This window comes from Gordonia sp. Z-3 (assembly GCF_036233855.1).
In the GTDB taxonomy this organism is placed as follows: domain Bacteria; phylum Actinomycetota; class Actinomycetes; order Mycobacteriales; family Mycobacteriaceae; genus Gordonia; species Gordonia tangerina.
This window is the reverse complement of record NZ_JAZARS010000007.1, coordinates 172,035-287,377: the sequence shown is the minus strand read 5'-3', so window position 1 is coordinate 287,377 and position 115,343 is coordinate 172,035. Positions and strand designations below refer to the sequence as shown.

General features: G+C 67.4%; 103 protein-coding genes (2 of these 103 cut by a window edge). 62 read left to right on the top strand and 41 right to left on the bottom strand.

Annotated elements, in window-relative coordinates; all coding sequences use genetic code 11:
* On the top strand, positions 1–1,821 hold the 3' portion of the coding sequence (locus VX037_RS10755) for a hypothetical protein (RefSeq protein ID WP_328714151.1). The gene continues 447 nt to the left of window position 1, outside the view; the window shows 1,821 of its 2,268 coding nt (coding positions 448–2,268); its start codon lies beyond the left edge, outside the window; the stop codon is at positions 1,819–1,821.
* Between the two features lie 123 nt (positions 1,822–1,944).
* Here VX037_RS10755 and VX037_RS10750 read toward each other — a convergent pair whose 3' ends face one another.
* Together VX037_RS10750 and VX037_RS10745 are read right to left on the bottom strand one after the other, a co-directional pair.
* The gene (locus VX037_RS10750; protein WP_266059639.1) at positions 1,945–3,069 is read right to left on the bottom strand and encodes a hypothetical protein; all 1,125 of its coding nucleotides are present in this window, start codon (positions 3,067–3,069) and stop codon (positions 1,945–1,947) included.
* On the bottom strand, positions 3,066–4,184 hold the full coding sequence (locus VX037_RS10745) for a phosphotransferase family protein (RefSeq protein ID WP_328714149.1): 1,119 nt from the start codon (positions 4,182–4,184) through the stop codon (positions 3,066–3,068). The genes VX037_RS10750 and VX037_RS10745 overlap by 4 nt, the downstream gene beginning before the upstream one ends.
* Before the next feature lie 180 nt (positions 4,185–4,364).
* Here VX037_RS10745 and VX037_RS10740 point away from each other — a divergent pair, with 180 nt between their 5' ends.
* From VX037_RS10740 to VX037_RS10725, 4 genes are all read left to right on the top strand, one after another.
* Positions 4,365–6,668, top strand: a complete 2,304-nt coding sequence (locus VX037_RS10740; RefSeq protein ID WP_328714147.1) for an MMPL family transporter — start codon at positions 4,365–4,367, stop codon at positions 6,666–6,668.
* Entirely contained in the window at positions 6,622–7,308 is a 687-nt protein-coding gene (locus VX037_RS10735; RefSeq protein WP_235723639.1) for a TetR/AcrR family transcriptional regulator, read from the top strand. Before VX037_RS10740 ends, VX037_RS10735 begins: the two co-directional genes overlap by 47 nt.
* Positions 7,309–7,438: 130 nt before the next feature.
* Positions 7,439–8,296, top strand: coding sequence for a Bax inhibitor-1/YccA family protein (locus tag VX037_RS10730; protein WP_266059634.1), 858 nt, complete (start codon positions 7,439–7,441; stop codon positions 8,294–8,296).
* A 240-nt stretch (positions 8,297–8,536) separates the two neighbouring features.
* The gene (locus tag VX037_RS10725; protein WP_372475000.1) at positions 8,537–10,057 is read left to right on the top strand and encodes an MDR family MFS transporter; all 1,521 of its coding nucleotides are present in this window, start codon (positions 8,537–8,539) and stop codon (positions 10,055–10,057) included.
* A gap of 109 nt (positions 10,058–10,166) precedes the next feature.
* On the opposite strand, the gene VX037_RS10720 is transcribed toward VX037_RS10725, so the two are convergent.
* Positions 10,167–11,390, bottom strand: coding sequence for an acetyl-CoA C-acetyltransferase (locus VX037_RS10720; RefSeq protein WP_235723642.1), 1,224 nt, complete (start codon positions 11,388–11,390; stop codon positions 10,167–10,169).
* Positions 11,391–11,400: 10 nt separating this feature from the next.
* Positions 11,401–12,339 (bottom strand): SGNH/GDSL hydrolase family protein, encoded by a 939-nt coding sequence (locus tag VX037_RS10715; protein WP_266059898.1) that lies wholly within the window; start codon positions 12,337–12,339, stop codon positions 11,401–11,403.
* A gap of 123 nt (positions 12,340–12,462) precedes the next feature.
* On the opposite strand from VX037_RS10715, the gene VX037_RS10710 reads away from it, so the two are divergent.
* From VX037_RS10710 to ilvA, 3 genes are read left to right on the top strand one after another with little or no spacing between them, the layout of a single operon-like run.
* Complete coding sequence (locus VX037_RS10710; protein ID WP_266059633.1) at positions 12,463–13,857, top strand: cystathionine beta-synthase; 1,395 nt, start codon at positions 12,463–12,465, stop codon at positions 13,855–13,857.
* 32 nt (positions 13,858–13,889) lie between these two features.
* Positions 13,890–15,062 (top strand): cystathionine gamma-synthase, encoded by a 1,173-nt coding sequence (locus VX037_RS10705; protein ID WP_266059632.1) that lies wholly within the window; start codon positions 13,890–13,892, stop codon positions 15,060–15,062.
* Between the two features lie 16 nt (positions 15,063–15,078).
* On the top strand, positions 15,079–16,275 hold the full coding sequence (ilvA, locus tag VX037_RS10700) for a threonine ammonia-lyase (RefSeq protein WP_266059631.1): 1,197 nt from the start codon (positions 15,079–15,081) through the stop codon (positions 16,273–16,275).
* 4 nt (positions 16,276–16,279) lie between these two features.
* Here ilvA and VX037_RS10695 read toward each other — a convergent pair whose 3' ends face one another.
* The gene (locus VX037_RS10695) at positions 16,280–16,798 is read right to left on the bottom strand and encodes an SRPBCC family protein (RefSeq protein WP_266059897.1); all 519 of its coding nucleotides are present in this window, start codon (positions 16,796–16,798) and stop codon (positions 16,280–16,282) included.
* 103 nt (positions 16,799–16,901) lie between these two features.
* Between VX037_RS10695 and VX037_RS10690 the strand changes: the two genes are divergently transcribed.
* Positions 16,902–20,183, top strand: coding sequence for a BTAD domain-containing putative transcriptional regulator (locus VX037_RS10690; RefSeq protein ID WP_328714145.1), 3,282 nt, complete (start codon positions 16,902–16,904; stop codon positions 20,181–20,183).
* A 13-nt stretch (positions 20,184–20,196) separates the two neighbouring features.
* On the opposite strand, the gene VX037_RS10685 is transcribed toward VX037_RS10690, so the two are convergent.
* The 3 genes from VX037_RS10685 to VX037_RS10675 are packed head-to-tail and all read right to left on the bottom strand — an operon-like array spanning position 20,197 to position 23,365.
* Positions 20,197–21,030, bottom strand: a complete 834-nt coding sequence (locus tag VX037_RS10685; protein ID WP_266059628.1) for an ABC transporter permease — start codon at positions 21,028–21,030, stop codon at positions 20,197–20,199.
* Positions 21,030–22,022, bottom strand: coding sequence for an ATP-binding cassette domain-containing protein (locus VX037_RS10680; RefSeq protein ID WP_235723649.1), 993 nt, complete (start codon positions 22,020–22,022; stop codon positions 21,030–21,032). Before VX037_RS10680 ends, VX037_RS10685 begins: the two co-directional genes overlap by 1 nt.
* A gap of 56 nt (positions 22,023–22,078) precedes the next feature.
* Entirely contained in the window at positions 22,079–23,365 is a 1,287-nt protein-coding gene (locus VX037_RS10675) for a hypothetical protein (protein ID WP_235723650.1), read from the bottom strand.
* 88 nt (positions 23,366–23,453) lie between these two features.
* On the opposite strand from VX037_RS10675, the gene VX037_RS10670 reads away from it, so the two are divergent.
* Positions 23,454–24,341: a phosphatase PAP2 family protein gene (locus tag VX037_RS10670; protein ID WP_235723651.1), complete on the top strand. Its 888-nt coding sequence runs from the start codon at positions 23,454–23,456 to the stop codon at positions 24,339–24,341.
* Here VX037_RS10670 and VX037_RS10665 read toward each other — a convergent pair.
* From VX037_RS10665 to VX037_RS10650, 4 genes are all read right to left on the bottom strand, one after another.
* The gene (locus tag VX037_RS10665) at positions 24,239–24,604 is read right to left on the bottom strand and encodes a hypothetical protein (RefSeq protein WP_235723652.1); all 366 of its coding nucleotides are present in this window, start codon (positions 24,602–24,604) and stop codon (positions 24,239–24,241) included. The genes VX037_RS10670 and VX037_RS10665 overlap by 103 nt on opposite strands.
* Positions 24,605–24,892: 288 nt before the next feature.
* The gene (gene greA, locus VX037_RS10660; RefSeq protein WP_160903146.1) at positions 24,893–25,387 is read right to left on the bottom strand and encodes a transcription elongation factor GreA; all 495 of its coding nucleotides are present in this window, start codon (positions 25,385–25,387) and stop codon (positions 24,893–24,895) included.
* A gap of 126 nt (positions 25,388–25,513) precedes the next feature.
* The gene (locus tag VX037_RS10655; protein WP_235723653.1) at positions 25,514–26,269 is read right to left on the bottom strand and encodes a queuosine precursor transporter; all 756 of its coding nucleotides are present in this window, start codon (positions 26,267–26,269) and stop codon (positions 25,514–25,516) included.
* Positions 26,266–26,736: a DUF4307 domain-containing protein gene (locus VX037_RS10650; RefSeq protein ID WP_235723654.1), complete on the bottom strand. Its 471-nt coding sequence runs from the start codon at positions 26,734–26,736 to the stop codon at positions 26,266–26,268. The genes VX037_RS10655 and VX037_RS10650 overlap by 4 nt, the downstream gene beginning before the upstream one ends.
* Before the next feature lie 48 nt (positions 26,737–26,784).
* Here VX037_RS10650 and mca point away from each other — a divergent pair, with 48 nt between their 5' ends.
* From mca to VX037_RS10625, 5 genes are all read left to right on the top strand, one after another.
* Entirely contained in the window at positions 26,785–27,687 is a 903-nt protein-coding gene (gene mca / locus VX037_RS10645; protein ID WP_235723655.1) for a mycothiol conjugate amidase Mca, read from the top strand.
* A 14-nt stretch (positions 27,688–27,701) separates the two neighbouring features.
* A complete protein-coding gene (locus tag VX037_RS10640; protein ID WP_266059895.1) occupies positions 27,702–28,028 on the top strand; it encodes a hypothetical protein in 327 nt (108 codons plus the stop codon).
* A complete protein-coding gene (locus VX037_RS10635) occupies positions 28,003–30,015 on the top strand; it encodes a thioredoxin domain-containing protein (protein WP_287014687.1) in 2,013 nt (670 codons plus the stop codon). Before VX037_RS10640 ends, VX037_RS10635 begins: the two co-directional genes overlap by 26 nt.
* A gap of 7 nt (positions 30,016–30,022) precedes the next feature.
* Positions 30,023–30,526 (top strand): GNAT family N-acetyltransferase, encoded by a 504-nt coding sequence (locus VX037_RS10630; protein ID WP_287014686.1) that lies wholly within the window; start codon positions 30,023–30,025, stop codon positions 30,524–30,526.
* Positions 30,527–30,590: 64 nt separating this feature from the next.
* Positions 30,591–31,565, top strand: a complete 975-nt coding sequence (locus VX037_RS10625; protein ID WP_287014685.1) for a GDSL-type esterase/lipase family protein — start codon at positions 30,591–30,593, stop codon at positions 31,563–31,565.
* A 71-nt stretch (positions 31,566–31,636) separates the two neighbouring features.
* Here the strand turns inward: VX037_RS10625 and VX037_RS10620 are convergent, their stop codons facing one another.
* The gene (locus VX037_RS10620; RefSeq protein ID WP_287014684.1) at positions 31,637–32,278 is read right to left on the bottom strand and encodes a histidine phosphatase family protein; all 642 of its coding nucleotides are present in this window, start codon (positions 32,276–32,278) and stop codon (positions 31,637–31,639) included.
* On the bottom strand, positions 32,275–34,323 hold the full coding sequence (gene rocD / locus VX037_RS10615; protein ID WP_287014683.1) for an ornithine--oxo-acid transaminase: 2,049 nt from the start codon (positions 34,321–34,323) through the stop codon (positions 32,275–32,277). The genes VX037_RS10620 and rocD overlap by 4 nt, the downstream gene beginning before the upstream one ends.
* A 97-nt stretch (positions 34,324–34,420) precedes the next feature.
* On the opposite strand from rocD, the gene VX037_RS10610 reads away from it, so the two are divergent.
* Both VX037_RS10610 and VX037_RS10605 read left to right on the top strand, forming a co-directional pair.
* Complete coding sequence (locus tag VX037_RS10610; RefSeq protein ID WP_266059616.1) at positions 34,421–34,867, top strand: Lrp/AsnC family transcriptional regulator; 447 nt, start codon at positions 34,421–34,423, stop codon at positions 34,865–34,867.
* Between the two features lie 247 nt (positions 34,868–35,114).
* Positions 35,115–36,188, top strand: a complete 1,074-nt coding sequence (locus VX037_RS10605; RefSeq protein ID WP_266059614.1) for a 3-deoxy-7-phosphoheptulonate synthase — start codon at positions 35,115–35,117, stop codon at positions 36,186–36,188.
* A gap of 68 nt (positions 36,189–36,256) precedes the next feature.
* Here VX037_RS10605 and VX037_RS10600 read toward each other — a convergent pair whose 3' ends face one another.
* The 3 genes from VX037_RS10600 to trhA all read right to left on the bottom strand — a co-directional run bounded on the left by VX037_RS10600 (position 36,257) and on the right by trhA (position 38,868).
* Positions 36,257–36,439, bottom strand: a complete 183-nt coding sequence (locus tag VX037_RS10600) for a hypothetical protein (protein ID WP_287014682.1) — start codon at positions 36,437–36,439, stop codon at positions 36,257–36,259.
* Positions 36,440–36,521: 82 nt separating this feature from the next.
* Positions 36,522–38,138, bottom strand: coding sequence for an alkaline phosphatase D family protein (locus tag VX037_RS10595; protein WP_287014681.1), 1,617 nt, complete (start codon positions 38,136–38,138; stop codon positions 36,522–36,524).
* 103 nt (positions 38,139–38,241) lie between these two features.
* On the bottom strand, positions 38,242–38,868 hold the full coding sequence (gene trhA / locus VX037_RS10590) for a PAQR family membrane homeostasis protein TrhA (protein WP_235723752.1): 627 nt from the start codon (positions 38,866–38,868) through the stop codon (positions 38,242–38,244).
* A 92-nt stretch (positions 38,869–38,960) separates the two neighbouring features.
* Here trhA and VX037_RS10585 point away from each other — a divergent pair, with 92 nt between their 5' ends.
* Positions 38,961–39,743 carry an isoprenyl transferase gene (locus VX037_RS10585; protein ID WP_235723664.1) on the top strand — a complete coding sequence of 261 codons (783 nt, stop codon included), beginning with the start codon at positions 38,961–38,963 and terminating at the stop codon, positions 39,741–39,743.
* 44 nt (positions 39,744–39,787) lie between these two features.
* Here VX037_RS10585 and VX037_RS10580 read toward each other — a convergent pair whose 3' ends face one another.
* Both VX037_RS10580 and pdxR read right to left on the bottom strand, forming a co-directional pair.
* On the bottom strand, positions 39,788–41,728 hold the full coding sequence (locus tag VX037_RS10580; RefSeq protein WP_328714144.1) for an HNH endonuclease signature motif containing protein: 1,941 nt from the start codon (positions 41,726–41,728) through the stop codon (positions 39,788–39,790).
* Positions 41,729–42,277: 549 nt separating this feature from the next.
* Complete coding sequence (gene pdxR / locus VX037_RS10575) at positions 42,278–43,726, bottom strand: MocR-like pyridoxine biosynthesis transcription factor PdxR (RefSeq protein WP_328714143.1); 1,449 nt, start codon at positions 43,724–43,726, stop codon at positions 42,278–42,280.
* 77 nt (positions 43,727–43,803) lie between these two features.
* On the opposite strand from pdxR, the gene VX037_RS10570 reads away from it, so the two are divergent.
* Positions 43,804–44,559: an SDR family oxidoreductase gene (locus VX037_RS10570; protein ID WP_235723667.1), complete on the top strand. Its 756-nt coding sequence runs from the start codon at positions 43,804–43,806 to the stop codon at positions 44,557–44,559.
* Between the two features lie 35 nt (positions 44,560–44,594).
* A complete protein-coding gene (locus tag VX037_RS10565; RefSeq protein WP_328714170.1) occupies positions 44,595–45,041 on the top strand; it encodes a carboxymuconolactone decarboxylase family protein in 447 nt (148 codons plus the stop codon).
* A 22-nt stretch (positions 45,042–45,063) separates the two neighbouring features.
* On the opposite strand, the gene coaA is transcribed toward VX037_RS10565, so the two are convergent.
* Positions 45,064–46,005, bottom strand: coding sequence for a type I pantothenate kinase (gene coaA, locus VX037_RS10560; RefSeq protein ID WP_266059608.1), 942 nt, complete (start codon positions 46,003–46,005; stop codon positions 45,064–45,066).
* 52 nt (positions 46,006–46,057) lie between these two features.
* On the opposite strand from coaA, the gene VX037_RS10555 reads away from it, so the two are divergent.
* From VX037_RS10555 to VX037_RS10535, 5 genes are all read left to right on the top strand, one after another.
* Complete coding sequence (locus VX037_RS10555; RefSeq protein ID WP_287016402.1) at positions 46,058–47,290, top strand: DUF885 domain-containing protein; 1,233 nt, start codon at positions 46,058–46,060, stop codon at positions 47,288–47,290.
* A gap of 26 nt (positions 47,291–47,316) precedes the next feature.
* A complete protein-coding gene (glyA, locus tag VX037_RS10550; RefSeq protein WP_235723753.1) occupies positions 47,317–48,594 on the top strand; it encodes a serine hydroxymethyltransferase in 1,278 nt (425 codons plus the stop codon).
* A gap of 87 nt (positions 48,595–48,681) precedes the next feature.
* Positions 48,682–49,566, top strand: coding sequence for an acyl-ACP desaturase (locus tag VX037_RS10545; protein WP_235723671.1), 885 nt, complete (start codon positions 48,682–48,684; stop codon positions 49,564–49,566).
* 265 nt (positions 49,567–49,831) lie between these two features.
* Positions 49,832–51,130 (top strand): PhoH family protein, encoded by a 1,299-nt coding sequence (locus tag VX037_RS10540; protein ID WP_235723672.1) that lies wholly within the window; start codon positions 49,832–49,834, stop codon positions 51,128–51,130.
* A 215-nt stretch (positions 51,131–51,345) separates the two neighbouring features.
* On the top strand, positions 51,346–52,329 hold the full coding sequence (locus VX037_RS10535) for a L,D-transpeptidase family protein (RefSeq protein WP_287016404.1): 984 nt from the start codon (positions 51,346–51,348) through the stop codon (positions 52,327–52,329).
* Between the two features lie 88 nt (positions 52,330–52,417).
* On the opposite strand, the gene VX037_RS10530 is transcribed toward VX037_RS10535, so the two are convergent.
* Together VX037_RS10530 and VX037_RS10525 are read right to left on the bottom strand one after the other, a co-directional pair.
* Positions 52,418–53,074: a PIG-L deacetylase family protein gene (locus VX037_RS10530; RefSeq protein ID WP_266059605.1), complete on the bottom strand. Its 657-nt coding sequence runs from the start codon at positions 53,072–53,074 to the stop codon at positions 52,418–52,420.
* 8 nt (positions 53,075–53,082) lie between these two features.
* The gene (locus tag VX037_RS10525) at positions 53,083–54,483 is read right to left on the bottom strand and encodes a class II fumarate hydratase (RefSeq protein WP_287016405.1); all 1,401 of its coding nucleotides are present in this window, start codon (positions 54,481–54,483) and stop codon (positions 53,083–53,085) included.
* A gap of 214 nt (positions 54,484–54,697) precedes the next feature.
* On the opposite strand from VX037_RS10525, the gene VX037_RS10520 reads away from it, so the two are divergent.
* Complete coding sequence (locus tag VX037_RS10520) at positions 54,698–55,657, top strand: hypothetical protein (RefSeq protein ID WP_287016406.1); 960 nt, start codon at positions 54,698–54,700, stop codon at positions 55,655–55,657.
* A gap of 55 nt (positions 55,658–55,712) precedes the next feature.
* Here VX037_RS10520 and VX037_RS10515 read toward each other — a convergent pair whose 3' ends face one another.
* Together VX037_RS10515 and glpX are read right to left on the bottom strand one after the other, a co-directional pair.
* A complete protein-coding gene (locus VX037_RS10515) occupies positions 55,713–57,398 on the bottom strand; it encodes a fumarate hydratase (RefSeq protein WP_328714141.1) in 1,686 nt (561 codons plus the stop codon).
* Positions 57,399–57,523: 125 nt separating this feature from the next.
* Positions 57,524–58,516: a class II fructose-bisphosphatase gene (gene glpX / locus VX037_RS10510; protein WP_235723677.1), complete on the bottom strand. Its 993-nt coding sequence runs from the start codon at positions 58,514–58,516 to the stop codon at positions 57,524–57,526.
* Between the two features lie 113 nt (positions 58,517–58,629).
* Here glpX and VX037_RS10505 point away from each other — a divergent pair, with 113 nt between their 5' ends.
* A complete protein-coding gene (locus VX037_RS10505) occupies positions 58,630–59,190 on the top strand; it encodes a DUF4245 domain-containing protein (RefSeq protein ID WP_287016408.1) in 561 nt (186 codons plus the stop codon).
* 9 nt (positions 59,191–59,199) lie between these two features.
* Here the strand turns inward: VX037_RS10505 and VX037_RS10500 are convergent, their stop codons facing one another.
* From VX037_RS10500 to VX037_RS10490, 3 genes are read right to left on the bottom strand one after another with little or no spacing between them, the layout of a single operon-like run.
* Positions 59,200–59,442 carry an exodeoxyribonuclease VII small subunit gene (locus tag VX037_RS10500; protein ID WP_235723679.1) on the bottom strand — a complete coding sequence of 81 codons (243 nt, stop codon included), beginning with the start codon at positions 59,440–59,442 and terminating at the stop codon, positions 59,200–59,202.
* Between the two features lie 7 nt (positions 59,443–59,449).
* A complete protein-coding gene (gene xseA, locus VX037_RS10495) occupies positions 59,450–60,712 on the bottom strand; it encodes an exodeoxyribonuclease VII large subunit (RefSeq protein ID WP_287016409.1) in 1,263 nt (420 codons plus the stop codon).
* 13 nt (positions 60,713–60,725) lie between these two features.
* Positions 60,726–61,505, bottom strand: a complete 780-nt coding sequence (locus VX037_RS10490) for a lipid droplet-associated protein (RefSeq protein ID WP_266059601.1) — start codon at positions 61,503–61,505, stop codon at positions 60,726–60,728.
* A 98-nt stretch (positions 61,506–61,603) separates the two neighbouring features.
* Between VX037_RS10490 and VX037_RS10485 the strand changes: the two genes are divergently transcribed.
* Complete coding sequence (locus VX037_RS10485) at positions 61,604–62,557, top strand: 4-hydroxy-3-methylbut-2-enyl diphosphate reductase (RefSeq protein ID WP_235723682.1); 954 nt, start codon at positions 61,604–61,606, stop codon at positions 62,555–62,557.
* A gap of 27 nt (positions 62,558–62,584) precedes the next feature.
* Here the strand turns inward: VX037_RS10485 and mycP are convergent, their stop codons facing one another.
* Both mycP and eccD read right to left on the bottom strand, forming a co-directional pair.
* Positions 62,585–63,949, bottom strand: a complete 1,365-nt coding sequence (gene mycP, locus VX037_RS10480) for a type VII secretion-associated serine protease mycosin (RefSeq protein WP_235723754.1) — start codon at positions 63,947–63,949, stop codon at positions 62,585–62,587.
* Between the two features lie 73 nt (positions 63,950–64,022).
* A complete protein-coding gene (gene eccD, locus VX037_RS10475) occupies positions 64,023–65,561 on the bottom strand; it encodes a type VII secretion integral membrane protein EccD (protein WP_372475001.1) in 1,539 nt (512 codons plus the stop codon).
* A gap of 115 nt (positions 65,562–65,676) precedes the next feature.
* Here eccD and eccCa point away from each other — a divergent pair, with 115 nt between their 5' ends.
* The 20 genes from eccCa (at position 65,677) to groL (ending at position 87,631) form a co-directional block, all read left to right on the top strand.
* Positions 65,677–69,753 (top strand): type VII secretion protein EccCa, encoded by a 4,077-nt coding sequence (gene eccCa, locus VX037_RS10470; protein ID WP_328714139.1) that lies wholly within the window; start codon positions 65,677–65,679, stop codon positions 69,751–69,753.
* Positions 69,754–69,759: 6 nt separating this feature from the next.
* Positions 69,760–71,067, top strand: coding sequence for a type VII secretion-associated protein (locus tag VX037_RS10465; RefSeq protein ID WP_308203645.1), 1,308 nt, complete (start codon positions 69,760–69,762; stop codon positions 71,065–71,067).
* Between the two features lie 190 nt (positions 71,068–71,257).
* Positions 71,258–71,701 carry a 50S ribosomal protein L13 gene (rplM, locus tag VX037_RS10460; protein WP_235723685.1) on the top strand — a complete coding sequence of 148 codons (444 nt, stop codon included), beginning with the start codon at positions 71,258–71,260 and terminating at the stop codon, positions 71,699–71,701.
* Complete coding sequence (gene rpsI / locus VX037_RS10455) at positions 71,698–72,246, top strand: 30S ribosomal protein S9 (RefSeq protein ID WP_235723686.1); 549 nt, start codon at positions 71,698–71,700, stop codon at positions 72,244–72,246. The genes rplM and rpsI overlap by 4 nt, the downstream gene beginning before the upstream one ends.
* A 2-nt stretch (positions 72,247–72,248) precedes the next feature.
* A complete protein-coding gene (gene glmM, locus VX037_RS10450) occupies positions 72,249–73,592 on the top strand; it encodes a phosphoglucosamine mutase (RefSeq protein ID WP_235723687.1) in 1,344 nt (447 codons plus the stop codon).
* Positions 73,589–74,287 (top strand): HAD family hydrolase, encoded by a 699-nt coding sequence (locus VX037_RS10445; protein WP_235723688.1) that lies wholly within the window; start codon positions 73,589–73,591, stop codon positions 74,285–74,287. Before glmM ends, VX037_RS10445 begins: the two co-directional genes overlap by 4 nt.
* Before the next feature lie 157 nt (positions 74,288–74,444).
* Positions 74,445–74,774 (top strand): hypothetical protein, encoded by a 330-nt coding sequence (locus VX037_RS10440; protein ID WP_235723689.1) that lies wholly within the window; start codon positions 74,445–74,447, stop codon positions 74,772–74,774.
* The gene (locus VX037_RS10435; protein WP_266059597.1) at positions 74,771–75,841 is read left to right on the top strand and encodes a hypothetical protein; all 1,071 of its coding nucleotides are present in this window, start codon (positions 74,771–74,773) and stop codon (positions 75,839–75,841) included. The genes VX037_RS10440 and VX037_RS10435 overlap by 4 nt, the downstream gene beginning before the upstream one ends.
* Before the next feature lie 22 nt (positions 75,842–75,863).
* Complete coding sequence (locus tag VX037_RS10430; protein ID WP_235723691.1) at positions 75,864–76,139, top strand: hypothetical protein; 276 nt, start codon at positions 75,864–75,866, stop codon at positions 76,137–76,139.
* Between the two features lie 9 nt (positions 76,140–76,148).
* Entirely contained in the window at positions 76,149–77,096 is a 948-nt protein-coding gene (locus tag VX037_RS10425) for a dienelactone hydrolase family protein (RefSeq protein WP_266059596.1), read from the top strand.
* A 23-nt stretch (positions 77,097–77,119) separates the two neighbouring features.
* Positions 77,120–78,982, top strand: coding sequence for a glutamine--fructose-6-phosphate transaminase (isomerizing) (gene glmS, locus VX037_RS10420; protein WP_235723693.1), 1,863 nt, complete (start codon positions 77,120–77,122; stop codon positions 78,980–78,982).
* Between the two features lie 26 nt (positions 78,983–79,008).
* Complete coding sequence (locus VX037_RS10415; RefSeq protein WP_266059595.1) at positions 79,009–80,469, top strand: NAD(P)H-hydrate dehydratase; 1,461 nt, start codon at positions 79,009–79,011, stop codon at positions 80,467–80,469.
* Positions 80,466–81,599: an alanine racemase gene (alr, locus tag VX037_RS10410; RefSeq protein WP_266059594.1), complete on the top strand. Its 1,134-nt coding sequence runs from the start codon at positions 80,466–80,468 to the stop codon at positions 81,597–81,599. Before VX037_RS10415 ends, alr begins: the two co-directional genes overlap by 4 nt.
* A complete protein-coding gene (locus VX037_RS10405) occupies positions 81,592–82,722 on the top strand; it encodes an alpha/beta fold hydrolase (protein ID WP_266059593.1) in 1,131 nt (376 codons plus the stop codon). The genes alr and VX037_RS10405 overlap by 8 nt, the downstream gene beginning before the upstream one ends.
* A complete protein-coding gene (tsaE, locus tag VX037_RS10400) occupies positions 82,695–83,180 on the top strand; it encodes a tRNA (adenosine(37)-N6)-threonylcarbamoyltransferase complex ATPase subunit type 1 TsaE (RefSeq protein ID WP_266059592.1) in 486 nt (161 codons plus the stop codon). The genes VX037_RS10405 and tsaE overlap by 28 nt, the downstream gene beginning before the upstream one ends.
* Positions 83,159–83,881 carry a tRNA (adenosine(37)-N6)-threonylcarbamoyltransferase complex dimerization subunit type 1 TsaB gene (gene tsaB, locus VX037_RS10395; RefSeq protein ID WP_266059591.1) on the top strand — a complete coding sequence of 241 codons (723 nt, stop codon included), beginning with the start codon at positions 83,159–83,161 and terminating at the stop codon, positions 83,879–83,881. The genes tsaE and tsaB overlap by 22 nt, the downstream gene beginning before the upstream one ends.
* The gene (rimI, locus tag VX037_RS10390) at positions 83,878–84,384 is read left to right on the top strand and encodes a ribosomal protein S18-alanine N-acetyltransferase (protein WP_266059590.1); all 507 of its coding nucleotides are present in this window, start codon (positions 83,878–83,880) and stop codon (positions 84,382–84,384) included. Before tsaB ends, rimI begins: the two co-directional genes overlap by 4 nt.
* Positions 84,381–85,433, top strand: coding sequence for a tRNA (adenosine(37)-N6)-threonylcarbamoyltransferase complex transferase subunit TsaD (gene tsaD / locus VX037_RS10385; protein WP_266059588.1), 1,053 nt, complete (start codon positions 84,381–84,383; stop codon positions 85,431–85,433). Before rimI ends, tsaD begins: the two co-directional genes overlap by 4 nt.
* Positions 85,434–85,615: 182 nt before the next feature.
* Positions 85,616–85,915 carry a co-chaperone GroES gene (groES, locus tag VX037_RS10380; protein WP_006334733.1) on the top strand — a complete coding sequence of 100 codons (300 nt, stop codon included), beginning with the start codon at positions 85,616–85,618 and terminating at the stop codon, positions 85,913–85,915.
* A gap of 99 nt (positions 85,916–86,014) precedes the next feature.
* Positions 86,015–87,631: a chaperonin GroEL gene (gene groL, locus VX037_RS10375; protein ID WP_266059580.1), complete on the top strand. Its 1,617-nt coding sequence runs from the start codon at positions 86,015–86,017 to the stop codon at positions 87,629–87,631.
* A 116-nt stretch (positions 87,632–87,747) separates the two neighbouring features.
* Here the strand turns inward: groL and VX037_RS10370 are convergent, their stop codons facing one another.
* Positions 87,748–88,044 carry a WhiB family transcriptional regulator gene (locus VX037_RS10370; protein WP_129911804.1) on the bottom strand — a complete coding sequence of 99 codons (297 nt, stop codon included), beginning with the start codon at positions 88,042–88,044 and terminating at the stop codon, positions 87,748–87,750.
* A gap of 579 nt (positions 88,045–88,623) precedes the next feature.
* On the opposite strand from VX037_RS10370, the gene VX037_RS10365 reads away from it, so the two are divergent.
* From VX037_RS10365 to VX037_RS10355, 3 genes are all read left to right on the top strand, one after another.
* Positions 88,624–89,286 (top strand): hypothetical protein, encoded by a 663-nt coding sequence (locus VX037_RS10365; RefSeq protein WP_266059578.1) that lies wholly within the window; start codon positions 88,624–88,626, stop codon positions 89,284–89,286.
* 91 nt (positions 89,287–89,377) lie between these two features.
* Positions 89,378–89,965 (top strand): RNA polymerase sigma factor ShbA, encoded by a 588-nt coding sequence (shbA, locus tag VX037_RS10360; protein ID WP_235723703.1) that lies wholly within the window; start codon positions 89,378–89,380, stop codon positions 89,963–89,965.
* Positions 89,949–90,884: an anti-sigma-D factor RsdA gene (locus VX037_RS10355; protein ID WP_266059577.1), complete on the top strand. Its 936-nt coding sequence runs from the start codon at positions 89,949–89,951 to the stop codon at positions 90,882–90,884. Before shbA ends, VX037_RS10355 begins: the two co-directional genes overlap by 17 nt.
* Before the next feature lie 155 nt (positions 90,885–91,039).
* Here VX037_RS10355 and VX037_RS10350 read toward each other — a convergent pair whose 3' ends face one another.
* Complete coding sequence (locus tag VX037_RS10350; RefSeq protein ID WP_266059576.1) at positions 91,040–91,429, bottom strand: DUF5319 domain-containing protein; 390 nt, start codon at positions 91,427–91,429, stop codon at positions 91,040–91,042.
* 136 nt (positions 91,430–91,565) lie between these two features.
* Here VX037_RS10350 and guaB point away from each other — a divergent pair, with 136 nt between their 5' ends.
* Both guaB and VX037_RS10340 read left to right on the top strand, forming a co-directional pair.
* Entirely contained in the window at positions 91,566–93,077 is a 1,512-nt protein-coding gene (gene guaB / locus VX037_RS10345) for an IMP dehydrogenase (RefSeq protein ID WP_235723706.1), read from the top strand.
* Positions 93,078–93,145: 68 nt separating this feature from the next.
* Positions 93,146–94,306, top strand: a complete 1,161-nt coding sequence (locus VX037_RS10340) for a GuaB3 family IMP dehydrogenase-related protein (RefSeq protein ID WP_235723707.1) — start codon at positions 93,146–93,148, stop codon at positions 94,304–94,306.
* Positions 94,307–94,454: 148 nt separating this feature from the next.
* On the opposite strand, the gene VX037_RS10335 is transcribed toward VX037_RS10340, so the two are convergent.
* From VX037_RS10335 to VX037_RS10325, 3 genes are read right to left on the bottom strand one after another with little or no spacing between them, the layout of a single operon-like run.
* Positions 94,455–95,057, bottom strand: a complete 603-nt coding sequence (locus VX037_RS10335) for an energy-coupling factor transporter transmembrane component T family protein (RefSeq protein ID WP_266059572.1) — start codon at positions 95,055–95,057, stop codon at positions 94,455–94,457.
* Positions 95,054–95,728, bottom strand: coding sequence for an energy-coupling factor ABC transporter ATP-binding protein (locus VX037_RS10330; RefSeq protein ID WP_287016420.1), 675 nt, complete (start codon positions 95,726–95,728; stop codon positions 95,054–95,056). Before VX037_RS10330 ends, VX037_RS10335 begins: the two co-directional genes overlap by 4 nt.
* A 27-nt stretch (positions 95,729–95,755) precedes the next feature.
* Positions 95,756–96,367, bottom strand: a complete 612-nt coding sequence (locus tag VX037_RS10325; RefSeq protein ID WP_266059569.1) for a biotin transporter BioY — start codon at positions 96,365–96,367, stop codon at positions 95,756–95,758.
* Positions 96,368–96,410: 43 nt separating this feature from the next.
* Here VX037_RS10325 and guaA point away from each other — a divergent pair, with 43 nt between their 5' ends.
* A complete protein-coding gene (gene guaA, locus VX037_RS10320) occupies positions 96,411–98,003 on the top strand; it encodes a glutamine-hydrolyzing GMP synthase (protein ID WP_266059567.1) in 1,593 nt (530 codons plus the stop codon).
* Positions 98,004–98,027: 24 nt separating this feature from the next.
* On the opposite strand, the gene VX037_RS10315 is transcribed toward guaA, so the two are convergent.
* Positions 98,028–98,258: a hypothetical protein gene (locus tag VX037_RS10315; protein ID WP_287016421.1), complete on the bottom strand. Its 231-nt coding sequence runs from the start codon at positions 98,256–98,258 to the stop codon at positions 98,028–98,030.
* The gene (locus VX037_RS10310; RefSeq protein ID WP_328714138.1) at positions 98,255–99,703 is read right to left on the bottom strand and encodes a PspC domain-containing protein; all 1,449 of its coding nucleotides are present in this window, start codon (positions 99,701–99,703) and stop codon (positions 98,255–98,257) included. The genes VX037_RS10315 and VX037_RS10310 overlap by 4 nt, the downstream gene beginning before the upstream one ends.
* Positions 99,704–99,871: 168 nt before the next feature.
* Here VX037_RS10310 and VX037_RS10305 point away from each other — a divergent pair, with 168 nt between their 5' ends.
* Both VX037_RS10305 and VX037_RS10300 read left to right on the top strand, forming a co-directional pair.
* Positions 99,872–101,158, top strand: coding sequence for an ATP-binding protein (locus VX037_RS10305; RefSeq protein ID WP_287016460.1), 1,287 nt, complete (start codon positions 99,872–99,874; stop codon positions 101,156–101,158).
* Positions 101,155–101,838 (top strand): response regulator transcription factor, encoded by a 684-nt coding sequence (locus VX037_RS10300; RefSeq protein WP_328714137.1) that lies wholly within the window; start codon positions 101,155–101,157, stop codon positions 101,836–101,838. Before VX037_RS10305 ends, VX037_RS10300 begins: the two co-directional genes overlap by 4 nt.
* A gap of 19 nt (positions 101,839–101,857) precedes the next feature.
* Here VX037_RS10300 and VX037_RS10295 read toward each other — a convergent pair whose 3' ends face one another.
* Positions 101,858–103,066 carry a serine/threonine-protein kinase gene (locus VX037_RS10295; protein WP_287016424.1) on the bottom strand — a complete coding sequence of 403 codons (1,209 nt, stop codon included), beginning with the start codon at positions 103,064–103,066 and terminating at the stop codon, positions 101,858–101,860.
* Between the two features lie 77 nt (positions 103,067–103,143).
* Between VX037_RS10295 and VX037_RS10290 the strand changes: the two genes are divergently transcribed.
* The 3 genes from VX037_RS10290 to VX037_RS10280 all read left to right on the top strand — a co-directional run bounded on the left by VX037_RS10290 (position 103,144) and on the right by VX037_RS10280 (position 106,857).
* Positions 103,144–104,163, top strand: a complete 1,020-nt coding sequence (locus VX037_RS10290; RefSeq protein WP_235723714.1) for an Rv2578c family radical SAM protein — start codon at positions 103,144–103,146, stop codon at positions 104,161–104,163.
* 247 nt (positions 104,164–104,410) lie between these two features.
* The gene (locus tag VX037_RS10285; protein ID WP_328714135.1) at positions 104,411–105,205 is read left to right on the top strand and encodes a hypothetical protein; all 795 of its coding nucleotides are present in this window, start codon (positions 104,411–104,413) and stop codon (positions 105,203–105,205) included.
* Entirely contained in the window at positions 105,205–106,857 is a 1,653-nt protein-coding gene (locus tag VX037_RS10280; RefSeq protein WP_287016425.1) for a DNA polymerase Y family protein, read from the top strand. The genes VX037_RS10285 and VX037_RS10280 overlap by 1 nt, the downstream gene beginning before the upstream one ends.
* 5 nt (positions 106,858–106,862) lie before the next feature.
* Here the strand turns inward: VX037_RS10280 and VX037_RS10275 are convergent, their stop codons facing one another.
* Positions 106,863–107,960 (bottom strand): alanine racemase, encoded by a 1,098-nt coding sequence (locus tag VX037_RS10275; RefSeq protein WP_328714133.1) that lies wholly within the window; start codon positions 107,958–107,960, stop codon positions 106,863–106,865.
* Positions 107,957–109,894 (bottom strand): SDR family oxidoreductase, encoded by a 1,938-nt coding sequence (locus VX037_RS10270; protein WP_328714131.1) that lies wholly within the window; start codon positions 109,892–109,894, stop codon positions 107,957–107,959. Before VX037_RS10270 ends, VX037_RS10275 begins: the two co-directional genes overlap by 4 nt.
* Before the next feature lie 93 nt (positions 109,895–109,987).
* Between VX037_RS10270 and VX037_RS10265 the strand changes: the two genes are divergently transcribed.
* The 3 genes from VX037_RS10265 to VX037_RS10255 are packed head-to-tail and all read left to right on the top strand — an operon-like array spanning position 109,988 to position 114,109.
* Positions 109,988–110,527, top strand: coding sequence for a GNAT family N-acetyltransferase (locus VX037_RS10265; RefSeq protein WP_266059558.1), 540 nt, complete (start codon positions 109,988–109,990; stop codon positions 110,525–110,527).
* 44 nt (positions 110,528–110,571) lie between these two features.
* Positions 110,572–113,844 (top strand): error-prone DNA polymerase, encoded by a 3,273-nt coding sequence (locus tag VX037_RS10260; RefSeq protein ID WP_266059557.1) that lies wholly within the window; start codon positions 110,572–110,574, stop codon positions 113,842–113,844.
* A gap of 37 nt (positions 113,845–113,881) precedes the next feature.
* Positions 113,882–114,109, top strand: coding sequence for a DUF167 domain-containing protein (locus tag VX037_RS10255; RefSeq protein WP_266059556.1), 228 nt, complete (start codon positions 113,882–113,884; stop codon positions 114,107–114,109).
* Positions 114,110–114,126: 17 nt separating this feature from the next.
* On the opposite strand, the gene VX037_RS10250 is transcribed toward VX037_RS10255, so the two are convergent.
* Together VX037_RS10250 and VX037_RS10245 are read right to left on the bottom strand one after the other, a co-directional pair.
* Positions 114,127–114,591, bottom strand: a complete 465-nt coding sequence (locus VX037_RS10250) for a tRNA (cytidine(34)-2'-O)-methyltransferase (protein WP_235723722.1) — start codon at positions 114,589–114,591, stop codon at positions 114,127–114,129.
* A 108-nt stretch (positions 114,592–114,699) separates the two neighbouring features.
* Positions 114,700–115,343, bottom strand: the 3' portion of a protein-coding gene (locus VX037_RS10245) for a serine/threonine dehydratase (protein WP_287016429.1). The gene runs 307 nt beyond the window's last position; 644 of the gene's 951 nt are visible here — the last part of the coding sequence; its start codon lies off the right edge, out of view; the stop codon is at positions 114,700–114,702.

Here is a 115,343-nt window from a genome sequence, read left to right as displayed (position 1 = left end):
CCGCTGGCCGACACGCTCGGCAGCGGGGCGACGGTGTACTCGAAGATGGGAACGGCGCTGGTCGGACTGAACCTCGTCAACCTCGACACGGGTATCCAAAACGGCCTCGCCGACGCGGCGGAGCTCCTCGGCGGCAACAAAGTCGACCAGGATGCCGGTCAGCTCACCGGAATTCCGTCGATCGACGACGCGCTGGGCTTCTGGACCGGTAGCCGCACCACCTCGAACTGGACGGGAACCGTCAACTGGTTGGGCGCCAGCGGTACCACCTGGATCAGCCAGGACCAGGTGAGGATGGACGGAATCACCTCCGAACAGCTCACGGCGTTGTTCGGGCAGAATTGGAATCAGCCGGATGCGCTGGTGGTCTCCAACGGATCGAAGGAACTGGTCAAGGTCGGTGAAACCTGCAGGTGGGGCATCTGTATACCCAAGTACGACTACGTGTGGATTGGCGAGACCGACGGCGACGGTAACCAGGTGCACACCACCATCTACGATCCGAACGCAGGAGTCGCTGACGCGTTGTCGGCTCTCGACGGCATCGATGTCGGCGGATTCACCATCACCCAGCGTGAGGCCGGCGGCTCCTACACCGGAGCGCTCGGCGGCCAGGCCGGATGGTTGGCCGCCGCGACCCAGGTGGTGGTGCCCGGGGGCAGCGGAGCCGACGACTATGTCGCGACGGTCCCCGTCTACGCCGCAGGCATCAGCCTGCCCGACGGCCTGTTCACCACCGGCATGCAGCTCAGCCCCGGCCTGGTGACGACCAGCGGACAGTCGGTGGACTCGGTTCTCGGGAGTAGCACCTCCACCTGGTCACTTCCCGCGTTGGGAGTCGGTGCCCAACAGACGTCCCTGCTGGAGTCCTCGCACCTCGGACCCGATGGTTTCTCCTACAACTCGGGATGGACGATCGCGGCCATCACTCTCGGTGATGTGACGGTGCCGGTGGTGTACTCGCTGGGTTCGGTCAACGTCGGTCCCAACGGGTTCGGCGTGAGCGGGCCGTCGATCATGGGTGTGGGTCTACCGGGATTCCAAGTGGGGTCCGCCCCCTCTGGCTCCGTATCGTCGACCATCCCAGATGCCATCTCCCAACTGCTCGGCGACGTTCCCACCTCGGTCATCACTCTCACACCGGAGATGCTGTTCCAGCTGGCACAGATCGAAGATCCGACCGGCGGAGTCCTGAGCGACCCGATCGGCACGCTCGAGTCGGTACTCAGCCCGCTGTTCACCAAGTACGTGACCCCGACGGCCACCGAGGTGTCTCAGGCCATCGCCGACGCCGCCACCGAGGCCGTCAACCAGGGCTCGAGCGCCATCGCCGCAGCCTCCGCAAAGGCCGCCGACGTCACCTCCGAGCTCGCTGACGCCACAGAGAGTGCCAGTCAATTGGCGGTGACTCCGCAGGACGTTGTCGAACCGAGCGCGGTCGAGACCGCCGTACCGTCGAGCGTGGGTCGCCATGCCTTGCCCGACGAACGGTACGCACCGACCGACACAACGGATGCCTCGACGACATACGTCGGGCGCCACCGTGCCGATGATGGGGAGTCGTCAGACGCCGCGAACGATGACGCCACCACCGATGTCGGTTCTGAGGGGACGGGCTCGGATGCCGGCACCGTCACCGCCGGGTCCGACACGGGCAACTCGGATAGCGGCAGCGCAGACACCGCCGGCGCAGACGCCGCGGACGCAGGCAGCAGCAGCTCGGATACCGGCAGCTCCAGCGCTGCCGGCCCCGACGGCAGCGCGGACGTCGGAACCTCTGACAGCAGTGGCTCCGACAGCGGTGACGGTGCTGCCGCCTGATCGGTGGCGGGGATCAACGCCGACACGCTTTGATCGGTCGTGTCGGCGTTGACCTCTGGTCAGGGGGCGCGATTTATCGTGGCGATCCCCACACCGTCGTAGATTTGTTGGCCGGGGGCCTCGCTACGCCGTATCGGTGTAGTCGGTGAATCCGTATTGTTCGTGCGGCCCGATCGCGGCGAATTCGAACAGCCCATCGCCGCTGACCGCTGCGTCGTCGATCGTTGCGACGAACTGGGTGAGATGGTCGGTGACACAGAACATCTTCATCGTGGGATCGAGTTCGGACACCTTGAGGTGGAGGTCTTCGACCTTCAGCTCGCCCTGCCACATACCGTGACGCCAATCCGGTTCCAGGCCATAGCCGGTGCCGAACGCGAGGTGATTGGCCAGCTGGGGCCGACAGGCCACGGTCGTGACCACCCCGGTCGGGCGGGTGAAGCGGAGGGTGGCGGCGGCGACGTCGCGGGTACCCGGAACGAACGAGATGTCATGGGCCACATGGCCGAGCCACTCGGGTTCGCGATCCGGGTCATCCCAGACGCGGCGCGCGTCGTCCATCACTCGTTCGCCCGTCTCGGTCTCCTGAACCACGACGACGATCGAGAAGTCGGCGAACCGCATCACCGAGTAGATCCAGAAGAACGTCCCGGACACGTTCGCGTCGGCCTTCCGGCCGGGTGGCTCTGCCTCGCCCACCGGTCGCACACCCCAGGATCGATCGCGGTTGCCGCGCCAGTCGGGGCCGGTGACCTCAAACGACTCGCCGTCGACGGTCAATGCCCCGCGCCAGGTGCCCGTCTGTACAAATCGTTGAGTGTCGAAGAACACCCGCTCGATCTGCCGCTGAAAATGGCGCGGTTCGAGAACCGCAGGGCCGGCCGCGTCGAAGACGAGGTCGAACGCGAGGTCGCCGTGCCCGCGGTCGAGCGCGACCCGAAGACGGTGCAGCCCTTCGAGGATCTCGATGGTGAACGGGCCGATCCGCAGATCGCTGCGATCGGCTCCCAGCGCCCGGGATGCGCGCACGACGATGTGTTCGTCGTGATGACGCACCACTGCGAAACAGTCCGCCACACCGAGATTCGGGTAGACGCCCAGTCCGATGATCAACCACGGCAAATCCGCACTCGGGCCGTGGCAGTTGAAGTAGTAGCGGTCGTAGAAGTTGCGATCGGAGGTCTGCACATGCCGGATGACCTCGGCGACCTGATGAATGGGGTAGTCGTCCATCGGGGACAGCGTCATCGCACGTTCTCCCAGTATGTTCCGGCGAGCATCGCCTCGAGCGTGGCGCGATGCATGATCATGTCGTCGGTGTCATCGGGTTGTTCGGCCTGCCCGAAGTGGATGGCGCGGGACTGGATACGAAACATCACGACGGCGTGGATCAGCGCCGCATAGGTCAGATAGAAGTCCAGGTCACGGAGCTCGTGGCCGCTGACTCGCGTGTACGTCGCCGCGACGTCGTCGCGTGCCAAGAAGTCGGGAAGTCCCGGCATGCCCGCCATCTCGGTGAGGTCCTGGAAGAATCTGTGCAGGAAGATCAACCAGGCCACGTCGAGTTCCCGGGGGCCGTAGGCCGCCATCTCCCAGTCCAGCACCGCGGTCGGCGTGAAGTCCCGGTAGATGACGTTGCCGATCCGGGCGTCTCCCCAGGTCAGCACCGGGTCCGATTCGTCGGGCAGATGCGCCATCGCCCAATCGAATCCACGCTCGATCAGCGGGGAACCCGCGCGACCGGCCGAGGACCAGGTATAGAACTCGCGCAGCCGGCGAACATGGGCGGCCAGGGGCGTCTCGCCCGGGCGTGGGAGGTCGAGTGACTCCTTGGGGACCGGTGCGGAGTGGATCATCGCCACAGTGGCGATCGTCGTCTCGGTGAGGGTGCGTCGTTGGTCGTCGTCGGCCTCGGTCAACCATGAGCCGAAGGTGTAGGGCATCACGTCAGGTGGCACGAGGCCGTCGATCCGGCCCATCACGAAGAACGGCGCGCCCAGTGGCTCCGGGTCGGGTTCGGACCAGTACAGCGGGGGCACCGCCGCGCCGGTGGTGGCAGCGACGTGCTCGATGATCCGGAACTGCCGGTCGAGATCGTAGGTGGGGAACACGGGATCGCTCTGCGGGAGTGGGGCGACGCGTACCACCAGTTCGTGGGCGCTTCCCGACCACCGGGCGTCCAGCACGATGGTCTCACTCGACATGCCGTTGGCCGAGGGGATCTCGAGGCGGGTGATGGTCGCCGGTCCGCCGACTGCTGTGGGGAGCCAATTGTCGAGGCGGTCACGAAGCCACCCCGGGTCGCGGCGGGATGACGTGGGGCGCGCGATCTCGCTGGGATCGGGCGACTCGATTGAGGGCATCGGTACATCCATCGGACGAGGGGGTGGGCGGAGTGAATTAGAACACGTTTCACTTGAGAGGCGGGGGAGTTCCGCGTGATCGATACCGCACATGCTTTTTCGTCCGATGGAACGATTGACCACATTCGATTAATGCTGATAACTTAACGGCGATAACCAAACGCTCCGGGGGGTAGTGATATGGCGAAGACGACGGCGCTGGTCCTACGCGCCCCGCGAGCGGTGCTCGCCGGGGCGGTGCTGTTGCTCGTGCTGGCCGGGCTGTATGGGGCGACGGCCGCGCAGCACCTGCTGTCCGGTGGTTACAGCGATCCGACGTCGGCCTCGGCCCGTGCCGACGAGAACTTGGATGACACTTTCGGTCGCGGTGGCATGCAGGTAGTGGTGAAACTCGATGGCCCGCCGGGTATGGACATGTCCACCGACGCGCACGCGCAGCAGGTGGGCAACTCCATCGTCGCCGAGCTCGCCGCCAAAAAATATGTGCAGCAACCGATCCTGTCGGTCTGGGGTAATCCGGAACTCGCGCCGGCGCTCGTCAGCGAGGACTCGTCGTCGGCACTCGTGATCGCCACGCTGGACGGCGGGGAAGAGGACGCCCCCGCCTATGCCAGTGAGATCGAAGAGCAGCTCACCGGTGACCGGGACGGGATCTCGGTTCGCGTGGGCGGGCAGGGGCTGGTGTTCAATCAGGTCAACGAACAGACGACGAGGGACCTGGCGATAGCCGAGGGGATTGCCATCCCGATCAGCTTCCTGGTGTTGATCGTGGTGTTCGGCGGTCTGGTCGCCGCAGCCCTGCCGGTGCTCATCGGGATCGTCGCCATCGTCGGGACCTTCGCGTTGCTGCGTGTCATCGCCGAACTCACCGATGTGTCGATCTTCGCGCTCAACCTCACGACGGCACTCGGTCTGGCTCTCGCCATCGACTACACCTTGCTCATCGTGACCCGTTATCGCGAGGAGGTCGCGCGAGGGTCCGATCGACCGGCCGCAATCGTGACGACGATGGCGACAGCGGGACGGACCGTGGCCTTTTCGGCGGTGACCGTTGCGCTGGCGCTCGTCGCGCTCGCGATCTTCCCGATGTACTTCCTGCGCTCGTTCGCCTATGCCGGCGTCGGTGTCGTGGTGGTCGCTGCGGCCGCCGCGCTCATCCTCACCCCAGCACTGCTGATGGTGCTCGGTCCGCGGGTGGATGCCCTCGATGTGCGGCGACCGGTTCGGCGGTTGTTCGGCCGCGCGGCACCGACACCGCAGCCGATCGAACAGACCCGCTGGTATCGGATGGTGCAGTTCGTGTTGCGCCACGCACTACCGGTCGCGCTCGTGGTGACGGCGATCTTGCTCGTCCTGGGAGCGCCGTTCCTGGGTATCCGGTTCGGGTTCCCTGACGATCGCGTCCTGCCCCCCTCGGCGTCGGCGCATGTGATCGCGCAGGAGGTCCGCGACGATTTCGCCCAGGATCTGTCGTCGACGGTGACGATCGTGGCCTCGGGTGTCGGGGATTCGCACTCGCTGTCTGGGTATGCCGGTGAGCTGTCCCAGGTGTCCGGCGTCGACTCGGTGACCACCCCGACAGGCACTTTCGTCGACGGACAGGCCGTGGGGCCGGGCTCGACCGGCGACCAGCGCGGTGACGTGTCGATCGTCTCGGTGGCGTCGAGCGCCGAACCGATGCGTGAAGACGGACGAGATCAGCTCGACGCGTTGCGGGCCGTCGAGTCACCGGATGGCGTGGAGGTGCTGTTCACCGGCCTCGCTGCGACGAACGCCGACACGGTCGACTCGATCTACGCGCATCTGCCATGGGTGCTCGGCTCTATCGCGGTGGCCACATTCGTGCTGTTGTTCCTGTTCACCGGCAGCGTCGTGCTGCCGCTGAAGGCGCTGGTGCTCAACATCTTGTCGCTCTCGGCGACGTTCGGTGCGATGGTCTGGTTCTTCCAGGACGGACATGCCGCCGGCCTGGGTACCACGGCGACCGGCTATCTGGTCGCGACGATGCCGGTCCTGATGTTCTGTATCGCCTTCGGCCTGTCGATGGACTACGAGGTGTTCCTGCTCGGGCGCATCCGTGAGGAGTGGCTCGCCTCGCAGCGCACACGGGCCGACAGCGATCACGCCGTGGCGGTGGGACTGGCCCGCACGGGCCGGGTGGTCACCGCGGCGGCGCTACTGATGAGCATCGTGTTCGCCGGGATCGCGGCATCCGAGGTGTCGTTCATGCGTATGTTCGGGGTGGGACTGACTCTCGCGGTCCTCATGGATGCCACCATCATCCGGATGCTGTTGGTGCCGGCGTTCATGCGGCTGGCCGGCCGGGCGAACTGGTGGGCACCGGGGCCGCTACGACAGCTGCACGACAGGATCGGGTTGTCGGAGGGACCCGGACCGGACGCGCCGGTCGCACGCCGACCATCGACACAGGAGCACAGTGCAGAGCATTCCGAAGAGGAGCAGATCACCCCGCGGATCGGGTGAACTGCTCGCCGAGGAGATCATCTCCTCGGCAACCGAGTTGCTGGTCGAGCATGGGGATGACGCAGCGGTGTCGATCCGCGCCGTTGCCTCGCGCGTCGGTGTGACACCGCCGTCGATCTATCTGCATTTCGCCGACAAGGACGCGTTGCTCGACGCGGTGTGTGCCCGCTACTTCGAGCAACTCGACGGCGAGTTCGCAGCGGTCGCCGCTGGGCTCGATGATCCGCTCGAACGCGCACTGCAACTGGGCATGGCGTACGTGCGGTTCGCGATGTCGACCCCGGTGCTCTACCGGATTGCGTTCCGGCAGTCGGAGCCCGGGTTGTCGAAGGTCGACGAGGTGCTCTCCGCGTCGGCTTTCACCCGCATCGCGGCGACGGTCGGTGAGCTCGCTGACGAGGGCTTCTTTCCGGAATCCGACGTCGGCGAGGTGGTGCTCGAGCTGTGGGCCGCGGCGCACGGTGTCGCGTCGCTGATGTTGGCAAAACCAGAGCTGTCCTGGGGCCCCGATCTCCGCCTGGCCGAGACGTTGCTGCGCTCGGTGTGTCTGGGGCGGACCACCCTGGGCATGCTCGGCCTGGACCTCCGGTGCGACGAAGCGCGCAGCTGGTTGGGTGCGTTGCGGCGTGTGCAGCCCTGACCGGGCGCCCGCGGGGAGCAGCAAGAGACGGTCCGGGTCAAGAGAAGGTAAAGTCGGAACCTGACGGCAGCTGTACACGTTGTCACTGCAGACGTCACCACAGACCAATCGAGCACGAAGGAGCACGTAGGTGCGAGAGAGCAGCAACCCGGTTATGCGCGGCGTGGTCCGCGATAACCAGACCGGCCCCGCCGGGTTCGGCGCCGGGACGGCCGCCGCCGGTCAGGGTGCCATGTGGAATCAGTACGGGCAGCAAGCCGACCCGTACACGCAGCAGGCGCCGTCGGTCAGCCGCCAGCTGACCATCGACGATGTGGTCACCAAGACCGCAATGACTCTGGGGGTGCTGACGATCTCCGCGATCGTCTCGTACTTCCTGGTGAACTCCAACGAAGCGCTCGCCACGCCGCTGATGCTCGTCGGCGCGCTCGGCGGCCTCGCCCTGGTCCTCGTCGCGACCTTCGGCCGGAAGCAGGACAACCCGGCGATCGTGCTCGGTTACGCACTGCTCGAGGGTCTGTTCGTCGGTTCCATCTCGTTTGTGTTCGCGAATTGGATGGTGTCCGGTGACACGTCGGCCGGAGCACTGATCGGGCAGGCCGTGCTCGGCACGTTCGGTGTGTTCTTCGGGATGCTGCTGGTGTACAAGGTCGGCGCCATCCGCGTCACCCCGCGCTTCACCCGCATGCTCTTCGCGGGCATGATCGGCGTCATCGTCCTGATGCTGGGCAACCTCGTGATCGGCTTCTTCAACGGCGGCGAGGGGTTCGGCCTGCGTGACGGCGGCCCGCTGGCGATCATCTTCTCGCTGGTGTGCATCGCCCTGGCGGCCTTCAGCTTCCTGCTCGACTTCGACGCCGCTGACCGGCTGATCCGGGCCGGCGCACCGGAGCGCGCCGCCTGGGGCGTCGCACTCGGCCTGACGGTCACCTTGGTCTGGCTCTACGTCGAGATCCTGCGTCTGCTGAGCTACTTCAACTCCGAGTAGGTCCGACCAGACCCTGCACAGCCGGGCCCCGCACTGTTGGTGCGGGGCCCGGCTGCGTGTCCGGCTCGGCGGCCGTATGGGAAACAGCGGGTCGCGCGCCACCACCGAGGTCAGCCCGGCGACCCGAGGCACGCAAAATGTTCTCGCATCACATCGTGTGGTCTTGGTAGCGTTCGCTCTCATGTGCTGAGCAGTCACCGGTCGGCGATGAATCGCGCCGGCCACATCGGTCAACACTTCATGCCGCACGAAAGGACCTCATCGGTGACTGCTGCTCACCCTCTACCCACACGTCGCGCCGACGCGCTCTCCCGACCCGACCTGTTGCTGATCACTGTTCTGCTGGTCGCGACATTCGTGGTCATCCTCAACGAGACCGTCATGACCATCGCCATCCCGGTGCTGCAGCGCGACCTCGACGTCCCGCCCAGCGTGGGTCAGTGGCTGACGACGGCGTTCATGCTGACCATGGCGGTGGTCATCCCGCTGACCGGGTTCCTCATCCAGCGCGTGGGAGCGCGCACCCTGTTCATCGTCGCGATGTCTGCGTTCAGCATCGGGACGGTGGTGGCCGGTCTCGCCCCGGGTTTCGAGATCCTGCTGGTGGCCAGGGTCATTCAGGCGGTGGGTACCGCGATCATGCTGCCGCTGTTGATGACCACCGTCATGACCGTGGTGCCCGAACATCGGCGTGGCGTGATGATGGGCAACATCTCCGTGGTCATCGCGGTGGCGCCGGCGCTGGGGCCGACGGTGTCGGGCTTCATCCTGGATCATTTCGGTTGGCGGTGGATCTTCGGTTTCGTCGCGCCGATCGCAGTGCTCGCGTTGATCGTCGGGGCGGTGTTGGTCCGCCCGGTCGGGGAGCGGGTGGCCGCGCCCATCGACTACCTGTCGATCCCGTTGGCCGTGTTCGGTTTCGGTGGTCTCGTCTACGGCCTGGCCGGGGTCGGTGAGTCGGCCGAGGCCGATGCCGCCGTGCCGGTGTGGATTCCGTTCACCGTCGGCGTCGTGGCGCTGACCGCGTTCCTCACCCGGCAGCTGGTGCTGCAGCGCAGCGATCGCGCTTTGCTGGATCTGCGCGTCTTCGGTTCCGCACAGTTCTCGTTGGCCATGGGCGCGATGGTGGTCGCGATGGCCACGATGCTGGGCACCTTCATCGTCGTCCCGTACTTCGCGCAGACGGTGCTGGGTCTGGACCCGCTGACCACCGGGCTGCTGACGCTGCCGGGCGGCCTGATCATGGGCTTGGCCGGACCATTGGTCGGGCGCATCTACGACGCGAAGGGTCCACGCGTGCTGGCGATCCCCGGCACCATGACGGTGAGCGCGGGTGTGTGGTTGCTCGTCGGCGTGAACCCGTCGACATCGCCGTGGCTGTTGATGAGTGCCAACGCGCTGCTGTGCCTCGGGCTCGCCGCCACGTTCACGCCGTTGATGACGCTGGGGCTCGGGTCGGTCGAGCCGCGGTTGTATTCACACGGCTCTGCCGTCCTGGGCACCTTTCAGCAGGTTGCCGGCGCAGCGGGCACCGCCTTGTTCATCACGGTGATGACGGTGGTGGCCACCGCGGATCAGGATGCCGGAATCGTCGAGGCCGAAGCGATCAGCCACGGTGTGCAGCGCGTGTTCACGGTCGCCGGGGTGCTCAGCTTCGTACTGATCGCGATCGTTTGTTTCGTGCGGAAGCCGCACGCGGTGGACGAGCCGGAATCCCACGCGACCGCCGATCTACCCGAATCGGTGGCCGTCGACCGCTGACCCGCGGTTTCTCTCTCCCCCCGGGTATGACCGAGCCCTCCACAAACGCGTGGAGGGCTCGGCCACTTCTGGGGTAAAAACCGTCAGCGGTGGGCTTGTAACCGCTCGCTCAGCTGAGCCGCTCGAGCACCATCGCCATGCCCTGACCGCCACCCACACACATCGACTCGATTCCGAAGGTCTTGTCGTGGGTCTGCAGGTTGTTGAGCAGGGTGGTGGTGATACGTGCGCCGGTCATCCCGAACGGGTGACCCAGAGCGATGGCGCCGCCGGACACGTTCAGCTTGTCGTGGTCGATGCCGAGTTCGTTCGCCGACCCGAGCACCTGCACCGCAAAGGCCTCGTTGATCTCCACGAGGTCGATGTCGGAGATCGACATCCCGGAGATGCGCAGCACCTTGCGGATCGCCTCGATCGGGCCGAGGCCCATGATCTCCGGCGACAGGCCGGTCGCGGCGGTCGCCACGACCCGCGCCAGCGGCGTCAGCCCCAGCTCCTTTGCCTTGGTGTCGCTCATGATGACCAGCGCGGCAGCCCCGTCGTTGAGCGGGCAGGCATTGCCCGCGGTGATGGTGCCGTCCGGACGGAACACCGGCTTGAGCTGGCTGACCTTCTCGTAGGTGGTGCCCGCGCGCGGGCCGTCGTCGGTGGTCACGCTCGTGCCGTCGGGCAGCGTGACCGGGTCGATCTCACGCTCGAAGAATCCGGCCTTGATGGCCTCTTCGGCGCGGTTCTGGCTCTGCACACCCCAGCGATCCTGATCTTCGCGGGAGATGCCGGTGAAACTCGCGACGTTCTCCGCTGTCTGACCCATCGCGATGTACACGTCGGGGATCAGGTCGTCTTGGCGCGGGTCGTGCCAGGTTCCGGCACCACCCTCGGCGGACTTCTCGGTGCGGGCCATGGCCTCGTCGAACACCGGGTTCTTGGAGTTCGGTGCGCCGTCGGCGCCACCGGAGATTCCGAAGCTCGAGACGCTCTCGACGCCACCGGAGATCAACACGTCGGCTTCGCCCGCCTTGATGGCGTGCAGCGCCATCCGGGTGGTCTGCAACGACGAAGAGCAGTAGCGGTTCACCGAGACCCCGGGGATGTGGTCGTAGCCGAGCTCGACCGCGATCACGCGCGCGATGTTGTAGCCGCCCTGGCCGCCGGGCTGTCCGATTCCCCAATGGATGTCCTCGATGTCGCGCGGATCGAGTTCGGGCACCTTGGCCAGGGCCGCGGCGACCATCTGCCGGGACAATTCATCCGGGCGGACGTCTTTGAGGGATCCCTTTCCGGCGCGACCGATCGGGGAGCGGGCATGGGCGACGATGACTGCTTCAGGCATGTGCGTTACGTTACTCCCCGGCCGTTACGCGGTCGTGAGTCCGGCCGAGCAGGTGGCGCACCCGGGTGATGATCCGACGCTGCTCCACGGCCTCGGACACCTCGGGGGGTTGCGGCAACGGTGTGGGGCCCCACTCATCGATGGCCGCAAGGACCTCGGGCAGCAGGATGTCGGCGGCCAGCGCGTATCCGGCCGCCGACGGGTGGTACTGATCAGGCGAGAACAGGTGCTCGGGTTTGGCCAGGAACTCACTGGCGAGTAGATCGGCCATCGGCACCGCACGTCCGCCTGCCGCTCGCACCGCACCCCGTTGGGCTGCGGCAAGCGAGAGTCCCCAACGGCGCAAGACGGTGCGCAACGGTTGTGGGATAGCAGTGATGACGCCCAGATCGGGACACGTGCCCACCACGACCTCCGCCTCCTGCGCCACCAGCAGAGCGACTGCCTCGCCGAGGCGCCGTGCCGAGGTACGGATGCCGTTGCGGGCGGTGACATCGTTGGCCCCGACCAGGATGACCGCGAGATCCGGACGCTCGCCGGTGATGAACATCGCGTCGATCTGCGCCGCCAACCCCTTGGACGTGGCGCCCACGATGGCTTTGTTCGCGTACCGGACGGTTTTGCCGGTCTCCGCGGCGACCCGCCGCGCCACCTGCACCCCCGGCGTTTCGTCGGCGATGTCGGCGCCCAGGCCCGCCGCGGTGGAATCCCCGAAGACAGCGAGGAACAGATCGACCGCGGCGTCGCGCGTGTAGCGGTGGGGTCCGGTGCCGTCGGGCCAGTAGATCCCGTCGCCGTTGGGGGCGTCGTCGGTGCGATGGGGGATCACCGTACGAGCTTCGGCCGCTTGACCGTTGAGATAGTTGTAGGCCGCCCACGAGGCGCCGGCGCTGGCCGCGGTCGCCGCCACCGTGGCGCCCACGTCACGCAGGATTCGGTTGCTGTCCATGCTGACCTGACTTGCGGGCGAACCGGTGAGTTGACCGGAGAAGAGACCGATGACACCTGCGCGACACGGCAGCCAGCTTAGTCCGAGTTCGAGTCGTTCCCATGCCTCTGGGACCATGGACACATGCGTATCGCTGATCACGTCGTGGATCTGGTGGGCGACACCCCGCTGGTCAAACTCAACTCGGTGACCAAACCCGGTTCGGGACTGGTTGCGGCCAAACTCGAATACCTCAATCCGGGCGGCAGCAGCAAGGACCGGATCGCGGTGCGGATGGTGGATGCGGCAGAGAAGTCCGGGGCGCTCAAGCCCGGTGGCACCATCGTCGAGCCCACTTCCGGCAACACCGGTGTGGGTTTGGCGCTGGTGGCTCAGCAGCGTGGCTACAAGTGCGTCTTCGTGTGCCCCGACAAGGTGGGTGAAGACAAGCGCAACGTCTTGCGGGCCTACGGCGCGGAGGTGGTGGTGTGCCCGACGGCGGTGCCGCCGGAGCATCCCGACAGTTACTACTCGGTTTCCGACCGGCTCGTCCGCGAGATCGATGGTGCCTGGAAGCCCGACCAGTACTCGAACCCCGCGGGACCGCAGAGTCACTACGAGACCACCGGCCCGGAGATCTGGGCCGACACCGAGGGCACAGTGACCCACTTCGTCGCTGGTGTGGGCACGGGCGGCACCATCACCGGCACCGGCCGCTACCTCAAAGAGGTATCCGACGGGTCGGTGCAGGTGGTCGGCGTGGATCCGGAGGGTTCGGTGTACTCCGGTGGCACCGGCCGGCCTTACCTGGTCGAAGGTGTCGGTGAGGACTTCTGGCCGAGCGCCTATGACCCGACAGTGCCCGACGAGATCATCGCGGTCTCCGACGCCGACTCGTTCGACATGACCCGACGCCTCGCACGCGAGGAAGGTCTCTTGGTCGGTGGCTCCTGCGGAATGGCCGTGGTGGCGGCGCTCCAGGTCGCCGAGCGGGAGGGTCCCGACGCGGTCGTCGTGGTGCTGTTGCCCGACGGGGGACGCGGCTATCTCGGCAAGATCTTCAACGACGAGTGGATGAGCAGCTACGGCTTCCTGCGTACCCCGCTCGACAGCAAGGCCAAGGAATCCCTCGTGGGTGACGTACTGCGCGGGAAGACGGGCGCGTTGCCCGATCTGGTGCACACCCATCCGCAGGAGACCCTGCGCGATGCCATCGAGATCCTGCGTGAGTACGGCGTCTCCCAGATGCCGGTCGTCGGCGCCGAGCCGCCGGTGATGGCCGGTGAGGTGGCCGGCGCCGTCACCGAACGCGACCTGCTCAGTGCGGTGTTCGAGGGTCGCGCCAATCTGGCCGATGCCGTCTCCGAGCACATGGGCGACCCGTTCCCACTGATCGGCTCGGGTGAGCCGTTGTCGGCGGCCACCAAGGCGTTGTCGGAGTGCGATGCGCTGATGGTGGTAGAAGAGGGCAAACCGATCGGCGTCATCACCCGGCACGATCTGCTGGCCTTCGTCAGCAGCCATCCGACCGTCGGCTGAGCCGGCCATCACCCGACCCGAGGAGCATCGAAGTGAGTGAACAGCGCAGCGCTGCGGATTCGTCTCGCTGGCAGGGGTTCTCCACCCAGGCCATCCACGCCGGGTACGACCCGGACCCGCAGACCGGGGCAGTCAACGTCCCGATCTACGCCAGTTCCACGTTCGCCCAGGACGGGGTCGGCGGGCTCCGTGATGGATTCGAGTACGCCCGAACCGGCAATCCCACTCGGCGGGTGCTCGAGGCCAACATCGCCGCTCTCGAACGTGGCACCTACGGGCGTGGTTTCGCCAGCGGCATGGCCGCCACCGATGCGTTGTTGCGCGCGACCCTGCGGCCCGGTGATCACCTGGTCATCCCGAACGACGCCTACGGCGGCACCTTCCGACTCATCGACAAGGTGTTCAGCCAGTGGGGTATCACCTACTCGGCGGCGCCGGTCTCCGATGTGGATGCGGTGCGCGCGGCGATCACGCCGGCCACCAAGCTGGTGTGGATCGAGACCCCCACCAATCCGCTGCTGAACGTGGGTGACATCGAGGCGCTCGCCGGGGTCGCCCACGAGGCCGGGGCGCAGTTGGTGGTTGACAACACCTTCGCCTCGCCATATCTGCAGCAACCGATCACGCTGGGCGCCGACGTGGTGCTGCATTCGACCACCAAGTATCTGGGTGGTCACTCCGACGTCGTCGGCGGTGCGCTGGTCACCAACAGCGAGGAACTCGACGAGGCGGTGGCGTTCCTGCAGAACGGTGCCGGCGCGGTGCCCGGACCGTTCGACGCATACCTCACCATGCGCGGCATCAAAACCCTCGCGGTGCGCATGGATCGCCACTGCGACAACGCCGAGAAGGTGGTCGATTTCCTGTCGTCGCACCCGAAGATCGACAGTGTGCTCTATCCGGGAATCCCGACACATTCGGGACACACGGTGGCCGGCAAGCAGATGCGTCGATTCGGCGGCATGGTCTCCGTACGGCTCAAGGACGGACAGGCTGCCGCCCAGGAGTTCTGCGCCCGCACCGAGGTCTTCACGTTGGCCGAGTCGCTGGGTGGGATCGAATCACTCATCGAGCACCCGGGAGCGATGACGCATGCGTCGACCGCGGGTTCGCTGTTGGAGGTGCCTGCCGACCTGGTGCGGCTGTCGGTCGGTATCGAGGACATCGCCGACCTGCTCGGCGACCTCGAGAACGCGCTGGGGTGAGGCGAGGGCCGCGGCCATGTTGACCGGTGCCGACGTCGACGACGCGGTGCGCGCGCTGTCCACGGTGATGCGACGCACGCCGCTGGTCGCCTCGCGGGTGCTGTCCGAACGGATCGGCTGCGACGTCTGGCTCAAGTGCGAGAACCTCCAGCGCACCGGGTCGTTCAAACCACGCGGGGCCTACTTGAGGATCTCCCGATTGTCGGCGGAGGAACGCGCCCGCGGCGTCGTCGCGGCCAGCGCCGGCAATCACGCACAGGGGGTGGCCTGGTCGGCCGCCGAACTCGGTATCCGTGCGCGCGTCTACATGCCGACCGGTGCCGCGCTGCCGAAAATCGCCGCGACCAAGGCCTACGGAGCCGAGGTCATCCTCGAGGGTTCCACCGTCGACGAGGCACTCGAGTCGGCCCGCCGGTACGCCGACGAGACCGGTGCGATTTTGATCCACCCCTTCGATCACCGTGACATCGTGGCCGGTCAGTCCACCGTCGGAGCCGAGATTTTGCAGCAGATGCCCGACGTGGACGCCATCGTCGTGCCGACCGGAGGGGGCGGGCTGCTCGCGGGGATCGCCTCGGCGGTCAAGGCGCGACGCCCCGAGACCACCGTCATCGGCGTGCAGGCGGCGCAGGCGGCGGCATGGCCGCAGTCGCTGGCCGCCGGCCACCCACTGGCGTTGGCGGCGATGAACACCATGGCCGACGGCATCGCGGTGGCCCGACCGGGCGACGTGCCGTTCGAGCACATCACCCAACTGGTCGACTCCATCGTCACCGTCAGCGAGGAATCGCTCAGCACCGCACTGCTGCTGATGCTCGAGCGCGCCAAACTCGTGGTGGAACCGGCCGGCGCCGCGGGCGTCGCCGCACTGGCGGCCGGGACCCTCGACCTGTCGGGCAAGGTGTGTGTGGTCGTCTCGGGCGGCAACATCGATCCACTACTCCTCAGCCATGTGACCACCCACGGACTGACCGCGGCCGGACGATTTCTCACGGTCACCGCGACGGTCTCCGACCGGCCCGGCGGTCTGATCGCCCTGCTCGAACTGCTCCGTGACCGTGGCGCCAGCGTCGTCGACGTGGTGCACTCTCGGGTCGCCGACGACCTGTACCTCGACGAGGTGCAGGTGACGGTCAGCGTGGAAACCCGCGGCCCCGAGCATCAGCGCGAGGTGCGACGCGCATTGGCCGACGCCGGTTTTTTGCGGGAGTGACGCCTCAGACCTGTGGTGACAGCGTCGAGAAGTGTCGGATCGTGTCGGTCTCGACGGTCTTAAACACCGTGGCCGCGGTCGGACCGGAGAAGGCCGTGACCGCCTTCGCCGACGTCGACAGCTCCAGCGCGAACGACCACACGAGCCGGCAGCCCACCTCGGCGGGGGAGATCTCGGTGAGCTCGCCGAAGCGCTTGAGGCCCGGGGTGGAGGCATTCTCGGCGTAGAAGGCGTTGCGGTACTCGCCGGTGTCGGCGTTCTCGTCCCAGACAAAGAAGTGCTCGTTCAACCCGGCGAATCCGGGCCCCAGCGCTGCCTTGCGTTTGGTGCCGACACCGTAGGGCGGGGGTGAGACGAACTCGATCGACTTGATCGCCCGACACCAATCCAGGGTGTGCTGTCGCGTCAGTTCGACCCAGGCTCGCCGGGGACTGACCGGAAGATGCACGTCGATGCGGTAGGTGACCGGGGCGTTGTCGAAGAAGTCGAGGTCGATGGACTCGAGTGGGTAACTGCGCGCCATGGCCTTCATTCATACACGGTCACCTCGGCTCACCGTGGCCGCTCGGTCCTTGCGCCGGTCAACGAGATGTGGCACCGATCCGACCGGGCGCTAATCTGGCTGGGTGTCTGACTCCGAGGCGCCGGCCCCCGACGCGGTCACCGTGATCGGCTTGCTGGGCCCGGTGGCCGTGGGCGTCGGAGCTCGCGATCCTGACACATTGGTGACGGTGGCAGGTGTGCGCGCCCGCCGTCTGCTGGCGTCGCTTGCGCTCGCGGACGGTCGAACACGATCGGCGGAACGGCTCATCGACGATGTGTGGACAGATGCGGCGCCCCGGTCTCCGATGTCGGCGCTGCACACCCAGATCTCGCGGCTGCGACCGCTACTCGGCATCGGCCGCCTGCAGGGTGGGGTCAACGGGTATCGCCTCGTCGACTGCCGAACCGACTGTGACATCGTCGCCGATCTGCTCGACGACCCGGACAGCGCGGCGTTGCATGCGGTCGCCAGGTGGTGGCGAGGCGTGCCCGGCGACGATCTCGGCGATGATGCGGGATCAGGTCTCACCGCCGAGATCCGGCGTCGCGCGGACGGATTGCGGTCGTCGCTCGACCAGCGACGCGTGGCGCGTGCACTGGCCGAGGGCGACTTTGCGGTGGCCCGCGAGATCGCCGACTCGCGTTGTCGCGCTGACCCATTGGACGAGACGGCGCATGTGGATCTGATGCGGGCGTTGGCCGGGCAGGGTCGGGTGGCCGAAGCCCTGGCGGTATTCACCCGACTGCGACGGACGCTGTCGCAGCACCTCGGAGTCGATCCGGGACCGCAGGCGATCGCACTCAACACAGACCTGCTGGCGACCGACCAACGCTCCGGCGACGCCGCGGCACCGGTGCCGCGGAGCCCGTCTGCTCCGCGGCGCGGGCACACCGTGGGGCTGATGGTGGACGCATCCGACCTCATCGGCCGGGACGGTGACATCCGCGAGATCGTCGATTTGTTAGGTCAGCACCGGCTCGTGACCGTGCAGGGGCCGGGAGGTGTCGGTAAGACCAGGGTCGCGCACCGGGTCGGCGCCGACCTCGCCGACACCGGGCGGCCGGTCTTCTACGTTCCGCTGGCCCCGGTCCGCAACGACGACGACGTGGTGGCCGCCATTGCTGCATCGTTGGGCGTCGGCGAGACCGAGATCGGCAGTGGTGCTCGACCGCGGGTGACGGTGGGCGACCTCGCCGATCGGCTCGTCGACGCGGTGCGCAGTCAGCGTGCGGTCATCATCCTGGACAACTGCGAACAGGTCGTGGGCAAGTGTGCGCGCGTCGTCGCCGACCTGCTGGCCGCCGAACCGCAGCTGTCGATCCTGACGACGAGTCGGTCGCCGTTGTTGCTGGCGGCCGAACAGATCTATCAGCTGCCGGTCCTCGATGTCGGGATCAGCGGTTCGGCGGTCGAGTTGTGCCGGCGGCGTGCGCGCGCCATCCGACCCGATGCACAGCTCCCTGCCGACGAGATCGCGCATCTGTGCCGGCATCTCGACGGACTGCCGCTGGCGATCGAGCTCGCAGCCGCGCGGATCCGGACGATGACGGTCGCCGAGATATCGCGCCGGCTCGGCGAACGATTCGCGCTGCTGCGCGGCACCGACCGCACCGCCCCCGATCGCCACCGCACCCTCTACGCCGTCATCGAATGGAGTTGGGAACTACTTGATCCCGACGCGCAGACGGCAATGCGCCGACTCTGCCGATTTCCGGCCGGTTTCACCGCTGAGGCCGCCGGGGTCGTCGTCGGACGATCGGGAGTCGCGCTCGACGACACGCTGGAGGCCCTGGTCAATCAGTCCTTGCTGAACGTGACCGAGTCCGATGGGCAGATTCGCTACCGAATGCTGGAGATGGTGCGGGAATTCGGCGAGGAACAACTCGGCAGGTGCGCGGATACCGACGAATCCGAGGTCGTCGACAGGGCGATGGCGCGGTGGGCGCGCCAGTTCGCCGACGCGGCCGAAGCGCGGACACGGGACGCGGTCGACGACCGGCTGTTGCGTTGGGTCGCACCCGATGTCGAGAACCTCGTATGGGTGTTGCGCCGGTCTGCCACCGCGGCGTCGGCGACGCGAGATCGGGAGGCGATCGACACCGTCGTGTCGGTCTTCCCGGTTCTCAGCGGATTCTGGATGGTCCGCGGCCTGCACGGTGAGGTCATGTCGTGGGGTCCGCGCATCCTCGCGGTACTACCGACACCGTCGGTCGACCTGAGTGACTCGATGCGGCGGCGTTGGCAGTTCACGGTGCTCGCGTCGATGGCTCATCTGCTGCTGCGGCGCGAGTACCGCTCGGTGGCCACCGGCCGCTACTACATTCGTCGCCTGCACCGGCCCGACCGGATCCATGACGAGCCGACCGAACTGCTCTCGGCGTGCGCATTGGCGCGTCACCCGCTCCAAGCCATGCGGTTCGTCTCCCGTGCCGCGCGGGCGAGCAATGATCAGGTGCGTACCGCGGCGCTGTCGATCCGGATGAATGTCCGGGAGAACTTCGGCAACCTCGATCAGGCGCTGTCCGACGGACTCTCGCTGCTCGTCATCGGTCGTGAACATCACAACTCGTGGATGTCGGGGATGACGCAGGTGACCATCGCCAGTCTCTACGGACAACGCGGCGGCTGGGACCGGGCCATCGGCTACTACCGGGACGGGATCGCCGATCTCGCGCGCCTCGGCGCCCGCGACGAGGAGATGCAGATCCGGTGCTACCTCGTGGCCACCCTCGTCGCGCTCGGGCGCACGGACGAGGCCGAGCGCGAGCTCGAGATCGCAGGTGACGGATGGCGGCCCGAGCACCCGGACCCGCAGGGCAATCCCGAGGTGATCGGGGCGATGATGCTCGGCTACGCGGAACTCGCCTTTGCCCGTGGCGACCACCAGGTTGCCGGTGAAATCTATTGCAGAGCAGCATTGCTCATCAAAACCAATCATCCGCTGGGTGCGCAGGATCCGGGGATGGTGCTGCTGTTGGGCACCGCGGTGGTCGGTATGGTCCGGGCCGGAGATGCCGCATCCGCCGAGGAGTTCGTGGAACTCCTCGGCGACGGCATCAACCAGATGTTCGGCGCTGCGGGATGGCAGGATCAACCACACGCCGGCGTGACCGCGATGGCTGCCGGGTATCTGCTGTGTGCGACCGGTCGCGCGGTCCCGCACGGGGCATGGCTACTCGCATTGGCGATGAGACTCGGTGCGCGCCAGGACTATCCGTCTCTGTACCAGGTGTACTCGACGATGGATGTGATCTCGGGCCGGACCTCCGGGGAGTGGCAGGCGCTCGTGGCCCGGGGTCGGACACTATCGCGGCGCCAGGCGGTGGACGAGGTCCGTTCCATCCTGGCGCCGCACCGTCGGTGATCGGGGATTCGGGTCAGGTGTTGCGCATGTAGGCGCGGACCGCGAGCGGGGCGAACACCAGGGTGATCACCGCCGCACCGAGCAGCGCCCACACCACATGGATGCCCACGTGGCCGTCCGCGGTCAGTTCCCGGACCGCGGTGACAAGGTGGCTGACCGGATTCACCTTCACGAAGCCCTGCAGCCAGCCGGGCATGGTGCCCACCGGCACGAAGGCATTCGACATGAACGTCAACGGAAACATGATCAGCATCGAGATGCCCTGCACCGCAGACGCCTTGCTCATCAGGCAGCCCATCAGGGCGAAGATCCACGAGACGGCGAAGCTGCAGATCATCACCAGAACCGCGGAGGCCACCACACCCCAGAAGTCGGGGCGCCAGCCCATGATGACGCCCATGATGATGGTGAGCACACTGGCGATCAGGTAGCGGATCACGTCGGCACCCAGCGCGCCCGCGAGCGGACTGATACGCGCGATCGGCAATGAGCGGAAGCGGTCGAAGACGCCCTTGTCCATGTCTTCGCGAAGCTGGGTTCCGGTCACGATCGAGGTCATCACCACCGTCTGCACCATGATGCCCGGGATGATGACCGGCAGGTAGGAGGCCACGTCACCGCTGATGGCCCCGCCGAAGATGTAGGTGAACATCAGCGTGAAGATGATGGGCTGGATGGTGACGTCGAAGAGTTGCTCCGGGTTGTGCCGGATCTTGAGCACCCCGCGGTAGGCCATGGACAACGACTGGCGGATCGTCTCGGCCAGTGACACCGATGTCTTCGCCTGCGGCCGAGCGGATGTGGTGGTGATCGCCGGGGACGTCCCGGATTCGATGGTGGTGGTCATCAGGCGACCTCCTTGCGTTTTGCGGCGGACTCCGCGTCATCGGCGGGTTTGCCGGTGATGGTGAGAAAGACCTCGTCGAGACTGGGCTTCTGCACGGTGATCTCGTCGATGTCGATGCCGCGCTCGCGCAGCGCGATCAGCACATCGGGGACGAGGTCGGATCGGGTCAGGCCCGCCGATATGCGCGCGGCCTCGGGGCTGAGGATGGGCGTCTCGCCGAGCACCGATGCCACGATCTCGCAGGCGGAAGCCGCGTCTGCGCGGTCACTCGGAACGAGTTGCAGAGTGTTGGCGCCCACTGATCGCTTGAGTTCGTCGGCGGTGCCGTCGGCGATCACCACTCCATGGTCGATCACTGCGATGCGGTCTGCGAGCTGGTCGGCTTCGTCGAGGTACTGGGTGGTCAGCAGCACGGTCGACCCCTGGCTGACCAGGTTGCGGATGGTGGACCACATCTGGGCGCGGGTGCGCGGATCTAGTCCGGTGGTCGGCTCGTCGAGGAACAGCAGTGGGGGAGTGTCGATCAGACTCGCCGCGAGATCGAGTCGGCGGCGCATGCCTCCGGAGAAGTTCTTCAGTGGCCGATTCGCGGCTTCGGTCAGGGAGAACTCTTCGAGCAGCTCGTCGGCGCGAGCGCGCGCGGCGGGGCGTGCGAAGCCCAGCAGGCGGGCGAAGAGGACGAGATTCTGCGCGGCGGTGAGATCTTCGTCGACCGACGCGTACTGGCCGGTGACACCGACCAGGGAACGGACGGCGACGGCGTCGTCGACGACGTCGTAGCCGAAGACCTTCGCCGAGCCGGCGTCGGGGCGCAGCAAGGTGGCGAGCATGCTGACCGTGGTCGTCTTGCCGGCCCCGTTGGGCCCGAGCACGCCGTACACCGAGCCGGTGGGTACCGCCAGATCCACTCCGTTGACGGCGCGGGTTGCTCCGAAATGTTTGACCAGTCCGCGGGCGTCGATCGCCAGGCCGGTCGAGGTCGAGGTTGTCATGCCGACGAGAGTGCCCGCCGGCTCTGTCGTGCGACTTGCGTCGGCTTGCACGCCGGTCACGGCATGGTGACGCCTGCTGTCGTGAGCTGTCGGGAAGCCGCGCTGCGCTGGGCGATGAAGGCCACGCCGAACAACATCATCGGGACCAACAGGTAGCCGAACCGACCCACCGGTGCGAGGAGGAAGAAGCAGGTGAACCCGGCTGCGGTGAAGGTGGCAGCCGAGGAGAACGAGCGCGGCGGACGCCTCAGCACACAGACCGCCAAGATGATCGCGCAGGCCACGAGCAGGATCATGTCGGCGTTGCGTCCGGCGGAGCCGAAGGAGGCCAACAGGACCCCGGGCATGGGGCTGTGTGCCGGTGTCGGGATGGGGCCGCGACCGGTCGGGAATTCGAGGACCTGGGCGATCGTGTCGGACACCGACAGGAAGGCCGGCAGTCCGAACACCGCGGTCGCCGTCGCGAACCATCCGGCGAATCTGAGGGTCACCGCGCGCGGAAAGCGAGTCACCAGCAGGGCGATGACGATCGGCACGCTCAGCAGCGCCACCCATTTGATGGCGACGGCGGCTGCGATGGCGATGGCGCCCATGCGTGGGCGTCGGGTGGCCACCGCAGCCAGCCCGAACAGCAGCAGGCCTGCCAGCGGCAGATCCACGCCGCTCGCACACATCTCCAGTGCGATGGTGGGCGACGCGATCAGCAGCACGGCGACGTGGCTCGCGCTTCGCGAGTCGACCCGGAGAAGGCGGATCGATCCCCAGATGCCCGCGATGGCGATGGCGGCACACCAGATCCTCGGGTCGCCGACGATCTGCCATGCGCTCTGTGGATCCAGCCCGCTCCGGGTCAACACTGCTGCGGGCAGGCCGAACACGGCCATCACCGGCAGGTAGGGGTTGACGTCGGTCACCGAGGTCGCGTCGTGGACGTACGGGATGCCGTGGGTGAGAAGCAGGTTTCCCGAGCGGGAGACCACGGCGATCTCGTCCTGCATCTGATGATGACCGGTCAACAGTGTGACGAAGGGCACCAGGACGGCTCCGGTGACCGCGGCAACACGCGCCAGTCGTACCCGGGGTACCCGCATCGAGGCGGGCATCATCGAGAGTCCCGCAGCGGTGCCGTAGCCGATCGCGGCCGAATGCGCCCAGGTGATGTGGCTGTCCAGCCCGGAGACCCGGAACAGTATGTAGGCGGTCACCCCGAAGGCGAGATAGGCCAGTGCTTCGGGGCGGTGTCGGGCGGTTCGTCGCAGGAACTCGCCGCATCGGGGCCGGTGACGTCCGTCGGCCACCGATTCGATTGTTTCGGCCCGGTCCGGCCGGATGTCGTCCGCCACGTGAATCCCCCAGGGTTTACTCTGGGGTACCACTTAGTTGTACCTAGCAACAACCGCTGTTGGTCGAACGTTCACCGATGGGGAGGCCATGACCGCAACGGCGCAGGAGGACGTCACCACTGAGCGGTCGGCACCGGCCGGCCTGTGGTTTCGCCTGAATCCGACGCTGACCAGGGTTCGGGGATACCTGTCGCAGCCTCGCTGGTGGCTCGAGATCGCCCTCATCTGGGTGATCTATCAGACGTACTCGTTCGTGCGGAACCTCGGCGGCAAGGATTCCGCGCCTGCCTTCGCCAACGGAACGGCCATCGAGGACCTCGAGAAGCGCCTGTTCATCGGTATCGAGCAGCCGGTGAACCACTGGGTCAACGCGAATCGCTGGATCGCCGATCTCAGTGCGCTGCACTATCACACGCTGCATTGGTGGGTGACCATCGGCGTGGCGGTGTGGCTCTATTGGACCAACCGGCCGGGCTATCGGCGGGCGTCGCTTGTGCTCGCGTTGACCACCCTGATCGCGTTGGCCGGGTTCTATCTCATCCCGACCGCGCCGCCGCGCATGTACGACGGGTACCACGATGTGATGGCGCAGACGGCGACCTGGGGCTGGTGGGAGACATCGGGTTCGCCGGGGCCCGAGTCGATGACCAATCAATTCGCGGCCATGCCGTCACTGCATTGCGGGTGGGCCATCTGGGCGGGTCTGATGATCGTGCTCTATGCACGACGGCCCTGGGTGCGGGTGCTCGGCGCCGTGTATCCGTTCACCACTTTCTTCGTCGTGGTGGGAACCGCGAACCACTACATCCTCGACATCGTCGCGGTGGCGGCGGTGATCGCGGTGGCGATGGTGATCGTCTACGCGCCCTGGCGTCAGGCGGCGGGCGCCGTACTGCGCAGGCCGGCGTCGTCGGACGCGCCGGCCCCGAACGCCCCGTCGGCCCCATCCATCCCGGCCGGCAGGTCAGAGGCGTAGCGGATCACCGCGCGCACCGGCCCGAGTCGGCGTTCGGTGGTCATGATCGCCCCGGCGAGTTGGTCGGGGTCATCGACGTCGGCGACGAGGGCCACCGTATGTCCGTTGTTGCCGAGCATGAACGGGACGACGGCAGAGTACTGACTGCCGACCACGCCGAAGGGGATGTCGTGGGCGAAGAGGGCTCGAGCGTGGTCGAGGACGGCCGGATCGTCGTCGACGACCACCAGTGCTACATCGGGACTGCGTGTGTTCTTTCTCATGGTCCAAGGATGATGCCGCAGGTTGGAGACCAACTCTGCCGTTGCTGTGAGGTGGCTGTGGATGCCTCGGTGGCCTGTGGATGACGTCGCGGCGACGCTGGTGGATGGGGCTAGGTTTCCGGTCCATGGGACGCAACCGGAAATCAACACCGCATGGTTCGAATTCTGGTCTATAACTGGCGGCGCATCGGGGAGGGCGCAGCTCTCGCCGGACACACACCACAGCGGCCGGTGCCGAGACATCGTCTCGACACCGGCCGCCGTGGTGTGGACCGGTACTGCGCCCGGTCAGCTGTGGTATGGCTCGGCGCTGAGCAGCGTCACCTTGACGACGGCGCCGCTGGGTACCGTGTACTCGCGTGTCTCGCCGACCTTGGCGTCGATCAGTGCAGCGCCCAGCGGGGAGCTCGGCGAGTAGGTCTCGATGGAGCCGTCCTTGGCGCTCTCCTCGCGGGTGGCGATCAGGAAGGTCTCGGTGTCGCTCTCGTCACCGTCGTAGTAGACCTTGACCACCGAACCCGGCAGCGCGACGCCCGACTGGGTCGGTGCCTCGCCGACTTTGGCGTTGTTCAGCAGTTCCTGGAGCTGGCGGATACGTGCTTCCTGCTGGCCCTGCTCTTCACGGGCCGCGTGGTATCCACCGTTCTCCTTGAGATCGCCTTCTTCGCGACGCTCGTTGATCTCGGCAGCAATGACCGGTCGGTTGGCGATCAAGGAATCCAGCTCGCCCTTGAGGCGGTCATGCGACTCCTGGGTCAGCCACGTCACCTGTGTGTCGGTCATCGGTTACTCCTTTGTGTTGTCCGCGCCCTCAGCACATTTTTGACCTGGGCATATGGACTGCTCTAAATGCAGCAACACGACCCCTCGCGGAGCCGTGTATTTACCGAGGATACCAGTCGTTGAGAGCTAAAGCACATCCGAAGTTTGCGAACGTGCCTCGTTCAGCGCTTGCTGATAGCTCGGTTCGCGCTTCTTCAACCACCCCACGACGAGATAGGTCAGCGGCATGATGATGATCTCCACCAACGTCTTCCAGACGAATCCGACGATGGTGTAGTTGATGAAATCGCCCCAGGTGGAGATGCCCAGCGCGGTGGCCGCGATCGAACAGAACACCAGCGTGTCGGCGAACTCACCGACCACCGTGGAACCGAGTAGACGTGCCCACAGATGGCGTTCACCTGCCCGTTCCTTCATCTTGACCAGCACGAACGAATTGAGGAATTCCCCGGCGAGATAGCCCGCGAGGCCGGCGAGCAGGAACTGGGGTACCACTCCGGCCACCGTCCGGAACGCTTCCTGCCCCTCGTAGAACTCGGCGGCGGGCAGTTCGATGGTCAACCAGAAGCAGAGTGAGGCGATGGCCAGCACCACGAAGCCGGCCAGGATGGCCCGGCGCATCGCGCGGAAACCGTAGACCTCGCTGATGACGTCGCCGAGCACATACGCCAGTGGGAACAGATAGAACGCGCCGTCGGTGACCAGACCGTCCATCTGGATGGGGCCGAGCGAGACATGCAGCCAGTCGTCGAAGAGAATGACGCCCTTGGTGCCGGTGATGTTGCTGATCAGCATCACGCCGACGAACATCGCCAGCAGGTAGGCGTAGTACGGGCTCGACAGGGTGGCGAACACCGCCCGGTCGCGGAGCTTCTGCGTCACGGTGTCGAATCCGTGAGGTAGGCGGGTACATCCGCGGTGCAACCGAATACCTCGCCGATGACCGGTGGTTTGGAGGTGGTGACCTCGGTTCGCATCCCGACCTGAGTCTGCGTCCCACCCGGGATCAGGATCTCGCGGCGACCGGTCTCGTCACCATCGATCGAGCGACCACGCACCACGCACGCCACGGGACTTCCCGGATCGGCGCGGGTCACCGTGAACTGGACCGCGACCGTGGACTCGTCGATGAGGTCGTATCCGGTGGCCTCACCGGACACGTCGGGCGTGGCGAACCGCGAGTAGCCGAGGATCGCGAGGCCGACGCCGGCGGCCACCACCAGCACCGAAAGTGCGATGAACCAGTTCCGCCGACTCCGTGCCGACTGCGCTGCCGGATAGGTGGCGCGCGGCCCACTACGAGGGGGCTCGGCGTCACCTGTGCCGGTGCCCCCGTCTGAACTGTTCACGCGTCAATACCTACCATGGGAGGAGTAACGATCCGAAGGTGAGGAAGCGTGACCGAATCTCACACAGGTGGACCCCACGCCGGTCTGCGTCTGATGGCGGTGCATGCGCACCCGGACGACGAATCGAGCAAGGGTGCCGCCACGTCCGCCAAGTACGCGGCGGAGGGACATGAGGTGCTCGTCGTCACCCTCACCGGCGGTGAGCGCGGCGACATCTTGAACCCGGCGATGGATCGCCCGGGCGTCAAGGAACGGATGAGCGAGGTCCGCCAGGAGGAGATGGCGAACGCGGCAGCCGCGCTCGGCGTGGCACAGACCTGGCTGGGCTTTGTCGATTCCGGCCTGCCCGAGGGTGACCCACTGCCGCCGGTGCCGGCGGGTTCATTCGCCGACATCGACATCGAGGAGCCGATCGAGGCGCTCGTCCGCGCGGTGCGAGAGTTCCGGCCGCACGTAATGATCACCTATGACGAGCACGGCGGCTATCCGCATCCCGATCACATCCGCGATCATGAGGTCTCGGTCGCGGCCTACGAGCGCGCCGGCGATCCCGACGCCTACCCGGATGCCGGAGAACCGTGGACCGTCTCGAAGCTCTACTACACGCACGGTTTCATCAAAGACCGCATGGTCTTGTTCTCCGACGAGTTCGAACGCCACGGCCAAGAGAGCCCGTTCAAAGAATGGCTCGAGCGGTGGGAGCGCGACCCGAGTCGCGGCGACCTGATGGGTCGGGTGACCACGCAGGTGGAGTGCGCCAAGTACTTCCCGCAGCGTGACGATGCCCTACGTGCCCACGCGACCCAGATCGATCCGAACGGGGTGTTCTTCGCCGTTCCGCTGGAATGGCAGCAGCGGCTGTGGCCCACCGAGGAGTTCGAGCTGGCGCGGACGCGGGTGAAGACGTCGATCCCGGAGACCGACCTGTTCGCCGGAATCGAGGAGCCGTGAGCGTCCTGGACCCGATGACGTTGACCGCCGGTGTCCAGTTGCTGGCGGCCCAGGAACCCGAGGGACCCGAGTTCGGCAAGGCCTCGCCGCTCGGATTGTTGGTCATCATCGTTCTGCTGGTGGCCACGGCCTTCCTGATCAGGTCGATGAACACGCAGCTCAAGAAATTGCCCAAGAAGTTCGATGCCGACCACCCGGAACCGGATCAGGCGTTCGACGACGGCACTGACTCCGTGGATCCGGACGAGGGCGCCGGGAGCGAGGGCGCCGGCAGAACCGGGCGTCGGCCGGACACAACAGATGGGGTGCAGGCCGATGAGCGAAGGAAAGCCGACACCTAACCTGCTCGGCAGTTCGACCAGTCCGTACCTGCGCCAGCACGCCGACAACCCGGTCGCCTGGCAGGAGTGGGGCGACGATGCGCTGGCGGAGGCGGCACGACGCGATGTGCCGATCCTGCTGTCGGTCGGTTACGCCGCGTGCCATTGGTGTCACGTGATGGCGCATGAGTCGTTCGAGGACGACGTCATTGCCGCGCAGATGAACTCCGATTTCGTCTGCATCAAGGTCGACCGGGAGGAACGGCCCGACATCGACGCGATCTACATGAACGCGACGGTGGCGATGACCGGCCAAGGCGGCTGGCCGATGACGTGCTTCCTCACGCCGAGCGGTGAGCCGTTCTATTGCGGCACCTACTTCCCGTCGACCGCGCGCGGCGGCATGCCGTCCTTCCCGCAGATAATGAGTGCGGTCAGCGAGGCCTGGGTCCAGCGTCGCGACGAGATCGCCGAGATGGGACGCAAGGTTCGCGATCATCTGCACGCCAACAGTGCCGCCTTACCCGTCGCCGATCTGGATGTCGACGATCGCCTGGTCGACCATGTCGTCGCGACCACGCTCGACGACGAGGATCGCGCGGCCGGTGGATTCGGTGGGGCCCCGAAGTTCCCCCCGTCGGCGTTGCTCGAGGGACTGCTGCGCGCTTCGGAACGTGACGGCGATCGCGCCGCTGTGGATGCGGTCGGCCGGACGTGTGCGGCGATGGCGCGCGGCGGTATCTACGATCAACTCGCCGGCGGATTTGCTCGCTATTCGGTCGACAATGACTGGGTGGTGCCGCATTTCGAGAAGATGCTGTACGACAACGCGCAACTCATCCGGGTCTACGCCCACCTCGCGCGTCGGACCGGCGACGTACTCGCGCGGCGGGTCACCGAAGAGACCATCGAGTTCCTCCGTCGCGATCTCGCGGTGGGCGGTGGCTTCGCCTCTTCGCTGGACGCCGATGCCGACGGGGTGGAGGGCTCCACCTACGTGTGGTCCCCGCAGCAGCTCGCCGACGTGCTCGGCGCCGACGACGGACTCTGGGCGGCAGAGGTTTTCGGCGTCACCGAGACGGGAACGTTCGAACACGGGACGTCGACGCTGCGGTTGCCCGATGACGTCGACGATCTCGACCGGCTCGCGTCGGTGCGGGCCCGGCTGTTGGCCGCGCGTGCGCAGCGGCCGCAACCGGCCCGCGACGACAAGGTCGTCACCGCATGGAATGCGATGGCCGTCACGGCGCTCGCCGAGGCGGGGGCCACGTTCGGCCGCGCGGACTGGATCGACCTCGGCGCCTGGTGTGCGCGGGCGCTGCTCGACACCCACCTCGTCGACGGCACCCTGCGGCGCTCCTCTCTCGACGGGCATGTCGGCGCACCGGTGGCGGCTCTCGACGATCACGCGGCGCTCGTCACCGCTCTGCTGACCTTGCATCAGGTCACCGGTCAGACAACCTGGCGTGACGAGGGTTTGGCGGTTCTCGATGCGGCGATCGAACTGTTCGCCGACGTTGCCGAACCGGGTGCCTGGTACGACGCGGCAGGCCATGACCTGGTCGCCCGTCCGCGCGATCCCGTCGATGGTGCGACTCCGGCAGGCGCCTCCCTCATCGCCGAGGCGTTGCTGGCTGCTTCTGCGCTCGCGAAGTTCGGTCCGGCCAGTCGCTATGCCGAACTGCTCGATCAGACACTCGCGCGCTCGACCGTGCTGTTGGCGAAGGTGCCCCGATCGGCAGGGCATTGGCTGGCCACCGCGGTCGCCCGGCTGCAGGGTCCGCTGCAGATCGCGGTGGCCCAGTCCGATGACAGTTCCGGCGAGCTCGCCGCGGCCGCACGCATCGCCGCGCCGGGTGGGGCCATCGTGGTAGCGGGAAAACGGGATTCGATACCGCTGCTGGATGGCCGTGGTCCGGTCAATGGTGCTGACGCCGCATATGTCTGCCGCGGAACGGTGTGTGACCTCCCGGTCACCGACCGAGATGCCCTGGCCGCCAAGCTCTGACCGCGTCATGGATGAGGCAAGGGTATTCCGGGTACGAACCGCCGAAGCCGATGATGCCCGGGCCGTCGTCGAGTTGTGGGGCGGCGTCGCAGCCGAAGGCCGCTGGATTCTGCGCGAAGCTCCGCTCGACATCGACGCGACGATGGGCGAGTTCCGGGATGCGCTCGCCTCGGAAAGTGCACATCCGGTGGTGGCGGTGACCTCGACCGGCCGAATCATCGGTAGTGCCATCGGCTTCGATCAGCATCCCGCACCGATCACATTCGGAATGCATGTGGCGATCGATCAGCGTCGGCACGGAGTGGGGACCGCGCTGTTGCAGTCAGTGCTGGCCTGGGCAGGCGAACGTGGATCGCACAAGGTGGTGCTGGAGGTGTGGCCGCACAACCATGCGGCGATCGCGCTGTACGAACGACACGGATTCGTCCGGGAAGGTCTGCGTCCCGCGCAGTACCGTCGTCGCAACGGTGAGCTCTGGGATGCGCTCGAGATGGGTTTACATCTGGTGTAGTGCTGTGCGGTGTCGTCCGAGCGGACCATTGTCCGGCCCCGGGAGCGCACAGTATCGTGGCAGGATGTCCCGGGCCGCGCGGCACCATCGGGGTCCCATCAGGGCGACATCTTCGGTGATCTGGGTGCTGGTCGTGCTCGTCTGCGCGGGTTCGATGGGCGCGCAACCTGTCACCGGGAATGCGGCGCCACCGATTCGGATGGTGGCCCTGGGTAATTCGTACATCTCCGGCCAGGGTGCGGATGACTACCGATCGGTGCCGGCCGACACGTCGTCGTACCGATCGGGTACCACCGGCCCGAACAACTACTGTTTCCGGAGCCGTCACGCGGCCGTCGAGATCGTCGCGGATCGGCTGGGGGCGCAGCTGACCAATGCGACATGCGCGGCCGCCGAGCCGCGACACGTCGATCAGATCGCGCAGTTCGACGAGGGACGTCAGATCGATCATCTGGAGCGGGCCGCCGACATCGTCGTGATGCAGGTCATCGGCAATCCGGAGTTTCTGAATGTGGTTGCGTGCGTACAGCTCAGCGAATGTGATGCGCGGACAGTCGAGCGGTCGATGGCCGTCCTCGATGGCGAACAACGGCGGCATGAGCAACGAATCCATCGCGAGGTGAGGGCACGGGCACCGCAGGCGCGGATCTATATTCTCAGCGCCCCGCAGGTGGTGCCGCGGCCGGGACAGGAGTATCACGCTCGGTGCGGTTGGTTCATGTCGGATCGGGAAGTGGTGCTGTTGAACGCATTCGTCGACAAGATCGACGAGATCTCACGCACCAATGCGCAACTTTTCGGCGCGACATTCGTCGACCTCGACGGCGCCGACTCGCCGTGGCGCGCGCAGCGGCACGATCTGTGCAGCGCCCAACCATGGGTGTGGGGGCCGCGACTGCATGCGCCCCAGTACGAGCCGGACAGTCTGTCGTTGCGCAACTGGTCGTTGGGCAGCTATCACCCGACAAGGGCGGGACAGTCGGCCACCGCCACAGTCCTGTTCGATGCCATCGGTTTACGAGAGCCCACCGGCTCGTGAGCTGACGGTCCGGGTCGAGCTGATGGTGGGGGGCCCGAGCTGATGGTTGGGCCCCACGTGCGACTCAGTGGTCACAACGCTCCGTGGGTGGCGGCCGCACCTTCGGGGCCCACCAGCGTGCACAGCCGGCGATCGCTGCCGAGTTGCATCAACATCGCCGCGCCGGCCGGCCGTAGATCAATGGCCGAGCCCTGCCCGATCGGCCAGCCCAGGAAGCGACAGACGAAGGATCGGGAGAAATGGCCGTGGGAGACGACGACAACGTCGCCGTCGGTGAGACGCTGCTCGACGAGGTCCACGGCCCCGTCGACCCGGCGGGTCATGTCCTGCACCGATTCACCGCGCGGCCCACCGGCGGTCCAGATCGTCCACTCCGGATCGCCGTCGGCGTGGATCTGCGCGCGAGTCAGTCCTTCGTAGTCGCCGTAGTCCCACTCGGCGAACCGGTCGTCGACCTCGTCGACGGTGAGACCGGCCAGTTCGGCGGTCCGCCGTGCCCGGGTGCGCGGGGAGGCGAACACGTAAGGGTCGGTCAACCCGAGCCGGTCGGTGATCCCGGCCAGCGCGCGGGCGTCTTGTTCGCCACGCGCGGTCAGGTCGATGTCGGTGCGACCGGTATGGCGGTCGGTCAGCGACCATTCGGTCTGTCCGTGCCGGATGAGCAGGACGCGGCGGTTGATCTGCGACGATGCGCTGGTGCTGTGGTCGGTCACGAGGACGAGCGTACGGCCTCCGCCAACTGATCCACCGCCCAATCGATTTCCTCGCGGGTGATCACCAGCGGCGGAGCGAGTCGTAGCGTCGACCCGTGGGTGTCCTTGGCCAGCACGCCACGCTCGGCCAGTCGCAGACAGACGTCCTTCCCGCTGCCGAGGGAGGGCTCGACATCGATGCCGGCCCACAACCCCAGTCCGCGCACCGCGACCACACCGCTGCCGACGAGTTCGCCCAGTCGGGCGTGCAGGTGTGCGCCCAGTTCGGCCGCCCGGTGTTGCCAGGTCCCGTCGGCGAGCATGTCGACCACGGTATGGCCCACCGCTGCCGCCAGCGGGTTACCGCCGAAGGTCGATCCGTGCTCGCCAGGGTGCAGCACGCCCAGGACGTCGGCGTCGGCGACGACCGCCGACACCGGCAGGATGCCGCCGCCGAGCGCCTTGCCCAGGGTGTAGACGTCGGGTTCGACATTCCAGTGCGCGCAGGCGAAGGTGGTGCCGGTGCGGCCGAGTCCGGACTGGATCTCGTCGGCGATCATCAGCACATTCTGACTGGTGCACAGGTCTCGCACACGCGGTAGATAATCCTCTGGCGGCACGATGATGCCGGCCTCGCCTTGGATCGGTTCGAGGAGCACCGCCACCGTGTTCTGATCGATGGCGGCCGCGACCGCGTCCGCGTCACCGTAGGGGACCTGTATGAAACCTGGTGTGAAGGGACCGAATCCGGTGCGTGCCTCGGGATCGTCGCTGAAGCTGACGATGCTGATGGTTCGGCCGTGGAAGTTGCCGCCGGCAACGATGACCGTGGCGGCACCGTCGGCGACGCCCTTGACGTCGTATCCCCACTTTCTGGCGACCTTGATCGCGGACTCCACGGCCTCGGCGCCGGTGTTCATCGGCAACACCATGTCCTTGCCGCACAGGGTCGCCAGCGCTGCGCAGAACGGCTCGAGTCCCGCAGAGCGGAAAGCGCGGCTGGTGAGGGTGACCCGCCCGATCTGATCGAGAGCGGCCGCGACGATCCGCGGATGGCGATGCCCGAAGTTCACCGCAGAGTAGGCGCCGAGACAATCGAGGTAGCGGCGTCCGTCGACGTCGGTGATCCAGGCGCCCTCGGCGGATGCGGCGGTCACCGGCAATGGCGAATAGTTGTGCGCCACATGTGGTTCACTCGCGGACACCACGTTCACCTCCCTGTCGGAGCCCCTCAATTCTAGGGTGCAGCACTTGACTCCGCCGCCACCTTTGAGCAGTTCGGACATGTCGACGAGCACCGGTTCGAAACCGGTCGTTCGCAGTGCGTGTGCGAGTGCCGGTGCCGCATCGGTCATCACGACTCGGCGACCATCGGAGACGAAGTTCAGACCCAGTGCGAACGCGTCGGCGTCGGCGGCGATGATCGCGGTGGGGAACAGTGCGGCGAGCACCGCTTGCGAGGCAGGCGAGAAGGCGGGCGGGTAATAGGCGATCAGATCGTCATCGAGCACACCGAGTGCGGTGTCGAGGTGATAGAAGCGTGGGTCGACGAGTTCGAGTGTGATGACCGGTATCCCGGTCAGCGTGGCCACCTCGGCGTGGGTGGCGGGGTCGGTGCGGAATCCGGTGCCCGCAAGGATGCGGTCGCCGACCACCAGGAAGTCGCCCTCGCCTTCCTGGACGCCGGTGGTGCGGTGTACCGGTCCGAGGCCGTTGGCGGCGAACCAGTCGGCATAGTGATCACCTTCTGCCGCCCGCTCGTCGAACGCGAAGCGCGCGGCGATCGTCGCACCCGCGACGCTGAGACCGCCGTTGGCCGCGTAGACCATGTCGGGCAGGCCGGGTTGGGGATCGACCCCGAGCACGGTGTGCCCGAGTGACTCGTAGACCTCGCGAAGGTGGCGCCACTGCGAGATTGCGCGGTCGGTGTCCACCGGCACCGTGGGGTCCATCCAGGGGTTGATCGCGTAGTCGACAGTGAAATGGATCGGCGGGGTCATCGCATAGGTGCGCACCCGGGGAAACCGGGTGGTCGCGGACACGGCGGCAGGGCTCGTGATCGTCATGAATCGACGCTAGCCTGGGTCGATGATGCAAACAATCGTCGAATCTTGCTGCTCTATGCAATAGAGTGTGCATCATCTGTCGTGAAACGGAGATGTGTTGCGTGAACTCGATGAGTTGGATGAGAAGGTGCTCGCCTGCCTGACCCGCGACGCCCGGGCCACCTACGCGCAGATCGGTGACGTGGTGGGACTGTCGGCGCCGGCGGTGAAGCGACGGGTGGATCGTCTCGTCGAGGATGGTGTGGTCAAGGGATTCACCATAGTGATCGATCCATATGCGATGCAGTGGACCACCGAGGCGTATGTGCAGGTCTCGTGTCGCGGCAACATCTCGCCGCAGGCGCTCAAGGATGCGTGGGAGCCGATTCCCGAGGTGGTCAGCGCCGCCACCATCACCGGTCAGGCAGACGCGATCCTGCGGGTGCGCGCCCGAGACGTCCGTCATCTCGAGCAGGCGCTCGAGCGGATCCGTAGTGCCGGTCCCGTGGATCATTCCGAGTCGATCATCGTGCTGAGTCAGCTGATCGACCGAGGTCATCCGTGACTGCGATTGGTCGTCATCTGGCGTCGTGCTAGCCTGGTCGCCGTGATGAACACCGCACGCGTCTATTGGCGCTTTATCGAGGCTCCGGGTGGGGCCGCGATGAAGCGCTGAATCGCCGCGCGCGTAACACCCGGAGCCCCGAGCAGCGACCGTCAGGTTGCTGCTTTTGTCATTTCCAGGCCTCCGGTGACGTACGAACAACCAGGGGCCACCCGATACGACCGGGCCTGACCCCGAAAGGCATGACGTGACCACCATCTCGGACTTGACCGCCGCCGAATCCACCTCGGACCGCCGGATCAAGTCGTTCCGCTCCATCCCGTCTCCGGACACCATCCGCACCGAGTTGCCGCTGACGTCGCGTCGTGCGCTGACCGTGCAGCGTGACCGCGAGGAGGTCGCCGACATCCTCGCCGGCCGCGACGACCGCCTGCTGGTGGTGGTTGGTCCCTGCTCCGTACACGACCCGATCGCGGCCATCGACTACGCACGGCGACTGGCGCCGTTGGCCGCCGACCACGCGGACCGACTGAAGATCGTCATGCGGGTCTACTTCGAGAAGCCGCGCACCACCGTCGGCTGGAAGGGCCTCATCAACGATCCCGGGATGGACGGTTCGTTCGACGTCGAGCGTGGCCTGCGCACCGCGCGCTCGCTGCTGCTCGACATCATCGACCTCGGTCTGCCCGTCGGGTGTGAGTTCCTCGAGCCGACCAGCCCGCAGTACATCGCCGACGCGGTGGCCTGGGGTGCGATCGGCGCCCGCACAACCGAGTCACAAGTGCACCGGCAGCTGGCCTCGGGCCTGTCGATGCCGATCGGCTTCAAGAACGGCACCGACGGCAACGTGCAGGTGGCCATCGACGGCGTCAAGGCGGCAGCCGCCCAGCACGTCTTCTTCGGTGTCGACGACTTCGGACACGGTGCGGTCGTCGAGACGGCGGGCAACGACGAGTGCCATGTGATCTTGCGTGGTGGCACGACCGGACCCAATCACGATCCCGAGTCGGTCGCGTCTGCGGTCGCCGCGCTGGCGAAGGCCGGTCTGCCCGAACGGATCATGATCGACTGCTCGCATGCGAACTCGGGCAAGGACCACATCCGCCAGGCCGAGGTCGCCGAGGAGATCGCCACCGCCATCCGTGCGACCCGGACGTCGGGCGCACCGGTGACGATCAGCGGTGTGATGTTGGAGAGCTTCCTCGAGCCTGGCGCGCAATCCCCGGACGACGAACAGTTGACCTATGGGCAGTCGGTGACCGACAAGTGCATGGGCTGGGAGGCCAGCGCCGCCGTGCTAGCGACGCTGGCCCGTAGCTGAGCGACCTCGGCAGGTGAGTGCCCCCGACCGATGGTGGTCGGGGGAGACTCACCGGGTGATCGCAGCCGTCAGCTCGCCCGCGCCCTGTCGGCGCGAGTTGGCTGAGCAGCCCGAACAGCAGACCCGAGTCGCCACACCTCGCGGGTCTCGGTCACCTGGTAGGCGGTCTGCACATCGGCCGGCGCGGTGATCTCGACCTTGTTGGTGACGCCGGCGTCTCGCGCCACGGTCAGCATGCGGTCGAGCTGCACCGCCTGATCGGCGGCGGCCCTTGCGATAGCGGGCGATCCAGAGCGCCAGCCCGCGGGTGTCGGCAGGCAGGACGCCGGGCCGTCAGACGATGTCGACCTCGGGGCGTCCCGTCTCGGTGGTGACCACTGCCCGGGTGTGCAGACGCTCGGCCGGGCTGCCGATCGAGTCGGCCACCCGGAATTCGGCGTCCCAACGGTCACGCTGCAGCCGGTTGAGGACATAGCCACGCTGGGCGTTGCCGAAGCGCACGTGGGGTGATGCGGCCTTCAAGGCGCGGTCGGAATCGTCGCTATCGCGGCCATCGGCCCCCGATGCGATCGATGTGCCGGCCAACTCGACACCGATGGTGGGGGATTCGTCGCGATAGCTGGTGCGGAGGTCGGTCACCACGTTGCGGTGGATGTCGCCGACGACGGACACCAGATCGGTCACGCCGCGCTCTCTTGCACCGTCGAGTATACGGGCCCGGCATGCCTCATATCCGCTCCAACCGTCCATGCTGACCGCGCGCCGACCGTCGAGGGTGCGGGCGAGGTCGGCGATCGGTGTCTGATGGGCAAGCACGTTCCAACGGGCCTCGCTGCGTGCGAATCCGTCGAGCAGCCAGCGTTCCTGGATGGGACCCAGGATGGAACGACGCGGGTCGGCAGTGGCGGCGTCCTGCGGGGCGTCGACGTCGCCGTTGACCTGGTCACTGCGATGGCTGCGGGTGTCGAGCACACTGAACTCGGCGAGGGTTCCGAAGCGCAGGCGACGGTGGGCGCGGATGTCGGCGCCGTACGGACGGTGGGCCAGGCGGACCGGTGTGTGTTCCCACCATGCTCGCAGGCCGTGGGCGCGGCGGACGAGGAAGTCGGGGACAGTCATGCCGTCTTCGGGTATGTCCGCCGCCCAGTTGTTGTCGACCTCGTGGTCGTCGAAAGTGGTGACGAATGGGCTGGTCCGATGGATCTGCTGGAGGTGCGGGTCGAGTTTGTAGAGGGCGTATCGATCGCGGTAGTCGTCGAGATCGAGACATTCACGTGCCGCGGATTCGGGCATGGCCGTGGTGTGACGACGACCGCCGCCGCGATTAATGGGTTTCTCGTAGATGTAGTCGCCGAGGTGGAACACCACGTCGGGGGCGTGTGTGGCCATGTCGGCGTAGGCGACGTAGTAGCCGTCGGCCCACGACTGGCAGGAGGCGAGCGCGAAGGTCATCGGTGCGTCCGTACCGGCGGCGTGTGCGGTGACGGTTCGACCGACCGCAGATCGCTCGCCGAGAGCGGCGAATCGATAGAAGTACTCCCGACCCGGCTCCAGCCCCCGGACGTCGACGTGCACGGCGTGGCCGTTCTCCGCGGTGGCCGGAGCGTGTCCGTGGCGCACCGGTCGCGTCATCGCCTCGTCGGCGGCCACTTCCCAGGCCACCTCGATCGGACGGGCGCCCATCCCGCCGCCGCGGGCCAGTGGTCGCGGGGCGAGGCGTGTCCACAGCACGACGCCATCGGGCAGCGGATCGCCAGACGCCACCCCGAGGGCGAACAGGGGGCTGTCTGGTGCCGACGCACCAGTCGACGAGGCGGTGTCACCGAGGATGCCGGGCGTGAATGCGAGAGCGGCGACGGCCCCGCTCCAGCTCAGGAATCGACGGCGGGTCATGCCGATTCGGAGAGTGCGGTCTCCGCAGAGTTCGATGTCCGGCACGCCGCTGGGCATGGCGCCACCCGATCAGGCGCGGCTGGACGGGGTGCGACGGACACCTGGCCGGCGGGTGATGGATCGGTGAAGACGAGTTGGGGAAGGGTCGGCGGCCCGAGGCTCAGGCGGCCAGCACCAGCCAGACGGCGATGTAGTGGAGTGCCGCGGCGACGGCGGTGCAGGCGTGGAACACCTCGTGATGGCCGAATGTGGATGGCCACGGGTTGGGCCAGCGGGCCGCGTAGAGGATGCCGCCGACGGTGTAGAACACGCCACCGGCGGCGAGCAGGATGATCACCGCCCAACCGGCCTCGGTGACCAGGGCGGGTGCGACCACCACGATCACCCAGCCGAGCAGGACATACAGCGACACGCCGAGCCATCGGGGGGCTGCCGGCCACGCGAGTTTGAGCGCGACGCCGGCAACTGCGCCCAGCCACACAATGCCCAGGACCCACCAGCGCACATCTGCGGGCAGTGCCATCGCGCAGAACGGCGTGTAGGTGCCGGCGATGAACAGGAAGATCATCGAGTGGTCGGCGCGTTTCATTCGGACCCTCGCCCGTGGCGTGCGCCAGGGGATGCGGTGATAGCTCGCGCTGACCGCGAACACACCGAAGGTGGTGAGCGCGTAAATCGCACATGTCATGGCGGCGAAGGGGCCGCGCATGATCACGGCGCCGACGACCACGGCGAACCCGGCGCAGATGGCGGCCATAGCCGCGTACTGATGGATCACGCCCCGCATCCGCGGCGGGACGGGTGCCGAGGTCTCATGCGCCAGGAAGGTCACGGAACCTACGGTACCGTAACTTTTGGAGCGGATAAGATCAGGCAGCGATGAAACTTCTTCCCGATCGGCTCCGACGTCCCATGCTCAGCGTGTACGAGCGTCGGCTCATCCAGCTGATGGACACCTCCCGGTTGCCCCGTCATGTCGCGATCATCTGCGACGGAAATCGGCGGTGGGCGCGCGAGGCCGGATTCGAGGACGTCAGCCACGGTCACCGGGTCGGTGCGCAGCGCATCGCCGAAATGCTGTCCTGGTGTGCTGGGCTCGACATCTCCACGGTCACCATCTACCTGTTGTCCACAGAGAATCTGCAGCGGACGTCGGACGAACTCGACGCGTTGATGGAAATCGTGCCCGACATCGTCGACGAGATTTCCGGACCGGACGGCAACTGGTGTGTGCGGATCGTCGGCAATCTGGCGGGGCTGCCCGAGCCGGTCGCCGAGCGGCTGCGTCGGGCGTCGGAGCGCACTGTCGATCGAGTTGGTATGAACGTCAACGTCGCAGTCGGCTATGGCGGCCGCCAGGAGATCGTCGACGCCGTGCAGTCGTTGCTGGCCGACCGTCTCGCTGCGGGCGCGACCGGGGAACAGATGATCGATGCGGTGACGGTCGATGCGATCGACGAGCACCTCTACACCAAGGGGCAACCGGATCCCGACCTGGTGATTCGCACTTCGGGTGAACAGCGACTATCCGGATTCCTGCTGTGGCAGAGCGCCTATTCGGAGATCTGGTTCACCGACGCGTACTGGCCCGAGTTCCGTCGGGTCGACTTTCTTCGGGCACTGCGTGACTATGCGGCACGGAGTCGTCGTTTCGGCAAGTGACCCGCGGATTCGGTCCGATAGGTGACCGCGATTCGGCCGAGGCGTCAGCGCGGGTAGGTGACGATGATCTGTCCGGTGCGCGCGTTGCGCCAGGTGATGGTGCGGTCGGTGTGCATGGTCGGTATCCACGGCCCGTCATGTTTGCGGTCGTGGTCGGGGCGGCACAGGGGTGCGAGGTTGAAGGCCACGGTCCAGCCACCGGCCACCGGGTCAGCATGGCAGAACTTGAGCAGGTGGTCGAGTTCGCATTCCTCGGACGGTCTGCCGCAGTACGGGTAGCGGCAGCGCCGGTCGAGTTGGATGATCTCCGCCCGCAACGCGGCTGACGGCCTGTAGGTCAGTGCCCCCGGTGGTGGGGCGGCGAACCCACCGTGCCCGGTCAGGTCGATCGGTGGGGCCGGTGTGCGGTTGCCGAAGATGATCAGTCCGCTGGCGGTGCGGGTTTCACTCGGTCGGGCGGTGATGGTGGTGGCGTGTGGTGCGATTCGTGCGGCGTGGGCGGGATCGATGGCGCCGTAGCCCATCAGGCGGGTCGGGTCGAGACCGGTCGGGTCGCGCAGCAGGGTCAGGCCGGGGACGATGAGGTCGGAGTCGGAGTCGGTGTCGTCGGCTGGTTCCGCGTCGGCGACGTCGGTGTCGTGTTCGGCGGGTGGTGCGGTGATGAAGTCTCGTCGGGGTTGCAGGGAGGGTGCGACGTCAGCGGTGTCGACGTCATCGGTTCCGATGTCGGATTGTTCGCTCTCGACCTCGACCTCGCCCTCGATGTCGCTGTCGGCGTCGATGTCGGCGAGGGTGATCGGCTGTTCTTCGGCCGCATCCGGCCCACCCACCGCGGGTTCGTCGGCGGTCTCGACGGCTGCGTCGGTGTCGTCAGCCGTGCTGGTGTCGACCGAGGAGTCGCGGACATTGTCGGTGACCGAACTCGGGGTGGCGGGCGTGGCCTGCCCCGGGTTGCTGGTGCGGGTTGGTGTGGCGGGGCAGGTGTCATCGCCGCAGTGGCAGCGCAGCTTCGCGCCGGGAGCCTTGATGATCTCGGCGAACGCGGCCACACGTTGGGCTTTGATGCTGCGCCCATCACGACGACACACCCGTCGGCTGATCAAGGCGCTGATGCGGTCGCGCAGGTGTACGCCGTGTTCGGCGGGGATGCAGGCATCGACGGTCATGTGCCCGAACGCTTCGTTACCGATCGTCACATCCCCGAACAGGTCGGTGATGTCCTCCCGGGTCTCGGCGGCTCGATCGGGGTCGAGGCTGATGATGATGGCGTCGAGATCATCTCGCAGGGCGGTGTCGGTGGTGGGTCGGCTGGCCAGATCGAGCACCACATCGTCGAAATCCCACGGCTCATCGCCGTCGTCGGGATCGTCGGTGGCGGAAGGGTCGGTCTCGGCCGCAGCATCACCAGCATCATCGGAGCCCTCCTCGTCGGTGTCGGCCACGTCGGTGCCGTCATCGTCGGTGCCGGCGTCGAGGTCGGCTTCGGGGTCGTCGAGGTCGAGGGTGAGTTCTGAGTCGACATCCTTGCTGTCGGTGTCGTCGGTGTCGGCGTTGTCGGAGAGTTCGCCCAATCGTGCCCGCAGGTCGCCGGTGGGCCCGGTGGCGGCGCCGCGGATGGCCACACCCAGCCGGTGGGGGCTCAGGTCGCCGGCGCGGAAGGCATCACGGATCTTGGGGTGCTCGTCGAGGAGTTCGTCGAGGTGGATCCATTCGCTGGCTTTGGTTCGGGAAATGCCCAACTGCAGTGAGATTTCGCCTTTCGCGGCTTTGTCGGCGGCGTTGCGGATGCGGTTCGGGACATAATCGTTGTATCCGGCCAGGCGCTCGTTGTAGGTGGATTCACCGATCTGACGCGCGATCTGCATCGCCAGGGCCTGGGCTTGATTACTCAGCCGCAACAGGTCGCGACCATGCTGCGCCAACTCATCGAGACTGCTGGAGGCCAGCAGAGCGTCGTCGGCAGCACGGTCGGTGAAGGTGAACACGAAACGCTCCTTTCCGGCGAAGACGGTCTCTGAGGTCGGGATGGGTTGGCGGGGAATCGAACTGCTATCAGACTATCGAGCGGGTCTGACAACTTTGGTGCGCTACGGGTGCGGTGTGGATGGACTCGATCGGTGAGGTGTTGAGTTCAGGATAGCGGCGGGGTGTGACAACATTTCGTGCGTGAGATTGGTTGCGTGGGTGGACCCTTCGTGACGCGGCCTCGCGCGCTCGGGCGCTCCTCAGGGATCAGGGTGGCGCTCGTTTCTCGGTTCTTTCCTTCGGTTCGGGGAGTTTCGCTTGTTCTTCGTTGCACTCTTCGTGATTCATTGTTGGGGCTTCCTCTCCGATTCTCTGATGTTCGGGAAACATTGGCGGGGAATCGGACTGCCGTCAGACTAGCGGGTGGGTCTGACACCATTTGTGCGCCGCGGGAGGGATGTGGGTGGACCCTTCGTGACGCGGCCTCGCAGGGTCGGTCGCTTCTCAGGGATAAGGGGGCGCGGCCTCGCAGGCTCGGTCGTTCGTAGGGGTCGGGGGAATCATCGGGTTCAGACACGCTCGGTGACCAATGACACCAGCGCCCGGACGTCGGCCTGATACGACGAAGCAGGGGGAGTGCCGAAGCCGACCACCAGGCCCGATGGCGAGCTGTCGTCGATGCTTGTGTCCGGATGGCGAAACTGCGACATCTTCGCCAGAGCGAACCGTCGGCGCAGTGCCGCATCGAATACCGTGTCCTCGTCGTGGGAAGGGAGTGGGATCACTGCGTGGAGCCCGGCGGCGATCCCCGGGATCGTCACGCCCGCATGGGCGAATGCATCGGTGAGGACATCTCGCCGACGCCGGTAGTACTGGCGGCTGCGGCGGATGTGCCGATCGTAGGCGCCGGAATCGATGAGCTCGGCCAAGACGAGTTGATCGATGATGCTGGCGTCGGGTTCCCGGCTGCCTTTCGTCGCGCGTACCACCTCGACCAGACGAGGTGGCAGGGCCAGCCAGGCGATGCGCACCGCCGGTGAGATGCTTTTGCTGACCGAACCGGTGTAGATCACCACGTCGGGGTTGAGGGCCTGCAGGGCGCCCACCGGCTCTCGGTCGTAGCGGAGTTCGCCGTCGTAGTCGTCCTCGACGACCAGCGCGTCATGATCGCCCGCCCACTCGATGACCCGGGCGCGGCGCGACGGGGATAGGGGCACCCCGGTCGGGTACTGATGGCTCGGGGTCAGCAGCACCGCCGACGCCTCGTCGGATAGTCGGTCGACCGCGGCGCCGTCGCCGTCGACCGGAACTGGCATGGTCGCCGTTCCGCCACGTTCGACGGCCGCGCGGTGAAACGGCAACCCATGGCTCTCCACCGCGAGGACATCACCGAATACGGTGCGCGACAGCAACTCCAGCGCGCGCAGAACCGATGTCGTCAACACGATGTGGGCGGGGTCGGTCCGCACCCCGCGGGCGCGCGCCAGGTATCTGGCCAAGGAGTTGCGAAGCCGTTCGCTGCCTTGTGGATCGCCGGGTCCGAATGTCCGGTCCGGGGCGTCGGACAACGCACGACGCGTCGCGGCGATCCAGTCCGCACGCGGGAACAGCGACGGATTGGGTTGGCCGAGCCCGAAATCGTGGTCGATGGTGGACGTCTGACGCACACTGCGCGTGGGTGCCGAGACCCCGGGGCGTGGGGTGTCGGCGACTCGGGTGCCCGACCCCTGGCGGGCCACCAGCCACCCCTCGGCGATCAGTTCCTGATAGACGGCGGCCACCGTCCCGCGCGCGAGCCCGACGTCGGCGGCCAGCGACCGATACGGAGGCAGCAGGGTTCCTGGTCCCAATCGGCCATCGCTGATCGCTTCACGAAGCGCGGAGGCCAGCGAGTGGCGACGGCGTGCGCCTCGTCCGCGGGTGCTGCCCGCCGGGTCGGGCTGCAGATCCAGGTAGAGATCGACGCCCAGATGTTGCGCGATCTGCTCCCACGGATCTGGATTGACACCCTTGTCCACCCTTGAATTGAACCAGTTTTCTGGTGCAATTCACTCCTACTGTGGAAGTCGATACCACATCGAGGAGAGGAGCAGTCATGAAGGTGATCGTGTTGGGTGCGAGCGGCGAGATCGGCAGTGAGGTGGTCAATCGCCTGCGTGCGCAGGGGATTGAGGTGACCGCGGCGCATCGGTCGACAGGTGTCGATGCCTACGAGGGCACTGGACTCAGTGAAGCGTTCAGTGGCGCCGACGTGGTTGTCGACTGCGTGAACGTGACGACGACCAGCGCGGACACCGCGATCGACTTCTTCGGCACGGTTGCTCGCAACGTCTCGACCGCTGCGCTGTCCGCCGGCGTGGGGCGGGTCGTGTGCTTGTCGATCATCAATGCCGCTGACCCGGCGGTCAACGCCAAGTTCGGCTATTACCAGGGCAAGGCTGCGCAGGAGAAGGTCTACCGCGAGTCGCTGCCCGCCGATGTTCTGACGATCGTGCGCTCGGCCCAATGGTACGAGTTGGCGCGGCAGATGATGAGCACTCTGCGGTTGGGTCCGGTTGCCGCCGTGCCCCATATGCGTTGCCGGCCACTGTCGGCGGCCGACGCCGCTGCGGCGCTGGTCGGTGCGGTGACCACCGCGCCGGAAGGTGACGTCGAGGTGGCCGGCCCACACGTGCTCGACCTCGCTGACATCGGCAAGGCCATCGCTCGCCGATCGGGGTCGCCACGCTGGGTGGTGGGCATCCGCTTCGGCGGCACTGCGATTCGGAACGGTGGTCTCGTCCCCGAGCGTCCCGACGTGGTCACCACCACAACGCTGGACCAGTGGTTGGATGCGGAGTACGCGGCATGAGCGCGCCGACCGCCGCGCCGCATGACACTCGGCGGATGTGGATTCCGCGGACAAACCCCACGGTGTACAAGGCTCTGGTGGCGTTGCAGCGTGCCTCGGCCGAGGGGCTGGCGCCGCGCCTGGCCGAACTGATCAGGATTCGGGTGTCGCAGATCAATGGCTGCGCCTACTGCCTGCACATGCACCTGTCGGATGCCCGGTCGGCCGAGGTGGAGCCGGAGGCGGTGGGGATGGTGGCCCTGTGGGCCGACGCGCCGCACCTCTTTACCGATCGGGAGCGGGCCGCGCTCGATCTGGCCGAGCACGTGACCCAGGTGGGCGACGATGGCGTTCCGGATGATGTGTTCGAGCGTGCCGCAGCACTTTTCGATGAGGTCGAACTCGGGCAGGTGATCGCCGCCATCGTCATGATCAACGCGTGGAACCGGATTGCTGTCGCCGGGCGCTACCCTGCGGGGCTGGATGAACGCAGAATGCCTTGAGCGTCAAGGTTGTCGGCCAGGATCACAGCTTTCGCAGGCGGACCCTGTTGATCGAGTGGTCGGCGTCCTTGCGTAGCACCAGTGTGGCGCGCGGTCGGGTGGGCAGGATGTTCTCGATCAGGTTGGGCTGGTTGATCGAGGTCCACAGGTCGCGCGCCGCGATGGTCGCCTGCTCGTCGGTCAGGGACGAGTAATAATGAAAGTGCGACTGTGGGTCTGCGAATGCGGTGGTGCGCATCTGCAGGAAGCGTGAGATATACCACTGCTCGATGTCGGAGGTCTTGGCATCGACGTAGATCGAGAAGTCGAACAGGTCGGACACCATCAGGGTGGGTCCGGTCTGCAAGACGTTGAGCCCCTCCAGGATCAGGATGTCCGGTTGCCGCACATAATGCCTCACGTCCGGGACGATGTCGTAGGCAATGTGTGAGTAGACCGGGGCGGTCACCTCGCGTGCGCCGGACTTGACCTCGGTGACGAAACGTAGCAACGCGCGTCGGTCATAGGACTCGGGAAAACCCTTGCGGTGCATGATTCCCCGACGTTCCAACTCGGCGGTCGGCAGAAGGAATCCATCCGTGGTGACCAGGTCGACCTTCGGGTGCGACTCCCACCGCGCGAGCAGGGCGGCCAGCACGCGGGCGGTGGTGGACTTACCCACCGCGACGCTGCCGGCGATGCCGATCACGAATGGCACCTGCCGGTTGGTCTGGCGTTCGCCGAGAAAGGTGGACGTGGCCGCGAACAGTCGTTGGCGTGCCGCGATCTGTAGGTGGATCAGACGTGACAGCGGGAGATACACATCGGCGACCTCGTCGAGGTCGACCTGTTCGCCGAGGCCCACCAGCTGTTGCAGCTCGGCGTTGGTCAACACCATGGGCATGGATTCGCGGAGTTCACGCCACTGCCGACGGTCGAGCTCCAGATACAGACTGGGATCGCGCCCGGTCGTGTCGCGTGCCATGGTCCTACAGCTTAGGGCGGACGGAATCGCGCACCACCGGTAGCCTCCGGTCATGACAACTGCCGCGTCCGCACCGATCACGGACTACCTGCGCTTGGGGCTGGCCTTCGACAGGCTGGAAGAGGGTTTTGTGGACGCCTACACCGGCGACCCGGCGCTGCGGGCCGAGGTGGCCGCCGCTCCCGCGCCCGACCCGGCCGTACTAGCCGATCGGGCGCGCGGACTTTCGTCAGAGCTGCCCGCCGAGCTTGGCCCCGCGCGAGTGGAATTCCTGCGTGCGCACCTCGCGGCGCTGGAATGCTCGGCGCGCAAGTTCGCAGGTGAGGAGATCGCGTTCGTCGACGAGGTGCGTGCCTACTTCGACGTGGACATCGACCTCGGCGATCAGCAGGCATACCGAGATGCCCACGCGGCGATGGCCGCCGAACTCGGTGTTCCGGGTGCGTCGGGGGTAGCGCTGGCTGAGGCCTATGCGGCCTACAAGCGATCCGACGAGATCCCGCCGGACCGTGTCGACGAGTGCGTGCGCGCCTTTGCCGGTGCGCTGCGCGAACGGGTGCGGTCCACTCATCCCTTGCCGGATAGCGAGATCGTCGAGTTCGAGGTCGTCACCGACAAGCCGTGGTCGGGGTTCAATTACTACCTCGGCGATTACCGGTCGCGGGTCGCCATCAACCTCGACCTCACGCAGTACATGTCGACGTTGCCGCACCTCATCGCGCATGAGGCGTACCCCGGACATCACACCGAGCACTGCCGCAAAGAGGAGATCCTGGTGGGCGGTGGGCAGCAGGAGCAGACCCTGTTCGTGGTCAACACCCCGCAGTGCCTGATGGCCGAGGGCCTCGCCGACCACGCCCTGCACGCGGCGATCGGCCCGGACTGGGGTCAGTGGGCGCAGGAGATCTACGCCGATCTCGGACTGCGGTTCGACGGTGCCCGTGCTGTGCGGATGGCGCGCGCGTCGGCGGGCTTGCTGGGGGTCCGTCAGGACGCTGCGCTGTTGCTGCACGACCGTCGGGCAGATCAGGACACTGTCGCCGAGTTCCTGCAGCAATGGCTGCTCGCGCCGCCCGAGCGAGCGCGTCAGATGCTGAGATTCCTGACCTCCCCGCTGTGGCGCGCCTACATCTCTACCTATGTCGAGGGGTACCGCCTGCTGGGTGAGTGGCTCGATGCCGCACCCGAAACGCAGCGGTTGGAACGCTTCGGTCGCCTGCTCGACGAACCGCTCACCCCGGCATTGCTGAGAGCCGAACTCCAGGACCCGAGGCCGGGACAATAGACTTGTCTGCCATGAGCCTGAATTCGATGTCCCTGGCCGAACTCGACCCGGATGTGGCTGCGGCGATGAACGGCGAGTTGAGCCGGCAGCGGGACACCCTCGAGATGATCGCGTCCGAGAATTTCGTGCCGCGCGCGGTGCTCCAGGCCCAGGGCAGCGTGCTCACCAACAAGTACGCCGAGGGGTACCCGGGGCGTCGTTACTACGGTGGCTGCGAGTACGTCGACGTCGTCGAGGACATCGCTCGCGACCGGGCCAAAGAGCTGTTCGGCGCCGACTTCGCTAACGTCCAGCCACACTCGGGTGCACAGGCCAACGCCGCCGTACTGATGGCGCTGATGACCCCGGGCGAGAAGATGCTCGGTCTCGACCTGGCACACGGCGGGCATCTCACCCACGGCATGCGGCTGAACTTCTCGGGCAAGCTCTACGAGATCGAGTCCTATGGCGTCAGCAAAGAGGACTTCCGCATCGACATGGATGAGGTCCGCAAGATCGCGCTCGCGGGCAAGCCGAAAGTGATCTGCGCCGGCTGGTCGGCATATCCGCGCACGCTGGACTTCGAGGCGTTCCGGTCCATCGCCGACGAGGTCGGCGCCTACCTGTGGACCGACATGGCGCACTTCGCCGGCCTCGTCGCCGCCGGGCTGCACCCGTCGCCGGTGCCGTACTCGGACGTCGTCTCGTCCACCGTGCACAAGACGCTCGGCGGGCCGCGCTCGGGCATCATCCTGGCCAAGCAGGAGTGGGCCAAGAAGCTCAACTCGGCGGTGTTCCCCGGGCAGCAGGGCGGGCCGCTGATGCACGCCATCGCGGGCAAGGCCGTCGCGCTCAAGATCGCCGGAACCGACGAATTCGTCGAGCGGCAGCAGCGCACGCTCTCGGGGGCGAAGATCCTGGCCGACCGGCTCACCGGCTCCGACGTTGCCGACGCTGGCATCTCGGTGCTCACCGGGGGCACCGACGTCCACCTCGTGCTGGTGGATCTGCGTAACAGCCGGCTCGACGGTCAGCAGGCCGAAGACCTGCTGCACCAGGTCGGCATCACGGTCAACCGGAACGCGGTGCCCTTCGATCCGCGGCCGCCGATGGTGACTTCGGGTCTGCGGATCGGGACACCGGCGCTGGCCACCCGCGGTTTCGGGGACACGGAGTTCACCGAGGTCGCCGACATCATCGCGACCGCACTGGCGGCCGGTACCGATGCCGACGTCTCCGCCCTGCGTGGGCGTGTGTCGCGCTTGGCGCTGGACTTCCCGCTCTACGACGGACTCGAGGACTGGGGGCTGATGAGCCGCGGGTGAATCCCACCTGACGTCGCAGCGCCGACGGCGCTGCGCCCCCGGACCCAGGGTGGCCAGACTGCGGGGCGGTTCTCTATTGTTGCTCCGGTGAATGCATTGACCACCGATGAGCTGATCATCGCGCTCTCCAAGGCGCTGCCGGAGATCGCCGAGGACCATCAGGCGGCTGCCAGTCCCTGGAAACCGCACGACTGGGTGCCGTGGGACCAGGGCCGCAACTTCGCCTTCCTCGGTGGTGAGGACTGGGATTCGACGCAGTCGACGATCTCCGACGAGGCCCGCGCGGGTGTCCTGGCACTGCTGCTGACCAAGGACAACCTGCCGTCCTACCACCGGGTGCTGGCCATGCACTTCCCGGCGTTCTCCGACTGGCGTCAGTTGGTGGGCGTGTGGACCGCCGAGGACAACCGGCACGCCATCGTGCTGCGCGACTTCCTTGTCGTTACCCGCGCCATCGACCCGGTCGATGCCGAGGAGCGACGCCGCATACACGTGACCGCCGGCTACCGTCAGCGTCCCGAATCGATCGAGAATCTGGGACCGCTCGACGTGCTCGCGCTGATGGCGGTGCATGAGAACCAATGCGTGGGCTACATCGAGAAGCTCCGTGCTGCGGTCACCGACGACGTGTTCGGACAGATTCTCGACAAGATCGCTGCCGACGACGCCGTGCAGGCCGCCACGTTCGGCGCCTTCCTCAACGCCGGACTCGTCGCCGATCCGGCCGCCACGGTGGTCGCCGTCGACCAGGCGCTGGCCCGGTTGGAGACCGAGCCCATCGGCTCCGACATCGCCGACTTCGACGCCGAGCGCGCACTCATCGCCGGTTACGAGGATGCCGAGAGCCGCACTCGCGTCGCAGCCGCCATCGTCGACGCATGCAAGCTCGCGTCGGTCGCAGGCCTCGACGGCGAGGCAGAAGAGGCTCGACGTCGCGTTCTGGATCGCGCCGGTGTAACCAGCGCGACGTAGCCGCCAGGCAACGTGCGTTAACGCATAATTCACGCCGACACACCCCTGTCCGCCGCGCCGGGCAGGGGTGTTTCGGCGTACGTTGGCCAGTGACGGACCGCGGGGAAGCGGTTCGTCCGGGAGGTTCGATTCGTGGTTTGCACCAGCAACGCGAGAGGGCCGGCCCCGGTCCTCGTCCACCTTGGCTGACCAGCCAAGACGGGCAAGAACCCGCCGGTCGTCGCAACTGGTTTGTGCGGGGCCCGCACAAACGTAGGAGCCCTACGTGACCACACGCACCTACGTCCTCGACACCTCCGTCCTGCTCTCCGATCCCTGGGCGGTCACGCGTTTCGCCGAACACCATGTGGTCTTGCCGCTGGTCGTCATCGGCGAACTCGAGGGCAAACGTCACCACCATGAACTCGGCTGGTTCGCTCGCGAGGCACTCCGGTTGCTCGACGACCTCCGACTCGAGCACGGCCGCCTCGACATTCCGCTCCCGATCGGTGACGAGGGCGGCACGCTGCAGGTGGAGCTCAACCACACCGATCCGGCGGTGCTCCCGGCAGGTTTCCGAACCGAGACCAACGACTCCCGAATCCTCGCCTGCGCGTTGAATCTTCGCGCCGAAGGCAGTGACGTCACGCTGGTCTCCAAGGACACCCCGCTGCGCGTCAAGGCCGGCGCCGTCGGTCTTGCCGCCGACGAGTACCACGCACAGGACGTGGTGGTGTCCGGATGGTCCGGGATGACCGAGTTGGACGTCGAGAGCACGAGTATCGACACCCTGTTCGCCGAGGGCGTCGTGGACATCGACGAAGCGCGAGAGTTGCCATGCCACACCGGTATTCGGCTGCTCGGCCATTCGTCCAGCGCGCTCGGTCGGGTCAATGCGGACAAGCGGGTGCAGCTTGTCCGCGGCGACCGTGAGGCCTTTGGTCTACATGGCCGGTCGGCAGAACAGCGTGTGGCCCTCGACCTCCTGCTCGACGACAGCGTCGGGATCGTGTCGCTCGGCGGCAAGGCGGGCACCGGCAAATCGGCGCTGGCGCTGTGCGCTGGACTCGAGGCAGTTCTGGAACGCCGTACCCAGCGAAAGGTGGTCGTCTTCCGGCCCTTGTACGCGGTCGGCGGCCAACAGTTGGGATACCTGCCCGGCGGTGAGGCGGAGAAGATGGGGCCCTGGGCGCAGGCTGTCTTCGACACCCTCGAAGGTCTCGCATCGCCCGAGGTGATCGAGGAGGTGTTGAGCCGCGGCATGCTCGAGGTGCTTCCGCTCACCCACATCCGCGGCCGTTCGTTGCACGACTCCTTCGTGATCGTCGACGAGGCGCAATCGCTGGAACGCAACGTGCTGCTGACTGTGCTCTCACGGCTCGGAGCCGGCTCGCGCGTGGTGCTCACGCACGATGTCGCCCAACGCGACAACCTTCGGGTCGGCCGCCACGACGGCGTCGCGGCGGTCATCGAGAAACTGAAGGGCCACCCGCTGTTCGCGCACGTCACACTGACTCGCAGTGAGCGCTCGCCGATCGCGGCCTTGGTGACCGACATGCTCGAGGAGTTCGCCCCCGGCGCATAGCCGGGCCCCTTTCGCCAACCGCGCACTCGTCGCGTTCACGCGCATGCTCCGACATGCGCGTGAACGTGGTGGGTGCGCGATTGGCGTCTATACCGCGTCCACGAACGATCGGGTTCAGCAGTGATCCGATCACAATCGCACCGTGACCGGCACGAGACTCACAAGCTCGCACTCGCTGGCACACTGGTGTGGTGCTGAAGTTACTGATGAGACGAATGAGGTTTCTGGGACTTCTGGTGATCGCGGTCGTCGCCGCCGTTGCCGGAGGTGCCGGTAGCGCACTCGCCGCACCCGCAACAACGACACCGTCGACGACGCCGGCCGCGCCGTCGGGATCGCCGATTCCCGAGACCGGTATCCCGATGCTCGACGAGGTATTGAACACCCTCGCCGGCAACCTCGGGCTCGGGGGCACCGGGAGTTCCGAGGTCGACAGCAGTCAGATGATCGTCGTCACCGCGCCGGAGGCCAGTGACACCTCGGCGACCCTGACCGCCTTCGAACGTGGCACCGACGACGCGTGGAAACCGGTCATCGGCCCCACGAAGGCCTTCCTCGGATCGCTCGGGATGGGTGAACCCGAGGACAACGTCTATCGCACACCAGAGGGCACCTTCGACCTGGACCAGGCCTTCGGTCGACTGCCGAACCCGGGCACGAAGATGCCCTACAAGCAGGTCGATCGGCAGGACTGGTGGGACTCGAACATGAAGTCGCCCACCTACAACACGATGGTGCGACAGGTGCAGAGTCCCGGCGGCGACAGTGAGAACCTCTACGACTCCGGGCCGGTGTACGACTATGCGGTCAACATCGCGCACAACCCGCAGCGGATTCCGGGTAAGGCGTCGGCGATGTTCCTGCACGTGACCAACAACCAGCCGACCATGGGGTGCATCGCCATCGACAAGGATCTGATGCGCAAGGTGTTGACCTGGCTCGATCCGGCCAAGCACCCGAAGATCGCGATCGGGGTGAATCAGGCCGGACCGTCGGGATCTGCGTCGTCGGGATCGGGGGCATCCGACCCTCAGACGCCCGAATCGTCGGCTCCCGAATCGTCGACACCCCAGTCGGCGGTGCCGGAGTCGTCGTCGCCGAGCACGTCGGCGATGCCCGGCGCGGATTCCCTGACCCAATTGCTCAATCAGCTCGTCAGCTTGCTGCCGTCGCTGTCGCAGACCACCGCGGGCGGCTGAGCCTCCGCACACCAGAGGCGGGGATCGGCGATCGGCCGGTCCCCGTTTCGCTGGGCGCACTCAGAGCACCACCAACGTCCCGGTTCGGTCAGGGTCGCGAACGCTTGAGTTCGAAGCCGCAGAATTCACCACCGGTGACCATGTCGATCTGCCGGCGGGCCTGCTCGATCACCGGGGTGTCGGGGTCGAGCACCGAGAGGTACTGCTCGTGTGCGGCCAGTGACCGCACCGCGAGATCGATCTGATCGGCCACGTCGACCCTGTGCGTGGCGGCGGGGCCGTTTTCGAAGAGCCACCGCGGCCGCTCGACGTCGAGGCTGTCGTAGGCATCGAGCACGGCGGCGGAAAACTCCATGTGATCGCGCTGATTGGGCATCCCCGGAGCCCACTCGGGTCCGCCGTAGAGCGACAGGACCACGTCGGGATGCACGCGACAGATGGTGTCGCGCACACGGTCGCGGAGTTCGGCGGTATTGCGGATCTCGCTGTCGGGGAAGCCCCAGAACTCCACCTCGTCGACCCCGACGATGGCGGCGGAAGTGCGCTGCTCGTTTTCCCGGACGGGCCCGGCCGTGGCCGGGTCCATGCCCTCGATGCCTGCCTCGCCGCTCGACGCCAGTGCGTAGATGACGCGTTTGCCTGACGCGGTCCATCGTGCGACGGCCGCGGCCATCCCATACTCGGGGTCATCGGGATGGGCGACCAGCACGAGTGCGGTCTGCCAGTTCTCGGGGAATTGCTCCACGACAGTGCTCAGCGTTCGCGATCGAGGTTGGCCATCTTCAGCACGTCGAGGCGTGCGTCGAGTTCTGCTTCCGACAGCTTGTCGCCGATCAGGCCGCGGTCGACCACGGTCTGGCGAATCGTCTTGCCCTCCTTGAGTGCCTGTTTGGCAACTGCGGCCGCCTCCTCGTACCCGATCGCACTGTTGAGCGGGGTCACGATGGACGGCGAACTCTCCGCGAGGGTGCGCAACCGCTCCTCGTTGGCCACCAGTCCGCTGATGCAGCGGTCGGCGAACAGGCGAGACACGTTGGCCAGCAACTTCAGCGACTCGAGTACGTTGCGGGCCATCATCGGGATGTAGACGTTCAACTCGAAGGCGCCGTTGCCGCCACCCCAGGTCACCGCGGCATCGTTGCCGATCACCTGTGCGGCCACCTGGGTGACCGCCTCGGGGAGAACAGGATTGACCTTGCCGGGCATGATGGAGCTTCCGGGCTGCAGGTCGGGGAGCAGGATCTCACCGAGTCCGGTGAGCGGGCCCGATCCCATCCAGCGGACGTCGTTGGCGATCTTGGTGAGGGAGACGGCGACGGTCTTCAGCGCTCCGGACAGTTCGACGAGGCCGTCGCGCGCTGCCTGCGCCTCGAAGTTGTCGGTGGCCAGCGAGAGGGCGTCGACGTCGGTCAGCCGGCGCAGTTCGGTGACGACCTTGGTGCCGAAGGCCTCCGGGGCGTTGAGCCCGGTGCCGACGGCGGTGCCGCCGATGGGCAGTTCACCGACACGTGGCAGGGTCGCGGTGACCCGCTCGATGCCGGCCTCCACCTGGCGCGCGTAACCGCCGAACTCCTGGCCGAGGGTCACTGGTACCGCATCCATCAGGTGCGTCCGGCCGCTCTTGACCACCTCGCGCCACTGTGTGGACTTGTCGAGCAGGGCCAGGCGAAGATGATCGAGTGCCGGGACGAGGTCGGTGACAACGGCTTCGGTTGCCGCGACGTGGGTTGCCGTGGGGAAGGTGTCGTTCGACGACTGCGACATGTTCACGTGGTCATTCGGATGCACCTCGACACCGTTGGCCTTGGCGATCGAGGCGATGACCTCGTTGGAGTTCATGTTGGAGCTGGTGCCCGATCCGGTCTGGAACACGTCGATGGGGAACTGGTCGTCGTGCGCTCCTTCGGCGATCTCCTTGGCGGCCGCGATGATCGCGTCGGCCTGTGCCGCGTCCAGCAGTCCGAGATCCTTGTTCACCTGGGCGCACGCCGCCTTGAGCAAGCCCATCGCGCGAATCTGGGTGCGCTCCAACGGTCGATGGCTGATCGGGAAGTTCTCCACTGCCCGCTGGGTCTGTGCGCGCCAGAGCGCATCGATCGGGACCTTGACCTCGCCCATCGTGTCGTGCTCGATGCGGTACTGCTGTTCGGTCATTCGTGTTCCTCCAGCTTCATCGGCGGTGATAACCACGGTACTCACCCCATACGTCCGGGCCATGGATGGTGTTGTGAGATCTGCCGTACTTTCGGGTCGTCAGTTGACACAAAAGTACGGCGCAACAGTCGGCGGATTGGGGATGCCGACGGACGTTATGCACAGCGGCGCTGCGGACGGGGATATCGGCGGGTGAGTCGCTCAGAGTTCGGGGGTGATTGATCCGACCTGCGCTCCCGCCCTGTCGCAACTCGACGACTTTCTTGTCGAGCAAGACGGCGTTGTCGCGCGGCACCAGGTGACGGCGCGCGGGTACACCGCCGCGTTCATCCGTCGCAAAGTGCGTCGTCGGGAATGGGCACGGGTGTATCCGGGCGTCTACGTCAACCACACCGGGCCGCTGACGTGGCGCCAGCGAGCCTGGTGTGCAGTCCTCGACGCTCACCCTGCTGCGCTGAGCCACCGCTCGGCACTGAATTCCGACGGCACACCCGACTCCGGTCCTATCCACATCGTCGTGGATCGCTCACGTCGGGTGACACGGCGTCCCGGCGTCGTCGTCCACTACGGGACTCAACTCGAAGCAAAGGTGATGTGGGAAACGCATCCTCCGCGCATGCGAGTGGAGCAGGCGGTCCTCGACGTCGCCGCTGAGGCGCGGTCGGAGACTGACGTCATCGCATGTCTGGCGGACGCCGTCAACTCCCGGAAGACGACTGCGGACCGTCTGATAGGCGCGATTCGGGATCGGCCACGGATGCGCCGTCGAGAGTTTGTGGCGGGCGTTCTCGACGATGTGGCCAACGGGACGTGCTCGGTCCTCGAGCATGGATATCTGGTGGCTGTCGAACGCAGGCATGGACTGCCCGAGCCGGCGCGACAGGCCGCGACCACAGTCGGTCGCCGTGGGTTCCGCGATGTCGACTATGTGGAGTGGGGGTTGGTGATCGAACTCGATGGTCGTGCGGCCCATGACGACTCACGGAACCGAGATCTCGACCTGCAGCGGGACCTTGATGCCGCCGTCGATGCTCAACGCCAGACGCTTCGCGTCGGTTGGGGGCAGGTGTTCGACCGCCCTTGTCAGACGGCTCGCCAGATCGGACAGGTATTGCGTGCCCGTGGGTGGGATGGCGCGGTGACTCCATGTACGTCGTGCCCGACTGCGTCGTAGATCGATATCGCCGTACTTTGAGGCCACATGTCGACATCGATCTACGGCACTGTCCTCACGACCGGACGCGAACCCCCAGCGGCACGGTGACCGCGCCACCCGGATCGGTGAAGAAGTCGTTGCCCTTGTCGTCGACGACGATGAACGCGGGGAAGTTCTCCACCTCGATCTTCCACACGGCTTCCATACCGAGCTCGGGGTACTCGATGACCTCCTGGCTCTTGATGCAGTCGAGTGCCAGGCGGGCGGCCGGGCCGCCGATCGAGCCCAGGTAGAACCCGCCGTGCGAACCGCAGGCCTGGGTGACCTGCTTGGACCGATTCCCCTTGGCGAGCATCACCATCGAGCCGCCGGCGGCCTGGAACTGCTCCACGTAGGAGTCCATGCGGCCGGCAGTGGTGGGACCGAACGAACCCGACGCCATCCCCTCCGGGGTCTTCGCGGGGCCGGCGTAGTAGACGGGATGGTCGCGCAAATAGTCGGGCATCGGTTCGCCGGCGTCGAGGCGTTCTTTGATCTTGGCGTGCGCGATGTCGCGGGCGACCACGAGCGGGCCCGTCAGCGACAGCCGGGTCTTGACCGGGTGCTTGGACAGTTCGGCCAGGATCTCGGGCATCGGGCGGTTGAGATCGATCTCGACCGCCTCGCCGCCCTCGATGTCCTCGGTGACGCCGACGGCGGGCATGTACTTGGCGGGGTCGGTCTCGAGTTGCTCGAGGAACACACCGTCGGCGGTGATCTTGCCGAGCGCCTGCCGGTCGGCCGAACACGAGACCGCGATGGCCACCGGACAGGAAGCGCCGTGGCGCGGCAGGCGGACCACCCGGACGTCGTGGCAGAAGTACTTGCCGCCGAATTGGGCGCCGATCCCGAAGGACTGGGTGAGCTTGAAGACCTCGTCTTCCAACTCGGTGTCACGGAACCCGTGCGCCGACATAGAGCCTTCCGTCGGCAACGCATCGAGATAGTGGGCCGACGCGTATTTCGCTGTCTTCAAGGCGAATTCGGCCGACGTCCCGCCGATCACCACCGCCAGGTGATACGGCGGGCAGGCGGCGGTGCCCAGCGACCGGATCTTTTCGTCGAGGAACTCCAGCATTCGCTTGGGATTCAGGATGGCCTTGGTCTCCTGGAACAGGAACGACTTGTTGGCCGACCCGCCGCCCTTGGCCATGAACAGGAACTTGTACTCCGGTCCCTTCGGCCCCTGCTCGGTGGCGTAGATCTCCACCTGCGCAGGCAGATTGGTGCCGGTGTTCTTCTCGTCGTAGGTCGTCAGCGGCGCCAGCTGCGAGTACCGCAGATTGAGCTTCGTGTAGGCGTCGAAGACACCACGCGAGATGGCCTCGGCGTCGTCGGCGCCGGTCAGCACACCCTCTGACTTCTTGCCCATAACGATCGCGGTACCGGTGTCCTGGCACATCGGTAGGACACCTCCGGCGGAGATGTTGACGTTCTTGAGCAGGTCGAGCGCGACGAAGCGATCGTTGCCCGACGCCTCCGGGTCGTCGATGATCTTGCGCAGCTGCGCGAGGTGCGCCGGCCGCAGGTAGTGGCTGATGTCGTGCATCGCCTCGGCGGTCAGCTTCGTGATGGCCTCGGGTGTCACCTTCAGGAAGCGTTGACCGTCCACCTCGATCGTCGACACACCTTCGGTGGTGATCAATCGATAGGGCGTGTCGTCGGCGCCCGTGGGCAGCAGGTCGCTGTAGCGGAACTCAGGAGTGGGGGCTGTACTCACCCGCGAATCGTATCGTGGCCGGTCAGCGGCGGTGATCGGCTGCCGTGCCGACGGTGTCCTGAGTCACAGGTGCCCGAGGCCACGGCCGGCGACCGGGCCCGCGCGCAGCTCCGGCTGCACCGGACCTACACGTCCAGGCGCGCGTACTCGCGGAGCTTGGTGACCTGATGCACGGCTTCGATGCGGCGGATGGTGCCCGACTTGGAGCGCATCACCAGCGAGCGGGTGGTGGCGCCATTCGGGCGGTACGTGACGCCGCGCAGCATGTCGCCGTTGGTGACGCCGGTCGCGCAGAAGAAGGAGTTCTCGCCGCGGACCAGGATGTCGTTGGTGAGCACGCGGTCCAGATCGTGGCCGGCGTCGATGGCCTTCTGGCGCTCGGCGTCGTCACGCGGCCAGAGCTTGCCTTGGATCTCGCCACCCATGCACTTCATCGCGACGGCGGTGATGATGCCCTCGGGGGTGCCGCCGACGCCCATCAGCATGTCGACGGTGCTGTAGTTGTCCGCTGCAGCGATCGCGCCGGCGACGTCGCCGTCGGAGATCAGCCGGATCTTGGCGCCGGCCTGACGGATCTCACCGATCAGATCGGCGTGGCGGGGTCGGTCGAGCACCACCACGGTCAGATCGGCGATGTCGATGCCCTTGGCCTTGGCGACCGAATTGATGTTCCACTCGACGGACTCTTCGATGTTGATGGCGCCCTTGGCCTCCGGGCCGACGGCGATCTTGTCCATGTAGAACACCGCAGATGGGTCATACATCGTGCCGCGCTCGCTGACCGCGATGACGGCAATCGAGTTCGGTCGGCCCTCGGCCATCAGGGTGGTGCCATCGATCGGGTCCACCGCGACGTCGCATTCCGGGCCCTGACCGTTGCCGACTTCCTCGCCGTTGAACAGCATCGGCGCCTCGTCCTTCTCGCCCTCGCCGATCACGACGACACCGCGCATTGAAACGGTCGAGAGAAGTTCGCGCATCGCGTCGACGGCCGCCCCGTCGCCCTTCTTCTTCTCACCGCGGCCCACCCACCGGCCGGCCGCGAGCGCGGCGGCTTCGGTGACCCGCACCAATTCCATCGCGAGGTTACGGTCGGGGGCCTGGGGGGAAGGGGACATGTCGGACTCCTCGGCATGGCGGCGGTGACACTTCGACAACAAAGCGATTGTCCTCATCCTTGCATGTCACACCCGGCGTTTGAGCAGCCACCCCGCCTGGTTTACTGGCCGTCATGGCCGACAAACCCCGTATCCTGCACAGCAGCAAGGACATGATCTGGTCCTTGATCCCGCTGCTGATCATCTGCGCGATCGTGGCGGTCGCGTCCGGGAACTGCTCGGTGGGGTTGACGGGTCAGGCCTCCGACGACCAGACACCTGAGTTCGATGTGTCGAACGCACTGCAGGCCGACGCGCGTGATCTGCCGTTCCCGATCCGTCTGCCCGACACCCCCGACGGTTGGAAGCCGAACTCCGGTTCGACCCTTCCGGTGGGCGGGACGACGGTGAGCAACGTCGGCTGGATCTCAGATGTGGGCGCCTACGTGCAGCTGAGCCAGACGAACGCCGCCGAGGACGATCTGGTGGTGTTCCTCGGCGACGGAGAGGCGCTCGGTACGGGTACCCGCACCGAAGGCGGTCGCGAGTGGGTGACCTATGCCAACGGGGACAAGAAGTTCTGGATCACCGACCTCGGTGACGTTCGCATCGCCGTGCTGTCGCGTGGGCCCGACGAGGACATGTCCGAACTCGCCCGCGGCGTACTGGCCAAGCAACCGTTGCCGACGAGCTGACGCAGGGGATCAGTCCTCGGGTTCGCCCTCGCTGAGTGCGACCTCGATCCGTTCGCGAGCACCGGCCAGATGCTCCTCACATCGCTTCGCCAACGCCTCCCCGCGCTCCCAGAGCGCCAACGACGCATCGAGGTCGAGCCCGCCGTGTTCGAGTGCCGCGACGACTTCGGCGAGCTCGTCACGGGCTGCCTCGTAACCCAGCTCCGAGACCGGCGTCTGGTCATCGGGCGTATCTGAACTCTGCGGACTCATGTGTTCGTCATCCCTTCTTCGCGTTCGTCGACTCCGCCTGCCGTGGCGCTTGGGCGGCGGCCACCTGCGCGGCGGCCGACCCGTCGGAGACCCGGATGCGTAGTTGTGCACCGGCCGGCATCTCGGCGACCGACCCGACGACATGCGCGGGCGAGACGTCGGTGCGCTGGACCACCGCATACCCGCGGGCCAGCGTCTGTGCCGGACCCAGGGTGGCCAATCGTGCGGAAAGATGATCACGGCGGCGATCCTCGGCATCGATGTGCCGGCGGATGTCGCGGCGGAGGTCACGACGCATCCGATCGATGGTCTCCGCGTGCGCGTCGAGCATGGTCAGTGGCCGCGCCAGGACCGGACGGGCGCGCAATCCGTCGACCACGTGCTGTTCGCGGCGCACCCAGTTGCGCAGTGCGTGTGCGCTGCGCCGACGCAGCTCGTCGATCCCCTCGAGTTCGGCGCCGACATCGGGCACCACCCGCTTGGCCGCATCAGTCGGCGTCGCCGCGCGCAGGTCGGCGACCAGATCGAGCAGCGGGGTGTCGGGTTCGTGACCGATGGCGCTGATCACCGGTGTCCGGCAGGCGGCCACCGCCCGCAACAGTGCCTCATCGGAGAACGGCAGCAGATCCTCCACGCTGCCGCCGCCGCGGGCGATGATGATGACCTCCACGTCCGGTTCGGCGTCGAGCTCGCTGAGATGTGTCAGTATTCGCGGAACGGCCGTCGGCCCCTGGACCGGCGCGTCGCGTACCACGAATCGGACAGCATCCCACCGATCGGCGGCCACCGTCATCACGTCACGTTGCGCTGCGCTGGCCCGACCGCTGATCAATCCGATCGACCGCGGCAAAAACGGCAGTGGGCGCTTGAGCCGCGCATCGAACAGTCCTTCCGCGGTCAGCAGCTGGCGTAGACGTTCGATCCGGAGCAGAAGTTCACCGATCCCCACCGGCCGGATGTCGGTGACACGCAGGGAGACGGTTCCGCGACCGGTGAAGTATGTCGGCCGTCCCAGCATGACGACCCGACTGCCCTCGGTGAGGGGAACTTCGGTGCGGTACAAGAGGTCTGGGCTGCAGGTCACCGAGATCGAGATGTCTGCCGCGGGGTCACGCAGCGTCAGGAAGGCGACCCGGGTGCCCGGACGCCGGTTGATCTGGGTGACCTGGCCCTCGACCCAGATCTGCCCGAGGCGGTGAATCCAGTCGGCGATTTTCGTGTTGACGGTCCGGACCGGCCACGGGTTCTCGGCCGAATTCGCGTCGGTCACAAGTCGGCGGGCGTCACGTCGACGGCTGCCGCTTGCTGTTCTGTGCGGCGATCCGGTTGTCGATCATGGTGACGAACGGCGCCCGCGACTTGGTGGCCCGTTCGTAGGCGACCAGGGCCTCGAGTTCGTCGACGCCGACCCCGCGCAGTTTGGCGCGCAGTTGTGCCAGGGTGAGGTTGTCGTACTCGATGTACTCGACGATCTCGGGCACCTCGCCGGCGCCGGTCATCTCGACTGCGCCATCCGACGTCCCGTCGCCGTCGCGACCGACCAGATCCTCCGGCGGGGCACTGTAGAGCGCGAAACGACCGGCGGACGCGTCCGGACCGGCGGTCTGCTCGGCGTCGGTCGCCGCCGCGGTCACCGACCTCTTCGCGGGCTGTGGTGCCGACTTAGTGGCCGCAGTCTTCTTCGCCGCAGTCTTCTCCGCCGCGGTCTTCTTGGTCGCGGTCGTCTTCGTCGCAGCCTTCCTGGGTTCCGGTTTCTTCTTCGGTGGGGCGGCACTCTCGATCGGGGTGCGAGCGGCCTCGGCATCCGCCTGCGCGTCGTCGTCCTCGTCGAAGCGCGCCCACTCGGGCTCCTCGACCGGACGGTCGAAGAGCATCTCCAGGGCGAGGTCGCCCTTGATCGCGAGTTCGGCGATGTTCTGCTGCATCCGCATGCCGGCCTGCACGGTTTGGCTCACCGCCGTCATGGGCAATGTGACAACCAGTGTGGGCAGTTTGCGGGTCTCCTCGATCGCGGTGACGACGAGTCCGGCGGCGATGCGGGCCGGATAGGGTGCGCGAACCATGCCCATACTCTGCCATTCCCGGTGGTACGGGTCCACCGGCGCCAGTCGGTCGCGTCGGGGACCGAACCGACCCGGACCGACCCCGTACCCTGGGAGGCATGTCTGAACGCAAACGTGTCCTGCTGGCCGAACCGCGCGGCTACTGCGCCGGGGTGGACCGTGCCGTGGAGACCGTCGAGCGTGCGCTCGACAAGCACGGTGCGCCGGTGTACGTGCGCAAGGAGATCGTGCACAACCGGCACGTGGTGGAGACCCTCAGCGAGCGCGGCGCGATCTTCGTCGGCGAGACGGACGAGGTGCCCGAAGGGGCGCTTGTGGTGTTCTCCGCGCACGGCGTGTCCCCGGAGGTGCACCGCACCGCCGCCGAACGCAGCCTGAAAACGATCGACGCCACCTGTCCGCTGGTGACCAAGGTCCACCAGGAGGCCAAGCGGTTCGCCCGCGACGATTACGACATACTGCTCATCGGGCACGAGGGTCATGAAGAGGTGGAGGGCACCGCGGGAGAGGCGCCGCAACACGTGCAGCTCGTGGACGGCCCCGACAGTGTCGACAACGTGACGGTGCGCGACGAGTCGAAGATCGTTTGGCTGTCGCAGACCACGCTGTCGGTCGACGAGACGATGGAGACGGTCAACCGGCTGCGTGAGAAGTTCCCGCTGCTCAACGACCCGCCCAGCGACGACATCTGCTATGCCACGCAGAACCGGCAGGTCGCGGTCAAGGCGATGGCGCCGCGCTGCGACCTGGTGATCGTCGTCGGCTCGAAGAACTCGTCGAACTCGGTCCGCCTGGTCGAGGTGGCGTTGCAGGCAGGCGCGAGCGCCGCACATCTCGTCGACTACGCCCGCGACATCGACCTCGACTGGCTCGACGGTGTGGACACGGTCGGGATCACATCGGGCGCGTCGGTGCCGGAGGTGCTGGTGCGTGGCGTGATCGACCTGTTGGCCGAGCACGGTTTCGACTCCGTGGAGTCGGTCACCACCGCCAACGAGACGGTCACCTTCGCGCTGCCACGTGAGTTGCGCCCCGCGCGCACCGCGCGATAGGGCCCGCGGCAACGCTCGGCGTGTCGGTCAGAACTCGTCGGGATCGAGACGTGTGACACGGCGATGGGGTAGCGCGATCGCCAGCACCGCGGCGATCAGTGCGGCACACACCCCGGTTCCGATCATCGCCACGTTGCGCGCGGTGTGATCCGGGGGTGCCTCCGGTGTGGGGGCGGCGATGGCCCTCGGCTGGGCCGCGTCCGGCGTGTCGCGGGGAATCTGATTCGTCAGCGCCGCTACGGGGTCGAGGACCCCGTAGCCGATCGCGGTGTCGTGGCCGGTCCCCGGTCCATGAGCGGTTCGCACAATGCGTGCCATGACCTCCTTCGCGCTGAGCTCGGGATAGCGCGAGCGGACCAACGCCACGGTGCCGGCCACATAGGGCGTGGCGAAGCTCGTTCCGCCGATGGGAACCGGCCCGTCGCGACCCTGTTGTGCATCGACCAGTTTCGATGAGCCGCGCGTGCTGTCGAGGCTGACGATGTCGGTGCCGGGTGCGGCCACCGCCACCCACGGTCCGTGCAGGCTGAAGCCACTGGGGGCTCCGGTGCCTGCGTCCACCGATCCGACCGCGAGCACATACGGGGTGAACCAGGCCGGACTGGCGACGGTGCTCACCGATCCCCAGCCGGTGCCACCTGGTGTCGGTTCCGCGTTCTGCTGCTGGCAGCCGGAGTTCTGCGACAGGTTGCCTGCCGCCACGACCACCACCACGTCGCGGTCGTAGGCGTATTTCACCGCCGCGCCCAGCGATGCGTCGTTGAGCCGGTCGCCGGCGGGTGCGCATGCGACCTCGGAGATGTTGATCACCGTGGCCCCGAGGTCGACGGCGCGGACCACCGCATTTGCCAGGGTGCGCACCGATCCGTAGCCCGAGCCGACCGTGGGGTCCGTGTCGTCGGCGCTGCGGCGGTCTTTGGCCGAGTAGGCACCGCTGGACTGTCGGATCGAGATGAGTGACGACTCGGGGGCGACCCCCGCGAAGGCGTCGCGGCTGCTCGGCCGTGCGGCGATGATCCCGGCCACGAGGGTGCCGTGCGCGTCGCAGTCGGCCAGGCCGGTGCCCGACGACACGTAGTCACCGCCGCCGGCAACCCGGCCCAAGCGCGGATGAGGTGTGACGCCGGTGTCGATCACCGCCACCTTCTGGCCCTTGCCCCGGCTGAAGCGCCACGCCTCGGGAAGGTTCATCATCTTCTGTGCCGCAGTTGGTTTGGAGATGTCGTGGCTGCCCGTTACCAACGGTTTGGCGCACAGCGTGCGCTGTTCGGTCGGCTCCGGTGGCGCAACCGGGGCCGAACGCACGAGGGCTGAGGAGTTCACCGTCGGTGGTGTGATCGCGCCAGCGGGTGCACCCGACAGCGTGAGAGTGAGTACGACGGTCGAGATCATCGCTGCGGCGACCGCCACGTGCCGCTGTCGAACCCGGCCTCCGAAGGTCCTGAAATGCGCGCTGCTGCGCACGTCAGATCTCCCGGACGATCCGGTACAGATCGAGAATCCACAGCAGCAGCGGCACAATGATCGCGACCAGTAGATATTCGGCGATCTCCGCGGCGCGCCGCATGACCGGTGAGAACTCCTGATTCGGTGCCACCACACCGAGCACAAGCGCCGCGACCATGATGCCCATCGCGACCACGAAGGCGGTGATGGGCCAGCCGCCCGCGCCGAATGCCAGACCGGTGGTCAGTCCGAGGAGCGCGAGTGCCCCCGAGCCGATCAGAAAGGCGGCCTGCGCCAGATCGCTGTGTGAGCGTCCCCGCAGGCACAGGACCACCGCGACGATCGCCGCGTAGGCGGCCGATTTCGGCGCGAATCCGGACAGGGGGGCGGCCGCGAGGAAGGCCGACACCGCCGTGACCAGCGACGTGCCGGCAACGATCCCGGTGAGGTAGGCATTGGCCACGAACGACCGTCGCTCCAGGGCATCGGCCTTGGGCAGCGCCATCGCGCCGATCGCGCCGATACCTTCGATCGCCGGTTTCGGCTCGACATCCTCAACGTCGATCGGCGCGCCCGCGGTCGGTACCGGAGGCAATGGCAATTTGGCCAGCACAATGGTCAACCGCGGCGCCAACGCCACCAGCAGCAAGCCGACGGCGGCGAGAACGGCAGCGACATCGCTGATCTCGGCGTCGAGGAGTAGGGCGGCGGTACAGCCGGCCCCGGTCAGCAACGTCGCGGTGGTGACCGCGCTGTGGACAGCGGCGCCTACTGCGGTGAGTCGATACGAGATCACGGTCGCGACCAGAGTCAGCGCGCAGCCGAAGGTCAGGTGTGCGGCGCCGTAGCTGCCCGGCGTCACCAGTATGCCGGTGACGAACACGAGTGGCGTTGCGGCGGCGACAAGCACTGTGGCGCTGAGTTCGTCACGGTAATAGCGCGCGACGATACTGCCCGCGGTGATCAGGCCGATGCCGGCCAGCGCGCTCAATGCGGCCACCCACACCGCCCCGCTGGTGGATCGGTAGGCGCCGAGGGCGACGGCCGCCGCGATCGCCGCGAGCACGGCGACGGTGTAGCCCGCGATCCGGGCGGACGTGGCCGACCAACTGGCGAAGCGAGATTCATTCAAACGAGCGACAGCGTCGACCACGTCGTCGAACAGCGCGGGCGCCTCGCCGGTGCGGGTCGAACGCAGAACCAGCAGGTCACCGTCGCGCACTCCGGACTCTGAGAGACAGCGGTTCGGGGCGATCGGTTCCTGTCCGACCAGGGCCAGCGTCCAGCGCTGCTGACGGTCATGCGGGCGGTCGTCCCCGCCGTCCGGGTCGTCGGGATCCCGACGTGCCGGATTGCGTGACTCTATCTGTGCGATGAGGTCGGGGATGAGTCCCGCGATTGGCATCGCCGCAGGTAAAGCCACATCCAGCTGTGTATTGCCGCCCAGGATCGACACCCGGACCAGTTCCGGTTCGATACCTGAATCGGTGCGTCCGCCTCCGGTCGGCCCGAAGCTCGGCGCGTGCGACATCCTCGTGTGCGCATCCAGAGTCGACATCTGGTGGATCCTCCCCGCCCGGTTCGCGGTTACCATGCGAACCGCGTCAATTGTGTACCAGTGGCGCCCGAGTGCACGAACTCGGGCAGCCGGATCGGGGTCGGGGGGAGATCGCGTGGTGACGACTACGGAGGGGTTCGTCCGCCGTCCGCGGATCACGCCGCCACGGATGCCGGGCGGCGAACTCAATCTGCAGCCGCCGCCGGATGTGCCGCGGGTGGTGCCGGGCAACATGCTGCTCAAACTGCTGCCGGTGGTGATGGTGGTCGCCGTCGTCGGGATGATCGCGCTGATGTTCGTCACCGGCGGACGCAACATCCTGTCCAACCCGCTGTTCATGATGTTTCCGCTGATGATGCTGATGTCGATGTTCGGCATGTTCGCTGCCGGCGGGCGCGGTGGCGGCAAGCGTGCAGCGGAATTGAACGAAGAACGCAAGGACTACTTCCGCTATCTGGGCCAGACCCGGCAACAGGTACTCGAGACGGTGACCGCCCAGCGGGCCGCGGCGACCTGGAGTCACCCGGACCCGACATCGTTGCTCGATGTGATCGGGACGCGGCGGATGTGGGAACGACGCCCCACCGACAGCGATTTCGCCCGGGCCCGGATCGGTCTGGGCACGCAGCGACTCGCGACCCGGCTGATGCCGCCGGAGACGGGCCCGCTCGAGGACATCGAACCGGTGTCGATGGTGGCACTGCGGCGCTTCTCCCGGACGTACTCGTCGGTGCATCGTCTGCCGACGACGGTGTCGTTGCGCGGATTCCCGGCAGTCAACATCGAGGGCGCGCGGCAGGAGACCCGAGATCTGGTGCGCGCGATGATCGTCGAGTTGTGCGCGTTCCACGGACCTGACCACCTGCATGTCGCGATCATCACCGGCGATCCGGCCGGCGAGGCGTGGGACTGGGCCAAATGGCTTCCACACGTGGGACATCCGACGCTGCGCGACGGGGTGGGCGCCATGCGGATGATCTATCCGACGCTGGCGGATTTCGAGAACTCCATGGCCACCGATCTACTCGAGCGAGGACGCTTCAGCCGTTCTGCCCCGCCGACCCCCGGCCGCGCACACCTGGTGGTGGTGCTCGACGACGGTCATGTCGCCGGCGATGAGCGGTTGATCAACGATGCCGGCATGGAGGGGGTCACCGTCCTCGACCTCACCGCACCCCCGGACGGGCTGGCCGCCCGGCGCGGGCTGCAGCTGGTGGTCCGCAACGCAAAGGTGTCCGCGCGCAGTGCGGCCGGCGTCGAGGAGATCGCCGACATGGACTCGCTGAGCATTCCGGAGGCGGAGACGCTGGCGCGCCGGATGGCGCGGTACCGGTTGGCCACCGCGGCGGCGTTGGCCAACCTGGAGAGCGAGGCCACCTCCAGCGATCCCGGATTGCCCGCGCTGCTCGGCATCCACGACGCCACGCGGTTCGATCCGGCGGTCGGCTGGCGAGGTCGTACCGGCCGCGACCGTCTGCGGGTGCCGATCGGGATCACGCCCGATGGGGTACCGGTCGATCTCGACATCAAGGAGAGCGCACACGGTGGCATGGGTCCGCACGGATTGTGTATCGGTGCAACCGGTTCCGGTAAATCCGAGTTCCTGCGCACGCTGGTGCTCGCGATGCTCGCCACGCATTCACCGTCGGAGTTGAACTTCGTCCTCGTCGACTTCAAAGGCGGCGCCACATTCCTGGGGCTCGAGTCGGCGCCGCACGTCGCGGCGATCATCACCAACCTCGAGCAGGAACTGTCGATGGTCGACCGCATGAAGGATGCGCTGTCGGGTGAGATGAACCGCCGCCAGGAACTGCTGCGGTCGGCGGGCAATTTCGCCAACGTCAGCGAGTACGAGCGGGCCCGCGCGTCAGGGGTTCGGCTCGAACCGTTACCCGCCCTGTTCATCGTCGTCGACGAGTTCTCCGAACTACTGGCCCAGAAGCCCGATTTCGCCGAACTCTTCGTCGCGATCGGACGGCTGGGTCGTTCGTTGCACATCCATCTGCTGCTCGCCTCCCAGCGCCTCGAGGAGGGCAAGCTCCGCGGCCTGGACAGTCACCTCTCGTACCGCATTGGTCTGAAAACCTTCTCCGCCAACGAATCCCGCTCCGTGTTGGGTGTGCCAGACGCGTATCACCTGCCCAGTGTGCCGGGATCGGGCTATCTCAAGTGTGATTCGGCCGAGCCGGTGCGTTTCAACACCTCTTACGTGTCGGGCCCCTATCACCCGCCGCTCGCCGCCGACGGTGTCATCGACGACGGGCCGGTGTACAACGGCCCGCGGGGGCGCATGAAGGTCTTCACCGCGCTGCCGGTGCCGCTCGACGACGGTGCCACCAGTGCCTCGGTGCTGGATCAGGCGCAGGCACTGCTGGACGAAGAGCCGCCGGCAGAACCCGACACCCCGTCCTACGACGATCCGGCGGCCGCCTCCGTGCCCACGTTGCTCGATACGCTGGTCGCCCGGATGACCGGACACGGCCCGCCGGCACACGAGGTCTGGCTCAAGCCGCTCAACGAATCGCCGACGGTCGATCATCTCGTCGGACGTCGGGATTGGTCGACGCCCGGGGGAGCCGGCAACCTGCGGCTCGCGGTGGGTCACGTCGACCGTCCGTACGATCAGCGCCGCGACATGCAGGTACTCGATCTCACCGGAGCCGCGGGCAACGTCGCGGTCGTGGGTGGACCGCAGTCGGGTAAGTCGACCGCGGTGCGCACGATCATCATGTCCGCCGCCGCCACCCACACCCCCGAACAGGTGCAGTTCTACTGCCTGGACTTCGGTGGCGGCAGCCTGTCGACGATCGCGGGGCTGCCGCACGTCGGCTCGGTCGCCTCGCGGGGGGACATGGATGCGGTGCGCCGCACGGTCGCCGAGGTCGCCGCGATCGTCCGCAACCGGGAGCTGCTGTTCTCCCGGATGGGTATCGAGTCGATGCGTGACTACCGGGCGCGTCGCGCGGACTGGTTCGCCGGGCGTGGCGCCGACGATCCGCTCGCCGTCGACCGCCACGGTGACGTGTTCCTGGTCATCGACGGTATCGGTGTGCTGCGCAACGAACTCGACTTCCTCGAGGAGCAGGTCACCACGATCGTGTCGCAGGGGCTGTCCTACGGCGTGCACGTCATCGTGACCGCGACCCGCTGGGCCGAGGTCCGCCCCGCCGTCAAGGACCTGATGGGCAGCCGGATCGAATTGAAACTCGGCGACGCGATGGATTCGGAGATGGGTCGGCGTGCGGCTGCGCTGGTGCCGCACAATCGACCCGGCCGCGGCTTGACCCCCGACGAGCTGCACATGCTGATCGCCCTGCCCCGACTCGACGGGGTCAGCGTCGCCGAGACGCTGCCGGCGGGTGTGCAGGATGCGGTCGACAAGCTGGCCGCCGCCTACCGCGGCCGGGAGGCGATGGCCGTGCGCAAGCTCGGCGCGCAGATCGCCCAACGCGACGTCGACTCGCTCGTGGCCGACGCGGGTCTCGAATTGGTGGCCAACCAGGTCGCGGTGGGTGTCGGTGAACTGGAGCTCGCGCCTGTGGTGCTGGACTTCACCACCCAGCCGCACTTCATGGTGTTCTCCGATGTGGAGCACGGCAAGACGACCCTGTTGCGCAACATCGTCGGCGGTCTGGTGCGCAACTCGACGCCCGACGAGGTCAAGATCGTCTTCGTCGATTACCGCCGCACCATGCTCGGCATCATCGACAGTGACCACCTCGGTGGCTACGCGAGCTCGGCCAACAAGGCCGGTCCGATGATGACGCAGTTGGCGGAGATACTGACCGCCCGGCTCCCACCGGAGGATGTGACGCCGCAACAGTTGCGGGACCGCTCCTACTACACGGGGGCCGATGTCTACCTCGTCGTCGACGACTACGACATGGTGGCCACGGCGTCGGGCAATCCGCTGTTCCCGATCGTCGAACTCGCCGCGCACGCGCGCGACATCGGATTCCACATCATCCTCGCGCGTCGCTCGGGCGGAGTGGGACGGGCGATGTTCGATCCGCTCATCGGTCGGCTGAAGGACCTGTCTTGCGACATGCTGCTCATGAGTGGCGACCGGGACGAGGGCTACATCACCGGTCGGGTGCGGATGCAACAACTCATCCCGGGCCGCGGCGAACTCGTCTCCCGGACGCGTCCCCAGGAGATGATCCAGGTCGGCTACGTCGAACCCCAGGAGTGATGGTTGGTGACCGCCGCTGCGCGCCCGACCGTGGTCGATCTCGCCTACGGCGATCTCCGGCTGTCCGACGGTCGTCGCGCCGACGTCGGTGAGCTGCTCGAGGCGGTCGACTCCGCAACGGTGGTGATCGGCGGATCGCGGATCTTCGCCGAGCAGGCATGGCGGGACGTCTGGGCGCAGCTGGGGCTACCCGATCGCGGCCCGGACGGTCCGGTGCCGATGGTCGTCGGACATCCGAGCACGTGGGGCAGCCTGCGGACCGCCGCGTTGGCGCGCTCGCTGCCTCCGATGCCGGCGCCCGTCGAACTTGTTGCGCGTGCGGTCCTGATCGCCCGCAGCCACTGCGACGGCGCGATGCAGCGCTGCGCGGTGGTAGAGACCACGCACGTGCCGGCGCCACCGCACGATCCCGCCCGATCGGTCGTCGTGAACTGGGATGTCGCGCGGATGCGGCGGACCGTCAACGGCTGGTCGGTCGAGGCCACCGATGTGCTCACCCCCGACGCCGATGACATAGCGCAGCGGACCGAGTCGATCGTCGACGACTCGGTCGAGGCGGTCTTCGTCGATGGAGCCGACCCGGCTGAGCGGGATCGCGCACGTGAGGTCGTCGGCACGCACGCCCTGGCCGGCCGCGTGGTCGACGTCGATCGTGCCCTCATCGGCCGATACGGGTGGCGGACCGGTCGTCCGCAGTCCGAAACCGGTCGATACGGCACCGCCGGGCCGATCGCCCCGGAGCCGGTCGCCGGTGGCGCTGATCGAGCCTCACGACGTGCGGTGTGGGCCTCGGGTGTCGTCGCGCTGGTGATCGCGATCGTTGCGGTCGCGGTCGGGGTGGTGCAGGTGGGCCCCGACGATCCCGCGGAGAACACGGTGGCCCTGGGGCGGACCACGATCGTCGTGCCGGCCGACTGGCGGCGCAGCGACCTGGAGTCCTCCGACGGACAGGCCGGCGTGCAGACCACACGCACGGTGTTCGCCGACCCGGACACCGGCCGGCGCCTGCTGGTGGTGCAGAGCGAGGTCCGCTCGGATTCGACGCTGGACTCGGTGGCCCGCAGCCTGGGAAATCGTATCCGGCAGCGCGGTGACGATGTGGTGACCGAGTTCTCGCCGTCGACACGTTTCATGGGTCGCGATGTGATCAGCTATCGGGAAACGCCGGCGTCGGGCAGCACCATCCGCTGGTACGTCCAGGTCGCCGACGGTCTGCAGGTCTCGGTCGGCTGTCAGGACGGCAGTGCCGGTGAATCGGTCGATGCCGAGTGTTCCCGGGCGGTCTCGACGATCAGAATCGAGCCCTCGACGTAGCCCACCACCTGGGGCGGTGGAGCGTTTTGACCCTGACCTGCGCGGTCGCGTAACCTGGATCGCTGGTGCATGGCATCTGGGTCCCCGTGAGGGATGTGGATAGTCGAGGCCCGGGTCCCCACTGGTCGCCGGGAGCAACCTCTGCCATCGTGCCCGACCAGCACCCACATCGACAGAGTTGAGGACAACTGTGCCTACCTACACCCCGAAGGCCGGTGACATCACGCGTGCGTGGCATGTCATCGACGCCACCGACGTGGTGCTCGGCCGCCTCGCCGTGCAGAGCGCGAACCTGCTCCGCGGCAAGCACAAGGCGACCTATGCGCCCCATGTCGATGGTGGTGACTACGTCATCATCATCAACGCCGAGAAGGTCGTGCTGACCAGCAACAAGGCCGACCGCAAGCTGAACTACCGCCACTCCGGGCATCCGGGTGGGCTCAAGGTCCAGACGACTGCCGAGCTCCTGGAGACCCACCCCGAGCGCGTGGTCGAGAAGGCGATCAAGGGCATGCTGCCCTCCACCAAGCTGGGTCGCGCGATGGCCGGAAAGCTGAAGGTGTACGCCGGACCGAACCATCCCCACGAGGCACAGCGCCCCGTGTCCTTCGAGATCAAGCAGGTGGCCCAGTGAGCAACGAGAACATCAACGAACCGGCCGTCGAGATCGACGACGAGGTGCAGGCCGCTGCTGCCGACACCGGCGTCGAGGCAGTGGAGCAGGCCGCCGACGACTACGACACCGATGTCGCCGTCGCTGTGAGCGACGACGTGCGTGAGACGGTCGTCCTCGATCGCCCCATCCAGACCGTCGGCCGCCGCAAGGAAGCCGTGGTGCGGGTGCGTCTCGTGCCGGGCACCGGCGAGTTCAACCTGAACGGCCGGACCCTCGAGAACTACTTCCCCAACAAGGTGCACCAGCAGCTCATCAAGGCTCCGCTGGTCACCGTCGAGCGCACCGAGTCGTTCGACATCTTCGCCAAGCTCGTCGGTGGTGGCCCCTCGGGCCAGGCCGGTGCGCTGCGTCTGGGCATCGCCCGCGCGCTGATCGAGGTCACCCCCGAGGATCGTCCGGCACTGAAGAAGGCCGGCTTCCTCACCCGTGACCCGCGCGCCGTGGAGCGCAAGAAGTACGGCCTCAAGAAGGCCCGCAAGGCGTCGCAGTACTCCAAGCGCTGAGAGTGGCACGCCTTTTCGGTACCGACGGCGTCCGGGGCCTGGCCAACGACGAGCTCACCCCAGAGCTCGCGTTGCGCCTGGCCTCGGCCGCCGCGGTCGTTTTCGAACACCAGTCCACCACCGACGTCCGGCCGCGGGCGGTCGTCGGTCGTGATCCCCGTGCATCCGGTGAGATGCTGGAGGCCGCTGTCTGTGCGGGCCTCGCTGCCACCGGAGTGGACGCGATCCGCGTCGGTGTCGTGCCGACGCCGGCTGTCGCGTTCCTCACCGCCGACTACGGCGCCGACTTCGGTGTGATGATCTCCGCATCGCACAATCCGATGCCCGACAACGGCATCAAATTCTTCTCGGGTGGCGGTCACAAACTCGCCGATGCGGTCGAAGACCGGATCGAGGCGGCGATGGCCGATGACGAGTTCGCCCGCCCGATCGGCGCGGCCGTCGGCCGGATCATCGACGCCGCCGACGCCGGTGACCGGTACCTGCGTCATCTGACCGCCGCCATCGACCAGCGTCTCGACGGCCTCACCGTGGTCGTCGACTGTGCGCACGGTGCGGCCTCGGATATCGCGCCGAGTGCGTACGCCGCCGCCGGCGCCCGGGTCATTGCGATCCACGCCGAACCCGACGGTCTCAACATCAACGACGGCTGCGGTTCCACCCACATGGGCAAGCTGCAGGCAGCGGTTCTCGAGCACGGCGCCGACCTCGGTTTGGCCCACGACGGCGACGCCGATCGCTGTCTCGCGGTGGACGCATCCGGCCAGATCGTCGACGGCGATGCGATCATGGCGGTCCTTGCGACCGCTCTGCGCGACCGGGATCGGCTGCATGACAACGTGCTCGTCGCGACGGTGATGAGCAATCTGGGTCTGCACATCGCCATGCGCGATGCGGGTATCACCTTGCGCACCACCGCTGTCGGTGATCGGTATGTGCTCGAAGAGCTGCGTCGCGGCGGGTATTCGCTGGGCGGCGAGCAGTCCGGTCACATCGTCATCCCCGCTTCTGGAACCACCGGCGACGGAGTCCTCACAGGCCTGCTGCTGATGGAGCAGATCGCGGCGACGGGGCGTCGCCTCGACGAACTCGCCGCGATCATGACCGTGCTGCCCCAAGAGCTGATCAATGTACGGGTCGCCGACAAACACATGGTGGCACGGTCGGAGAAGGTCCGACAGTCGGTGGTCGACGCCGAGACCGAGCTCGGTGGGGACGGCCGGGTGCTGCTGCGCCCGTCCGGCACCGAGCAGTTGGTGCGGGTGATGGTCGAGGCACCGACGGCGGACGCGGCGCAGACCGTGGCCCGGCGCATCGCCGCGGTGGTGGAGGCTGCGGGCACATGACCCGCCCACAGGCGGTGCTGTTCGACTTCTCCGGCACGCTCTTCCGCTTCGAGGCGCGCGACGAATGGTTCGCGGAGCTGCACGACGCCGACGGCAACGCGCTGCATCTGGACACCCAGGCGGAACTGATCCGCCGGATGACGCAGCCGGTGGGGATTCCCGCCGCGTTGGCCGATGAGGACCGGATCGCCTGGGAACAGCGTGATCTCGATCCGGCCCAACACCGCAAGGCCTACCTGTCGATGCTGCGCGCATCCGGTCTCAGCGTGGCCGATCACGCTGAACAGCTGTATGCGCGAGTACTCGATCCGCACTCGTGGCGGATCTTCGACGACACCTGCGCCGTGCTCAAAGGTGTGCGTGCGGCCGGCATCCGGGTCGGCGTGGTGAGCAACATCGCCTTCGACCTGCGTGAGGTGCTCGCGCTGCACGGCATCGAGGACCTGGTCGAGCAGTATGCGCTGTCGTACGAGGTCGGCGCGATCAAGCCGAACCCGGAGATCTTCCACGCTGCGCTCGACCCGCTGGGGATCGAGCCGGCGGCTGCACTGATGGTCGGCGACAGTGAGCACGCCGACGGGGGAGCACGCGCCATCGGATGCGACTTCGCTCTGGTGCACGACGTGCCACCGGCGCAACGGTCGACCGCTCTGATCGACGCAGTGCGAGCCCGCGGCGTGGACCTGTCGCGCTGATTTCTCGGTGTCCCCACGGAACCTGATCGGGTCGTCGCGCGTCTAAGTGGTGCTGTTCGTAAATTCGTCCGGGGTATTCATCGAACGCCGAAGACCCCCGACGAATTTGCGGACAGGGCCACTAAGGTCTGAGAGAACACGAGGCGAGGGGGTCGGGATGGTCGATGTGCCGACATCGGTCGATGTCGACGAGATCAGCGGCGTGATCGCGTTCTATCGATCCGCGGCCGACGTGGTCGATGCCGCCGCGACAGATCTGGCCGGTCATGATCTGGGCAACTGGGCGGTGGGCGAGGAGTATCACGAACTCGGGGAGCGCTACCGCGAGATGGGTCGCCTCATCTCCGAGCGGCTCGGTGCGCAGGCCCGCGCGGCCGACCGCCTGGCCGAGGCGCTGCACGAGGCGATGACGGCGTTGGTGGCGACCGACACCGAGATTGGCGCGACCGAGATCGCCGATCCGATCGCGCGCAGAGGCCGCCGATGACGCGATCGCCCGATTCCCTGCCCGCCCTGCGGGACCACGCCGTCGGCGGACTCGAGCACCTCGGTGAACTGCTCGAGTTGGCGGCCGGCCTAGGTGCCGCAGTGGCCGGAACCGAGGCGATACAGCGGCCGTTCCGGCAGGTCGGTGGGGTGGACCCGGCCCTGATGGCGGCGGAGGGCAGGCGGCTGTCGGCGGCACATCGGTCGGTCGCCGAGCGGCTGCATCGACTTCCCGAGCAGCAGGTCCGCCTGGACCGCGGGTGGACCGGCGAGACCGGCTCGCGTGCGGTGATCGCGGTGATCGAGCATCAACGCCGAGCTGAGGCCGACCTCCATGTGTTGCGGACGCTGGCCGAGGCGACTGCCGCTGCGGCGGCGGGAATCGACCAATTGTTGCGGACCTGGTACCTCACCGTCGCGCGGTTGTCGGTGCCGCTGGCCGCCGGTGTCCCGATCGGCGAGGTGCCCGGGGCGCTGGCGAGCGGACGCCTGCGCGTCGACCTGGTCGTCGACGACATCGTCTCGCGTGTCGGCCTGTACTTCACCACAGCGGAGGCGACGATCACCGGGATCGACGAGATCGTTGAGCACCTCGATCGCGCGACCGAGGACCTGGCGGCAGACGCCTATCCGGGTGACACGGACCAGCCGAGCGGTGCGGTTTCTGTCGCGCGTGCGTCAGTACCGAACGCTCCCACCGGTACAGACACTGCCGCGTCGACCGACCGCGATACCCCCGACCGCGATACCCCCGACCGCGATACCCCCGACCGCGATACCGACGTGCCGCTGCGGTTGCGGTCGTCGACTACGCCGACGCTCGAGGACGATCCCGAGCAGCCTCATCAGGTCCCGTCGGCGACGACAGAGGAAGCCGCCTCGCACCCGTCGCCCGTGGCCACCGGCGCCCCGGCACTCGAGTCCCCGCCCGCAGATTTCGCACCTGCAGAGTCCCCGGCTCCGCCATCTCCGGCACTCGAGTCCCCGCCCCCTGCCTCTCCGCCGTCGGGTTCGTCACCGGCGCATCCCTCATCCGGTGGCGAACTCGCGCTGGCCGGTGAGCAGTGATGGCCGACGCTGGGCAGGCGCGATGAATTTGGCCGATCAGATCGAGGCGATCGCACGGCGGGCCACCGCTCGCGTGGTCGCCGCCTCCAACGAATTCTCTGCCACGCAACGTCGGCTCGTCGCGGCATGCGCCGAGCACCGCGCGGCGACCGCGACAGCCGACGAGCGGTTGCGCGGCGAGCTGCATCGGGAGTCCGAGGTCGCCGAGACGGCCATACCCCGGATACTGCTGCCCGCCGACCAGGCCGCCGCGAGTCCGCACACCCCGGTCCCCGACGAATCGGTCTCGGGCGAATAGGCTGTCGGTGTGCCGGCAACCAAACCAGGACCGTCCAGTTCAGCACCGCGTCGTCCGCTGCCATCGGGCTCGCCGGGCAAGCTGATGTCGGAGTTGGGGCGTCGCGGCCCCTACCGTGTGCTGCGCGGTGATCTCGGGATCGTGGGTATGCGCGGGCAGGTGTTCTCGCCCGACAGCGGGCGCCGATTGCCGGCGATCGCGGTCGGACACACCTGGATGGCCGACAGCCAGCGCTATCGAGACCTGCTCTACCACTTCGCTTCCTGGGGTTTCGTGACGGTCGCCCCCGACGCCAACAGCGGGTTCTTCGCCTCCGACATCGGTCTGGCCGCTGATCTGCGGGCCGCACTCGACATCGTCTCGCATGTGCCACTCGGGCACGGTGCGGTGACCGTCGATCCCGATCGTCTGGGCCTGGTGGGGCACGGTTTCGGAGCGTCGGCCGCGGTGCTGGCCGCATCGGATCAGGCGTTGCGCGGACACCGGGCGCCGGAGTTGGGCGGTGTGGTCGCGGCGTTCCCGGCGCCGACCACGTCGGCGCTGCTGCCCGCGGCGGCTCTTGTCCGTGCGCCGGGCCTGATCATCGCCGGTGCGGGTGAGCTCGACACGATGGATGCGAACGCACTTCCGCTGGCGCAGGCCTACGGCGCAGATGTGGTCTTGCGCACCGTGCCTCGGGGTGCGGCTCGCGACCTGCTCGAGCGCCGCACGATCAAGTCCTTCGTCGGTATGAACGGATCCGACCGAGCGCTCCACGCCATGATTCGCGCCGCTGGCACCGGATTTCTCCTGCACAGCGTGGCCGGGGAGAAGGGGTTCGGCGGATTCGCCGACGCCGACGGTGCGGTGGGCAAGTTGAGTGCTGTCGACCTCACGGATCCGCCCGTGCAGGCAGTCGACGCGGTGTCCCACCTCCTCGGCGCCAAACCACGGAAGCGGCGGCTCAAGAAGCGTTGAATTCACAGGTACGCTGACTGACTATGTGTGGAATCGTCGGATACGTCGGCCAGCGGGATGCGCTCGGCATCGTCGTCGAGGCGCTGCGGCGGATGGAGTATCGCGGATACGACTCGGCCGGGGTGGCCATCCTCGACGGAAAGGGCGGCACGGCGGTCGAGAAGAAGGCCGGTCGCCTGGAGAACCTGGACAAGCAGATCGCCACCGTGGGGCCGGAGAAGCTCAGTGGCACCACCGGGATGGGGCACACCCGATGGGCGACGCACGGAAAGCCCACCGATCGCAATGCCCACCCGCATGTGAGTACCGACGGGCGGCTCGCGGTGGTGCACAACGGCATCATCGAGAATTACGCCACCCTTCGTGACGAACTCGAGGCCGACGGCATCGAGTTCGCGTCGGAGACCGACACCGAGACCGCCGTGCACCTCGTCGAGAGCTTCTACGCCGACGGCCCTACCGCCGGCGACTTCGTGTCGAGTGCCTACGCCGCGTTGCGGCGCCTCGAAGGCGCCTTCACGCTCGTCTTCACTCACTCCGACCATCCGGATACCATCGTCGCCGCCCGCCGTTCCACCCCACTGGTGGTCGGTGTCGGCGAGGGGGAGATGTTCGTCAGCTCCGACGTCACGGCGTTCATCGAGCACACCCGCGATGCGGTGGAACTCGGTCAGGACGAGGTCGTGGTGATCACCGCCGACGACTACCGGATCACCGATTTCGACGGCGACCCGCGGGCCGGGAAGCCGTTCCACATCGACTGGGATCTCGCCGCGGCGGAGAAGAGCGGCTACGACTTCTTCATGCTCAAGGAGATCGCCGAGCAGCCGGCCGCGCTGGCCGACACCCTCCTCGGTCATCTCGACGGTGGCCGCATCGTGCTCGACGAGCAACGTCTCACCGACGACGACCTGCGCGACGTGGACAAGGTCTTCGTGGTGGCGTGTGGCACCGCATATCACGCCGGACTGCTCGCGAAGTACGCCATCGAGCACTGGACGCGACTGCCGGTCGAGGTGGAACTGGCCAGCGAATTCCGCTACCGCGACCCGGTGCTGGACCGATCGACGCTGGTGGTCGCCATCTCCCAGTCCGGCGAGACCGCCGACACCCTCGAGGCTGTCCGGCACGCCAAGGACCAGAAGGCCCGGGTGCTGGCGATCTGCAACACCAACGGGGCGCAGATCCCGCGGGAATCCGACGCGGTGCTCTACACCCATGCCGGCCCGGAGATCGGGGTGGCCTCAACCAAGTGCTTCCTCGCGCAGATCGTGGCCGCCTACCTGGTGGGTCTCGCGTTGGCGCAGGCGCGCGGCACGAAATACGCCGACGAGGTCTCGCGCGAGTTCGCCGCGATGGAGGCGATGTCCGGTGCGGTGACCGAGGTCCTCAAGACGATGGAACCGGTCCAGCAGCTCGCCCGCTCGTTGGCCGACCACAACACGGTCCTGTTCATCGGCCGCCATGTGGGATATCCGGTGGCACTCGAAGGAGCGCTCAAACTCAAGGAACTCGCCTACATGCACGCCGAGGGTTTCGCGGCGGGTGAACTCAAGCACGGACCGATCGCGCTGATCGAGGACGGGCTGCCGGTGATCATCGTGATGCCCTCGGCCGACGGTCGGGCGGTACTGCATTCCAAGATGGTCAGTAACATTCGCGAGATCCAGGCGCGTGGTGCACGCACCATCGTGATCGCCGAGCAGGACGACACCGCAGCCGCAGTGGTCGCCGACCACTTCATCCCAATCCCCAAGACGCCGACCCTGCTGCAGCCGCTGGTGTCCACGGTGCCGCTTCAGGTGTTCGCGGCCACCGTCGCACAGGCCCGCGGCTATGACGTCGACAAACCTCGCAACCTGGCCAAGTCGGTCACCGTCGAGTAATCGGGCCCGGAGGAGGAGCAGCACCGATGCCGATCCGCCACCTCACCGCCGACGCCGTCCGCACCGCCGAACACGCGGCCGGTGATCTGCTGGCGAACGGAACCTTGATGCGCCGCGCATCCGGGGGCGTTGCAGCCACGGTGATCGAGGAGTTGCGCCGCACCGGCGGCTGCTACGGCCGTCATGTCGGCCTCGTCGTGGGCGCCGGCGACAACGGCGGGGACGCGTTGTATGCCGCCGCGGCGCTCGCCCGCCGCGGCGTGCGGTGTGTTGCGGTGCTCCTCGCGCCGCAGCGGGCGCACCCGGCGGGGCTCACCGCATTCCGGGCCTCGGGCGGTCGCGTCGTGGCCGAGTTGCCCGCCGGACTCGACGTGGTGCTCGACGGGGTCGTCGGCATCGGAGGTCGGGGTCCGCTGCGTCCGGCGGCCGCTGCCGTGTTTGCCGCGCTGGTGCCTGCCGACCAGGGCGGACCCATCGTCGTCGCTGTCGACGTGCCGTCCGGCGTCGACGCAGACACCGGACAGGTACACGACCCGGCCGTGCGCGCCGACATCACCGTGACGTTCGGCGTGCGGCGTCTCGCGCATCTGCTGGCCGGCCCACAGTGCGGTCGGGTGCGACTCGTCGACATCGGGATCGACACCTCGGGTGCCGACGAGGTGGACACGCTGTGGGAGCTGACCGATGCCGAGGTCGGTCGGATGTGGCCGGTACCCGGCCCGTCCGACGACAAGTACAGCCAGGGTGTGGTCGGGGTGATCGCGGGGTCGGCCCGCTACCCGGGGGCGGCGATCCTCGCCTCCGGCGCCGCGGTGACCGCGACCTCAGGGATGACCCGATTCGTCGGTTCGGCCGCTGCGGACGTGGTCTCCCACCACCCCGAGGTGGTCGCCGTGGCGCGCTATGCCGACGCCGGACGCGTGCAGGCGTGGGCGGTCGGGCCTGGGATGGGTACCGACGACGACGCGCTGGCGCTGTTGGGTGAGATCCTGGCCACCGATCTACCGGTCCTCGTCGACGCCGACGGCCTCACCCTCCTCGCCGCTCACCCCGAACTGGTGGCCGACCGTGCCGCGCCGACCCTGTTGACCCCACACGCCGGTGAGTTCGCCCGGCTGACCGGCGCCGACGTCGGTTCCGACCGACTCGGTGCGGTTCGTGGCCTCGCCCGGGACTGGCGGGTGACCGTGTTGCTCAAGGGCCGAATCACGCTGGTGGCCGATCCCACCGGCACGGTCCTGGGCAACGACGCCGGATCGTCGTGGGCGGCGACGGCCGGCGCCGGCGACGTGCTCACCGGCATCGCCGGCGGGTTGCTCGCGGCGGGCCTGTCGCCGCAGTTGGCGGGCGCCGCGGCGGCCCGGGTGCATGCGCGGGCGGCCGCGCGGGCAGCCCGGGGAGCCCCGATCGGCGCCGCCGACCTCCTGGCCGAGGTCCGCGACGCGGTCAGGGATGTGCGCGCCGGTCTGGGACAATGGTCGCGATGACCCCTCATGCCCTGACCGCGACCATCGATCTCGGCGCGATCGCCCACAACGTCGACGTCCTGCGTACCGCCGCGGGCGCCGATGTGCTGGCAGTGGTGAAAGCCGACGCCTATGGACACGGGGCGGTACCCGTCGCCCGGGCGGCGCTGGGCGCCGGCGCCGCCGAACTCGGGGTGGCCCACATCACCGAAGCCCTCGCGCTGCGCCGTGCCGGTGTCGACGCCCACCTCACCGCATGGCTACACGCACCCGACGCCGATTTCGTATCTGCCATCGAGCACGACATCGACATCGCGGTGTCCTCGACGCGTCAACTGGACTCGGTGGTGGCGGCAGCCGAACGACTGTCGCAACCGGCCACCGTCACGGTCAAGGTCGACACCGGACTCAACCGCAGCGGGGTGGCGGCCGATGAATGGCCGGACTTCAGTGAGGTCCTCGGCAAAGCTCGTGCCGGCGGGGCCGTCGCGGTGCGTGCGATCATGTGCCATCTCGCGCGTGGCGACGAGCCCGAACATCCGCTCAATTCCGAGCAGGCACGACGACTCGACGACGCAGCCGCCGACCTGCGCCGGCTCGGCGCCGGTCCCGAGGTCACCCATATCGCGAATTCTCCTGCGGCGCTGACCCGTCCGGACCTCGCGCGGGATCTGGTGCGTCCGGGCATCGCCCTCTACGGCCGTAGCCCGATCCCCGAACGCGGTGACTTCGGGCTCGTGCCGGCGATGACGCTGACGGCTCAAGTGGCGCTGGTCAAGAAACTCGCTGCCGGACAAGGTGTTTCCTACGGACACACATTCGTGGCGCAACACGACACGATGATCGCGGTGCTACCCGCCGGATATGCCGACGGCGTGCCCCGCCTGCTGTCCGGTCGCTTCCAGGTCGCGATCAACGGGCGGCTCTTCCCCGGCATCGGACGAGTCTGCATGGACCAGTTGGTGATCGACCTCGGACCCGACGGAGGTGGGGTGCGCGAGGGCGACGTGGCCGAGCTGTTCGGCACCGGACGGACCGGCGGGCCGACGGCCGGCGACTGGGCCGACGCCATCGGCACCATCGATTACGAGATCGTCAGCGGTATCGGGTCGCGTGCCGTACGCCGCTACGTGGGTGATGTCGATGAGTAGATCCGAGCGATTCGGTTGGCTCGCCGGGGTCACCGGCGTCGGGGCGATCGGTGCGGTCGCAGCCGGTGGGGTGGCCCGCAACGCGGCACGACGACGTGGGTCCGCGCGGGTCGATCCATTTGCCGGCGTGGACTTCACCACGATCTACGACGACGACGCGACCACGGTGACCGCCGACGACGGCGTATCGCTGGCCGTGCGCACCGTCGTCACCGGTCCGGGGCGCGAGGACCCCTCGATCGAACCCGACCTCACCGTGGTGTTCGTCCACGGCTTCAGCCTGCGGATGGCGAGTTGGCATTTCCAGCGCTATGCGCTGGAGGCATGGTGGTCGCAGCGGACGGTCCGCATGGTCTTCTTCGATCACCGTGGACACGGGCGTAGCGATCCGGCGCCGTCGGAGACGTGCACGATCACCCAGCTCGCCGACGACATCGCCGCGGTGATCCGATCGGTGGCCCCGCGCGGGCCCATCGTGCTGGTCGGACACTCGATGGGCGGTATGTCTGTGATGGGCCTGGCTCGCCGTGACCCGGCACTATTCGGGCCGGACGGCCGCGTCACCGGGGTGGCGCTCATCGCGACCGCGGCGCGCGGCATCACCGAGGCGGGACTCGGGGAGGGCTTGCACAATCCGCTCGTCGACGCCTTCCGCATGTCGGTGCGTCACGTCCCTGCCCTGGTCCGTGCGGGTCGCGGAATCACCCGGCAGGCGCTCGAACCCGTCCTGGTCGCCGCGAGTTTCGGCACCGACTTCTACAGCCCGAACGCGGGTCGTGCGGTCGAGAAGATGATCCAGAACACACCGATCGAAACGCTCGTGGACTTTCTGCACGCTCTGGAGGACCACGACGAGACGATGGCGTTTCCGATTCTGGCGCATGTTCCGTCGGTGGTGGTGTGCGGCAACCAGGATCGGCTCACGCCGCTGCCGAGGTCGGTGCGCATGTACGCCGAGCTCGGTCCCGATTCGCGCCTCGTCGTGGTGGATGGGGCCGGGCACATGGTGCCGATGGAGCGCCCGGAGGAAGTGACCGAGGCCATCGCCGACCTGGTGGATCGGGCCCGGGCCGCCGCCCCGCAGCCGCACCGCCGATGGTGGCGAAAGCTGGTGGCGCGGTGAGCGAATCGACTCGACCCGCCACTGCAGGCGAACGGATACTGCCCGAGGTCGACGACACCGAGGCACTCGGCCGCGAACTCGCGGCGCAGTTGCAGGCAGGCGATCTGGTGATCCTGGACGGTCCACTGGGTGCCGGCAAGACCGCGATGACCAGGGGCATCGCGGCAGGTCTGGGGGTGATCGGACGGGTGTCATCGCCCACGTTCATCATCGCCCGGGAACACCGGGCCGCGCTGCCGGGACGGCCCGGCCTGATCCACGTCGACGCCTACCGGCTCGGCGGCCTCGACGAACTCGACGCCCTTGATCTCGATACCGATCTCGCGGATTCGGTGATCGTGGTCGAGTGGGGCGAGGGGGTGGCCGAACGTCTGGTCGAGCGTCACCTCCTGGTGCGCCTGCGGCGCGAACCGGAGTCCGAGGTGCGTAGCGCGGCATGGGAATGGGTGGAGCACTGATGTACATACTCGCGATCGACACCTCCACCGACGCAGTCGTCGCCGGTGTCGCGGCGCTTCGGGGAGCCGACGCCACCGGAGAGGTGCTCGCCGAACGGCAGGTGACCGACGGTCGGCGGCACGCTGAGATCCTCACCAGCCTCGTCGGCGAAACCCTGGACGAGGCCCGCGTGGCCCGCAGTCAACTCGACGCCGTGGTGGTGGGTTGCGGCCCGGGGCCGTTCACCGGGCTGCGGGTCGGGATGGCCACCGGGGCGGCATTCGGCGACGCGTTGGGCGTGCCGGTGCACGGGGTGTGTTCACTTGATGCGATCGCCGCAGCGCAGATGTCGCAGACCTCCGCGTCGTCGCTGTTGGTGGTCACCGACGCGCGGCGCCGCGAGATCTATTGGGCTACTTACGATCAGGGCAGGCGGACAGCTGGCCCCGCAGTGGCGCCGCCCGGCGAGGTCGTTGCCGATCTCGCCGACATGCCGATCGATGTCGTCGTCGGTTCACCGACCCACGCGGGGCTGTTCGATCGGCCGGTCGGCGCGGCGTCGGTACCGTCGGTGGTCGGACTGGTGACGGTGGCACGCGCCGACTTGTCGGGCAGCATGCCCCCGGCGGCGCTGGTGCCCCTGTACCTGCGGCGACCGGACGCGGTGGAACCCAAGCGGCGCCGACCCGCCGACCCGCAGCGACAGGAGTTGGCCCGGTGACGACCTCGGAACTGATCGTCGACGCCCTCGAACACCCGGACATCCCGCGTTGCGCGGCGTTGGAGAAGCTGATGTTCGCCGACGACTCTCCCTGGCCGGCGACTGCTTTCCGCGCCGAACTGAATGCGCCGTACAACCGGTACTTCGCTGCGCGCGAACAACCCGGTGGCCCGGTCGTCGGCTACGCGGGCATCTCCACGCTCGGGTCGCCGGGGGATCTCGAGTGTGAGATCCACACCATCGCGGTGGCGCCGACCCATCGCGGTCGCGGATACGGGCGCGCGTTGCTCGCAGCGCTGCTCGCGGTGGCCGACGAGTGCGGTGCACCCGTCTACCTGGAGGTGCGTACCGACAACGACACCGCGATCGCCCTGTACGAGGGCGCCGGTTTTGTCCGGTCCGGCGTGCGCCGCAACTACTATCAGCCGTCCGGCGCCGACGCGTACACGATGATCCGTCCGGCGAGCGGAGTCACGTTGCAGCAGACCGGGGGTGCGCAATGATCGTGATGGGTATCGAGAGTTCCTGCGACGAGACCGGCGTGGGCATCGTCGAGTGGACGCGCGGCGGCATGGGCGACGGTGGACGCGGTACGGCGAGGTTGCTGGCCGATGAGGTGGCATCCAGCGTCGACGAACATGCGCGCTTCGGTGGCGTGGTACCCGAGATCGCGTCCCGGGCACATCTGGAGGCCATCGTGCCGACCATGCAGCGCGCCCGGGAGGCGGCTGGTGTCGACCGGCCCGACGCGATCGCGGTCACGATCGGCCCGGGGCTGGCCGGGGCGTTGCTGGTCGGGGTGGCCGCGGCCAAGGCGTACGCGTTGGCCTGGGACGTGCCGTTATATGCGATGAATCATCTCGGCGGCCATGTGGCGGTGGACACCCTCGAGCACGGCCCGATGCCTGAGTGTGTGGCGCTGCTCGTCTCGGGTGGACACACCCACCTGTTGCACGTCACCGACCTGGCACGTCCCATCACGGAGCTGGGCACCACCGTCGACGACGCGGCGGGGGAGGCGTTCGACAAGGTGGCGCGATTGCTCGACCTCGGGTTTCCCGGCGGTCCGGCGCTGGACCGGGCGGCGGCCCACGGCGACCCGCACGCCGTCGGCTTCCCCCGCGGGATGACCGGTCCCGGTGATGCGCGCTACGACTTCTCGTTCAGCGGCCTCAAGACCGCTGTCGCCCGCCACGTGGAGAAATGTGAGCGGCAGGGCACCGCGGTGTCGATTCCCGATGTCGCCGCATCGTTTCAGGAAGCGGTCGCCGACGTGCTGACGATGAAGGCGGTGCGGGCGTGCACCGATCTCGATGTCGACACCCTCGTTCTCGGGGGTGGTGCCACCGCCAACTCGCGCATCCGGTCGCTGGCCCAGGAGCGCTGCGCGGCCGCCGGGATCACCTTGCGAGTACCCAAGCCGCGCCTTTGCACCGACAACGGCGTCATGATCGCCACCCTCGGGGCGCACGTGATCGGTGGTGGGGCAGAGCCCTCGCCACTGACCGTGGCCACAGACCCGGGAATGTCGGTGCAGGTCAGTCAGCTCTGAGCGATCAGATCGGACTTTCGCAGCCTCCGCCCTTGAGTGCTGGCACTCTCGTGTATAGAGTGCTAGTGGCACTGTGATGAAGCCTCGTACACCCGCGACGGCGGGGTTTCGGCCCAGGGCCAATGAACGTGCAATTCGATTCATCGTTCAACAACTCAGTACGAAAGTTGAGGAACCACATCGTGGCGAGCGTGAACATCAAGCCGCTTGAGGACAAGATCCTGGTGCAGGCCGTGGAGGCAGAGACGACCACCGCGTCCGGTCTGGTCATCCCGGACACCGCCAAGGAGAAGCCGCAGGAAGGCACCGTCATCGCCGTGGGCGAGGGCCGGGTCACCGAGCAGGGTAACCGCGTCCCCGTCGACGTCAAGGAAGGCGACACCGTCATCTACAGCAAGTACGGGGGCACCGAAATCAAGTACGCCGGCGAGGAGTACCTGATCCTCTCGGCGCGCGACGTGCTGGCCGTCATCGGCAAGTAAGACCCACGAGCACTTCGTGAGTCTCCCGCCCCGGTGCCCTCGTCGGGCGCCGGGGCGGAGCCATTTCTCCCGCGATTCCCCGGATCGAGAAAGAAATCCATGCCCAAACAGATTGAATTCGACGATGTAGCGCGCCGCGCACTCGAGCGCGGCATCAACCAACTGGCCGACACGGTCAAGGTGACGCTCGGCCCGCGTGGTCGGCATGTGGTGCTGGCCAAGGCCTTCGGTGGACCCAACGTCACCAACGACGGTGTCACGATCGCCCGCGACGTGGACCTCGAGGATCCGTTCGAGAACCTCGGTGCCCAGCTGGTGAAGTCGGTTGCCACCAAGACCAACGATGTCGCCGGTGACGGCACCACCACCGCGACGGTGCTGGCCCAGGCAATGGTGACCGCAGGCCTGCGCAACGTGGCCGCAGGCGCCAATCCGATCGCGCTGGGAGCCGGCATCGGCAAGGCCGCCGACGCGGTCAGCGCCGAACTGGTCCGGCTGTCCACCCCCGTCGATGGGGAGAAGGCCATCGCCCAGGTCGCCACCGTGTCTTCTCGTGACGAGGAGATCGGCGAGATGGTCGCCAAGGCCATGACGCGCGTCGGCGCCGACGGCGTCGTCACCGTCGAAGAAGGATCGGGGCTGTCGACCGATCTCGACGTGACCGAAGGTGTCCAGTTCGACAAGGGCTACCTGTCGCCCTACTTCGTGACCGACGTCGACAGCCAGGAAGCCGTTCTCGAGGACGCGCTCGTGCTGCTCTACCGCGACAAGATCAGCTCGCTGCCGGAATTCCTGCCGCTGCTGGAAAAGGTCGCCGGCGACGGCAAGTCTCTGTTGATCATCGCCGAGGACGTCGAGGGCGAGCCGCTGTCGACCCTGGTGGTCAACTCGATCCGCAAGACCATCAAGGCGGTCGCGGTCAAGGCGCCGTTCTTCGGTGATCGTCGCAAGGCGTTCCTGGAGGATCTGGCCGTGGTCACCGGCGGCACCGTCATCTCCTCGGACATCGGCGTCAGCCTCTCCGACGCGGGTGTCGAACTGTTGGGCTCCGTGCGCCGGGCGGTGGTGACCAAGGACACCACGACGCTGGTCGAGGGTGCGGGTACATCCGAGGAGATCGCGCAGCGCTCCGAGCAGCTGCGCCGCGAGATCGAGCGCAGCGATTCCGATTGGGACCGCGAGAAGCTCGCCGAGCGGTTGGCGAAGCTCGCCGGCGGTGTCGCGGTGATCCGAGTGGGCGCCGCCACCGAGACTGCGCTCAAGGAGCGTAAGCATCGCGTCGAGGACGCGGTCGCCGCGGCGAAGGCAGCCGTCGAGGAGGGCATCATTGCCGGTGGCGGTACCGCCATCCTGCAGGCCGCGAAGGTCCTCGACGATCTGGCCGCCGATCTGTCCGACGAGGAGGCCCTGGGCGTGAAGGTCGTCCGCGACGCAGCGCGGGCCCCGCTGTTCTGGATCGCATCGAACGCCGGCGTCGACGGCTCGGTCGTCGCTACCCGGGTGACCGATTCGGACTCGGGTATCGGCTTCAACGCCGCGACACTGGAGTACGGCGATCTGCTCGCCGACGGCATCATCGACCCGGTCAAGGTGACTCGGTCGGCTGTCGTCAATGCAGCCTCGGTGGCCCGCATGGTGCTCACCACCGAGACCGCCATCACCGATCAGCCGGAAGAGGCCGCGGCCGACGCGCACGGTCACGGTCACGCGCACTGACGAGTTGAGACCGGGCAGCGGCGGACGAACCCGACCGCACTGCCCGAGACGCACCGATGGGGGCATCGATCACACGATCGATGCCCCCATCGGCGTAGAGGTCTGAAAAACTGTCGTCAGCTCGCGATGCGGCGGCCCACACCGCGCTTCATCAGCATGCTGCGCTCGGACTCCGACAGCCCGCCCCAGATGCCGTAGGGCTCGGCAACGGCGAGGGCGTGTTCGCGGCACTGGGCGATCACCGGGCACTGATGGCACATCTCTTTCGCGCGGCGCTCCCGTTGGGCGCGCGCCCGGCCGCGTTCGCCGTCCGGGTGAAAGAACATCGACGAGTCCACACCGCGGCACAGGCCCTGCATTTGCCAGTCCCAGATGTCGGCATTCGGGCCAGGGAGGTGATTCGGCTGAGGCATGACAGCGACTCCTTGTCTGCGAGTGGCACTCGATTGATCGGCGCAAACACACAGTAAGCAAGCCGCAGAAATGCAGTCAATCCCGCCAAATAAGGGGTCAACGATGGTGAAATTTCCAGACTTGTTAACTGTGCGTTGACTATGCGTCGGCGGCTACCATACCGATTCGGTGTGGTCGGCCCGACCCGGCACATTCGTCGTTTTGGTGCCACTGACCTGCTGTTTTCGGTGTGTTGACGTGTGCTTGGCGCGGCCCTGTGTCGCGTGACGAGCAGGTGACGCAACTACTGCCGAGTAACACGATTGAAACTCAGAGCTCATTTCTGTGTGACCTGGGCGGCGAATTAATGTTTGTGACACCAGGTTAAATTCATGCAAACTAGAACAGGTTACACTCGTTCTGCATCGATGTCGGAACCGCAAAAAACAGGGTGTGAAATGGGGGAATGCGCGCACGGCCGGGCGTTGTGGTCTGCCGCGGTTGAGCAGGGAGGTATAGGTCACACTGCCGGCGCATTCGCGATCCTCGACGAGGTTGAGCGTGCCGGCCGGCGATGCGGGGCTCCGGCATTGGAGTCCTTGGCACTGTCGACGCGCGCCTCACTTCTGCGGCAGGCGGGCCGACATCGGAACGCGGCCGCGCTCGACGGTCGCGCGTTGCTGCTTGTCGGATCGTCCGGCGCACCAGAGCCGCGCAACCGGACACAGACACAGACGCATCGCGCCGCAGTGCTCGATGCGCTCGTCGGTCTGGCCGCCGATCATCTTGGGCAGGTGCACCTCGCGGCAGCGCGACGCCTGTTGGCGCGGGCACGTGGCATCGCAGACGTGGCCGACACCGCATGGCTGGCCGGCCGCCGGCCGCTGCTGCGCATCGAGTGGGTCAGTGCCGAGGTCGCGATCTACTCCGCAGACTCCGCGTCGGCGCTCGAGCACGCGCAACACGCCCGGGAACTGTGCACGGTCGCCGACACGCCCCTGCGGCACCGGGTCAAGACCGAGTTGATCGCTGCGGCAGCGCACGCAGCGGCGGGCGACCTGCTCGTGGCCGCTCAACGTGCGGCCGAGGTCACCGCGGACGCGCGGGCCGGTGGGCTCCTGCCGTTGGAATGGGCGTCGTTGGCGCTGCGACACGGTCTGGATCCCGCCGATGAGGACGTGGCCGGAGACCTCACCCGCGTTCGGGGGTTACTGGTGGGTCGGGGAGTGCCGTTTGCAGATGAGAGGACCGCCGGTGGGTGACTCGGTACTCGGTGGCAATCGCTAAGGTGACGTGGGTACACAGCACACGAGCAACACCACGACACATGTAACACGGGGATCTCAACTGACGATGAAACTGACGGGTGTTGAGCTGGACGAGGCCGTCCGCGCCGCAGGGCAGGGCGATCGAACAGCGCTCACGTCGGTTCTCGAAAGTGTGCAGGATCCGATCCTGCGTTACTGCCGAGGGCGGATTGGAGTCGGAGAACGCCACCTGTTCTCCGCCGACGATATCGCGCAGGAGGCGTTGATGGCAGTGATGACCGCGCTGCCCCGGTACCAAGACCAGGGCAGGCCGTTCATGGCTTTTGTGTACGGCATTGCCGCGCACAAGGTTGCCGATGCCATGCGAGTGGCCGGTCGGGTCAAGTCCGATCCGGTCGAGACGCTCCCCGAGACCGTGTCGTTCGTCGGTGGGCCCGAGCAGATGGCGCTGGATTCCGACGGCAGCCGCAGGATGCGGTCGCTGCTGGAGATCCTGCCGGACAAGCAACGCGAGGTGCTCGTGCTGCGGCTGGTGGTGGGATTGTCGGCCGAGGAGACCGCGGACGCGATCGACAGTACGCCCGGAGCGGTGCGGGTCGCCCAACACCGCGCGCTGGCAAAACTACGGACCGAACTGAGGAAGGCAGGTGAGGTCGATGAACGACGAGCATGAGCCTGCCGATCAGCGATGGGATGTGAACGATCCCATCGACATGACCTCGGTTCACGCGGACGACCATTTCATCGAGTCGTTGTCTCACGATCGACCCGTGCCGACCCGGGATCAGGCCGAATACGAGCTGGCCGAACTACTGTCGGGCTGGCGTCACGAGGCTGTCGCCGCGCCGCTGCCCGAGTTGCCCACCGTCGACGAGGTCGAGTCCGCGATCGCGGCGTCCCAGCGCGCAGAACGCGGGCGCGGGGTCATCCGGCACCTGCGGGTGGCCTCCGGCGTGGCTGCGGTTGTGGTCATCGCCTGCGCGGGCCTCACCGTGTTGGCAGAGGGATCGTCTCCCGGCGACCCGCTGTGGGGTGTCAAGAAGGTGGTCTTCGCCGAAGCTGCCAATGAAACCCAGGCGGCGATGGACATCCAGTCCGACCTGGAGAAGGCCGAGGCCGCGATGGCAGCCGGCGACGCCGACCAGGCTGCTGCATTGATCGCCAAGGCGCAGCAGCAGATGGGGCCAGTGCGCGACGACGCCACCCGTAACCGCATGAACGAGTGGATGCAGCGACTGCGCGCCGACACCGATTCGGCCAAGTCCGCATCGTCTGCCTCGTCTGCCTCGTCTGCCGCCGTGCCCGGCGGATCGAGCAGTGTGGGTGGTGCGCCCGGGCCGAGCACACCGCCGCGTGACCTCGATCGTCAGAGCAGTGGTTCGGTGACCGTCACCTTGCCCAGTTCGGGGAATCCGCCGGCGACGTCGGCGCCGGACAGCCCGACCGGTCAACCCGACACCACCAAGCCCGAGCAGCCGCCGACCTCCACCACGACTCCCACGCCGACTGCCGCGCCGGGCGATGAGACCGGACAGCCCAGTCGGCCGGTCACCACCACGACGACCACCACCACGACGTTCTTCTTGTGGTGAGTGGCCTGGAGGCCGGTTGGCCCCTGAACTCTGAGGAGGGCCGGAGCGTGCGGAGGCCCGTCACGAAGGGCCCTACTCAGGATGGATGCCGAAGCGACCCGATGAAGCGCTGAAATAGCGCACGGACGCAACTCAACCTGGCGTGAGGGGAATTCTCAGCGCTCGTCGTCCATGTGTCCGCGCGCATCGGCGTAGCCGCGGCAGTAGTCCCAGGTGACGTAGGCCTCGGGGCGCGGATCGACGGCCGGTTCGTGAGGCCGAACGGTGCCGTCGATGAGCAGCTGCAGCAGGTTGGCACGCAGCATGTCCCAATCGTGATAGTGATCCTCGTGGCAGTCCTCGCACACGACGACCAGGCCGCGGACCCCACGATGGGCCAACAGCGTTTCGTAGACCGCCAGATCGGCGAGATCCTCCTCGACGGCGACGCGCTCGTTTTCGTCGAGCGGTACGCCGGGTTCCACCGAGTCGAGAGCCGACGCCGGGTCGCTGGGGTCGTCGGCGAACGGATCTGGCGGCAGTCCGGGTGGAAGATGGTCACGCACAACACCACGGTAACCGATGATCGGACCCCGGTGGAGCAAGGCGTCCACAGGTCGATCGACCCCGGTGGGCGATGACGTGGAAAGGCTCGACGCAGGGTGAGCCCGGACACCCCCATGGTGCCGATACCATGGTGCAATGACTGCAGTGCGCACCGGTGGAGACGACCCCGGCAAGGTCGCGATGCTCGGCCTCACCTTCGACGACGTCTTGTTGCTGCCCTCGGCGTCCGACGTCATTCCCAGCGACGTGGACACCTCGTCGCGGGTGACCAAGGACATCACCCTCAAGGTCCCGCTCGTGAGTTCGGCGATGGACACCGTGACCGAGGCGCGGATGGCCATCGCGATGGCGCGCGCGGGTGGCATGGGCGTGCTGCACCGCAATCTGTCGATCGAGGATCAGGCAGGGCAGGTGGAGACCGTGAAGCGCTCGGAGGCCGGCATGGTCACCGATCCGGTGACGTGCTCGCCGACCCACACCCTCGCCGAGGTCGACGCGATGTGTGCGCGGTACCGGATCTCCGGTCTCCCGGTGGTCGACGGTTCGGGTGAACTCGTCGGCATCATCACCAACCGTGACATGCGTTTCGAGGTCGACCAGTCGCGCCCGGTGTCCGAGGTGATGACCAAGGCTCCGCTGATCACCGCACAGGAAGGGGTCTCCGCGGAGGCCGCCCTCGGCTTGCTGCGTCGCAACAAGGTGGAGAAGCTGCCCATCGTCGACGGCAATGGCAAACTCACCGGCCTGATCACGGTCAAAGACTTCGTCAAGACCGAACAACACCCGTTGGCGACCAAGGATGCCGACGGCCGTCTGCTGGTCGGGGCCGCTGTGGGAACCGGTGACCCGCAATGGGATCGAGCGATGGCGCTGGCCGATGCAGGCGCCGACGTGATCATCGTGGACACCGCGCACGCGCACAACCGCCTCGTCCTCGACATGGTGGCCAAGCTCAAGGCCGAGGTGGGCGACCGGGTGCAGGTCGTCGGCGGCAATGTCGCAACCCGTGAGGCGGCCCTCGCGCTCGTCGAGGCCGGCGCCGACGCCGTCAAGGTGGGCGTGGGACCGGGGTCGATCTGCACCACCCGGGTCGTCGCGGGCGTCGGGGCACCACAGATCACCGCGATCCTGGAGGCGGTAGCCGTCTGCAAGCAGCATGACGTGCCGGTCATCGCCGATGGCGGTCTGCAGTACTCGGGCGACATCGCCAAGGCGCTCGCCGCCGGTGCGTCGACCGCCATGCTCGGCTCGCTGCTGGCGGGCACCGCAGAGGCACCCGGCGAGTTGATCCTGGTCAACGGCAAGCAGTTCAAGAGTTACCGGGGGATGGGCTCGCTCGGCGCGATGCAGGGGCGCGGTCAGGGCAAGTCGTACTCCAAGGACCGGTACTTCCAGGACGACGTGCTCGCCGAGGAGAAGCTGGTGCCCGAAGGCATCGAGGGCCGGGTCCCCTTCCGCGGGCCCCTCGGCCAGGTGATCCATCAGCTCGTCGGCGGCCTGCGCGCGGCGATGGGCTACACCGGGTCGTCGAGCATCACCGATCTGCACGACGCCCGCTTCGTCCAGATCACCGCGGCCGGTTTAAAGGAATCGCACCCGCACGACATCACACTGACCACCGAAGCGCCCAACTACTATTCCCGCTGACGCGCGTTTGCCCCGGTGTGATCCGGGGCACAACCGCGACCTCAAACGTGTAGCAGAAAGGCGCAACGGTGCGTGACCTCGTCGACATCGGCATGGGGCGGACGGCCCGACGGACGTTCGAACTCGATGACATCAGTATCGTCCCGTCGCGGCGGACCCGGTCGTCCAAGGATGTATCGACCGCCTGGCAGATCGATGCCTACCGCTTCGAGTCACCGATCCTGAGTCATCCCACCGACGCCCTGGTGTCGCCGTCGGCGGCGGTCGAACTGGGCCGCCTCGGCGCTCTCGGGGTGATCAACGGTGAAGGGCTGTGGGCCCGACACCGCGACGTGGACGCCAAACTCGAGGAATTGGCCGCGGTGGCCACCGACAACGCCGATCCGTTGGCCGCGATCCGGCTGCTGCAGCAACTGCATGCCGCACCGCTCGACCCCGACCTACTCGGTGCGGCGGTCGCCACGGTGCGCGACGCGGGTGTCACCACAGCCGTCCGCGTGAGTCCCCAGCATGCGCCCGAACTGACGCCGGCGCTGTTGCAGGCGGGTGTGGAGATCCTCGTCGTGCATGGCACCATCATCTCCGCCGAGCATGTGGCCCAGGCGGATCCGAACGACGGCCCGGTTCGCGAGCCGTTGAACCTGAAGACCTTCATCGCCGAACTCGACATCCCGGTGATCGCCGGTGGCGTACACGATCACCGGACCGCCCTGCATCTGATGCGCACGGGTGCGGCCGGCGTCATCGTCGGGTACGGCTCTGCCGAGGGTGCCACCACGACCGGCGAGGTACTCGGCATCGGGGTGCCGATGGCGACGGCGATCGCCGACGCGGCCGCGGCCCGGCGCGAGTACCTCGACGAGACCGGCGGCCGGTATGTGCACGTGATCGCCGACGGTGACATCCACACCTCCGGTGACCTCGCCAAGGCCATCGCCTGTGGTGCCGACGCGGCAGTTCTCGGTACACCGCTGGCCGCCGCCGCCGAGGCGCCCGGACGCGGGTGGTACTGGCCGTCGGCCGCCGCCCACCCCGACACCCCACGCGGTGCTCTGTTGCAGGTCGCGACCGACGAGGACCGGCCCAGCCTGGAATGTGTGCTGAACGGGCCGTCGCAGGACCCGTACGGCGAACTCAATCTCGTCGGCGCGCTGCGTCGTTCGATGGCCAAGGCCGGCTACAGCGATCTCAAGGAATTCCAGAAGGTGGGCCTGACCGTCCACGTCTGAGCAGTAATCCGTGATCACGCGGGGACCCCGCGCACCCGTCACGTCCGCGCGCACGTCGCGACGTGCGCGGATACCTGGCAGGTGCGCGGTTGGCTCCGGGTGCGGTAGCGCGGGAGGCGAGCGGCTCGGTGCGGGTACGGTCGGCGGGTCAGTCGAGGCCGCGGGCGATCAGCGTGTCGGCGAACCCGTCGGCGGTACGTAGCGCCGCGATGACCACCGGCGCGACGAGAATCCGTGCGCCGGGACGCAACCCGCGCGCCTTGCGGGCCTCGTCGACCTGCGCCACCACCTCGACCATGAGCGGGATGGACCGGATGGCCAGAGCCAGCGCCAGCGCGATGTGATCGACCCGCACTCCTCGCCGGGCCAGCGGCCGAAGCGCGGTGACGACGGCGTCGAGAATCGCCGAGGTCCTGGTGGTGAGGGTGACCGCGGCGGCCATCGCCACCGATGCCGCGAGAACGGCGCAGACGACCAGGGCACGTTGCCAATCGGTGAAGATCACCTGGAAGACGAAGACGAACACCACCACCCAGACGACCGGGCGCATCTGGCGCCACGCCTCACGCGGCCGGATGCCGCCGAGAGCGAACACGCCGACCACCCCGAGCGCGAGGAACCCGACCGCGGCCGGCGTCCGTACGGTGATGCTGACGGCGAGGATCGCCGCACCCAGCCCGAGCAGTTTGAGCCCTGCAGGAAGCCGATGCAGTGGTGAATGACCCGGCCGATAGACACCGAGGGCCGTCATGTCATCAGCCGACGGTAAGCGGCGACCGCCGCGGCGGGCTCGTCGTCGGCGACGACGCGGCCCTCGTCGAGCACGATGACCCGGTCGTAGTCGGCGACCATATCCAGATCGTGTGTGAGCACCACCAGTTGTTCGTCCAGCGTCGTGAACACCGTGCGCAGCATCGCGCTGTTGCGGAGATCCAGCAGCGTGGTCGGTTCGTCGGCGACCAGCACCGATGGCCCGGTCACGAGCACCGAGGCCAGCGCGAGTAGCTGTTTTTGGCCACCCGAGAGCCGGTGTGCGGGGTGGTCGGCGTGATCGGCCAGCCCGAACTGCGCGAGCACCGCCGCGGCGCGCGCCGACCGCTCAGCGCGGTCGCGGACGGTACGGGTGAGGGAGAGCTCGATGTCCTCGATGACGGTCGGCATGATGATCTGTCGATCGGGATCGCTGAAGATGAACCCGACCTCTTTGCGGACCCGACGTTTCTCCCGGGCAGCGTCGATCCCGTTGACCGTCACCGAACCGCGGTCGGGGACCACCAGCGCGTTGATCATTCGCGCCAGGGTCGACTTGCCGCTGCCGTTGGCGCCGATGATCCCGATCCGCCGCTCGCTCAGGGTGAGATCGATGTCGTCGAGCACGACCCGGCCCTCGTAGGCGTGGCCGACACCACGGAATTCGATCATCGATCTGATTCGCTCACCGACGTCGGGTCAGTGGCCGCGGCGCAGCCGGATCGGGGCGATCAGTCCCGGGTAGGCGCGGTGCACCTGAGCGGCCACCAGCGCCGCGATCACAGCCTTGGCGATGTCGCCGGGAATGTAGATGCCGTTGGTGGAGATGGCCGCCCACAGCGACAGATCGGTGCGCAGCAGCAACCCGATGACGCCGCACGCGTAGATCACCACCATGCCGCCGACGATGTTGATGCCGACGCCCCACACGATGCGATAACGCGGCATCATGGCCGCGGTAGCCAGCCCGATCACCAGTACGGCGGGCAGAAAGCCCACGAAGAAGCCGGCCGTCGGCGAGGACAGTGCGACCAGCCCGCTGCGTCCACCGGCCAGGATGGGTAGCCCGGCGATAGCCAGTACGGCGAAGATGATCACCGCGAGCGTGCCCTTGCGGGGGCCGAGGATGGAACCCGCCAGCATCACACCGAGGGTCTGCAGGGTGATGGGCACACCCGAGGCCCCGATGGTGATGGTGCCAGGTAGTCCAAGGGCCGCGATCAGCGCGGCGAACACGGCGGCCTGCGTCAGATCGGCCACCGACAGTGAAAAACGGCGTGAGGATGATGGCGCGCCGGTGGTCGAAGACATGCCTGCATTATGTCTGGCGACGTTGATCACTAAACTCCCTGGGGTGACAGATTCTTCTTCCGCACCCCTTCCCGACGGTCCTCGCCCGGTGCTCGTCATCGACTTCGGTGCGCAGTACGCGCAGCTGATCGCCCGGCGGGTGCGTGAGGCGCGGATCTATTCGGAGGTCATCTCGCACGACGCGCCGCTCGCGGAGTTCGAGGCCCGCAAACCGCTGGCACTGATCCTGTCGGGTGGGCCGGCGTCGGTGTACGCCGAAGATGCGCCCGCCCTCGACCCGGGTGTCTTCGACCTGGGGGTCCCGGTGTTCGGCATCTGCTACGGGTTCCAGGCCATGGCCCGCCAGCTCGGTGGGGAGGTGGCCAACACCGGCGGGCGTGAGTTCGGTCGGACCACGCTGACGGTGACCGGTGACGGAGTGCTGCACGAGGGACTGACCGAGACGCAGCCGGTGTGGATGAGCCACAACGATGCGGTGCAGCAGCCCCCGGAGGGTTTCATCGTCACCGGATCGACCCCGGGCGCGCCGGTGGCCGCGTTCGAGTGCGTCGACCGTCAAATGGCGGGTGTCCAATATCACCCGGAGGTACTGCACACGCCCCACGGTCAGCAGGTGCTGACGCGCTTTCTCTACGAGATCGCCGGCCTCGAGGCGACCTGGACCGCGGCCAACATCGCCGATGCGCTCATCGACGCGGTGGCCGATCAGATCGGCGACGGATTGGCCATTTGCGGACTGTCGGGCGGCGTCGACTCCGCGGTGGCAGCTGCCTTGGTGCAGCGGGCCATCGGCGATCGGTTGACCTGCGTGTTCGTTGACCACGGGTTGTTGCGGGCAGGCGAGCGGGAGCAGGTACAGCACGATTTCGTCGGCGCGACCGGCGCGAAGCTCGTCACCGTGGACGCGGCCGACACCTTCTTGTCCGAACTCGCCGGTGTCAGCGACCCGGAGACCAAACGCAAGATCATCGGTCGCGAGTTCATCAGATCCTTCGAAGGTGCGGTCACCGACGTGCTCGGTGATCACGCGTCCGATGGTGCCAAGGTCGAGTACCTGGTCCAGGGGACCTTGTACCCCGATGTCGTCGAGTCCGGTGGCGGGAGCGGTACGGCCAACATCAAGAGTCACCACAACGTCGGTGGCCTCCCCGAGGATCTGGAGTTCTCGCTGGTCGAGCCCTTGCGGCTGCTGTTCAAAGATGAGGTCCGGGCGGTCGGGCGGGAACTAGGTCTGCCCGAGGAGATCGTGGGGCGCCAGCCCTTCCCAGGCCCGGGTCTGGCCATCCGGATCGTCGGCGAGGTCACCGCCGATCGTCTGGCGATGTTGCGCAAGGCCGACCTCATCGCCCGCGAGGAACTCACCGCCGCCGGCCTCGACGGTCAGATCTGGCAGTGCCCGGTGGTGTTGCTGGCCGATGTGCGCAGTGTGGGGGTGCAGGGCGACGGCCGCACGTATGGCCATCCGATCGTGCTGCGCCCGGTGTCCAGTGAGGACGCGATGACCGCGGACTGGACCCGGGTGCCCTACGAGGTGCTCGAACTCATCTCGACCCGCATCACCAACGAGGTGCCCGACGTGAACCGGGTGGTTCTCGACGTCACGAGCAAGCCGCCGGGCACCATCGAGTGGGAGTGACTCCGGTCGATGGCGACCAATGGGTCATCGTCGTCGTGACGACAGTGCGCCGGTGACGATGAGCAGCAGGCCGATCACCAGGCCGGTGGCGACCGCGATCCAGCCGAGGTCGCCGGCCGACGGTAGGTCCGGGCCACCGGCCAGTCCCCACGCCGCGACCGACAGGGCGGCGATCCCGAGCAGGACCAGACCTGGCGCGCGGTGCCGGGTATCGCTGCTTCCGGTGGTGCGGAGATCGGTGTCGTCGTCGTTCATCGGGTCACCTCCACATGTCCCACGTTGGTGTGCGCATCGATGGTGAGCACGGGTCCGTCGGTACCGTCGCGGCCGCCGTCGAGTCCGTCTGGGCAGACATAGTCGCCGACGTTCGCATCGCAGTTGGCGCTTATGTTGGTGTTCTCGCCCACCAGTACCTCGATCTCGCCGACGCCGTTTCGCAGTTCCACAGTGCGATCGGCGGTGATGTCCACACCGCGCAGGTCGAGCACCATCTTGCCCATCGTGAGGGAATAGGCGTCGTCGATGTCGGATTCCGCGATCGGTGTCCACGTCCGCTCACCGACGCCTCCCGACGGCAGGTTCAGATGTCCGATACTGGTGGTCGCGATAATGGCGACGCCCAGGATCAGGGCGATCGGCACCAACCCGGCACTGTGCCCGCCGGCGTTGCGACGGCGTAGACCCGCATAGATCAGGCCGCCACCCACCACCGCGAGGGCCATCGAGACGATGCGTGCCGGGGTGAACCAGTCGACGCCGACCTGATGCAGTGCGGCACCGGCCGCGGCGACGATCACCGCGAGGCCGATCACCACGAGGGTCAGCGGCGAACGGCGTTGCGAGCGATGGTCGATCGCCTGTTCGGTGGTGGGTTCGGGCAGATCCCAAGCGAACCGGGCGGTGCCCAGCGGATCCCAGGCCGGTGGGGTACGGCGCAACTCGTCGGTCGCGAAAACCTCTGTCGGTCCGGCGTCGGTCGGGGCGGCAGGCCCTGTGCCGGAAGCGCGTTGGGAGGCGACGTCAGGTGCTCCGGCCGTGAATGCCCCGGGCCCGAACGCCGATTGCCCGGGAGGAGAGGTCGACGGACCTGCGGGTGGTGCGGCAGAACCGGGTGAGTTCGTCGGGGTGGCGGGAGCGGCACCGCTCGGACCGGTCATCATCGCCCGTGGAATCCACGGCTGCAGTGGGCCATCGGTGCGGGCCGCGACCACGTCGGGCGTGACCGGGTGATGAGTGTCGACGCTGGTGCCCGCCGGAGGCTCCGGTGTGCGCTGGTAGAGCAGCCACCAGCCCAGCAGCATCAGTGCTGCGCCGAGGAGGCCACCAGAACTCCACGTGGTGTTGGGGCCGAATGAGGTGAGCACGATGATCGCGAGCACGATCAGCAGGATCAGCTGTGGATTGCGGTGACGCCGATGGCGCGAATGTTCTTGCGTGGGGCCGTGGATGAACTCGCCGTGCCGAATCGAGCCGAGCTCGTCGTGCTGCTTGTTCTCACTCGGCGTGGCCACCCACGCGGCGATGTACAGCACGAGGCCACTACCGCCGAACAGCGTCGCCACCACGAATGCGATCTTGACCAGCGTCGGGTCCACGCGGTATCGCGCGCCGATGCCGGCACACACACCGGCGACGGTGCGGTTGGTGCTCGGTCGAATCGGCCGGGTCGCCCACAACCCCTCGAACTGCTTGGTGTCCATGGTCTCCATCGTGGCGACTCGGACGTGCCACCACATCGGGGGAGGACCCTGAGAAAGTCCCTGATGTGCGGGGCGGGTCGGTCGTGCCACTATCGAGGTGTGAGTGGTTCCCCCGTGCCCGCGGCCTCGAGCCCGTCGACGTCGGCCCAGTTGCCGACGCCGCGACTGATGCGTCGCGACGGCGGTCGGGTCATCGCCGGGGTCGCGGGAGGCATCGCCGATCACCTCGGTGTGGACGCCTTCCGCGTGCGGGTGGTGTTCATGGTGCTTGCCGCGCTCGCCGGAGCCGGTGTGCTCGCCTACGGGCTGCTGTGGTTCTTCTGTCCGCCCGGTCGCGACACCGCACCGCCCGGACCTGGTGAGCGTCGGCAGGCCTATGGCCTCGCGCTGGTCGGGCTGGTCGCGATGTCGGTGGTCGGCTTCGCCACCTCCGGCACGCCGGCGGCCTATCTGGTCCCGTTCGTCTTCGTGGTGATCGGTGCGAGCCTTGTGTGGCGGGAGTTCGACACCTCGCACAGCACACCCCGCACCCCGTTGCTCACCTGGACGCGCTTCATCGGCGGCGCATTGTTGGTGATCGGCGGTCTGGTGGTGATCGTGCTGGCCGGCGACCGGTCGTTCGGGGGCTTGTCGACGACGTTGCTCGCGGTGGTCGCCACCCTGATCGGGGTGGTACTGCTGACCGTGCCACTGTGGATGCGGATGTGGCGCGCGCTCAATGAGGAACGGGCCGCACGCATCCGTAACGCCGAACGCGAGGAGATCGCCTCGCATCTGCACGACTCCGTGTTGCAGACGCTCGCGTTGATCCAGAAGCAGGCGGGCAGACCGGAGGAGGTCGCCCGGCTCGCGCGAAGTCAGGAACGTGAACTGCGCGGCTGGTTGTTCGGTGATCCCGCCCAACGCGCGGGTTCGCTGTCGGCGAGTTTGCAGGAGGTCGGCGCGGAGGTCGAGGACCACTACGGCATCGAGGTCGGTGTGATCACGGTCGGCGACCTGCGCCCGGAGGATGAACCCGCTGCGCAGCGACGCCGCTGGGCGGCGTTGGTGGCGGCGACACGCGAGGCCTTGATCAACGCCGCCAAGCATTCCGGGGAGCGCAAGGTGGATGTCTACGGGGAGGTGACCGACGACCAGGTCGAGGTGTTCGTGCGCGATCGGGGCATCGGTTTCGACCCCGAACTCGTCGATGGCGATCGGCACGGCATCACCCGTTCGATCACCGCCCGGATGCATCGCGCAGACGGGGAGGCCACCATCGATTCGGCGCCCGGACGTGGCACCAACGTCCGGCTCGTTATGCCCCGCGAATCCGGTGGGGGACACGCCGATCCCGACGGCAGTTCGGTGGATAAGGGTGCCGGACAGACGGGTTCGGCAGGAACCGCAGACAATACAAGTGGCGCGGGCCGGCCCTCACATCTCGACGCAGGACAGACCAGGGAGGCATCGTGACGACGGAATCCACGGACGCGGCGGTGTGTCGGATCTTTCTGGTCGACGACCATGCGGTGTTTCGTTCCGGCGTGCGAGCCGAGCTGTCCTCGGAGCCGGGTCTGGCGATCGCGGGCGAGGCGGGCACGGTGGCCGAGGCGGTGGCGGGCATCCTCGCCGTAGCGCCCGACGTCGTTCTGCTCGACGTGCACATGCCGTCGGGCGGAGGGGTGGCCGTGTTGCGTGGGGTCACCGACGCGATCATCGATGGCCCGCCGCCGGTGTTCTTGGCGCTCAGCGTGTCCGACGCCGCCGAGGATGTCATTGCGACGATCCGGGCCGGTGCGCGTGGCTATGTCACCAAGACCATCGACGGGGCGGCGCTCGCCGACGCCGTGCGGAGGGTCTCCGATGGGGATGCGGTGTTCAGTCCGCGCCTGGCCGGATTCGTGCTCGACTCGTTCACCGGCAAGTCCGCTGCGCCCGAGCCGCCTCTCGATCCGGAACTCGACTCGCTGACCAAGCGGGAACTCGAGGTGCTACGGCTGCTGGCGCGCGGTTACACCTACCGGGAGATCGCCGACGAGCTGTTCATCTCGATCAAGACGGTCGAGACGCATGCCTCCAACGTGTTGCGCAAGACCCAACAGTCCAACCGAAACGCGTTGACCCGATGGGCGGCCACCCGCCACATCGGCTAGCCCCAGCACTCCGGGCCGTTCACCCGGCTACGACGAGGATCAGCACCACCACGACGATCAGCGCGAGGACCGCACCGATGCCGACGGCGAGCATCGTCGGCGACAATCCCGACGGGCCTGAGCGCCCCAGCCCGGTCCGGTCCGAGGGCTGATGGGTCCCGGATTCTGTCGCCGTCGACACCGCCGACACCCGGTCGTCGGCGTGCGGGGAGGCAGCGGGCGGTCGGGTTGGCAGCGGTCCCCCGACCGGGAGGTGGGTGCCGGTGGGATGCGTTCGTGGTGGACGCGGCGATCGCTGGGCCCATGTGGGCAGTCCGCCATCCGGTGTGGTGATCGGGCTGGTCAGCACGTGGCGGACCGAACCACGTTCACCCGCAGCGACTTCGGCGAGCAGGTCGCGTGCCTGGGCCATGGTCGGTCGCCGCGACGGGCTCGGTTCCAGCAGCCGTAGCAGTACCGGCTCGACTGCGCCGGCCCGCGTCATCGGGTTGATGCGGGCGCGAGCGACCTTGTGCAGCAGGGCAAGTGAATCGTCGTCTACGCCGAACGGCGGTTGTCCCTCGACCAGGGTGTAGACCGTTGCGCCGAGTGAATACACATCCGACGCCTCGGTGGGTTCGGCGCCACGGGCAACCTCGGGTGCGAAGTATGCCGGCGTCCCGGTGATCACACCGGAGCCGTGCAGACTGACCTCGTCCTTGAGGCGGGAGATCCCGAAGTCGGTGATCTTGACCAGACCGGCGGTGCGGCCGGTGGTGGTCACGAGCAGATTGCCCGGTTTGATGTCACGGTGGATGATGCCGGCGGTGTGTGCGGTGGCCATGGCGTCGGCCACCTGGGCGCCGATCTGCGCCGCTTGTCGTACATCGAGAGTCTTTGTGGTGTGCAGGATCTGCGCGACGCTGCGGGATGGGAGATACTCCATCACCAGCCAGGGCTCACCGCTGTCGAGGGCGACGTCGTGCATCGCGATGGCGTTGCGATGGACGAGTTTGGCGGCTATCCGACCCTCGCGCATGGCGCGTTGGCGGATGTTCTCGGCGGTTTCTTCGCTGAGGCCCTCGGTGGAGACCACTTGCTTGACCGCGACGTCCCGGTCGAACAGCTGATCGCGGGCCAGCCAGACCGCGCCCATGCCGCCGCCGCCGATGCGTGACCGCAATCGATACCGTCCGGCGACCAGATACTGGGGACCGGGCGTGCGATGGTGGTCCGGGGTGGTCGGCATAGGCTGCATGATAGTCGTGCCGTCGAGACAGGGTGCGACGCTTGACAGCGTCATCGCACATATGTTCGACTTCGGGTATGCGGTGGTCCGATCAGGGGGTCGGGGTCGACGACGGTGCTCTGCCCGGCTTGGGAAAGGCGGGTCTGGTGCGGTCGGTGCAGACCCCTGAGTTCGAGGGAGTCACGTTCCACGAGGTGCTCGCCAAGAGTGCGCTCAATCAGGTTCCCGACGCCGCGAATCTGCCGTTCCGTTTCACTGTCAACACCTTTCGCGGCTGCACGCACGCTTGTCGATACTGTTTTGCCCGGCCGACCCATGAGTACCTGGATCTCGACGCCGGCCGTGACTTCGACAGCCAGGTGGTGGTGAAGCTCAATGTCGCCGCGGTGCTGCGCAAGGAACTGCGGCGGCGATCGTGGACCCGGGAGACCGTTGCGCTGGGGACCAACACCGACCCCTATCAGCGCGCCGAGGGACGTTATCGGCTGATGCCGGGGGTGATCTCGGCGCTTGCGGAGTCCGCGACACCCTTCTCGATCCTGACCAAGGGCACGTTGTTGCGTCGCGATCTGCCGTTGTTGCGGCAGGCGGCGCAGAAGGTGCCGGTGAGCATCGGGATCTCACTGGCCTTCTATGATGCCGAGCTGCAGAAGGCGATCGAACCGGGCACACCCTCGCCCAAGGCAAGGCTGGAGCTGATCCGGGCGGTGGCCGATGCGGGATTCGCGCCGCATGTGATGGTCGCGCCGGTGATCCCGTATCTGACCGACTCGGTGTCTCATCTCGAGAGCCTGATCGCGGCCCTCGCCGATGCCGGTGCCGCCGGTGTCACCGCCTTCCCGATGCATCTGCGCGGCGCTACGAAGCCGTGGTTTCTGGAGTGGCTGGCTGCCGAGCATCCGGCGCTGGTGCGTCGGTACCGCGGCCTCTACGGCCGGGGTGCCTATGTGACCCCGGAGTACTCGGCGTGGTTGGCCGCTCGGATGCGCCCCCTCGTCGAACGTCACGGGTTGTCGGGTGCGGCCGGCCTGCGGGCCGCGGCGTCGGCCGGTGCCCCTGCCCCCGGTCCGACGCCAGAGGCGCTCACCCTCTTCTGAGTTCCGCCGTGCCGCGTCCCGGCCGTGCGCGTCGCCGCCGTGCTTCGCGTGCTCGATGTCGGCGCTCCTCCGTGTGTTGCGGGGGCGTCTGGGTTCTGGGTGGAACAACGATCGGGCGCATGCCGCTGACCTCGCGCGTTGCGGTTGTCGGTGGTGCGCCCTAGTATCGGAATCACTCGAAAACATGTTCGAACGCACGTGCATCTTCCCGGCGCGCTATTGCGGAAAGTCGCTGGTAGGAGGCTGTATGAGTGTGTCGTTGGAGGTTTCCGAGAACGGTTCGGAGAACCCCCGTGTCCGCCGTTCGACAGACGGTGAACTGGACCGTCTCCGGCGTCGGATCGCGGCGATGTCGGGGCAGCCGGACCGGCCGGCGATGCGGGTGTCCGATCCGTCCGACGAGGTCCTGCCGGTCCCGGCCGCGATCGCCGATCTGTTGCCGCGCGGTGGCCTGGGACGCGGTGGTGTGCTCACGGTCGATGGCGCGCGGTCGGTGTTACTGGCGGTGATCGCATCGGTGAGCGGCGCGGGATGTCAGGTGGGACTGGTGGGTATGCCGCACCTCAACCTGGGGGCGGTGACCGGACTCGGCGGCGATCTGGCCCGTATCGCCACGGTGCCAGAGCCGGGTGTCGACCCGGTCGAGGTGGCCGGCGTGCTACTCGACGGGATGGATCTGGTCGTGCTGGATCTGGCCGGCGCCGCGGTGCCGCCCGCGCGGACCCGGGTGATGATGGGACGGCTGCGTAAACAGAAGTCGGTGCTGCTGATCACCGGTGGTTCCTGGCCGGGTGCGCACCTGCGTCTGGTGACCGAGGTCGTCACCTACCGGCATCTACCGGGTGCCGATTCCGCAGACCTGGCGACGGCGCGGCCGGGGGTCGGCCGGATCGGTGGGATGACCCTTCGGCTGACGGTCGCCGATCGCGGTGCGCGTCGTGTGGTCGGCGAGATCGAGATGCGAACAAGCGGATACGGTGCGGGCCGGCAGGTGGAACTGGCTGCGTCATCGACCGGCCCCCGCTTGGCGGTGGCGAACTGATGTCCGAGCTGACCACGGCACCGGAGCTCGGCTCACCGGAACCACCGGGAGCGTCGCAGGCATCGGGAGCGTCGGAGAAGCGCATCCTTGCCTTGTGGTGCCCGGACTGGCCTGCGACCGCGGCGGCGATCGCCGCGGATCTGCCGCCACATCACCCGGTCGCCGTTCTCCACGCCAATCGGGTGGTGGCCTGTTCGGCGCCGGCGCGGATGGCCGGGGTGCGGCGTGGCATGCGTAAGCGGCAGGCGCAGTCGGCCTGTCCGGAGATGACGGTGATGGCCGGCGACGACCACCGGGATGGTCGGGTGTTCGAGCCGGTGGTCGCGATGGTGGCAGATCTGGTGCCCGTCGTCGAGGTGTTGCGGCCGGGGCTGCTGGTGGTGCCCGCGGGGAGGGCCGCCCGGTATTTCGGGGACGAGCACGTGCTGGTCGAGAAGCTGATCGATGCGGTGGCGGCGGGCGGGGTGGAGGTCCAGGGCGGGATCGCCGACGAGTTGTTCACCGCCGTGCTGGCTGCCCGTGGTGGGCATCATGTGCCGCCGGGCGGTGACGCTGCGTATCTGGCCGATCGACCTGTCGGCGACCTCGCGGTGGAGCCGAGCCTGAGCGATCCGGCTCGTGTCGAGCTGGTGGAACTGCTGCGCAGACTGGGGATCTCCACCATCGGGGCCTTCGCGATGATGTCGGTCCGCGACGTCGCCACCCGGTTCGCCGCCGACGCGGTGGTGGCTCATCGGTTGGCCAACGCCGCACCCGGCAGGCCGCCTTCGGGACAGGTTGCCCCGGCCGACCTGATCATCGAGCACCGGTGTGATCCGCCGATCGACCGGGTGGACTCGGCTGCTTTTCTCGGGCGCCGACTGGCCGACGAACTGGCCGGACGTCTGGCGGCGGCGTCGGCGGCGTGTACCCGGCTCACCGTGGAAGCGGTCACCGAACGAGGGCAGCGCCATGCCCGGACCTGGCGGTGTGCGCAACCGCTGACACCGGAGGCCACCGCCGACCGAATCCGATGGCAACTCGAGGGGTGGCTGACCGGCGGGCGTCCCGGGGCCGACGACCGACCGGATTCCCCGGTGGTACTGCTGCGTCTCGAGCCCATCGAGGTGGTCGGTGCGGGTACGTTGCAATACTCGTTGAGCGGCAACGGTTTACCCGAGGACCCGGAGATCGGTGAACGGGCCCGGCGCGCTCTTGTGCGGGTTCAGGGTCTGCTCGGCGGCGATGCCGTGCAGCTTCCCGTCACGAGCGGAGGCCGCGGCCCCGCGGACCAGATCACCCTGGTGGCGCTCGGCGAGGAGCGGCTCCCGTCACGGGATCCGGCGGCACCATGGCCGGGTGGACTACCCCAACCGACCCCGGCGGTGCTGATGGCGACACCGATCCAGGTGTTGGACATGCTGGGCACCCCGGTGGAGGTCACCGGTCGGGGCGGTTTCTCCGCCGAGCCCACCACGATTCAGATGGCGTCGGACGGTCGGCGACGACGCAGCTGGGAACTGCGGTGGTGGGCCGGACCGTGGCCGAGCGGGCTCGACGACGATGACCCCACCGGGATGACCGCCCGAGCTCAGGTGCTGCTCGATGATTCGCGTGCCCTGCTCCTGTGCTATCGGGCGCGGAGCTGGGTGGTGGAGGGAGTGTATGAGTGATGTGGTCAGCTGTTGGCGCCGCGGGCGATCACCGGCCATCGGTCCGCAGGTCCATCGGCCATCGGCACGATGAGTTCATCGACCAGATTGACTGCGGTACACACATGATTGGGCACCATACGCACCGTCGTGCCGGGATCGGGGATCAACACTGCCGGGTGGTCGATCGGAAAGTCGATGACTGCGTGGTGTTCCGACAGCGAGGTGACGACAGCCGTCGGGGCGTCGAGGAGGCGACCGAACCCCGATGCCCAGGCGGGTCGGTCCGCGCCCACGATCTTGCTGCCCGCATCGATGACGATCCGGGTACCGCTGCGGTGTACCACGGTGGCGATCGCCGTCAGCGCGACATCGTCGGCGGTGCACGACCCGAGCTCGAGCTGCTGTGCATCGTTGAACGGGTAGACCCCGGGGCGGATCTCGGTGAGCACCTCGGCGCTCGCGAAGCCGATCGTCGGGGTGGAGCCGCCGCTGCGCACCACCGGGTCGATCCCGCTGTCGCGCAGTGATCGGGCTGCCTGCGTCAGGGCCTCGAACTCGTCTTCGGCGGCGCGTCGACGGGCCGGGCCGGGGCCGTAGCCGTGGCCGGGGAAGGTGAACACGCCGACGACGTGCAGCCCGAGGTCGTCGGCAGCGCGGGCAAGGGCTCCGGCTTTGTCGGCGACAACTCCGGTCCGGTGCTGACCGGAGTCGACCTCCACGACCACCTCCACCGGGACATCCGCCAACACGGCAGCGAGTTGTCGTGCACCGGCCACCGAGTCGATCGCCAGGCGCAGCCGGGTTCGGCGGGCGAGTGAACGCAGCCGTGCACCCTTGTGCTCGGTGACCCACAAGGGGTAGGCGATGAACAGGTCGGAGACCGTCGGCGCCAGAGCGTCGGCGAAGGCTTCCGCCTCGCCGATCGTCGCCACCGTCAGGCCCACTGCGCCGGAATCGATTTGGCGTCGGGCGAGCTGTGCACACTTGTGGGTCTTGGCATGGGGCCGAAGGTCGATGCCGAGCTCGCGTGCGCGATCGGCGACCGCGGTGAGGTTGCGGTCGAGGCGAGCGAGGTCGACCGACAGGAAGGGCGTGTCGTCGGCCATCGGCTCATCTGTCATGGACGACGATCGTAGCCGGTGGCCTGTCCGAGTGCGGCGGCCGATTCGCCGAACAGCAGGTATTCCTGGTGCAGGAGCCGCGCGGTCAGACCCGGAGCGATCCGATGCCCGAACTCGGCCAGTGACCCCATCGCGGAGTTGATCCGGCGCGGGCGGTCGACGATGCCATGCAGCACCCGCGACGCCGCTTTGTCCACGCCCCAGACGCCGGCCTGGTCCTCATAGGCCTCGGTCGGAGCGATCATGCGGGTGCGGACCAGTGGTAGCCGGACATTGGTGAATGTCACGTGATCGGACAGGGTCTCGACCCCGACGACATCACTGAAGGCCTCCAGCGCCGCTTTCGACGCCGCATACGCACCGAACCGAGCCGTTCTGGACTGCACCGCGATGGAGGTCACGTTCACGATATGGCCGGATTGCCGGGCCACCATATGTGGTAGCAGCGCGAGGATCAGGTTGACCGCACCGAAGTAGTTGACCGCCATGACCCGCTGGTAGTCGTGCATCCGATCGGTGGCGTTGATGGTGGCCCGGCGGATGGAGCGACCCGCGTTGTTCACCAGCACGTCCACGTGATCATGTTCGGCGAGAACTCTTTTGACCATGCCGGTGACGGATTCGGTGTCGGTGACGTCGCATTGATAGGCGCTCACGCGGCCGGGAGGCACCCCGTCCTTGCTAGGGGTCGCGGCGAGTTCGGACACGGCCGCATCGAGTCCCGCCGGATCTCGTGCCACGATCATCACGTTCGCGCCGCGGGCCAGACACATCCGGGCCGCAGCCTTGCCGATTCCCGCCGAGCCGCCGGTGATCAGGATGTTCTTGCCGACCAGCGGCCCGCGTGGATCCTGGCGCCGATGTCGTGCGGGGTCGAGGTGTTCGGCCCAGTAGGACCACAGCCGTGGCCCGTACTCCTCGAGGTCGGGCAGCGTGATGCCGAGACCGTGCAGAACGGTGGCAGTGGCGTCCGCACGGAAGTCCGCGGTCAGTGCGACGGTGTCCAGCAGCGCCGGCGGGACACCCTGCTGGGTGGCCAGTAGATCGCGGCCGACCCGCAGCGGACCGGTTCCCGCCAACCGCAGCATCGGTTCGACCATGGCGTTCGGCACCACGGTGTGCCCGCGCGGTCCGTCGAATCCCGGTGCGATCGCGTTGTACATGTCGGTGATCGTCCGTCGCCGTGGGTCGGCGAGGTGATGGACGAGGCCGCTGTGTTCCGGATCGAGCGCGCACAGCGCGACGAGCGAGGCGACCACATAGTCGACCGGGACGATGTTGGTGTTTCCCAGATCGGGCATCGGCAGTGGCAGCGACGAGGGCAGCGCGCCGAGCAGTTGCAGGTGGCCGAAGAAGTAGTAGGGTCCGTCGACCTTGTCCATCTCACCGGTACGGGAGTCGCCGACCACCACCGACGGACGATAGATGCGCCAGCGCAACCCTTCTCGGTTGCGAACCAGACGCTCGGCCTCGAACTTGGTGCGGTGATACGGCGTGGGGAACCCCTGACCGGTGTCGAAGTCGTCCTCGGTGTAGGTGCCGCGATGATCGCCGGCCACCGCGATAGACGAGACATGGTGCAGAAGCGCGTCGGCGGCCATCGCGAAGTCGGCCACGCGTGCGGTGCCCTCGACGTTGGCGGTGTGCTGCACATCGGCGTCCGCGGTCATGTCGTAGATGGCCGCGAGATGGATGACGTGATCGATGTCGGGCAGTTCGTCGGCGTCGAGGCCGAGTCCGGCAGCAGTGAGATCGCCGACCACCGGCAGGACGCGTCCCGTGCTGTCGGCGGAGGCCAGGAATTCGCTGAACCGCGACAGCGTCGCGCCCCGTACCAGCGCGATGATCCGTGTGTCGGACTCGACGGCCAGGAGGCGTTCGATGACCCGACGGCCGATGAAGCCGGAACCGCCGGTGATGAAGTACGTCGTCATGGGTATGGATCCGATCTCGAGGGGATACTGGACCAGGCGATGAGTTCTTACTTCACGGTAAGAACGCTGTTGATAGACAGGGTGACACTTACATTGACGAATGGCAACATCGGTGAACACGCATGTCGGCCCGAGGTCGACGCCGATCGTCGCGGCATCGACGACCTGGTGGCCGCGGCGTTCGGCCGTCGGGCGGAAGCGGATCTGGTCAGCGCGCTGAGGCGCGACCGCGCCGCCTGGATTCCGCAGCTGTCGTTCGTGGCCGTCGACGACGCAGACTGCGTCGCGGCGTACGCGCTGTTGACGCGCTGCCGGGTGGGCGACCGGGCGGCACTGGCGCTGGCGCCGTGCGCGGTGTGGCCGTCGATGCAGAACTCCGGACTCGGGACACTGGTCACGCGAGCTGCGCTCGACGCCGCACGTGGGCGGGTCGAGGCCGGCGCCGAGGAGAACCTCGTCGTGGTCCTCGGGCATCCGGGGTTCTATCCGCGATTCGGATTCCGGCGCGCGTCGGAGGTCGGCGTCGCCGCGCCGTTCGAGGTCCCCGACGAGGCGCTGATGTTTCTGGCTCTCGACCCGACCCGTTCGACGCCCGCGGGGATGATCGACTATCCGCCCGCCTTCGGGGTGTGAGTCCGCGCTTGATTCATCGAACGCATGTTCGATAAACTCCCTCGGTGGGTTGGGATCAAGGACCGCCGACATGGTCGGAGATGGAGCGGGTGCTCTCCGGTCGTGCGCCGGACGGACGACGTCCGGGCGAGGCCTTCGGTCCCGGTGACAACGCCGGTGACGGCAACGACAGTCCGGCGTGGTCGCGCAAGCGGGGGGCCTACCGCGCCGACGGGGTCGAACGGGGCCGATCGTCGGTGCCATTCGCCGAACTGCATGCGCACAGCGCCTACAGCTTCCTCGATGGTGCCTCGATGCCCGAGGAGATGGTGGAGGAGGCGCAACGTCTCGGCCTGTCCGCACTGGCCCTGACCGATCACGACGGTTTCTACGGGATCGTGCGATTCGCCGAGGCGGCACGCGAATTCGAGCTGCCCACGGTGTTCGGTGCCGAACTCTCCCTGGAACCCGACGCCGCGCGGACCGGCGTCCCTGATCCGCCGGGTGAGCATCTGCTGGTACTCGCCCGTGACAGCGAAGGATATCGGCGGCTGTCGCGGACCATCGCCGACGCGCACATGCGTGCGGGGGAGAAGGGGTTGCTGCGCTATGACTCCGATGCCCTGCCGGACATGGCAGGTGGACACTGGTTGATCCTCACCGGATGCCGGAAAGGAGCGGTGCGCCGCGCGTTGGATCGGGGTGGTCCGCAGGCGGCGCGAGATGCGCTGGCCGGGCTGGTGCAGCGGTACGGGGTCGATGACGTCGTCGTGGAACTCACCGCGCAGGGGTTGCCCGACGACGATGAACGCAACGCGGTCCTGGCCGGGTTGGCCGGCGAGTTCGGGCTGGCGACGGTGGCGACCACCGGTGCGCATTTCGCCGGTCCGCGGCGACGTCGACTGGCCACGGCCGTTGCCGCGGTCCGTGCCCGCACCGATATCGAGACCATCGACGGCTGGCTGCCGGGGGTGGGCGGAGCACATCTACGCAGCGGCGACGAGATGGCCCGGTTGCTGCCGGGCCACCCGGAGGCCATCGACAACGCGGTCGGTCTGGCGACCGACTGCGCGTTCCGGCTCGGTCTGATCGCGCCGCAGCTACCGCCGTTCGATGTACCCGCCGGGCACACCGAGAACAGCTGGTTGCGGGAGAAGGCGATGGCCGGGGCGTTGCGTCGCTACGGCCCGCCGAGTGCTCATCCGCAGGCTTACCGGCAGATCGAGCACGAACTCGCCATCATCGAGACCCTCACCTTCCCGGGTTATTTCCTGGTGGTCGCCGACATCGTCGATTTCTGCAAGGCCAACGACATCCTGTGTCAGGGCCGTGGCAGCGCGGCGAACTCCGCGGTCTGCTATGCCCTCGGGATCACCAATGTCGATCCGGTGGCCAACAAGTTGCTGTTCGAGCGGTTTCTCGCGCCGGAGCGGGACGGTCCGCCGGATATCGACGTGGACATCGAATCCGACCGCCGCGAAGAGGCGATTCAGTACGTCTACCGCCGATACGGTCGCGACTACAGCGCGCAGGTCGCCAACGTCATCACCTATCGCGGTAAGTCCGCCGTTCGGGACATGTCGCGGGCACTGGGATATGCGACCGGCCAGCAGGACGCCTGGAGTCGCGCGCCCGACGAGGCGCCTGCCGACGTCACCCGACTCGCCGGCGAAATCCTGGGTATGCCAAGACATCTGGGTATCCACTCGGGTGGGATGGTGATCTGTGACCGGCCGATCGCCGACGTGTGTCCCACGGAGTGGGCGCGGATGGCCGACCGCAGTGTCCTGCAGTGGGACAAGGACGACTGCGCCGCGATCGGTCTGGTGAAATTCGATCTGCTCGGTCTGGGGATGCTCTCGGCGTTGCATTACGCGATCGATCTGGTGGCCGAGCACAAGGGGATCGAGGTCGACCTCGCCACACTCGACCTCACCGAGCCCGAGGTGTACGAGATGCTCTGTCGCGCAGATTCGGTCGGCGTCTTCCAGGTGGAGTCGCGTGCTCAGATGGCCACCCTGCCGCGGCTGCGACCGCGTACCTTCTACGACCTGGTGGTGGAGGTCGCGCTGATCCGTCCCGGTCCCATCCAGGGTGGGTCGGTGCACCCCTACATCCGGCGCCGCAATGGTGCCGAGGAACCCACCGTCGAACATCCGTCGATGCGTAAGGCGCTCGACCGGACCCTGGGGGTGCCGTTGTTCCAGGAGCAGCTGATGCAGTTGGCGGTCGATGTGGCCGGATTCGACGCGTCGGAGGCCGACCAGTTGCGGCGTGCGATGGGGTCCAAGCGCTCACCGGAACGGATGGAGCGGCTGCGTCGGCGGTTCTACGCCGGGATGCAGGAACTGCACGGGATCACCGGGGAGATGGCCGACCGCATCTTCGAGAAGATGGCGGCATTCGCGAATTTCGGTTTCCCGGAGAGTCATTCGCAGAGCTTTGCGTCGCTGGTGTTCTATTCGTCGTGGTTCAAGCTGCACCATCCGGCCGCGTTCTGCGCGGCGCTGCTACGGGCGCAGCCGATGGGTTTCTACTCGCCGCAATCGCTGGTCGCCGATGCCCGGCGTCACGGTGTGCGGGTTCATCGACCCGACATCAACAGGTCGTTGGCGCATGCGACCCTGGAGAACGCGGGCCTCGAGGTCCGTCTGGGTCTGGGTGGAGTGCGTGGCGTCGGTGCCGACGTTGCCGACCGGATCGTCGAATGTCGCACTCGAGAAGGGGATTTCGCCGACATCGCGGATGTTTCCCGGCGGGCCGGTCTGACGGTCGCGCAACTCGAGGGGCTCGCCGGTGCAGATGCGTTCGGCTGTTTCGGGATGAGTCGGCGGCAAGCGCTCTGGGAGGCCGGGGCGGCCGCGACGGTCCGCTCGGATCAACTGCCACTCGAGGCGGCTGCCCCCACGCCGACGCTTCCGGGGCTTTCGGATGTGGAACTCGCGGCCACCGACGCGTGGGCCACCGGGATCACCCCGACGTCGTATCCGACCCAGTTCCTGCGGCCGCGGTTGGCGGCGATGGGCGTGATCCCCGCGGATGGTCTTTTGACGGTCGCCGACGGTTCGCGCGTCCTGGTGGCCGGTGCGGTGACTCATCGACAGCGTCCGGCCACCGCGTCCGGCGTGACGTTCATCAACCTGGAGGACGAAACCGGAATGGTCAATGTGGTGTGCTCGGTCGGGCTGTGGACGCGGCACCGGAATCTGGCACACTCGGCCTCGGCGTTGCTGATCCGGGGCACCGTGCAGAATGCCGAGGGGGCGGTGACGGTGGTGGCAGAGCGTTTGCAGCGCTTGGATCTTCGAGTGGGAACACGTTCGCGTGACTGGCACTGACACATACTGGCCCGAGGATGGAAGTAGGGAAACCGTCATGGGGAAACAGATCGTGGTGACCGTGAAGCCGGGCAGCCGCAAAGGGCCGTTGGTGGAGACGAATCCGGCGGGATCGATGACCGTCTACGTGCGCGAGCCGGCAGCGGAGGGACGGGCCAACAAGGCGGTCGCCGAGATCCTCGCCGACCATCTCAGGGTGCCCAAAAGTCGCATCGCACTCGTGGGCGGCGCGACATCGCGCACCAAACGGTTCCGCATCGACTGAGGTGCGCGCCGCGTCCCTCACACCGCGCCGGTGAACCCGTTCTGCCGCCAGGCCTCGTACACGACGATGCTGGCGGCGTTGGCCAGGTTGTGCGACCGACGACCGTCGAGCATCGGAATCCGCAGACGGTCGGTGATCTGCGGTTGGTCGAGGACGTCGTCGGACAGGCCGGTCGGCTCGGGACCGAACAGCAACACGTCGCCGGGCCGATAGTCGACGTCGGTGTGATAGCGCGAGGTGTGGGCGGTGAATGCGAACACCCGTTCCGGCTGCAGCGTCTCCCATGCCGCCGTCAGATCGGGATGTACTGTCACGGTCGCCATCTCGTGGTAGTCGAGTCCGGCTCGTTTCACCTGTGCATCGGACATGTCGAATCCCAGCGGCTCGATGAGGTGCAACTCGCACCCCGTGTTGGCGGCCAGCCGGATCGCGTTGCCGGTATTCGGCGGAATGCACGGCTGATAGAACATGATGCGGAACATGATCGGCGAGTCTAGCCAGTGTCGCGAGTCCAGAACTTCTGGCCGCAGCTTCTGCTTCCGGTCGCAGTTTAGGCCCCAAGCCGGAACCCGGAACTGCGGCCAAAACGGTTACGGGTCGAGCGTGAAGGGGGTGTTGGCGCCGCAGAGGACCACGCACAGTGTGGTGTCTGGTGCGGCGGTGACCTGGCCGGTGCAGATGGCGGCGACCGCAGACGCGGTGCCGTGTTCCACCAGGATCCGGTAGTCGGTCCACAGCATCCGACGAGCCGCGATCAGGTCGGCATCCGACACCGTCACGCTGGTCACCTCGCGGCCGGCGATCGTGGCCCAGCAGATGTCGCCGAGGCGGGTGGCACCCAGGGAATCGGCCGCGACACTGTCCAGCTCCACCGGTACCGGTCGGCCGGCGTCGATGGCCTGGTGCAGACACGACGCCCCGATCGGTTCGACCCCGACCATCCGGTCACCGGGTCCCGTCGCGGCGGTCATGCCGCCGAGCAGTCCGCCCCCACCGACACAGACCACGCAGGTCAGCGGACCGTCCACGTCCTCGGCGAGCTCGAGACCGATGGTCCCGGCACCGGCAACGATGTCGGGCAGGTCATAGGCGTGCAGTGCCGGCGCACCGGAGCGCCGGATCATCTGCGCAGCCGCGTCGGCCGCGTCCTGGTAGCGCCGACCGATCAAATGAACATCAGCGCCCAACGCTCGCAGCCGCTCCACTTTCACCGTCGGCGCGGTCTCGGGGATTA

Excerpts from the sequence above, each read along its gene's own strand:
- VX037_RS10750 (WP_266059639.1), bottom strand. The coding sequence starts at position 3,069 with ATGACGCTGTCCCCGATGGACGACTACCCCATTCATCAGGTCGCCGAG.
- VX037_RS10745 (WP_328714149.1), bottom strand. The coding sequence starts at position 4,184 with ATGCCCTCAATCGAGTCGCCCGATCCCAGCGAGATCGCGCGCCCCACG.
- VX037_RS10740 (WP_328714147.1), top strand. The coding sequence starts at position 4,365 with ATGGCGAAGACGACGGCGCTGGTCCTACGCGCCCCGCGAGCGGTGCTC.
- VX037_RS10725 (WP_372475000.1), top strand. The coding sequence starts at position 8,537 with ATGCCGCACGAAAGGACCTCATCGGTGACTGCTGCTCACCCTCTACCC.
- VX037_RS10720 (WP_235723642.1), bottom strand. The coding sequence starts at position 11,390 with ATGCCTGAAGCAGTCATCGTCGCCCATGCCCGCTCCCCGATCGGTCGC.
- VX037_RS10715 (WP_266059898.1), bottom strand. The coding sequence starts at position 12,339 with ATGGACAGCAACCGAATCCTGCGTGACGTGGGCGCCACGGTGGCGGCG.
- VX037_RS10710 (WP_266059633.1), top strand. The coding sequence starts at position 12,463 with ATGCGTATCGCTGATCACGTCGTGGATCTGGTGGGCGACACCCCGCTG.
- ilvA (WP_266059631.1), top strand. The coding sequence starts at position 15,079 with ATGTTGACCGGTGCCGACGTCGACGACGCGGTGCGCGCGCTGTCCACG.
- VX037_RS10695 (WP_266059897.1), bottom strand. The coding sequence starts at position 16,798 with ATGGCGCGCAGTTACCCACTCGAGTCCATCGACCTCGACTTCTTCGAC.
- VX037_RS10685 (WP_266059628.1), bottom strand. The coding sequence starts at position 21,030 with ATGACCACCACCATCGAATCCGGGACGTCCCCGGCGATCACCACCACA.
- VX037_RS10680 (WP_235723649.1), bottom strand. The coding sequence starts at position 22,022 with ATGACAACCTCGACCTCGACCGGCCTGGCGATCGACGCCCGCGGACTG.
- VX037_RS10670 (WP_235723651.1), top strand. The coding sequence starts at position 23,454 with ATGACCGCAACGGCGCAGGAGGACGTCACCACTGAGCGGTCGGCACCG.
- VX037_RS10665 (WP_235723652.1), bottom strand. The coding sequence starts at position 24,604 with ATGAGAAAGAACACACGCAGTCCCGATGTAGCACTGGTGGTCGTCGAC.
- greA (WP_160903146.1), bottom strand. The coding sequence starts at position 25,387 with ATGACCGACACACAGGTGACGTGGCTGACCCAGGAGTCGCATGACCGC.
- VX037_RS10640 (WP_266059895.1), top strand. The coding sequence starts at position 27,702 with ATGACGTTGACCGCCGGTGTCCAGTTGCTGGCGGCCCAGGAACCCGAG.
- VX037_RS10635 (WP_287014687.1), top strand. The coding sequence starts at position 28,003 with ATGAGCGAAGGAAAGCCGACACCTAACCTGCTCGGCAGTTCGACCAGT.
- VX037_RS10630 (WP_287014686.1), top strand. The coding sequence starts at position 30,023 with ATGGATGAGGCAAGGGTATTCCGGGTACGAACCGCCGAAGCCGATGAT.
- VX037_RS10625 (WP_287014685.1), top strand. The coding sequence starts at position 30,591 with ATGTCCCGGGCCGCGCGGCACCATCGGGGTCCCATCAGGGCGACATCT.
- rocD (WP_287014683.1), bottom strand. The coding sequence starts at position 34,323 with ATGACGATCACGAGCCCTGCCGCCGTGTCCGCGACCACCCGGTTTCCC.
- VX037_RS10595 (WP_287014681.1), bottom strand. The coding sequence starts at position 38,138 with ATGCCCAGCGGCGTGCCGGACATCGAACTCTGCGGAGACCGCACTCTC.
- trhA (WP_235723752.1), bottom strand. The coding sequence starts at position 38,868 with ATGCGGGGCGTGATCCATCAGTACGCGGCTATGGCCGCCATCTGCGCC.
- VX037_RS10585 (WP_235723664.1), top strand. The coding sequence starts at position 38,961 with ATGAAACTTCTTCCCGATCGGCTCCGACGTCCCATGCTCAGCGTGTAC.
- VX037_RS10570 (WP_235723667.1), top strand. The coding sequence starts at position 43,804 with ATGAAGGTGATCGTGTTGGGTGCGAGCGGCGAGATCGGCAGTGAGGTG.
- VX037_RS10565 (WP_328714170.1), top strand. The coding sequence starts at position 44,595 with ATGTGGATTCCGCGGACAAACCCCACGGTGTACAAGGCTCTGGTGGCG.
- coaA (WP_266059608.1), bottom strand. The coding sequence starts at position 46,005 with ATGGCACGCGACACGACCGGGCGCGATCCCAGTCTGTATCTGGAGCTC.
- VX037_RS10555 (WP_287016402.1), top strand. The coding sequence starts at position 46,058 with ATGACAACTGCCGCGTCCGCACCGATCACGGACTACCTGCGCTTGGGG.
- glyA (WP_235723753.1), top strand. The coding sequence starts at position 47,317 with ATGTCCCTGGCCGAACTCGACCCGGATGTGGCTGCGGCGATGAACGGC.
- VX037_RS10535 (WP_287016404.1), top strand. The coding sequence starts at position 51,346 with ATGAGGTTTCTGGGACTTCTGGTGATCGCGGTCGTCGCCGCCGTTGCC.
- VX037_RS10525 (WP_287016405.1), bottom strand. The coding sequence starts at position 54,483 with ATGACCGAACAGCAGTACCGCATCGAGCACGACACGATGGGCGAGGTC.
- glpX (WP_235723677.1), bottom strand. The coding sequence starts at position 58,516 with ATGTCCCCTTCCCCCCAGGCCCCCGACCGTAACCTCGCGATGGAATTG.
- VX037_RS10505 (WP_287016408.1), top strand. The coding sequence starts at position 58,630 with ATGGCCGACAAACCCCGTATCCTGCACAGCAGCAAGGACATGATCTGG.
- VX037_RS10500 (WP_235723679.1), bottom strand. The coding sequence starts at position 59,442 with ATGAGTCCGCAGAGTTCAGATACGCCCGATGACCAGACGCCGGTCTCG.
- VX037_RS10490 (WP_266059601.1), bottom strand. The coding sequence starts at position 61,505 with ATGGTTCGCGCACCCTATCCGGCCCGCATCGCCGCCGGACTCGTCGTC.
- VX037_RS10485 (WP_235723682.1), top strand. The coding sequence starts at position 61,604 with ATGTCTGAACGCAAACGTGTCCTGCTGGCCGAACCGCGCGGCTACTGC.
- mycP (WP_235723754.1), bottom strand. The coding sequence starts at position 63,949 with ATGATCTCGACCGTCGTACTCACTCTCACGCTGTCGGGTGCACCCGCT.
- eccD (WP_372475001.1), bottom strand. The coding sequence starts at position 65,561 with ATGTCGACTCTGGATGCGCACACGAGGATGTCGCACGCGCCGAGCTTC.
- VX037_RS10445 (WP_235723688.1), top strand. The coding sequence starts at position 73,589 with ATGACCCGCCCACAGGCGGTGCTGTTCGACTTCTCCGGCACGCTCTTC.
- VX037_RS10440 (WP_235723689.1), top strand. The coding sequence starts at position 74,445 with ATGGTCGATGTGCCGACATCGGTCGATGTCGACGAGATCAGCGGCGTG.
- VX037_RS10435 (WP_266059597.1), top strand. The coding sequence starts at position 74,771 with ATGACGCGATCGCCCGATTCCCTGCCCGCCCTGCGGGACCACGCCGTC.
- VX037_RS10430 (WP_235723691.1), top strand. The coding sequence starts at position 75,864 with ATGAATTTGGCCGATCAGATCGAGGCGATCGCACGGCGGGCCACCGCT.
- glmS (WP_235723693.1), top strand. The coding sequence starts at position 77,120 with ATGTGTGGAATCGTCGGATACGTCGGCCAGCGGGATGCGCTCGGCATC.
- VX037_RS10415 (WP_266059595.1), top strand. The coding sequence starts at position 79,009 with ATGCCGATCCGCCACCTCACCGCCGACGCCGTCCGCACCGCCGAACAC.
- alr (WP_266059594.1), top strand. The coding sequence starts at position 80,466 with ATGACCCCTCATGCCCTGACCGCGACCATCGATCTCGGCGCGATCGCC.
- VX037_RS10405 (WP_266059593.1), top strand. The coding sequence starts at position 81,592 with ATGAGTAGATCCGAGCGATTCGGTTGGCTCGCCGGGGTCACCGGCGTC.
- tsaE (WP_266059592.1), top strand. The coding sequence starts at position 82,695 with ATGGTGGCGAAAGCTGGTGGCGCGGTGAGCGAATCGACTCGACCCGCC.
- tsaB (WP_266059591.1), top strand. The coding sequence starts at position 83,159 with ATGGGAATGGGTGGAGCACTGATGTACATACTCGCGATCGACACCTCC.
- tsaD (WP_266059588.1), top strand. The coding sequence starts at position 84,381 with ATGATCGTGATGGGTATCGAGAGTTCCTGCGACGAGACCGGCGTGGGC.
- groL (WP_266059580.1), top strand. The coding sequence starts at position 86,015 with ATGCCCAAACAGATTGAATTCGACGATGTAGCGCGCCGCGCACTCGAG.
- VX037_RS10370 (WP_129911804.1), bottom strand. The coding sequence starts at position 88,044 with ATGCCTCAGCCGAATCACCTCCCTGGCCCGAATGCCGACATCTGGGAC.
- shbA (WP_235723703.1), top strand. The coding sequence starts at position 89,378 with ATGAAACTGACGGGTGTTGAGCTGGACGAGGCCGTCCGCGCCGCAGGG.
- VX037_RS10355 (WP_266059577.1), top strand. The coding sequence starts at position 89,949 with ATGAACGACGAGCATGAGCCTGCCGATCAGCGATGGGATGTGAACGAT.
- guaB (WP_235723706.1), top strand. The coding sequence starts at position 91,566 with ATGACTGCAGTGCGCACCGGTGGAGACGACCCCGGCAAGGTCGCGATG.
- VX037_RS10335 (WP_266059572.1), bottom strand. The coding sequence starts at position 95,057 with ATGACGGCCCTCGGTGTCTATCGGCCGGGTCATTCACCACTGCATCGG.
- VX037_RS10330 (WP_287016420.1), bottom strand. The coding sequence starts at position 95,728 with ATGATCGAATTCCGTGGTGTCGGCCACGCCTACGAGGGCCGGGTCGTG.
- VX037_RS10325 (WP_266059569.1), bottom strand. The coding sequence starts at position 96,367 with ATGTCTTCGACCACCGGCGCGCCATCATCCTCACGCCGTTTTTCACTG.
- VX037_RS10315 (WP_287016421.1), bottom strand. The coding sequence starts at position 98,258 with ATGAACGACGACGACACCGATCTCCGCACCACCGGAAGCAGCGATACC.
- VX037_RS10310 (WP_328714138.1), bottom strand. The coding sequence starts at position 99,703 with ATGGACACCAAGCAGTTCGAGGGGTTGTGGGCGACCCGGCCGATTCGA.
- VX037_RS10305 (WP_287016460.1), top strand. The coding sequence starts at position 99,872 with ATGCGTCGCGACGGCGGTCGGGTCATCGCCGGGGTCGCGGGAGGCATC.
- VX037_RS10295 (WP_287016424.1), bottom strand. The coding sequence starts at position 103,066 with ATGCCGACCACCCCGGACCACCATCGCACGCCCGGTCCCCAGTATCTG.
- VX037_RS10290 (WP_235723714.1), top strand. The coding sequence starts at position 103,144 with ATGCGGTGGTCCGATCAGGGGGTCGGGGTCGACGACGGTGCTCTGCCC.
- VX037_RS10285 (WP_328714135.1), top strand. The coding sequence starts at position 104,411 with ATGAGTGTGTCGTTGGAGGTTTCCGAGAACGGTTCGGAGAACCCCCGT.
- VX037_RS10280 (WP_287016425.1), top strand. The coding sequence starts at position 105,205 with ATGTCCGAGCTGACCACGGCACCGGAGCTCGGCTCACCGGAACCACCG.
- VX037_RS10275 (WP_328714133.1), bottom strand. The coding sequence starts at position 107,960 with ATGACAGATGAGCCGATGGCCGACGACACGCCCTTCCTGTCGGTCGAC.
- VX037_RS10270 (WP_328714131.1), bottom strand. The coding sequence starts at position 109,894 with ATGACGACGTACTTCATCACCGGCGGTTCCGGCTTCATCGGCCGTCGG.
- VX037_RS10255 (WP_266059556.1), top strand. The coding sequence starts at position 113,882 with ATGGGGAAACAGATCGTGGTGACCGTGAAGCCGGGCAGCCGCAAAGGG.
- VX037_RS10250 (WP_235723722.1), bottom strand. The coding sequence starts at position 114,591 with ATGTTCCGCATCATGTTCTATCAGCCGTGCATTCCGCCGAATACCGGC.